General features: G+C 61.5%; 88 protein-coding genes, 2 tRNA genes, 3 rRNA genes and 1 pseudogene (1 of these 94 cut by a window edge). 58 read left to right on the top strand and 36 right to left on the bottom strand.

The annotated features are described in order from the left end of the window. The 7 genes from rrf to BB029_RS23545 all read right to left on the bottom strand — a co-directional run. A 5S ribosomal RNA gene (gene rrf / locus BB029_RS23575) occupies window positions 1-88 on the bottom strand; the annotation flags it as partial. 152 nt (window positions 89-240) lie between these two features. After that, a 23S ribosomal RNA gene (locus BB029_RS23570) occupies window positions 241-3,132 on the bottom strand. A gap of 249 nt (window positions 3,133-3,381) precedes the next feature. Next, window positions 3,382-3,457 (bottom strand) — tRNA-Ala (locus BB029_RS23565). A gap of 30 nt (window positions 3,458-3,487) precedes the next feature. Further along, window positions 3,488-3,564 (bottom strand) — tRNA-Ile (locus BB029_RS23560). 83 nt (window positions 3,565-3,647) lie between these two features. Continuing rightward, a 16S ribosomal RNA gene (locus tag BB029_RS23555) occupies window positions 3,648-5,184 on the bottom strand. Between the two features lie 628 nt (window positions 5,185-5,812). Beyond that, entirely contained in the window at window positions 5,813-7,306 is a 1,494-nt protein-coding gene (locus tag BB029_RS23550; protein ID WP_065940977.1) for a CoA-acylating methylmalonate-semialdehyde dehydrogenase, read from the bottom strand. 39 nt (window positions 7,307-7,345) lie between these two features. Then, the gene (locus BB029_RS23545) at window positions 7,346-8,695 is read right to left on the bottom strand and encodes an aspartate aminotransferase family protein (RefSeq protein WP_027607942.1); all 1,350 of its coding nucleotides are present in this window, start codon (window positions 8,693-8,695) and stop codon (window positions 7,346-7,348) included. 126 nt (window positions 8,696-8,821) lie between these two features. On the opposite strand from BB029_RS23545, the gene BB029_RS23540 reads away from it, so the two are divergent. From BB029_RS23540 to BB029_RS23515, 6 genes are all read left to right on the top strand, one after another. Beyond that, window positions 8,822-9,742 (top strand): LysR family transcriptional regulator, encoded by a 921-nt coding sequence (locus BB029_RS23540; RefSeq protein WP_027607943.1) that lies wholly within the window; start codon window positions 8,822-8,824, stop codon window positions 9,740-9,742. Window positions 9,743-9,829: 87 nt separating this feature from the next. Next, on the top strand, window positions 9,830-11,224 hold the full coding sequence (locus BB029_RS23535; protein WP_065940976.1) for a uracil-xanthine permease family protein: 1,395 nt from the start codon (window positions 9,830-9,832) through the stop codon (window positions 11,222-11,224). Window positions 11,225-11,311: 87 nt separating this feature from the next. Further along, on the top strand, window positions 11,312-11,971 hold the full coding sequence (locus tag BB029_RS23530; RefSeq protein ID WP_027607945.1) for a TetR/AcrR family transcriptional regulator: 660 nt from the start codon (window positions 11,312-11,314) through the stop codon (window positions 11,969-11,971). Between the two features lie 12 nt (window positions 11,972-11,983). Then, window positions 11,984-12,565, top strand: a complete 582-nt coding sequence (locus tag BB029_RS23525; protein WP_065940975.1) for a YigZ family protein — start codon at window positions 11,984-11,986, stop codon at window positions 12,563-12,565. Window positions 12,566-12,621: 56 nt separating this feature from the next. After that, the gene (locus tag BB029_RS23520; RefSeq protein WP_065940974.1) at window positions 12,622-13,308 is read left to right on the top strand and encodes an SDR family oxidoreductase; all 687 of its coding nucleotides are present in this window, start codon (window positions 12,622-12,624) and stop codon (window positions 13,306-13,308) included. Window positions 13,309-13,454: 146 nt separating this feature from the next. Then, window positions 13,455-14,813: an 8-oxoguanine deaminase gene (locus BB029_RS23515; protein ID WP_065940973.1), complete on the top strand. Its 1,359-nt coding sequence runs from the start codon at window positions 13,455-13,457 to the stop codon at window positions 14,811-14,813. Between the two features lie 104 nt (window positions 14,814-14,917). Here the strand turns inward: BB029_RS23515 and BB029_RS23510 are convergent, their stop codons facing one another. After that, window positions 14,918-16,009 (bottom strand): calcium:proton antiporter, encoded by a 1,092-nt coding sequence (locus BB029_RS23510; RefSeq protein WP_065940972.1) that lies wholly within the window; start codon window positions 16,007-16,009, stop codon window positions 14,918-14,920. A 193-nt stretch (window positions 16,010-16,202) separates the two neighbouring features. On the opposite strand from BB029_RS23510, the gene BB029_RS23505 reads away from it, so the two are divergent. Continuing rightward, entirely contained in the window at window positions 16,203-17,156 is a 954-nt protein-coding gene (locus BB029_RS23505) for an adenosine deaminase (RefSeq protein ID WP_043051475.1), read from the top strand. A gap of 73 nt (window positions 17,157-17,229) precedes the next feature. On the opposite strand, the gene BB029_RS23500 is transcribed toward BB029_RS23505, so the two are convergent. Next, window positions 17,230-17,925 (bottom strand): helix-turn-helix transcriptional regulator, encoded by a 696-nt coding sequence (locus BB029_RS23500; RefSeq protein WP_065940971.1) that lies wholly within the window; start codon window positions 17,923-17,925, stop codon window positions 17,230-17,232. 137 nt (window positions 17,926-18,062) lie between these two features. Next, window positions 18,063-18,989 carry a LysR family transcriptional regulator gene (locus BB029_RS23495; protein WP_065940970.1) on the bottom strand — a complete coding sequence of 309 codons (927 nt, stop codon included), beginning with the start codon at window positions 18,987-18,989 and terminating at the stop codon, window positions 18,063-18,065. 115 nt (window positions 18,990-19,104) lie between these two features. On the opposite strand from BB029_RS23495, the gene BB029_RS23490 reads away from it, so the two are divergent. The 3 genes from BB029_RS23490 to BB029_RS23480 all read left to right on the top strand — a co-directional run bounded on the left by BB029_RS23490 (window position 19,105) and on the right by BB029_RS23480 (window position 20,766). Continuing rightward, window positions 19,105-19,398 (top strand): putative quinol monooxygenase, encoded by a 294-nt coding sequence (locus BB029_RS23490; protein ID WP_065925529.1) that lies wholly within the window; start codon window positions 19,105-19,107, stop codon window positions 19,396-19,398. A gap of 24 nt (window positions 19,399-19,422) precedes the next feature. Further along, entirely contained in the window at window positions 19,423-20,436 is a 1,014-nt protein-coding gene (locus BB029_RS23485) for a zinc-binding alcohol dehydrogenase family protein (RefSeq protein WP_065940969.1), read from the top strand. 147 nt (window positions 20,437-20,583) lie between these two features. Then, a complete protein-coding gene (locus tag BB029_RS23480) occupies window positions 20,584-20,766 on the top strand; it encodes a hypothetical protein (protein WP_065940968.1) in 183 nt (60 codons plus the stop codon). Window positions 20,767-20,774: 8 nt separating this feature from the next. On the opposite strand, the gene BB029_RS23475 is transcribed toward BB029_RS23480, so the two are convergent. Both BB029_RS23475 and BB029_RS23470 read right to left on the bottom strand, forming a co-directional pair. After that, window positions 20,775-21,968, bottom strand: coding sequence for a multidrug effflux MFS transporter (locus tag BB029_RS23475; protein ID WP_027607956.1), 1,194 nt, complete (start codon window positions 21,966-21,968; stop codon window positions 20,775-20,777). An 85-nt stretch (window positions 21,969-22,053) separates the two neighbouring features. Further along, window positions 22,054-22,251: a heavy-metal-associated domain-containing protein gene (locus tag BB029_RS23470; RefSeq protein WP_027607957.1), complete on the bottom strand. Its 198-nt coding sequence runs from the start codon at window positions 22,249-22,251 to the stop codon at window positions 22,054-22,056. A 147-nt stretch (window positions 22,252-22,398) separates the two neighbouring features. Here BB029_RS23470 and BB029_RS23465 point away from each other — a divergent pair, with 147 nt between their 5' ends. The 3 genes from BB029_RS23465 (at window position 22,399) to cueR (ending at window position 25,444) form a co-directional block, all read left to right on the top strand. Beyond that, complete coding sequence (locus tag BB029_RS23465; protein ID WP_027607958.1) at window positions 22,399-22,779, top strand: hypothetical protein; 381 nt, start codon at window positions 22,399-22,401, stop codon at window positions 22,777-22,779. A gap of 65 nt (window positions 22,780-22,844) precedes the next feature. Further along, window positions 22,845-25,046, top strand: a complete 2,202-nt coding sequence (locus BB029_RS23460) for a cation-translocating P-type ATPase (RefSeq protein ID WP_065940967.1) — start codon at window positions 22,845-22,847, stop codon at window positions 25,044-25,046. Further along, complete coding sequence (gene cueR / locus BB029_RS23455) at window positions 25,043-25,444, top strand: Cu(I)-responsive transcriptional regulator (RefSeq protein WP_065925533.1); 402 nt, start codon at window positions 25,043-25,045, stop codon at window positions 25,442-25,444. Before BB029_RS23460 ends, cueR begins: the two co-directional genes overlap by 4 nt. 83 nt (window positions 25,445-25,527) lie before the next feature. Here cueR and BB029_RS23450 read toward each other — a convergent pair whose 3' ends face one another. Next, window positions 25,528-26,427 (bottom strand): PA4780 family RIO1-like protein kinase, encoded by a 900-nt coding sequence (locus BB029_RS23450; protein WP_027607961.1) that lies wholly within the window; start codon window positions 26,425-26,427, stop codon window positions 25,528-25,530. A gap of 133 nt (window positions 26,428-26,560) precedes the next feature. Then, complete coding sequence (locus BB029_RS23445) at window positions 26,561-27,838, bottom strand: acetyl-CoA C-acetyltransferase (protein WP_065940966.1); 1,278 nt, start codon at window positions 27,836-27,838, stop codon at window positions 26,561-26,563. 103 nt (window positions 27,839-27,941) lie between these two features. Here BB029_RS23445 and BB029_RS23440 point away from each other — a divergent pair, with 103 nt between their 5' ends. The 4 genes from BB029_RS23440 to BB029_RS23425 all read left to right on the top strand — a co-directional run bounded on the left by BB029_RS23440 (window position 27,942) and on the right by BB029_RS23425 (window position 33,840). Further along, entirely contained in the window at window positions 27,942-29,285 is a 1,344-nt protein-coding gene (locus BB029_RS23440; protein ID WP_065940965.1) for a 3-oxoacyl-ACP reductase, read from the top strand. A gap of 2 nt (window positions 29,286-29,287) precedes the next feature. Then, entirely contained in the window at window positions 29,288-30,142 is an 855-nt protein-coding gene (locus tag BB029_RS23435; RefSeq protein ID WP_065940964.1) for a MaoC family dehydratase, read from the top strand. 301 nt (window positions 30,143-30,443) lie between these two features. Continuing rightward, entirely contained in the window at window positions 30,444-31,973 is a 1,530-nt protein-coding gene (locus BB029_RS23430; protein WP_065940963.1) for a collagen-like triple helix repeat-containing protein, read from the top strand. Between the two features lie 184 nt (window positions 31,974-32,157). Continuing rightward, window positions 32,158-33,840 (top strand): ShlB/FhaC/HecB family hemolysin secretion/activation protein, encoded by a 1,683-nt coding sequence (locus BB029_RS23425; RefSeq protein ID WP_065940962.1) that lies wholly within the window; start codon window positions 32,158-32,160, stop codon window positions 33,838-33,840. Window positions 33,841-33,873: 33 nt separating this feature from the next. Here the strand turns inward: BB029_RS23425 and BB029_RS23420 are convergent, their stop codons facing one another. Both BB029_RS23420 and BB029_RS23415 read right to left on the bottom strand, forming a co-directional pair. Then, on the bottom strand, window positions 33,874-34,278 hold the full coding sequence (locus BB029_RS23420) for a response regulator (RefSeq protein WP_065940961.1): 405 nt from the start codon (window positions 34,276-34,278) through the stop codon (window positions 33,874-33,876). 54 nt (window positions 34,279-34,332) lie between these two features. Further along, window positions 34,333-34,524 carry a Flp family type IVb pilin gene (locus BB029_RS23415; RefSeq protein WP_065940960.1) on the bottom strand — a complete coding sequence of 64 codons (192 nt, stop codon included), beginning with the start codon at window positions 34,522-34,524 and terminating at the stop codon, window positions 34,333-34,335. 317 nt (window positions 34,525-34,841) lie between these two features. Here BB029_RS23415 and cpaB point away from each other — a divergent pair, with 317 nt between their 5' ends. From cpaB to BB029_RS23375, 8 genes are read left to right on the top strand one after another with little or no spacing between them, the layout of a single operon-like run. Beyond that, on the top strand, window positions 34,842-35,786 hold the full coding sequence (gene cpaB, locus BB029_RS23410) for a Flp pilus assembly protein CpaB (protein WP_065940959.1): 945 nt from the start codon (window positions 34,842-34,844) through the stop codon (window positions 35,784-35,786). 20 nt (window positions 35,787-35,806) lie between these two features. After that, window positions 35,807-37,021, top strand: coding sequence for a type II and III secretion system protein family protein (locus tag BB029_RS23405; RefSeq protein WP_065940958.1), 1,215 nt, complete (start codon window positions 35,807-35,809; stop codon window positions 37,019-37,021). Next, complete coding sequence (locus BB029_RS23400; protein WP_065940957.1) at window positions 37,018-38,205, top strand: pilus assembly protein; 1,188 nt, start codon at window positions 37,018-37,020, stop codon at window positions 38,203-38,205. The genes BB029_RS23405 and BB029_RS23400 overlap by 4 nt, the downstream gene beginning before the upstream one ends. Continuing rightward, on the top strand, window positions 38,202-39,473 hold the full coding sequence (locus BB029_RS23395; RefSeq protein ID WP_065940956.1) for a CpaF family protein: 1,272 nt from the start codon (window positions 38,202-38,204) through the stop codon (window positions 39,471-39,473). Before BB029_RS23400 ends, BB029_RS23395 begins: the two co-directional genes overlap by 4 nt. A 10-nt stretch (window positions 39,474-39,483) precedes the next feature. Continuing rightward, on the top strand, window positions 39,484-40,368 hold the full coding sequence (locus BB029_RS23390) for a type II secretion system F family protein (RefSeq protein WP_065940955.1): 885 nt from the start codon (window positions 39,484-39,486) through the stop codon (window positions 40,366-40,368). Window position 40,369: 1 nt separating this feature from the next. After that, window positions 40,370-41,254 (top strand): type II secretion system F family protein, encoded by an 885-nt coding sequence (locus BB029_RS23385; protein ID WP_065940954.1) that lies wholly within the window; start codon window positions 40,370-40,372, stop codon window positions 41,252-41,254. A gap of 11 nt (window positions 41,255-41,265) precedes the next feature. Further along, window positions 41,266-41,982, top strand: coding sequence for a lipopolysaccharide assembly protein LapB (locus BB029_RS23380; RefSeq protein WP_065940953.1), 717 nt, complete (start codon window positions 41,266-41,268; stop codon window positions 41,980-41,982). Window positions 41,983-42,001: 19 nt separating this feature from the next. Continuing rightward, a complete protein-coding gene (locus BB029_RS23375; RefSeq protein ID WP_065940952.1) occupies window positions 42,002-42,277 on the top strand; it encodes a DUF3613 domain-containing protein in 276 nt (91 codons plus the stop codon). On the opposite strand, the gene BB029_RS23370 is transcribed toward BB029_RS23375, so the two are convergent. Together BB029_RS23370 and BB029_RS23365 are read right to left on the bottom strand one after the other, a co-directional pair. After that, window positions 42,278-43,060 (bottom strand): response regulator transcription factor, encoded by a 783-nt coding sequence (locus BB029_RS23370; protein WP_065940987.1) that lies wholly within the window; start codon window positions 43,058-43,060, stop codon window positions 42,278-42,280. Between the two features lie 128 nt (window positions 43,061-43,188). Beyond that, window positions 43,189-43,662, bottom strand: coding sequence for a prepilin peptidase (locus BB029_RS23365; protein WP_065940951.1), 474 nt, complete (start codon window positions 43,660-43,662; stop codon window positions 43,189-43,191). A gap of 72 nt (window positions 43,663-43,734) precedes the next feature. Here BB029_RS23365 and BB029_RS23360 point away from each other — a divergent pair, with 72 nt between their 5' ends. Together BB029_RS23360 and BB029_RS23355 are read left to right on the top strand one after the other, a co-directional pair. Continuing rightward, window positions 43,735-44,175 carry a TadE/TadG family type IV pilus assembly protein gene (locus BB029_RS23360; protein WP_065940950.1) on the top strand — a complete coding sequence of 147 codons (441 nt, stop codon included), beginning with the start codon at window positions 43,735-43,737 and terminating at the stop codon, window positions 44,173-44,175. A 74-nt stretch (window positions 44,176-44,249) separates the two neighbouring features. After that, window positions 44,250-46,913 carry an ATP-binding protein gene (locus tag BB029_RS23355; RefSeq protein ID WP_371914629.1) on the top strand — a complete coding sequence of 888 codons (2,664 nt, stop codon included), beginning with the start codon at window positions 44,250-44,252 and terminating at the stop codon, window positions 46,911-46,913. Here the strand turns inward: BB029_RS23355 and BB029_RS23350 are convergent. The 6 genes from BB029_RS23350 to pbpC all read right to left on the bottom strand — a co-directional run bounded on the left by BB029_RS23350 (window position 46,910) and on the right by pbpC (window position 53,767). After that, entirely contained in the window at window positions 46,910-48,922 is a 2,013-nt protein-coding gene (locus BB029_RS23350) for a pilus assembly protein TadG-related protein (RefSeq protein ID WP_065940948.1), read from the bottom strand. The two genes, BB029_RS23355 and BB029_RS23350, sit on opposite strands and share 4 nt — an antisense overlap. A gap of 139 nt (window positions 48,923-49,061) precedes the next feature. Next, a complete protein-coding gene (locus BB029_RS23345) occupies window positions 49,062-49,619 on the bottom strand; it encodes a DUF4136 domain-containing protein (RefSeq protein ID WP_027607982.1) in 558 nt (185 codons plus the stop codon). A gap of 44 nt (window positions 49,620-49,663) precedes the next feature. Next, window positions 49,664-50,266 carry a DUF4136 domain-containing protein gene (locus tag BB029_RS23340; protein WP_065940947.1) on the bottom strand — a complete coding sequence of 201 codons (603 nt, stop codon included), beginning with the start codon at window positions 50,264-50,266 and terminating at the stop codon, window positions 49,664-49,666. Between the two features lie 24 nt (window positions 50,267-50,290). Continuing rightward, window positions 50,291-51,040 (bottom strand): methyltransferase, encoded by a 750-nt coding sequence (locus BB029_RS23335; protein WP_027607984.1) that lies wholly within the window; start codon window positions 51,038-51,040, stop codon window positions 50,291-50,293. Further along, window positions 51,033-51,341, bottom strand: coding sequence for a MazG-like family protein (locus BB029_RS23330; protein ID WP_058423592.1), 309 nt, complete (start codon window positions 51,339-51,341; stop codon window positions 51,033-51,035). Before BB029_RS23330 ends, BB029_RS23335 begins: the two co-directional genes overlap by 8 nt. Before the next feature lie 95 nt (window positions 51,342-51,436). After that, window positions 51,437-53,767, bottom strand: a complete 2,331-nt coding sequence (gene pbpC, locus BB029_RS23325; RefSeq protein WP_083236471.1) for a peptidoglycan glycosyltransferase PbpC — start codon at window positions 53,765-53,767, stop codon at window positions 51,437-51,439. 99 nt (window positions 53,768-53,866) lie between these two features. On the opposite strand from pbpC, the gene BB029_RS23320 reads away from it, so the two are divergent. After that, the gene (locus BB029_RS23320; RefSeq protein WP_065940946.1) at window positions 53,867-54,157 is read left to right on the top strand and encodes a hypothetical protein; all 291 of its coding nucleotides are present in this window, start codon (window positions 53,867-53,869) and stop codon (window positions 54,155-54,157) included. A 138-nt stretch (window positions 54,158-54,295) separates the two neighbouring features. On the opposite strand, the gene BB029_RS23315 is transcribed toward BB029_RS23320, so the two are convergent. After that, on the bottom strand, window positions 54,296-59,191 hold the full coding sequence (locus BB029_RS23315; RefSeq protein ID WP_065940945.1) for an alpha-2-macroglobulin: 4,896 nt from the start codon (window positions 59,189-59,191) through the stop codon (window positions 54,296-54,298). A gap of 213 nt (window positions 59,192-59,404) precedes the next feature. Here BB029_RS23315 and BB029_RS23310 point away from each other — a divergent pair, with 213 nt between their 5' ends. The 3 genes from BB029_RS23310 to BB029_RS23300 all read left to right on the top strand — a co-directional run bounded on the left by BB029_RS23310 (window position 59,405) and on the right by BB029_RS23300 (window position 61,724). Continuing rightward, window positions 59,405-60,754, top strand: coding sequence for an MATE family efflux transporter (locus BB029_RS23310; RefSeq protein WP_065940944.1), 1,350 nt, complete (start codon window positions 59,405-59,407; stop codon window positions 60,752-60,754). Window positions 60,755-60,848: 94 nt separating this feature from the next. After that, entirely contained in the window at window positions 60,849-61,280 is a 432-nt protein-coding gene (locus BB029_RS23305) for a hypothetical protein (protein WP_065940943.1), read from the top strand. Between the two features lie 132 nt (window positions 61,281-61,412). Continuing rightward, window positions 61,413-61,724, top strand: a complete 312-nt coding sequence (locus tag BB029_RS23300) for a hypothetical protein (RefSeq protein ID WP_065940942.1) — start codon at window positions 61,413-61,415, stop codon at window positions 61,722-61,724. 52 nt (window positions 61,725-61,776) lie between these two features. On the opposite strand, the gene speA is transcribed toward BB029_RS23300, so the two are convergent. The 4 genes from speA to BB029_RS23280 form a co-directional block, all read right to left on the bottom strand. After that, window positions 61,777-63,690 (bottom strand): arginine decarboxylase, encoded by a 1,914-nt coding sequence (speA, locus tag BB029_RS23295; RefSeq protein WP_053134630.1) that lies wholly within the window; start codon window positions 63,688-63,690, stop codon window positions 61,777-61,779. A 143-nt stretch (window positions 63,691-63,833) separates the two neighbouring features. Continuing rightward, window positions 63,834-64,205, bottom strand: coding sequence for a translation initiation factor Sui1 (locus tag BB029_RS23290; protein ID WP_027607992.1), 372 nt, complete (start codon window positions 64,203-64,205; stop codon window positions 63,834-63,836). 316 nt (window positions 64,206-64,521) lie between these two features. After that, window positions 64,522-65,058 carry an NUDIX hydrolase gene (locus BB029_RS23285; protein ID WP_065940941.1) on the bottom strand — a complete coding sequence of 179 codons (537 nt, stop codon included), beginning with the start codon at window positions 65,056-65,058 and terminating at the stop codon, window positions 64,522-64,524. 2 nt (window positions 65,059-65,060) lie between these two features. Further along, window positions 65,061-66,038, bottom strand: coding sequence for a DUF2333 family protein (locus tag BB029_RS23280; protein WP_370468598.1), 978 nt, complete (start codon window positions 66,036-66,038; stop codon window positions 65,061-65,063). A 389-nt stretch (window positions 66,039-66,427) separates the two neighbouring features. Here BB029_RS23280 and BB029_RS23275 point away from each other — a divergent pair, with 389 nt between their 5' ends. The 10 genes from BB029_RS23275 (at window position 66,428) to purH (ending at window position 78,314) form a co-directional block, all read left to right on the top strand. Beyond that, complete coding sequence (locus BB029_RS23275) at window positions 66,428-68,098, top strand: PleD family two-component system response regulator (RefSeq protein WP_065940940.1); 1,671 nt, start codon at window positions 66,428-66,430, stop codon at window positions 68,096-68,098. A gap of 53 nt (window positions 68,099-68,151) precedes the next feature. Beyond that, on the top strand, window positions 68,152-70,113 hold the full coding sequence (locus BB029_RS23270) for a methyl-accepting chemotaxis protein (RefSeq protein WP_065940939.1): 1,962 nt from the start codon (window positions 68,152-68,154) through the stop codon (window positions 70,111-70,113). 307 nt (window positions 70,114-70,420) lie between these two features. Beyond that, the gene (gene aroQ, locus BB029_RS23265; RefSeq protein WP_065940938.1) at window positions 70,421-70,876 is read left to right on the top strand and encodes a type II 3-dehydroquinate dehydratase; all 456 of its coding nucleotides are present in this window, start codon (window positions 70,421-70,423) and stop codon (window positions 70,874-70,876) included. A gap of 24 nt (window positions 70,877-70,900) precedes the next feature. Further along, on the top strand, window positions 70,901-71,365 hold the full coding sequence (accB, locus tag BB029_RS23260) for an acetyl-CoA carboxylase biotin carboxyl carrier protein (protein ID WP_065940937.1): 465 nt from the start codon (window positions 70,901-70,903) through the stop codon (window positions 71,363-71,365). 17 nt (window positions 71,366-71,382) lie between these two features. Then, window positions 71,383-72,744, top strand: coding sequence for an acetyl-CoA carboxylase biotin carboxylase subunit (accC, locus tag BB029_RS23255; RefSeq protein WP_065940936.1), 1,362 nt, complete (start codon window positions 71,383-71,385; stop codon window positions 72,742-72,744). Between the two features lie 217 nt (window positions 72,745-72,961). After that, on the top strand, window positions 72,962-73,840 hold the full coding sequence (prmA, locus tag BB029_RS23250) for a 50S ribosomal protein L11 methyltransferase (RefSeq protein WP_065940935.1): 879 nt from the start codon (window positions 72,962-72,964) through the stop codon (window positions 73,838-73,840). Window positions 73,841-73,870: 30 nt separating this feature from the next. Further along, window positions 73,871-75,109, top strand: a complete 1,239-nt coding sequence (locus BB029_RS23245; RefSeq protein ID WP_065940934.1) for a DUF3426 domain-containing protein — start codon at window positions 73,871-73,873, stop codon at window positions 75,107-75,109. Between the two features lie 185 nt (window positions 75,110-75,294). Then, the gene (dusB, locus tag BB029_RS23240) at window positions 75,295-76,308 is read left to right on the top strand and encodes a tRNA dihydrouridine synthase DusB (RefSeq protein WP_027607756.1); all 1,014 of its coding nucleotides are present in this window, start codon (window positions 75,295-75,297) and stop codon (window positions 76,306-76,308) included. Beyond that, the gene (gene fis / locus BB029_RS23235) at window positions 76,305-76,625 is read left to right on the top strand and encodes a DNA-binding transcriptional regulator Fis (RefSeq protein ID WP_002555375.1); all 321 of its coding nucleotides are present in this window, start codon (window positions 76,305-76,307) and stop codon (window positions 76,623-76,625) included. The genes dusB and fis overlap by 4 nt, the downstream gene beginning before the upstream one ends. Before the next feature lie 81 nt (window positions 76,626-76,706). After that, window positions 76,707-78,314, top strand: coding sequence for a bifunctional phosphoribosylaminoimidazolecarboxamide formyltransferase/IMP cyclohydrolase (gene purH, locus BB029_RS23230; protein ID WP_065940933.1), 1,608 nt, complete (start codon window positions 76,707-76,709; stop codon window positions 78,312-78,314). A 15-nt stretch (window positions 78,315-78,329) separates the two neighbouring features. Here the strand turns inward: purH and BB029_RS33895 are convergent. After that, window positions 78,330-78,419: pseudogene (locus BB029_RS33895) on the bottom strand (outer membrane lipoprotein carrier protein LolA); the annotation flags it as partial. A gap of 58 nt (window positions 78,420-78,477) precedes the next feature. Between BB029_RS33895 and purD the strand changes: the two are divergent. The 3 genes from purD to BB029_RS23215 all read left to right on the top strand — a co-directional run bounded on the left by purD (window position 78,478) and on the right by BB029_RS23215 (window position 83,388). Beyond that, on the top strand, window positions 78,478-79,770 hold the full coding sequence (purD, locus tag BB029_RS23225) for a phosphoribosylamine--glycine ligase (RefSeq protein ID WP_065940932.1): 1,293 nt from the start codon (window positions 78,478-78,480) through the stop codon (window positions 79,768-79,770). 102 nt (window positions 79,771-79,872) lie between these two features. Continuing rightward, window positions 79,873-82,644 (top strand): hybrid sensor histidine kinase/response regulator, encoded by a 2,772-nt coding sequence (locus BB029_RS23220; protein WP_065940931.1) that lies wholly within the window; start codon window positions 79,873-79,875, stop codon window positions 82,642-82,644. Between the two features lie 147 nt (window positions 82,645-82,791). Beyond that, window positions 82,792-83,388 (top strand): MarC family protein, encoded by a 597-nt coding sequence (locus BB029_RS23215; protein WP_065940930.1) that lies wholly within the window; start codon window positions 82,792-82,794, stop codon window positions 83,386-83,388. Here BB029_RS23215 and BB029_RS23210 read toward each other — a convergent pair. The 5 genes from BB029_RS23210 to cobG all read right to left on the bottom strand — a co-directional run bounded on the left by BB029_RS23210 (window position 83,385) and on the right by cobG (window position 88,739). Next, entirely contained in the window at window positions 83,385-84,167 is a 783-nt protein-coding gene (locus BB029_RS23210) for a hypothetical protein (protein WP_065940929.1), read from the bottom strand. The genes BB029_RS23215 and BB029_RS23210 overlap by 4 nt on opposite strands. A 238-nt stretch (window positions 84,168-84,405) precedes the next feature. Further along, window positions 84,406-86,043: a precorrin-3B C(17)-methyltransferase gene (cobJ, locus tag BB029_RS23205; protein ID WP_065940928.1), complete on the bottom strand. Its 1,638-nt coding sequence runs from the start codon at window positions 86,041-86,043 to the stop codon at window positions 84,406-84,408. Then, window positions 86,043-86,777: a precorrin-2 C(20)-methyltransferase gene (locus BB029_RS23200; protein ID WP_371856064.1), complete on the bottom strand. Its 735-nt coding sequence runs from the start codon at window positions 86,775-86,777 to the stop codon at window positions 86,043-86,045. The genes cobJ and BB029_RS23200 overlap by 1 nt, the downstream gene beginning before the upstream one ends. Continuing rightward, window positions 86,774-87,400 carry a precorrin-8X methylmutase gene (locus BB029_RS23195; protein WP_065925569.1) on the bottom strand — a complete coding sequence of 209 codons (627 nt, stop codon included), beginning with the start codon at window positions 87,398-87,400 and terminating at the stop codon, window positions 86,774-86,776. Before BB029_RS23195 ends, BB029_RS23200 begins: the two co-directional genes overlap by 4 nt. Next, entirely contained in the window at window positions 87,393-88,739 is a 1,347-nt protein-coding gene (gene cobG / locus BB029_RS23190; RefSeq protein WP_065940927.1) for a precorrin-3B synthase, read from the bottom strand. The genes BB029_RS23195 and cobG overlap by 8 nt, the downstream gene beginning before the upstream one ends. Before the next feature lie 38 nt (window positions 88,740-88,777). On the opposite strand from cobG, the gene BB029_RS23185 reads away from it, so the two are divergent. The 4 genes from BB029_RS23185 to BB029_RS23170 all read left to right on the top strand — a co-directional run bounded on the left by BB029_RS23185 (window position 88,778) and on the right by BB029_RS23170 (window position 91,596). Further along, window positions 88,778-89,983: a bifunctional cobalt-precorrin-7 (C(5))-methyltransferase/cobalt-precorrin-6B (C(15))-methyltransferase gene (locus BB029_RS23185; RefSeq protein WP_065940926.1), complete on the top strand. Its 1,206-nt coding sequence runs from the start codon at window positions 88,778-88,780 to the stop codon at window positions 89,981-89,983. Next, window positions 89,980-90,705 (top strand): cobalt-precorrin-6A reductase, encoded by a 726-nt coding sequence (locus tag BB029_RS23180; protein ID WP_065940925.1) that lies wholly within the window; start codon window positions 89,980-89,982, stop codon window positions 90,703-90,705. Before BB029_RS23185 ends, BB029_RS23180 begins: the two co-directional genes overlap by 4 nt. Before the next feature lie 127 nt (window positions 90,706-90,832). After that, the gene (locus BB029_RS23175; protein ID WP_065940924.1) at window positions 90,833-91,111 is read left to right on the top strand and encodes a hypothetical protein; all 279 of its coding nucleotides are present in this window, start codon (window positions 90,833-90,835) and stop codon (window positions 91,109-91,111) included. After that, entirely contained in the window at window positions 91,108-91,596 is a 489-nt protein-coding gene (locus BB029_RS23170) for a PIN domain-containing protein (RefSeq protein WP_065940923.1), read from the top strand. Before BB029_RS23175 ends, BB029_RS23170 begins: the two co-directional genes overlap by 4 nt. Before the next feature lie 58 nt (window positions 91,597-91,654). On the opposite strand, the gene BB029_RS23165 is transcribed toward BB029_RS23170, so the two are convergent. After that, window positions 91,655-91,906 carry a DUF6124 family protein gene (locus BB029_RS23165; protein ID WP_065940922.1) on the bottom strand — a complete coding sequence of 84 codons (252 nt, stop codon included), beginning with the start codon at window positions 91,904-91,906 and terminating at the stop codon, window positions 91,655-91,657. A gap of 443 nt (window positions 91,907-92,349) precedes the next feature. Here BB029_RS23165 and BB029_RS23160 point away from each other — a divergent pair, with 443 nt between their 5' ends. The 10 genes from BB029_RS23160 to BB029_RS23115 all read left to right on the top strand — a co-directional run. Next, complete coding sequence (locus BB029_RS23160) at window positions 92,350-92,706, top strand: DNA-binding protein (protein WP_065940921.1); 357 nt, start codon at window positions 92,350-92,352, stop codon at window positions 92,704-92,706. Between the two features lie 175 nt (window positions 92,707-92,881). Continuing rightward, window positions 92,882-93,277 (top strand): DUF2946 domain-containing protein, encoded by a 396-nt coding sequence (locus BB029_RS23155; protein ID WP_065940920.1) that lies wholly within the window; start codon window positions 92,882-92,884, stop codon window positions 93,275-93,277. 47 nt (window positions 93,278-93,324) lie between these two features. Then, window positions 93,325-93,807, top strand: a complete 483-nt coding sequence (locus BB029_RS23150; RefSeq protein WP_065940919.1) for a copper chaperone PCu(A)C — start codon at window positions 93,325-93,327, stop codon at window positions 93,805-93,807. Between the two features lie 11 nt (window positions 93,808-93,818). Continuing rightward, window positions 93,819-94,220, top strand: coding sequence for a DUF2946 domain-containing protein (locus tag BB029_RS23145; protein WP_065940918.1), 402 nt, complete (start codon window positions 93,819-93,821; stop codon window positions 94,218-94,220). Between the two features lie 93 nt (window positions 94,221-94,313). After that, entirely contained in the window at window positions 94,314-96,383 is a 2,070-nt protein-coding gene (locus BB029_RS23140) for a TonB-dependent copper receptor (protein WP_065940917.1), read from the top strand. Window positions 96,384-96,454: 71 nt separating this feature from the next. Further along, window positions 96,455-97,837: a PepSY domain-containing protein gene (locus BB029_RS23135; protein ID WP_065940916.1), complete on the top strand. Its 1,383-nt coding sequence runs from the start codon at window positions 96,455-96,457 to the stop codon at window positions 97,835-97,837. A 152-nt stretch (window positions 97,838-97,989) separates the two neighbouring features. Continuing rightward, the gene (locus tag BB029_RS23130) at window positions 97,990-100,107 is read left to right on the top strand and encodes a TonB-dependent siderophore receptor (protein ID WP_065940915.1); all 2,118 of its coding nucleotides are present in this window, start codon (window positions 97,990-97,992) and stop codon (window positions 100,105-100,107) included. A 44-nt stretch (window positions 100,108-100,151) separates the two neighbouring features. Further along, window positions 100,152-100,934 carry an ABC transporter ATP-binding protein gene (locus tag BB029_RS23125; protein WP_065940914.1) on the top strand — a complete coding sequence of 261 codons (783 nt, stop codon included), beginning with the start codon at window positions 100,152-100,154 and terminating at the stop codon, window positions 100,932-100,934. Further along, complete coding sequence (locus BB029_RS23120) at window positions 100,931-101,878, top strand: ABC transporter substrate-binding protein (RefSeq protein ID WP_065940913.1); 948 nt, start codon at window positions 100,931-100,933, stop codon at window positions 101,876-101,878. Before BB029_RS23125 ends, BB029_RS23120 begins: the two co-directional genes overlap by 4 nt. After that, window positions 101,875-101,949, top strand: the beginning of a protein-coding gene (locus BB029_RS23115) for an iron ABC transporter permease (RefSeq protein ID WP_065940912.1). It continues 936 nt past the right edge of the window; only the first 75 of its 1,011 coding nucleotides appear in the window; the start codon lies at window positions 101,875-101,877; the stop codon falls past the right edge of the window. Before BB029_RS23120 ends, BB029_RS23115 begins: the two co-directional genes overlap by 4 nt.

Raw genomic sequence — 101,949 nt, 5'->3', positions numbered from 1 at the left:
GAAACCCCACACTACCATCGGCGATGCATCGTTTCACTGCTGAGTTCGGGATGGGATCAGGTGGTTCCAATGCTCTATGGTCGTCAAGAAATTCGGGTACTGAGTCGTGGCCAGCGGGCCTCGCTTCAGCAAATTGGGTATGTGACAGCTGTCGGTGTTTTGTGAAATCTCGAACTTTCGGTTCATTGCGTCTTCACACACCGCAATCTGGCCTTTCGACGCAAATTGCTTGGGTGTTATATGGTCAAGCCTCACGGGCAATTAGTATTGGTTAGCTCAACGCCTCACAGCGCTTACACACCCAACCTATCAACGTCGTAGTCTTCGACGGCCCTTCAGGGGACTCAAGGTCCCAGTGAGATCTCATCTTGAGGCTAGTTTCCCGCTTAGATGCTTTCAGCGGTTATCTATTCCGAACATAGCTACCCGGCAATGCCACTGGCGTGACAACCGGAACACCAGAGGTTCGTCCACTCCGGTCCTCTCGTACTAGGAGCAGCCCCTCTCAAATCTCAAACGTCCACGGCAGATAGGGACCGAACTGTCTCACGACGTTCTAAACCCAGCTCGCGTACCACTTTAAATGGCGAACAGCCATACCCTTGGGACCGGCTTCAGCCCCAGGATGTGATGAGCCGACATCGAGGTGCCAAACACCGCCGTCGATATGAACTCTTGGGCGGTATCAGCCTGTTATCCCCGGAGTACCTTTTATCCGTTGAGCGATGGCCCTTCCATACAGAACCACCGGATCACTAAGACCTACTTTCGTACCTGCTCGACGTGTCTGTCTCGCAGTCAAGCGCGCTTTTGCCTTTATACTCTACGACCGATTTCCGACCGGTCTGAGCGCACCTTCGTACTCCTCCGTTACTCTTTAGGAGGAGACCGCCCCAGTCAAACTACCCACCATACACTGTCCTCGATCCGGATAACGGACCTGAGTTAGAACCTCAAAGTTGCCAGGGTGGTATTTCAAGGTTGGCTCCACGCAGACTGGCGTCCACGCTTCAAAGCCTCCCACCTATCCTACACAAGCAAATTCAAAGTCCAGTGCAAAGCTATAGTAAAGGTTCACGGGGTCTTTCCGTCTAGCCGCGGATACACTGCATCTTCACAGCGATTTCAATTTCACTGAGTCTCGGGTGGAGACAGCGCCGCCATCGTTACGCCATTCGTGCAGGTCGGAACTTACCCGACAAGGAATTTCGCTACCTTAGGACCGTTATAGTTACGGCCGCCGTTTACCGGGGCTTCGATCAAGAGCTTCGCGTTAGCTAACCCCATCAATTAACCTTCCGGCACCGGGCAGGCGTCACACCCTATACGTCCACTTTCGTGTTTGCAGAGTGCTGTGTTTTTAATAAACAGTCGCAGCGGCCTGGTATCTTCGACCGGCATGGGCTTACGGAGCAAGTCCTTCACCCTCACCGGCGCACCTTCTCCCGAAGTTACGGTGCCATTTTGCCTAGTTCCTTCACCCGAGTTCTCTCAAGCGCCTTGGTATTCTCTACCCAACCACCTGTGTCGGTTTGGGGTACGGTTCCTGGTTACCTGAAGCTTAGAAGCTTTTCTTGGAAGCATGGCATCAACCACTTCGTTAACTAAAAGTTAACTCGTCATCAGCTCTCGGCCTTAGAATCCCGGATTTACCTAAGATTCCAGCCTACCACCTTAAACTTGGACAACCAACGCCAAGCTGGCCTAGCCTTCTCCGTCCCTCCATCGCAATAACCAGAAGTACAGGAATATTAACCTGTTTTCCATCGACTACGCTTTTCAGCCTCGCCTTAGGGACCGACTAACCCTGCGTCGATTAACGTTGCGCAGGAAACCTTGGTCTTTCGGCGTGGGTGTTTTTCACACCCATTATCGTTACTCATGTCAGCATTCGCACTTCTGATACCTCCAGCAAGCTTCTCAACTCACCTTCACAGGCTTACAGAACGCTCCTCTACCGCATCACTTACGTGATACCCGTAGCTTCGGTGTATGGTTTGAGCCCCGTTACATCTTCCGCGCAGGCCGACTCGACTAGTGAGCTATTACGCTTTCTTTAAAGGGTGGCTGCTTCTAAGCCAACCTCCTAGCTGTCTAAGCCTTCCCACATCGTTTCCCACTTAACCATAACTTTGGGACCTTAGCTGACGGTCTGGGTTGTTTCCCTTTTCACGACGGACGTTAGCACCCGCCGTGTGTCTCCCATGCTCGGCACTTGTAGGTATTCGGAGTTTGCATCGGTTTGGTAAGTCGGGATGACCCCCTAGCCGAAACAGTGCTCTACCCCCTACAGTGATACATGAGGCGCTACCTAAATAGCTTTCGAGGAGAACCAGCTATCTCCGAGCTTGATTAGCCTTTCACTCCGATCCACAGGTCATCCGCTAACTTTTCAACGGTAGTCGGTTCGGTCCTCCAGTTAGTGTTACCCAACCTTCAACCTGCCCATGGATAGATCGCCCGGTTTCGGGTCTATTCCCAGCGACTAGACGCCCTATTAAGACTCGCTTTCGCTACGCCTCCCCTATTCGGTTAAGCTCGCCACTGAAAATAAGTCGCTGACCCATTATACAAAAGGTACGCAGTCACCCAACAAAGTGGGCTCCCACTGCTTGTACGCATACGGTTTCAGGATCTATTTCACTCCCCTCTCCGGGGTTCTTTTCGCCTTTCCCTCACGGTACTAGTTCACTATCGGTCAGTCAGTAGTATTTAGCCTTGGAGGATGGTCCCCCCATATTCAGACAAAGTTTCTCGTGCTCCGTCCTACTCGATTTCATGACTAAGAGATTTTCGCGTACAGGGCTATCACCCACTATGGCCGCACTTTCCAGAGCGTTCCGCTAATCTCAAAGCCACTTAAGGGCTAGTCCCCGTTCGCTCGCCACTACTAAGGGAATCTCGGTTGATTTCTTTTCCTCAGGGTACTTAGATGTTTCAGTTCCCCTGGTTCGCCTCTTGCACCTATGTATTCAGTACAAGATAACCATCTTATGATGGCTGGGTTCCCCCATTCAGACATCTCCGGATCAAAGTCTGTTTGCCGACTCCCCGAAGCTTTTCGCAGGCTACCACGTCTTTCATCGCCTCTGACTGCCAAGGCATCCACCGTATGCGCTTCTTCACTTGACCATATAACCCCAAGCAATCTGGTTATACTGTGAAGACGACATTCGCCGAAAATTCGATCATACTCAATTAAGAGCCACTCACAAATTTTACCTTAGCCTGATCCGTTACCAGTGAAAGTAACGTTCAGTCTATCTTTCTATCACATACCCAAATTTTTAAAGAACGATCTAATCAAAGACTAGAAATCAACATTCACCATCATACTGATGGAATGCTCATTTCTAAGCTTTCATAACGCAGAAGCAGTAGTGGTGGAGCCAAACGGGATCGAACCGTTGACCTCCTGCGTGCAAGGCAGGCGCTCTCCCAGCTGAGCTATGGCCCCGTATTTCTACAGGCGTTTCCCACACAAAATTGGTGGGTCTGGGCAGATTCGAACTGCCGACCTCACCCTTATCAGGGGTGCGCTCTAACCAACTGAGCTACAGACCCAATTTCGGGCTGCTTCTTTATCGTCTTCTTCAATGAATCAAGCAATTCGTGTGGGAACTTATGGAGCAGCTGATGTCGTCGATTAAGGAGGTGATCCAGCCGCAGGTTCCCCTACGGCTACCTTGTTACGACTTCACCCCAGTCATGAATCACACCGTGGTAACCGTCCTCCCGAAGGTTAGACTAGCTACTTCTGGTGCAACCCACTCCCATGGTGTGACGGGCGGTGTGTACAAGGCCCGGGAACGTATTCACCGCGACATTCTGATTCGCGATTACTAGCGATTCCGACTTCACGCAGTCGAGTTGCAGACTGCGATCCGGACTACGATCGGTTTTCTGGGATTAGCTCCACCTCGCGGCTTGGCAACCCTCTGTACCGACCATTGTAGCACGTGTGTAGCCCAGGCCGTAAGGGCCATGATGACTTGACGTCATCCCCACCTTCCTCCGGTTTGTCACCGGCAGTCTCCTTAGAGTGCCCACCATGACGTGCTGGTAACTAAGGACAAGGGTTGCGCTCGTTACGGGACTTAACCCAACATCTCACGACACGAGCTGACGACAGCCATGCAGCACCTGTCTCAATGTTCCCGAAGGCACCAATCCATCTCTGGAAAGTTCATTGGATGTCAAGGCCTGGTAAGGTTCTTCGCGTTGCTTCGAATTAAACCACATGCTCCACCGCTTGTGCGGGCCCCCGTCAATTCATTTGAGTTTTAACCTTGCGGCCGTACTCCCCAGGCGGTCAACTTAATGCGTTAGCTGCGCCACTAAGAGCTCAAGGCTCCCAACGGCTAGTTGACATCGTTTACGGCGTGGACTACCAGGGTATCTAATCCTGTTTGCTCCCCACGCTTTCGCACCTCAGTGTCAGTATCAGTCCAGGTGGTCGCCTTCGCCACTGGTGTTCCTTCCTATATCTACGCATTTCACCGCTACACAGGAAATTCCACCACCCTCTACCATACTCTAGTCAGTCAGTTTTGAATGCAGTTCCCAGGTTGAGCCCGGGGATTTCACATCCAACTTAACAAACCACCTACGCGCGCTTTACGCCCAGTAATTCCGATTAACGCTTGCACCCTCTGTATTACCGCGGCTGCTGGCACAGAGTTAGCCGGTGCTTATTCTGTCGGTAACGTCAAAACCATCACGTATTAGGTAATGGCCCTTCCTCCCAACTTAAAGTGCTTTACAATCCGAAGACCTTCTTCACACACGCGGCATGGCTGGATCAGGCTTTCGCCCATTGTCCAATATTCCCCACTGCTGCCTCCCGTAGGAGTCTGGACCGTGTCTCAGTTCCAGTGTGACTGATCATCCTCTCAGACCAGTTACGGATCGTCGCCTTGGTGAGCCATTACCCCACCAACTAGCTAATCCGACCTAGGCTCATCTGATAGCGCAAGGCCCGAAGGTCCCCTGCTTTCTCCCGTAGGACGTATGCGGTATTAGCGTCCGTTTCCGAACGTTATCCCCCACTACCAGGCAGATTCCTAGGCATTACTCACCCGTCCGCCGCTCTCAAGAGAAGCAAGCTTCTCTCTACCGCTCGACTTGCATGTGTTAGGCCTGCCGCCAGCGTTCAATCTGAGCCATGATCAAACTCTTCAGTTCAAACATCTTTGGGTTTTTAAGAAACCCTAAACTTGGCTCAGCAATCGTTGGTTATTCTTTGATTTCTCGCGGAGTAACTTGTGATGCTGATAATCTTGTTGACTATCAGTCTGACTCCACAAGCACCCACACGAATTGCTTGATTCAGTTGTTAAAGAGCGGTTGGTTAAGAGCTTTCGTCTCAACCGAGGCGCGCATTCTACAGCAGCCTCATTTGCTGTCAAGTGATTATTTTCAGAAGCTTTCGAAGATTTCTTCAACAACTTCAACCACTTGCGCTTGCGATCTCTCGTCAGCGGGAGGCGAATTCTACAGCGTTACACGCTGCTGTCAACATCTCTTTTTTCTCCGCTTTCGACCGAGAAGATCGAATCGTTAATAGCGTCAAACAACACGACTCTACCAACTCCTTCTGGGCTTCGATGAACTGAAGCAAACCGCTGCCTTATCCTGCATAACTCATTGTTTACCAAGGAGTTTTACGTTTCGACTGCGCCGGAAGTGGGGCGAATTATAGACTTCCAGGATCTGCCGTCAACCTTCTTTTTCATCTTTCTGTCATATAAGTCAAAAACGCCCAAAAACGCAAAAGCCGGCCCCAAGGGGCCGGCCTTCTGCTTACTGAGCCTTACAGACTAGGGAAAGCGAATTGCGACGCTTCATGGCTGGCCCGCTGCGGCCAACGCTGGGTGATCGCCTTGCGACGGGTGTAGAAACGCACCCCATCCGGCCCATAGGCATGCAAGTCGCCGAACAGCGAGCGCTTCCAGCCACCAAAGCTGTGATAAGCCACTGGCACAGGCAATGGAACATTCACACCGACCATCCCCACTTCAATTTCGTCACAGAACAGACGCGCCGCTTCCCCGTCACGGGTGAAGATGCACGTACCGTTGCCATACTCGTGATCGTTGATCAGCTGCATCGCCGCTTCCAGGCTGCTCACCCGAACCACGCACAATACGGGCCCGAAGATCTCTTCCTTATAGATGCGCATTTCAGGCGTCACACGGTCAAACAGACTGCCCCCCAGGAAAAAGCCGTCTTCATTCCCGGCAATACTCAGTCCACGACCATCAACCACCAACTCCGCACCAGACGCAACACCGTCTTCTATATAGCCGCTGACCTTATCCCGCGCCTGGCCCGTCACCAGTGGCCCCATATCCAGCCCACAGGTAGTGCCCGCACCGATCTTCAGCGCCTTGATCTGCGGCACCAGCTTGGCGATCAACGCATCCGCCACCTGGTCACCGACACACACCGCCACCGAGATCGCCATGCAGCGTTCGCCGCAGGAACCATAGGCCGCGCCCATCAAAGCACTGACCGCGTTATCCAGGTCAGCATCCGGCATCAGCACCGCATGGTTCTTCGCCCCACCCAACGCCTGTACGCGCTTACCGCGCTTGGTCGCTTCGGAATAGATGTACTCGGCAATCGGCGTCGACCCCACAAAACTCAGGGCCTTGACTTCCGGCGCCTCGATCAACGCATCCACCGCGCCCTTGTCGCCGTGCACAACACTCAGCACACCTTTGGGAAGACCGGCTTCCTGCAGCAGTTGCGCGATCAGCAACGTCGAACTCGGATCACGCTCCGAAGGCTTGAGGATGAAGCAGTTACCGCAAACAATCGCCAGCGGATACATCCACAGCGGCACCATCGCCGGGAAGTTGAACGGGGTAATACCCGCCACCACACCCAACGGCTGGAAATCAGACCAGGCATCGATATTCGGCCCAACATTGCGGCTGTACTCGCCCTTGAGAATCTCCGGCGCCGAACACGCATACTCCACGTTCTCGATCCCGCGCTTGAGTTCGCCAGCGGCGTCTTCCAGCGTCTTGCCGTGCTCTTCACTGATCAACTGCGAGATGCGCGCTTCGTTCTGCTCCAGCAATTGCTTGAACCGGAACATGACCTGGGCGCGCTTGGCCGCCGGTGTGTTACGCCAAGCCGGAAAGGCCGCCTTGGCCGAGTCGATAGCATGTTGAATGGTTTCGCGGCTGGCCAGTGGCACCTGGTGAATCACCTGGCCGGTGGACGGGTTATACACATCGGCAGTACGGCCGGATTCACTGACCAACTCACCGTTGATCAAATGCTGGATAAGGCTCATGCAGGGCTCCTGAAAAGTTGTTCTATATAGAAGGAGAAATCAGTCGATCTTGTTCAGCACTTCGCCGACCGCATCGAACAGACGATCCAGGTCCTGCGGCTTGCTGTTGAAGGTTGGCCCGAACTGCAGCGTGTCACCGCCAAAGCGCACATAGAATCCCGCTTTCCACAGAGCCATGCCGGCCTCGAATGGACGCACGATGGCATCACCGTCACGCGGCGCAATCTGAATCGCACCGGCCAAGCCGTAGTTACGGATGTCGATCACGTTCTTGCTGCCCTTCAGGCCGTGCAGCGCATTCTCAAAGTGCGGGGCGACTTCGGCCACGCTCTGCACCAGGTTTTCCTTCTGCAGCAGGTCCAATGCGGCCAGGCCGGCCGCGCAGGCAACCGGGTGCGCCGAGTAGGTGTAGCCGTGGGGGAATTCCACTGCGTACTCAGGCGTCGCCTGGTTCATGAACGTCTGATAGATCTCGCTGCTGGCAATCACCGCGCCCATGGGGATCGCGCCGTTGGTGACTTGCTTGGCGATGCACATCAGGTCCGGGGTCACGCCAAAGCTGTCAGCGCCAAACATCGAACCGGTACGACCAAAGCCCGTGATCACTTCGTCGAATACCAACAGAATGTTGTGCTGGTCGCAGATCTCACGCAGGCGCTTGAGGTAACCCTGTGGCGGCACCAGCACGCCAGCGGAGCCGGCCATTGGCTCGACAAACACCGCGGCGATGTTCGACGCGTCGTGCAGTTCGATCAGTTTGAGCAACTCATCGGCCAAGGCGATACCGCCCTGCTCCGGCATGCCCCGGGAGAACGCATTGCTCGCCAGCAGGGTATGCGGAAGATGATCAACATCCATCATCGCCTGACCAAACATCTTGCGGTTGCCGTTGACGCCGCCCAGGCTGGTACCGGCGATGTTCACACCGTGATAACCACGGGCGCGGCCGATCATCTTGGTCTTGGTGGCCTGGCCCTTCAGGCGCCAGTAGGCACGCACCATCTTCACCGCGGTATCGGCGCACTCGGAACCGGAGTCGGTGAAGAACACGTGATTCAGGTTGCCGGGGGTCAGATCGGTGATCTTTTCCGCCAGCTGGAAGGACAGTGGATGGCCGTACTGGAAGCCTGGAGAGTAATCCAGCGTGCCCAGTTGCTTGGCGACCGCCTCCTGGATTTCCTTGCGCGTATGCCCGGCGCCACAGGTCCACAGGCCCGACAACGAGTCGTAGACCTTGCGCCCCTTGTCATCGGTCAACCAGCTGCCTTCGGCGGCCACGATCAGACGCGGGTCACGCTGAAAGTTACGGTTGGCGGTGTAGGGCATCCAGTGAGCGTCCAACTTCAGTTGGCTGGCCAGGGACGATGGGGCGTTTTCGGGCATGTTCATCAGCAAAACCTCGCAGGGCAACAGGCAGCGTCGGGATTGAAAAAGCGTTGTTGCAGCTAAATTGCCATGGGGATAAAGTCGGTGAAATCCAACTCTTCTAACCTTCAGTCAGGCCTTCACTAAACTATGAGCAGCCGTCGACCCGATCCCCTGGCCCAAGTCAGCGACTTCGATATTCGCCTGCTGCGCATCTTTCGCAGCGTCGTGGAGTGCGGCGGCTTCTCGGCGGCGGAAACCGTGCTCGGCATCGGCCGTTCCGCCATCAGCCAGCAAATGAGCGATCTTGAGCAGCGGCTCGGATTAAGGCTTTGCCAACGTGGCCGTGCCGGTTTCTCGCTGACCGAAGAAGGCCGCGAGGTCTACCAATCGGCCCTGCAACTATTAAGCGCCCTGGAAAGTTTCCGCACCGAGGTCAACGGCCTGCACCAGCACTTGCGCGGCGAGTTGATCATTGGCCTCACCGACAACCTGGTCACGCTGCCCCACATGCGCATCACCCACGCCCTGGCACAGCTGAAGGAGCGTGGACCGGACGTACAGATCCAGATCCGCATGATCGCCCCCAACGAAGTCGAACAAGGCGTACTCGACGGCCGCCTGCATGTCGGTGTGGTGCCCCAGGCCAGCGCCCTGTCCGGTCTGGAATACCAGGCGCTGTACAGCGAACGCTCGCTGCTTTACTGCGCGGTTGGCCACCCCCTGTTTTATGCCGACGACAAGCAACTGGGCGACGAGCGCATCGACGCCCAGGACGCCATCGCCCCCACTTTCCGCCTGCCCGCCGAGATCCAGGCCCACTATCAGGCGCTCAACTGCACCGCCAGTGCCTCGGACCGCGAAGGCATGGCATTCCTGATTCTCACCGGTCGCTACATCGGTTACTTGCCCGACCACTACGCCAGCCTATGGGTGCAACAAGGCCGACTGCGCGCGCTGAAACCGGCTACGCGCTTTTACGATTTAAGCCTGGCATCGGTCACGCGCAAAGGCCGTCGCCCTCATTTGGTGCTGGAAAGCTTCCTGGAAAGCCTGGCGGCAACGCGCTAACGCGGGGCTTACGAAAAAGCTGAGCACCTGGACAGCTTTTTGCAGGGACACAGGGACCTAGAACCGTCCGCCTCGAGTTTGCTTGCCATGCCACCAGAATCCTCCAGCCCCAGCGACCTGATCTACGGCCTTAATGACCGCCCCAAACCCGCTCCTGCATTGCTGGCCGCACTGCAACATGTGCTGGCCGCCTTTGTCGGCATCATCACGCCACCGCTGATCATCGGCTCCACCTTGGGCCTGACCGCACACTTGCCCTACCTGATCAGCATGGCGTTGATGGTGTCCGGTGTCGGCACATTCATTCAGGCCCGTAGGCCATTTGGGATCGGCGCCGGGATGATCTGCCTGCAAGGCACCAGCTTTGCGTTTCTCGGCGCGGTGCTGTCGGCCGGGTTTCTGGTCAAGCAACGCGGCGGCAGCCCGGAAGACATCATGGCAATGATCTTCGGCGTGTGCTTTTTCGGCGCTGCCGTGCAGATCATTCTCAGCCGCTTTATTGGTCAGCTGCGCCGAGTGATCACCCCGCTGGTGACCGGGATTGTCATTACCCTGATCGGCATCAGCCTGATCAAGGTCGGCATCACCGATCTGGGCGGCGGTTTCAACGCACCGGACTTCGGCGCACCGGCCAACCTTGCGTTGGGCCTGTTCGTGGTGCTGACCATCATCTTGCTCAATCGCTCCAACACACCCTGGGTGCGCCTCTCGGCGATCATCATCGGCCTGGCCCTCGGCAGCCTCGCCGCCTGGTTCAGCGGCAAACTGGTGCCCCAGGCCCTGGGCGACTTGCCTTTGGTCAGCCTGCCGATCCCGTTTCGATTCGGCTTCAACTTCGACTGGAGCGCCTTCCTGCCGATCGCGCTGATTTATCTGATCAGCAGCATCGAAACTGTCGGCGACCTCACCGCCAACTGCATGATCGCGCGTCAGCCCATCAGCGGCCCGTCTTATATAAGCCGGCTCAAAGGCGGCGTCCTCGGCGATGGCGTCAGTTGCATGATCGCCGCCACGTTCAGCGCTTTCCCCAACACCACCTTTGCCCAGAACAACGGCGTGATCCAACTGACCGGCGTGGCCAGCCGTTACGTCGGCCTGTACATCGGCGTGGTGCTGTTCTGCCTGGGTTTGTTCCCGCTGATCGGTGCCGTGCTGCAACAAATCCCCAAGCCCGTATTGGGCGGCGCAACCCTGGTGATGTTCGGCAGTGTGGCCGCCGCCGGCGTACGCATCCTCGCCCAGGCACCACTGGACCGTCGCAGCATGCTGATCATCGCCACCTCGTTCGGCGTCGGCCTGGGCATCGCCGCCCAACCGAACCTGCTGCACCTGATGCCGACCCTGGTGCAGAACCTGTTCGACTCAGCCATCACCAGCGGCGGCCTGACCGCCATCGTGTTGTGCCTGTTGCTGCCGGAATCCAAGGTGCTCGCTCCTGCCGCAAACCAGGCGCCGGAAAGCGACACCCTGGAACCGCTTTGACGGTTTTATTGCATCGGGACTTGTCTGGGGCTTGAGGGTGGGTTATCTGTGCACACGTCGTCTCTATCGATCAGCACGGAAACCTCCATGAGCCTCGAAGTTCCTGCCCACAGCAACCACGCCGGTAAGCCCGCCAGCCGCATTCGGCAAAAGAACGAACAAGCGATTCTCCAGGCTGCTGAAGACGAGTTCGCGCGCCATGGCTACAAGGGCACCAGCATGAACACCATTGCTGCCAGTGCCGGGCTGCCCAAGGCCAACTTGCACTACTACTTCACCAACAAGCTGGGCCTGTATATCGCGGTGCTCAGCAATATCCTCGAACTGTGGGACAGCACCTTCAACACGCTGACCGCCGAGGACGACCCGGCCGTGGCCCTCTCCCGCTACATCCGCACCAAGATGGAGTTTTCGCGGCGCCAGCCCCAGGCCTCGCGAATCTTCGCCATGGAGATCATCAGCGGCGGCGAATGCCTGACCGAATATTTCAGCCAGGATTACCGCGCCTGGTTCAGTGGTCGGGCGGCGGTGTTCCAGGCCTGGATCGACGCGGGCAAGATGGACCCCATCGACCCCGTGCACCTGATCTTCCTGTTGTGGGGCAGCACTCAGCACTATGCCGACTTCGCCACCCAGATCTGCCGCGTCACCGGTCGCACCAAGCTGACCAAGCAGGATATGGAAGACGCCGGCACCAACCTGATCCACATCATTCTCAAGGGCTGCGGCATCAAGCCGGCCCTCTAGACGAAGCCACTTATGTCTTTCACGCTTACCGGCCTTTGCGAGTTCCGCGAAGAAATTCGCAAAAGCCGCTTCATTACCCTGGCCGCACCGATCACCAGCCCGCAAGAAGCCCAGGCATTTTTCGAGCAGCACAGCGACCTTAACGCCACGCACAACTGCTGGGCCTGGAAGCTGGCCGATCAATACCGCAGCAGTGACGACGGCGAACCCGGCGGCACCGCAGGACGGCCCATCCTGGCGGCCATCGAGGCCCAAGGTTTCGATCAGGTCGCGGTGCTGGTGATTCGCTGGTATGGCGGCATTCAACTCGGTACCGGCGGCCTGGCCCGCGCCTATGGCGGCGGTGCGAACAAGTGCCTGCAAAATGCCGAGCGCATCGAACTGATCAGCCGCGTGCCGCTGAGTTGCGCCTGCGGATTCTCCGAGCTGAACCTGGTCAAATTGCGCGTCGCCGAGTTGGGCGGGCTGGTGCTGGAAGAAACCTTCACCGCCAATGGCGTGGAGTTACAACTGGCCCTGGGCGATGCCCACATCGACACCCTGCAAACCCAGCTCGCCGACCTGAGCCGTGGGCGCATCCTGCTGCAACGCTGAAACTGCTAATGTTGTTCGCTGAACACCCTGAACCGCGACTTTTAAAGGAAGCCTTCATGTCTACGCCAAAAACCGCACTGATCATCGGCGCCTCACGCGGCCTGGGCCTCGGCCTGGTCAAGCAATTGCTCCAGGACGGCTGGGACGTGACCGCCACCGTGCGTGACCCGAACAAGGCCGATGCCCTGAAAGCCGTGGGCCCGGTGCAGATCGAGAAACTCGACATGGACGATCAGCAAGCCGTGATCGCCCTGAACCAGCGCCTCAAGGACCGCACCTTCGACCTGTTGTTCGTCAACGCAGGCGTCAAGGGCCCCGCCAATCAAGAACCTGGCCATGCCACCCTGGCGGAAGTCGGCCAGCTGTTCTTCACCAACGCCGTGGCGCCGATCAACCTGGCCCAGCGCTTCGTCGGGCAGATCCGCAAGGACAGCGGCGTGCTGGCGTTCATGAGTTCAGTACTGGGCAGCGTGACCATCCCCGATGGCTCGGACCTGGCGCTGTACAAGGCCAGCAAGGCCGCACTCAACTCCATGACCAACAGCTTCATTACCCAACTGGGCGATCACAAACTTACCGTGCTGTCGCTGCACCCGGGCTGGGTGAAGACCGACATGGGTGGCGAAAACGCGCACATCGATGTCGACACCAGCGTGCGCGGCCTGGTGGACCAGGTGAACGCCTACACCGGCAAGGGCGGCCATCACTTCGTGGACTACAAAGGCGACACCATCGCCTGGTAAGCCGCACAGGGTCGTTATCGAGCGATTGCCGTCGATAACGATCCACGCGTAGACTGCCCACCTCGCCCTCACCGGCGACCCTGGATCAGCAGACAGGGCATCACTGAGCTGGCAAACCTGAACCCATCATTCAGAGGAGCCGGCCAATGCCTGCGACCCGTATCTGGTTAAAAAACCCCCTCGCGATTTTCACCGCCAACAGCCTCGACGCCCGTGGCGGCCTGGTGCTGCAAGACGGAGTGATCGCCGAAGTGCTGGCACAGGGTCAGGAACCCGCACAGCCCTGCGCCCAAGTGTTCGATGCGCGTGAGCATGTTGTCCTGCCCGGGCTGATCAACACCCACCATCACTTCTATCAGACCCTGACCCGCGCCTGGGCGCCGGTGGTCAATCAGCCCTTGTTTCCCTGGTTGAAAACCCTGTACCCGGTCTGGGCGCGACTGACTCCGGAAAAACTCGCCCTGGCGTCGAAGGTGGCACTCGCGGAGTTGCTGCTCTCGGGCTGCACCACGGCGGCAGACCATCACTATCTGTTCCCCGACGGCCTGGAAAACGCCATCGATGTACAAGTCGACAGCGTGCGCGAACTGGGTATGCGCGCCATGCTCACCCGCGGCTCCATGAGCCTGGGCGAAGCCGACGGCGGCCTGCCACCGCAACAGACCGTGCAACAGGGCCAGGTCATCCTCGACGACAGCCAGCGCCTGATCCGCGAATACCATCAACGCGGCGACGGCGCGTACATCCAGATTGCCCTGGCGCCCTGCTCACCGTTTTCCGTCACCCCGCAAATCATGCAAGCCAGCGCCGAACTGGCCAACAGCCTGGATGTGCGCCTGCACACCCACCTGGCCGAAACCCTCGACGAAGAAGATTTCTGCCGGCAGCGCTTCGGCCTGCGCACGGTGGATTACCTGGACAGCGTCGGCTGGCTCGGCCCGCGTACCTGGCTGGCCCATGGCATTCACTTCAACCCGGATGAAATTGCCCGCCTTGGCGCCGCCGGTACGGGCATCTGCCATTGCCCAAGCTCAAATATGCGCCTGGCCTCCGGCATCTGCCCGACCCTGGACCTGATCGCTGCCGGCGCGCCCATCGGCCTGGGTGTGGACGGCTCTGCCTCCAACGATGCGTCGAACATGATCCTCGAAACCCGCCAGGCCCTGTACATCCAGCGCCTGCGTTACGGCGCCGAAAAGATCACCCCCGAAGGCGTGCTGGGTTGGGCGACCAAGGGGTCGGCGCAGCTACTCGGGCGTACGGATATCGGTGAACTGGCCGTAGGCAAACAGGCTGACCTGGCGCTGTTCAAACTGGATGAGCTGCGTTTTTCCGGCAGCCACGATCCGATCTCCGCACTGCTGCTGTGCGGCGCGGATCGGGCGGACCGGGTGATGATCGGCGGTCAATGGCGGGTTATCGACGGGCAGGTGGAAGGCCTGGACCTGAAAGGCTTGATCGCCGATCACAGCCAGGCGGCGCGTAACCTGATCCATCCCCTGTAGGAGCGAGGGGGACGCATAGTTCTTGCCCGTGAAAAACGTCAACGATAACGCGGGTTTTCTGGTTTAACGCGGCGCTCTCAGGTTCTTCGCGAGCAAGCTCGCTCCTACAGGCCCAACAGCGACAACATGATAAAGGTCGCAAACAACACAAAATGGGTCATCCCTTCGATGGCATTGGTTTCGCCATCGTTGAGGTTGATCGCACTAACGATCAGCGTGATAAACACCATCACCGTTTGCACCGGCGTCATCGCCATCTGGAACGGCTGGCCGGTATAGAGCGCCATGGCTTCCATCACCGGCACCGTCAGGATCACCGTCGACAACGACGCGCCCAGGGCGATGTTCACCACCGACTGCATGCGGTTGGCCAATGCGGCCCGCAAGGCCGTCAGAATCTCCGGTGCCGCCGAAATAGCCGCCACCACAATCGCCGTGATCACCGGCGGTGCGCCCGTGCCTTCCAGGCCCAGGTCGAGGGTCTTGGACATCACCTCGGCCAGCGCGCCAATCACAATCACGCCAAACACCAGGGTAGCGATGGAGAACGCCAGGTTCACCGGCGGCGACGCTTGTTCCTCCGGCAGCTTCTTGCGGCGCTTTTCCGGGTAGCTGTAGCTGAAGAAATAACTGTGAGGCCCTACCTGCATGCGCAGGAACAAGGTGTAGAGCACCACCATCGCGCCGATGGTGAAGGCCGAGTAAATTTTCCAGTCGGCTTCGGGGATAAATTCCGGCACCACCATCGACACGCCCATGGCGGTCAGGATCATTACGCTGTAGGTCCGCGCCGAATCATCATTGTAGGACTGTTCGCCATGCTTGATGCCGCCCATCAACGCTGCCAAACCGAGGATGCCGTTGATATCGAGCATCACCGCCGAATAGATGGTGTCGCGCACCAGAGTGGGTGACGGCTCATTGCTCATCATGATCGCCAGGATCACCACCTCCACCAGCACTGCGGCGAGGGTCAGGATCATGGTGCCGTAGGGATCGCCGACTTTTTCCGCCAGTTGCTCGGCGTGGTGGGCCACGCGCATCGACGCCACGACGATAAAACCGATCAACACCACGCCGGCCAACAGTGCCACCATTTGCCCGCTGTGCAGCATCCAGTGCTCCAGCGGGTAGGCGGCGATGGCGGCAATCAGCGCCAGCAGCATGAATTTTTCTTGCTTGAGGGATGTGAGCATTCCGGGCCTTTTAGTGCGGCAAATCGTCATTGATGGGGTACAGACTGCGCCAAGCCGCTAACGTTTCGTTACACCTTAGTTCACACAGCCCTTGCGTGAACAAATCGAATACTCTCCTGCTGGTCAGGTTTTGCCGATTATTTCAGCCATGGCCTGTAGAATGCCGCCATTGCACCTGATGAGAATTTAGAAAATGTACGATTGGCTCAACGCCCTGCCCAAGGCTGAATTGCACCTGCACCTGGAGGGCTCGCTGGAGCCTGAGCTGCTGTTCGCCCTGGCCGAGCGCAACAAGATCGCGCTGCCGTGGAACGACGTGGAAACCCTGCGCAAGGCCTATGCCTTCAACAACCTGCAAGAGTTTCTCGACCTGTATTACAAGGGCGCCGACGTGCTGCGCACCTCCCAGGATTTCTACGACTTGACCTGGGCTTACCTGCTGCGCTGCAAAGCCCAGAACGTGATCCACACCGAGCCCTTCTTCGACCCGCAAACCCACACCGACCGTGGCGTGCCGTTCGAAGTGGTGCTCAACGGCATCGCCGCGGCGCTCAAAGACGGCGAACAGCAACTGGGCATCACCAGCGGTTTGATCCTCAGTTTCCTGCGCCACCTGAGCGAAGCAGAAGCCGAGAAAACCCTCGACCAGGCGCTGCCGTTCCGCGATGCGTTTGTGGCCGTGGGCCTGGACAGTTCGGAAATGGGTCATCCGCCGAGCAAGTTCCAGCGTGTGTTCGACCGCGCCCGCCACGAAGGCTTCCTCACAGTCGCCCACGCCGGTGAAGAAGGCCCGCCCGAGTACATCTGGGAAGCGATCGACCTGCTGAAAATCCAGCGTATCGACCATGGCGTACGCGCCATCGAAGACGAGCGCCTGATGCAGCGCATCATCGACGAGCAGATCCCGTTGACCGTCTGCCCGCTGTCCAACACCAAGCTCTGTGTGTTCGACGATATGGCCCAGCACAACATCCTCGACATGCTCGAGCGTGGCGTGAAGGTCACGGTGAACTCGGATGACCCGGCGTACTTCGGCGGCTATGTCACCGAGAACTTCCACGCGTTGTACACCTCGCTGGGCATGACCCAGGACCAGGCCAAACGCCTGGCGCAGAACAGCCTGGATGCGCGCCTGGTAAAACCCTGACTGGACGGAAAGTCATCATCGCCCGGCCCATGGAATCAAAAAGGGCCAGGGCGAGGATGGCAAACCCTCAAGGCTAAGGTTGTTCGGACATGGCCAATCGGGTGATTTCTGCCAGCCCGTTGTCGTTGAGCTGCACCGCCTGGGACTCGTTGACCAGGCTGATCCAGTTCGATTGCAGGAACAACTGCAACAGCCCCGCACCCAGCGCGCCGCCCAGGTGCGGTCGCCGCTGGCTCCAATCGAAGCAGTCGCACACCAGTGGCGACGCCAGCGCCTGGGTGTAAATACCCAGGCCCGCCAGGTGCTGCGCGCCCTTGATCGTCACCTCAATGCGTTGTTCATGACGCTCGATCCACCCCGCCACCAACATCCGCTCATGCAGATCCGCCGCCACTTCGCCGCCGAGGTGGCCCTGGCACAGCCGCGCATGTCGCAACAATGGCGGCGCCACCAACACCGGCGGTGAAGCATGCGGCGCACTACGTGCGGCGCTGGCCAGGGTTGTACTGGCCAAGGCATCGATGGCGACGCTGACATCGGCCGCCGCCATGCGAAACAGCCGCTTGCCACGCCGGCCCTCGGTACGCAGCAAGCCACTCCCCGTCAGCCGTGCCAGATGGGCATTCGCCGAGGCAGGTGACAACCCGGCAAGCAGCGCCAGTTCCTCCGACGACTTGGCCGAGCCGTCCATCAGGGACCAGAGCATGGCGGTGCGTTTGGGTTCGGCGAGCAAGCTGGCGATCTGACTGATGCATGGTGCTTCTTCCATCGATTCACTCCCTGTCGAATTATTTTTCTGCTGTGGTGGGCGCCAAAGTATAGGTGCGTAAACCAGCGGTTCCGCGGCGTCTGACAGCGTGAATAGGGACAGGAGCTGAGTGAAATTTCCTTGTGTGATGGAGGCTGTTAGGTCGTACCCAATCGCTCCGGCAATTGAGCGGTCAATGTCGCACAGCGCGACACGAGCATTTCCCGCAGCAGGTTGATGGGTTTGCTCAACTGGGCCCGATGGGCGCACAGCAAATTGAGCGGTGTGCGCTCGCCACGCAATTCAGGCAAGACCAGGCGCAAGCGCCCGGCCAGTACATCGGTGCTCACATCCAGCCAGGATTTGTAGGCAATGCCCACGCCCGCCACCGCCCAGCGGCGAACCACATCGGCATCGTCGCTGAAGCGATCACCACTGACCGTGAGGCTGACTTCGCGTTTGCCATCGTGGAAGCTCCAGTGGTCATGCACTCGGCTGCCAAGCATGTAAAGCAAGCAATTGTGCTGGGCCAATTGCTCCAACTGTCGCGGCTCGCCATGACGCGCGAGATAGCTGGGGGCTGCGCACAACACGCGAACGTTGTGCGGCGCGACGGGCAGGGCGATCAGGCTGGAATCTTCGGGCTCGCCATAGCGCAGGGCAATGTCCACCGGCTGGCGGAACAGGTCGGCAATCCGATCGCCCAGCAGCAGGCGCACGGTGAGTTGCGGGTACTCGTGCTGAAATTCGTCCAGCCAGGGCAGTAATTGGTTGCGGCCGAAATCCGAGGGGGCCGAGAGTTGCAACACCCCACTGACATGGTCCTGGCCACTGGCCAATAAGCGCCGTCCTTCGTCCAGGGCGCTCAATGCAGTTCGGGCATATTCCAGGAAACCCTCACCTTCGGCGGTCAGGCGCAGGCTGCGGGTGGAGCGCGCCAGCAAACGCGTGCCCAGCTGCTGTTCGATACGCTTGAGCGCCGCGCTGGCCACGGCGGGCGACAGGTCCATCACCCGCGCCGCCGCCGATAAACTGCCCAGGTCCGCGGCGCGTACAAACAACTGCAAATCATCAAAACGCAGCATTCAACCACCTATTATCAAAATATTATTGAAACAGAGTGCTGTTTTAGCCGCTTTTATCTTGCAGGGAAATGGCCAATCATCTGCCCATCCCGTTATCACGTGTCTGGAGTTGAATATGTCCACAGCCTTTAATGTCATCGCCACGCTGATCGCCAAACCGGGCCAACAGGCCACCTTGGAGCCGCTGCTGCGCGACCTGCTGGAACCCACCCGTCTTGAAGCCGGCTGCGAGCAATACGACCTGCACCAGGACCTGCAACACCCTGAGACCTTCTACATGCTCGAACGCTGGAGCGATGACGCCGCACTGGCCGACCACGACCAGAGCGCGCATATCCAACATTTTCGCGCTAAAGCCGCTGATGTCATCGAACACTTCGAACTCAAGCGCCTGAAGTTTCTCGCCTGATCACCGCCTTTTTCCGGAGCCCCCATGAAAGCCATTGCCTACTACGCGTCACTGCCGATCAACGATGAAAAATCCCTGCAAGACATCCAACTGCCGGAGCCCGTCGCCGGCCCCCGCGACCTGCTGGTAGAAGTCAAGGCCATCTCGGTCAACCCGGTGGACACCAAGGTGCGCCAGAACGTCGCGCCGGAGAACGGCGCGGCCAAAGTGCTGGGCTGGGACGTGGCCGGTGTGGTCAAGGCCGTCGGCAGTGAAGTGAGCCTGTTCAAAGTCGGCGACAACGTGTTCTACGCCGGTTCCCTGGTCCGCCCGGGCGCTAACAGCGAACTGCATACCGTGGATGAACGCATCGTCGGCCACATGCCCAAGAGCCTGGGCTTTGCCGAAGCCGCCGCGCTGCCGCTGACCGCCATCACTGCCTGGGAGCTGCTGTTCGAACGCCTGCAAGTGCGTGAAGGTAAAGAGGCTGAAGGCCAGAGCCTGCTCATCGTCGGTGCCGCCGGTGGCGTGGGTTCGATCCTGACCCAACTGGCCAGCCAGCTCACCGCCTTGACGGTGATCGGCACCGCGTCGCGCCCGGAAACCCAGGAATGGACCAAGGCACTTGGCGCCGACCTGGTGATCGACCACAGCCAACCGCTGAGCGAAGCGCTGAAACAAGCCGGCCACCCGCAGGTGACCCACGTCGCCAGCCTGACCCAGACCGAGCATCACCTGGACCAACTGGTCGAAGCGCTGCAACCCCAAGGCAAGCTGGCGCTGATCGACGACCCCAAGGCGCTGGACGTGAGCAAACTCAAGCGCAAGAGCCTGTCGCTGCATTGGGAGTTCATGTACACGCGCTCGATGTTCGAGACCCCGGACATGATCGAGCAGCACAACCTGCTTAATCGCGTGGCCGAACTGATCGACGCCGGCATCTTGAAAACGACGGTGGGCGAGCACTTCGGTGTGATCAATGCGGCGAACCTGCGCCGTGCCCATGCACTGCTGGAAAGCGGCAAGGCCAAGGGCAAGATCGTGCTGGAAGGGTTCTGAAGATAACGTCTGTCAGTGTCGTCCGTTATTCGTGTGAGTGATGGACGACACCGCTAGTCAGAGAGTTGATCTTTGTCATATTTATGAGCGTATTCGGGTTTATATTGGCCGCCTTTGCCACGATTCTTTTACGTGAGGAAGTCAGCAATGAAAATCCTGATAAAAGCGTTAGCAAAATCCCCAGGCAATAAATGGCAGGTTCGTCTCGACGGCGATGCGTTCACCTTCCGCAGCGAGGCCGAGGCCCGCGCCTTTGCCGAGACCCTGCAAGCCCGTATCCAGGCTCCCCACCGCTTCCCGCTCAGCCAGCAACGTTCCGCCGCTGGCTGACCTGCATTTCAGCCCTGCGCCTGCGTGGCCCTTGCCCGTTGCAGGCGCTGGGTCGACATCGCAATCGTCACCGCCAACACCCCGCACAAGCTGATGACCATCGCCATCGGCATCGCCGTGCCGTCGTGCAGCACGCCCACCAACGAAGCCGCCCCTGCCGCCACGCCAAACTGAATGCAACCGAGCAAGGCCGACGCGCTGCCGGCCCGGGCGCCCTGCCCGCTCATGGCGCAGGCCGAGGTGTTGGGCAGAATGCAGCCCAGGCTGGCGATACAGATGAACAGCGGTACCAGCAACGGCCATAACGCTTCGGTGCGCAAGGCCGCGATGCCCAACAGCGACAGCGCCGCCAGCAGATAGACCCACACCGTGCGCGACAGCAGAAACGCCGGGCCACGCTTGGCCAGCAGCCGCGCATTAACCTGTGCAACCAGGATGAACCCGGCGGCGTTGGAGCCGAACAGCCAGCCGTAATGCTCGGCGGGCACGCCATAGAGTTTGATAAATACGAACGGGGAGCCGGCGATGTAGGCAAACATCCCGGCAATCGAAATGCCTCCGGTCAGGGCGTAACCGAGGTAGACCCGGTCTGACAACAGCGCGCCATAGCGGCGCAGCGACCCGGACAAGGGTTGACGCGGCTGGTGCGCCGGAAAGGTTTCCGGCAAACCGACCGCCACGGCAATCGCCGCCATCACGCTGAAGATCGACAGTGCGAGGAAAATCGACTGCCAGCCCCATAACCCGACCATCACCCCGCCTGCCAACGGCGCAAGGATCGGCGCCAGGCCGGTCACCAGCATCAGTTGCGAATACACCTTGGCCGAGCCCACCGCATCACATTTGTCACTGACCACGGCGCGGGAAATCACCATGCCCGCGCAACCGCCGAGGGCCTGCACGAAGCGTGCGCCAATCAGCCATTCCAGGGACGGCGCGTATGCGCAGGCAAAGGACGCCAGGGTAAACAGGGTCACGCCGCTGAGCAGCGGGCCGCGTCGACCAAAGCGGTCTGCCAGTGGGCCGTAGATCAGTTGGCCGATGGCCAGGCCGGCGAAATACACCGCCAGGGTCAGCTGGATATGTTTTTCGTCGGTCCCGAAGGCCGTCGCCATGGCAGGAAAGCCAGGCAGGTAGAAATCGATCGCCAGCGGCGCGAAGGCGCTCAAGGCGCCCAGAATCAGGATTATGCGAAGGTTCATCAGGCACCCAAGTGTGTCGGCAGCCCGACAGTTTAGCCGCGCTTGGGTGCATTGAATACGATAGCTCGCTAACTATTTGAATGGGTCAGGCGAGCTTGGCGCTGTAGCCCTCTTCGCTGATCAGGCTGATCACTTCCTCGGCAGACAGGCGGCTTTCGACGCCCACCTCTTTCGCCGCCAGGTCGACCTTCACGCTGGCCGCCGGATCCTGGCTCTGCACCGCCTGGGTGACCGCCCGAACGCAATGGCCACAGGTCATTCCTTCAACGCTGAATATTTGCATGACATGACTCCTTTGATGAGGTTGAACCCAGTCTTGACCTTGCCACGATGGCAAGGTCAAGTTCTGAAACTTTCGGCCGGGCTGGTATTACACCGCGGCGTCGGCCAAGCTTCACCCATCTTCGATTCAAACCACGGAGCATTCGCCATGCGCTGGTCGTTTTTTGGCCTTGTCGGCCTGATGAGCTTGTCTGCCGCTGCGCCCCAGGCCCTCGCCGCAGAAGACTATGCGGTGCTGATCATTTCCCGCGAACGCCTGGAAGTACCGACCAATTGCGAGATCGGCCTGTACATCCAGGACCAGTTGGCCGGGCGCCTGTTCCAGGAACAGTCCACCTCGTTCAACCTGCCCGCCGGCAATGTGTCGCTGCGCCTGAAACTGCTGCCGGGCCAATCACCGGGTTGCTTGCCGGGCCTGCTCGCGCCGCCGGCGCAGAACATCACGCTCAAGGCCGGTGACGTACGCAAGTTGCGCATTGCCCAGGGCCCGGAAGGCATGTACCTCAAACCCGCCGCACTGGAATACTGAAGACGCTTGACCTTCCCCACAGGTCAAGGTTGATCCTAGGGGCAACTTCTCTGGAGGACTGCCCCATGAATGGATCCACCACCTTTGACCTGCCCATCGGCGGCATGACCTGCGCCAGTTGCGCCGGGCGTGTCGAGCGCGCGCTGGGCAAAGTGCCGGGGGTGCAAAGCGTCAGCGTCAACCTGGCCAACGAGCGCGCCCACGTCGAAGTGCTGGGCCAGATCGACCCGGCCGTGCTGATCGCCGCCGTCGACAAAGCCGGCTACACCGCCAGCCTGCCGCAAAGCGAAACCAAGACCGAGGCCGATCAGGCCCAACGCCTGCACCGCGAGCGCTGGTCGCTGCTGCTGGCGATTGTGCTGGCATTGCCCCTGGTTCTGCCGATGCTGGTGCAACCCTTCGGCCTGCACTGGATGCTGCCGGCCTGGGTGCAGTTCCTCCTGGCGACCCCGGTGCAATTCATCTTCGGTGCACGCTTCTACATCGCAGCCTGGAAAGCCGTGCGGGCCGGCGCCGGCAATATGGACCTGCTGGTGGCCATCGGCACCAGCGCCGGTTACGGCCTGAGCCTCTATGAATGGCTGACCGCGCCCGCGGGCACCATGCCCCATCTGTACTTCGAAGCCTCGGCCGTGGTGATCGCCCTGGTGCTGCTCGGTAAATACCTGGAGAGCCGCGCCAAACGCCAGACCGCCAGCGCCATCCGCGCCCTGGAAGCCCTGCGCCCTGAACGCGCGATGCGTGTACAGGCTGGCCGCGAGGAGGATGTGGCCATCAGCGCGCTCAAACTCGATGACCTGGTGCTGATCAAACCCGGCGATCGCTTCCCGGTGGACGGTGACGTGGTAGAAGGCCAGAGCCATGCCGATGAGGCACTGATCAGCGGCGAAAGCCTGCCGGTGCCGAAACAGCCCGGCGACGCCGTCACCGGCGGTGCCATCAATGGTGAAGGTCGCCTGCTGGTGCGCACCACCGCGCTCGGTGCCGAAAGCGTACTGGCGCGCATCATCCGCCTGGTGGAAGACGCCCAGGCCGCCAAGGCACCGATTCAGAAGCTGGTGGATAAAGTCAGCCAGGTATTCGTGCCGACCGTGCTGGTGCTGGCGTTGATCACGTTGGTGGGCTGGTGGCTGTACGGTGCGCCGCTGGAGACCGCGATCATCAACGCCGTGGCGGTGCTTGTGATCGCCTGCCCGTGCGCACTCGGGCTGGCTACACCGACCGCCATCATGGCCGGCACCGGCGTGGCCGCACGCTACGGCATCCTGATCAAGGACGCCGAAGCGCTGGAGCGTGCCCATGAAGTAAGCACCGTGGTGTTCGACAAAACCGGCACTCTAACTTCCGGCACCCCGAAAATTGCCCATTTGGCGGCCGTAGATGGCGATGAAGCCACATTGCTGCAACAGGCCGGTGCGCTGCAACGTGGCAGCGAACACCCGTTGGCCAAGGCGGTGCTGGACGCGTGCAACGAGCAAGGCCTGACGGTGGCGGACGTAAGCACCAGCCAATCCCTGACTGGACGTGGCATTGCCGGCACCCTCGACGGACGCCAACTTGCATTGGGAAATCGGCGCCTGCTGGAAGAAAACGGCCTGGACGCGGGTGGGCTGGCCGACTCTGCCACGGCCTGGGAGGCCGAGGGCCGCACCTTGTCCTGGCTGATCGAGCAAGGCGCACAACCCCGTGTGCTCGGGCTGTTTGCCTTTGGTGACACGCTCAAGCCAGGTGCGTTGGAAGCGGTGGCACAACTCAAGGCCCGACACATCGGCAGCCACTTGCTCACCGGCGACAATCGCGGCAGCGCCCGCGTCGTTGCCGAAGCGCTGGGCATCGATGACGTACACGCCGAAGTCCTGCCCGCCGATAAAGCCGCCACCGTCGCCGAACTGAAAAAAACCGGCGTGGTGGCCATGGTCGGCGACGGCATCAACGACGCCCCGGCCCTGGCTGCCGCCGACATCGGCATCGCCATGGGCGGCGGCACCGACGTGGCCATGCATGCCGCCGGCATCACCTTGATGCGCGGCGACCCACGCCTGGTCCCGGCCGCCCTGGAGATCAGCCGCAAGACCTACGCCAAAATCCGCCAGAACCTGTTCTGGGCTTTTGTGTATAACTTGATCGGCATTCCCCTGGCCGCATTCGGCCTGCTCAATCCGGTGCTTGCAGGTGCGGCCATGGCCTTGTCCAGCGTCAGTGTCGTGAGCAATGCCTTGCTGTTGAAAACTTGGAAACCCAAGGAATTGGAGGATCAACGCCCATGAACATCGGCCAAGCCGCCCGGCAAAGCGGGCTGAGCGCGAAGATGATTCGCTACTACGAATCCATCGGCCTGCTCAAGGCGGCCCATCGCACCGACAGCGGCTACCGCATCTACGGCACCGACGACCTGCACACCCTGGCGTTTATCAAACGCTCGCGGGACCTGGGGTTTTCATTGGAAGAGGTCGGCAAACTGCTGACCCTGTGGCAGGACCGGCAACGGGCCAGCGCCGATGTGAAAGCCCTGGCGCGCCAGCATATCGATGAGTTGAACCAGAAGATCCTGGAGTTGGGGCAATTGCGCGATACGTTGCAGGACCTGGTGGAGCACTGCCAGGGAGATCACCGGCCGGATTGTCCGATTCTCAAGGAGTTGGCGTCGGGAAGCTGCTGCGCGTGACGGAATCTATCTGAATACATGCAAAACCAAATGTGGGAGGGGGCTTGCTCCCTCCCACATTTTGATCTTCATGTACCCGAAGATCACTGCATCCAGGGCGGCGGCGGTGGTTCTTCCGACGCCTTGCTCGGTGGCGCATCATCCGCCGCCCGAATGGCCTGGCGCCGTTCTTCGTCCAGCCTTGCCGCTTCGATCTCGCGGATCACACCGCCCACGTCCGCCAGCTCTTCCGGCTCGTCGAACTCGCCGGTCAAGACGCTGGCCGGGTGCAAGGTGCCGGCCTCGTAGAGCGCCCACATTTCCTTGGCGTACTTGGTCTTCTTCAACTCCGGGGCAAAACGCCCGAAGTAGGAAGCCATGTTGCCCACATCCCGCTCCAGCATGTTGAACGCGTGGTTGTTGCCCGCCGCATCCACCGCCTGGGGCAGGTCGATGATGACCGGACCGGTCGGCGTGAGCAGCACGTTGAACTCGGACAGATCACCGTGCACCAGGCCGGTACACAGCATCAGCACGATCTGGGAAATCAGGAAGGCGTGGTATTCACGCGCCTGGTCCGGCTCCAACGTCACGTCATTCAGGCGTGGCGCGGCATCGCCGTACTCGTCGGCCACCAGTTCCATCAACAACACGCCTTCGAGGAAGTCGTACGGCTTGGGCACGCGAACGCCCGCACCGGCCAGGCGGAACAATGCCGCCACTTCGGCGTTCTGCCAGGCATCTTCGGTTTCTTTCTTGCCGAATTTCGAGCCCTTGGCCATGGCCCGGGCCTGCCGGCTGTTACGGACCTTACGGCCTTCCTGGTATTCGGACGCTTGACGAAAACTTCGTTTGTTCGCCTCCTTGTAAACCTTGGCGCAACGCAATTCATTGCCGCAGCGCACCACATAAACAGCTGCTTCTTTACCACTCATGAGTGGGCGCAGCACTTCGTCGACCAGACCGTCTTCGATCAGGGGTTCAATGCGTTTAGGAGTCTTCATCAGCTTTTATTGTGGGTCCTTTATTACCAAATACGCGTATGGCACTCGTTATACGGCAATCGGCTCGCCGGTGGGAGGGGCTACCGACCTCTGACCACTCAAGAATGCATCCAATATGCCAATTTCGACGAATTCACCGTTCGATGATCGCCGTCACGCCCTGGCCGCCGGCAGCGCAGATCGAAATCAGCCCACGGCCCTTGCCCGCCGCGTCGAGCAACTTGGCCAGGTTGGCGACGATGCGCCCACCGGTGGCGGCAAACGGATGCCCGGCCGCCAGGGAACTGCCCTTGACGTTCAGGCGGCTGCGATCGATGGCCCCTAACGGGGCGTCCAGCCCGAGAAGGGTCCTACAGTAGTCCGTGTCCTCCCAGGCCTTGAGCGTGCACAACACCTGGGCCGCGAAGGCTTCGTGAATCTCGTAGTAATCAAAGTCCTGCAGCGTCAGGCCGTTGCGCGCCAGCAAGCGGGGCACCGCGTACACCGGCGCCATCAGCAGGCCTTCGGCGCCGTTGACGAAATCCACCGCCGCCGCTTCGCCATCGCGCAGGTACGCCAGGATCGGCAAACCACGCGCCTGGGCCCACGCCTCGCTGCCCAACAGCACCAGGGATGCACCGTCGGTGAGCGGTGTGGAATTGCCGGCCGTGAGCGTGCCTTTTTCGCTGCGCTCGAACGCGGGCTTGAGCGCGGCGAGTTTCTCCAGGCTCAGGTCGGGGCGCAGGTTGTTGTCGCGGGTCAGGCCCAGAAACGGCGTGAGCAGATCGTTATGCCAGCCTTCGGCATAGGCAGCGGCCATTTTCTGGTGGCTCTCGAGGGCGAGTTGATCCTGCTCGGCACGGGGAATCTGCCAGGTCTGTGCCATCAATTCGCAATGCTGGCCCATGGACAAACCGGTGCGCGGCTCGCCGTTACGCGGCAGCTCAGGCTTGAGGTGCTGGGGACGAAGTTGTAACAGGACTTTTAATTTATCCGCCATGGACTTGCTGCGATTGGCTTGCAGCAGGATCTTGCGCAGCCCTTCATTCACGCCGATAGGCGCATCGGACGTGGTATCCACCCCTCCGGCAATCCCGCATTCAATCTGGCCCAGGGCGATCTTGTTGGCCACCAGCAATGCCGCCTCGAGCCCCGTGCCGCACGCCTGCTGAATGTCATAGGCCGGGGTTTGCGGCGACAGGCGTGAACCCAACACGCATTCACGGGTGAGGTTGAAGTCGCGGGAATGCTTGAGCACCGCGCCGGCAGCCACCTCGCCCATGCGCAGGCCGTGCAGGTTGTAGCGTTCGATCAGGCCCTCCAGGGCCGCGGTCAGCATCGCCTGGTTGCTCGCCGTGGCGTAAGGGCCATTGGAGCGGGCGAAAGGAATGCGGTTACCGCCAATGATCGCTACACGGCGCAATTGAGTCATGGAAAGCTCCCTGTCGGTTGTGGTCTGGATAACTGAGCCTAGTCGAACGACTGCTACCCTGGGATGGTCAACCCTTTGAACCCCAGCCTTCGGAGAGCGTTCCATGTCTGACCGTTATATCGACTTCGCCAACTCAAGCCTGGGCCATCGCCTGGTCGCCGCCCTTGGCCTGCCGTCACCGGTACGCCTGGAACGCTGGCAAGCCGGACGCCTGCGCCCGGTGGAAGGTGCGCTGTTACTGGGTGGTGGCGCGCTGGCAACGAACGTGAAAGCGTTTGCCAACCGGCTCACCGACGCCATTTACACGTACGGCGCCGACACTTCGACCTGGATTCCCGGCCACGGCCCCAAGCTCAAGGCCGTGGTGTTCGATGCCAGCGACCTGCAACACACCGACCAGCTCAAGCAACTGCGTGAGTTTTTCCAACCGTTGCTGAAAAACCTGGATCACAGTGCACACCTGGTGATCCTCGGCCGCGCGCCGGAAAGCCTCAGCGACCCGTTCGCCGCCAGCGCCCAGCGCGCCCTTGAAGGTTTCAGCCGGTCACTGGCCAAGGAACTGCGCAACGGCGGCGTGCTGCAATTGCTCTACGTCGGCGACGGTGCCGAAGACCAACTGGAAGGCGCGCTGCGCTTCTTCCTCTCACCGAAAAGCGCCTATATCTCCGGCCAGGTGATTCGCCTCAAGGCCTGTGCCACGCCCGTCGAAGACTGGACTCGCCCCCTCGCCGGGCGCAAGGCATTGGTCACCGGCGCAGCCCGTGGCATTGGCGCGTCCATCGCCGAAACCCTGGCCCGCGACGGCGCCGAAGTCATCCTGCTCGACGTGCCCCAGGCCAAGGCCGACCTCGAGGCCCTGGCCGCACGCCTGGGTGCGCGCACCGTGGTGCTGGATATCTGCGCCGAAGACGCCGCCGGCCAGTTGATCGAACACCTGCCCGACGGCCTCGACATCCTGGTGCACAACGCCGGGATCACCCGTGACAAGACCCTGGCCAACATGACCCCGGAATACTGGGACGCGGTGCTGGCGGTCAACCTCAATGCCCCGCAAGTGCTGACCAAGGCACTGCTGGACAGCGGCACCCTGCGCGACAACGCCCGCGTGGTGGTGCTGGCCTCCATCAGCGGCATCGCCGGCAACCGTGGGCAAACCAACTATGCCGCGAGCAAGGCCGGCTTGATCGGCCTGGTGCAGGCGTGGGCGCCGTTGCTGGAGGAACGCGGGATCAGTATCAACGCTGTAGCCCCCGGCTTTATCGAAACCCAGATGACTGCGCATATTCCCTTTGCCCTGCGTGAAGCCGGGCGGCGCATGAGTTCCCTGGGCCAGGGCGGTTTGCCGCAGGACGTCGCCGAAGCCGTGGCCTGGCTGGGCCAGCCGGGGTCCGGGGCGGTCAGCGGGCAAGCGCTGCGGGTATGTGGGCAAAGTCTATTGGGAGCGTAAGCATGGATTGGCAAACCTTAGGCAGTACACCGTTTCTGCCACCGCTGTATTGGCGGGCAGCGCTCAAGCGCAAGATCACTGGCAACACACTGCCCGAGCAAGGGCTGCGCTGCCGGGTCGGCGTCAACCCCAGGGACGTAGCGGCCTATCGCAAGGTCTGCGGTTTTGTCGAGAGCCCCATCCTGCCGGCGACTTATCCACACATCCTGGCGTTCGGCTTGCAGATGCAGTTACTCACCGCCAAGGCCTTTCCCTTTCCGCTGCTGGGGCTGATTCACCTGAGCAATCGCATCCGCATCCATAGGCCCCTGGGCAGCATCAACGAAATGTTCATCGGCGTACACGCGCAAAACCTCCAGCCCCACGCCAAGAGCGCAACGTTTGACGTGGTGACCTGCGCCGAGGATTCTCTGGGCGTGTTGTGGGAAGCCGAGAGCCGGATGCTCTGTCGCGGCGTGAAACTCGACGGCGACGCGGCGGATGACACGCCCCCTGCACCTGTACCTGCACAGGTCAGCGAGCTGACGCGCTGGGCAGCCCCCGCCGATATCGGCCGCCGCTACGCGAGGGTATCGGGCGACTACAACCCCATCCACCTGAGTGCGCTGACCGCCAAAGGGTTTGGCTTTCCCCAGGCGATCGCCCATGGGTTGTGGAACAAGGCACGCACGCTGGCGGCCCTCGGTGAGCACCTGCCCGCCGCGAATGTGGAAATAGAGGTGGTGTTCAAGAAACCGGTGCGCCTGCCCAGCGAAGTGATACTGCACAGCAGCGCTGCCGGTTCCAGTGGTGAATTGTGGTTGAAAGGGGCGGGTGACATTGAACATATGGCCGGTAAGTGGCGGCCCATCGGGTAAAAACCCTGATTAATTGTATATATATGCCCTAAGTAATAGCGGACGTGTTCACGTCCGCTATGTTTATTCAACCCGTTGAATCAAAACATATATATATCCTGATACACCCTCTCCCTACACCCTTCTCATTAATCACTAAGCGGATGTTTCGACCCTTCTATATAAATCGTTAATACCAACTTGAGCATTGAGAGAACGCCAACCTGGGTCTGTGATGAACACACGGACAAACGCATCGCTATCCAAGAAATAACGAGCGTTTGATGACAACTAAGGTTGTACAGGTGCAGGGAACTCAATCATGAAAACTCAAGTAGTGTTTTGGAGAGCAAGTACCGCGCTGGCCCTGGCAATAGCAATGACGCTGGGCGGCTGCAGCAGCGGTGGCGGCGGGCATCACAGCAGCGGCTCTGCGTCCTCGGACCCTGCTGCCACGGGTGGCACGGACGGCGGGACCGGTGGAGGAACCGGCGGCACGGGCGGCGGCACAGGCGGAACCGGTGGAGGAACCGGCGGCACGGGTGGCGGCACAGGCGGAACCGGCAGCACGCTGGTCACCGCAGACGTGGTCGACACCGTCGGCAGCACCGTAACCGATCTCGGCGGCACCGTCAGCAGCCTGGGCACCACCCTCGGCAGCCTGCCGATCGTAGGCGCAACCGCCGACGGCCTGGTGACCGCGACCGGCACCGCCGTGGGCAGTATCGGTGATGGCCTGTCGGAAGGCCTGGGCTCGCTGGGTACCGACAGCAACGCTTTGGGCACAACCCTCGCCGGCGTGGGCAACGGCGTTTCTGACCTGGGCGATGGGGTAAGCGTCACAGGGGACAACGTCGCCACCTTGCTCGGGAGAGTGCCGGTGGTGAGAACCGCCGCCCCAGCAGTGGGCGGCGTGGTCAATAAAGTCGGCAATGCCGTGACCATGCTCGGCGATACATTAAGCACTGCCAGCACTACCGGCCCGTTGGGTTCGGTCACGGATACCGTTGGCGCACGAGTCCTGGTACCCGTGGTGTCCCTGTTGGAAAACACCACCGGCAAAGTCGGCAGCACGACCGGCCTGGGCAGCCCGGTCGGCGGCCTGCTGCAAAAAGTCGGCGGTACTGTCGACGGCCTTGGCGATAAAGTCGCCAGTACCGGCAACAATCCTGTGACTGACGTAGTAGGCAACGTGCTCAATGGCGTGGGCACCACGGTTGGCACGGCCAGCGGTTATGTCGCCTCGAACGGCGGCGGGACGGGTGGCAGCCCTAACTCACTGGGCCTGGCGGAACTGGTCGGCGGCGTGATCGCAGGCGCCAGCAGCGGCCTGAATGCGGGCAGTACCAATGGAGTGGTGAGCGCTACCGGCGTCACAGGCGTCAAGGCCGGCGGCACCGTGGCATCCCTGGGTACCCTGCTCGGCGGCAATGGCGTACCGAACGCAACGGCCGGTGCGGCGGTTGCCCCGATCACCAACACCCTCGGCGTCGCACTCAACCCTGTCACCAGCGGTGTACAGAGCCTCACCCAAACCGTCGGCGGGGCCACGGGGCTGGGTGCGCCGGTCAACGGCCTCGTCACCAACGTGGGCGGCGCGGTCGGCAGCCTGGGCGGACAAATCAGCGCCACCAACGCCAACCCGGTCACCAACGCCTTGGGCGGCACCGTGAGCGCAGTGGGTGGCACCGTGGCGTCGGTCGGCGGCCTTGTGACCGGCGGCACAAGCAGTGGTGGAGGCCTGCCCGGCGGCGGTCTCGGCGTGGGCGCCAACACAACGACCAGCGCAGGCGCCACTGCAAACGGTGGTGTACTGGGCGGGATTCTCGGTGGCCTGACCGGCACAAAATAGAATTGCACCTGGCCGATTAGACGGCCTCATCTACAGCGCCTACGCTTGGTTGAGACGAGAGATCCCATCCATCTCTCGTCTTTTTTATGGGCCATGAGAGGCCTATGAAAAACACCCGAACCGCGCCCCAGAGCCCGGCGGGCGTCTGCAAAACGCCGCTGCAGTTTTGACCATGGAGTGTCCTATGCGCGCTTTGACACCGTTGTTATTGCTCACCCTCAGTGCTTATGCACACGCCGATACTCTTCCCAGCTTCCTCAACAGTAACGACACCATCCGCAACCTGCCCGTACCCAACCTGCCCGCCGATGCCTACCGTCCGGCTCCCACGCAGACCCAATTGCCGGTGCCCGCCGACACAGCGGCGCAGCCCTTGCGGATGGACACCAACGTGACCATCCGCAAACTGCAGATCGACGGCGGCACGGTCTATCCGCTCAAGGACGTGGCCCAGGTCTTCGAGCCCTTGATTGGCCGCGAAACCAACCTAGCGCAACTGATCGAGGCCACGCGCCGCATCACCCTGCGCTACCAGAAGGATGGCTACCTGTTGTCCTACGCCTTCCTGCCGGAGCAACGCTTCGAAAACGGCCTGGTGCGCGTGGTGCTGGTGGAGGGTTATATCCGCGATTACAACGTGCAGGGCGATATCGGTTCGGTGTCGTCCTACGTCGACAAGCTGGCACAAAAGCTCAAGGCCGAACGCCCGCTTACCCGCAAGACCTTCGAGCGCTATACCACCCTGATGAGCACCATCCCCGGGGTGACGTTGCAGGCTCAGGTACCACCGCCCGGCACCACCGATGGCGGCACCCACATGCAAATCAGCGCCAGCCGCAAACCCTTCACCACCAGCATGAGCCTGAACGAGAACAGCCGAGGCGGTACCCAGGCGCTCCTGACGGCCACCAGCAACGCGTGGACATCCATGGGCGAACAATTGAGCGTCAGTGGCCTGTTCCCACCGGGAGACGATAAAGAACATTACTACCGTGCCGCCTACAGCCAGTTCATCAATGCCGAAGGCACCCAGTGGGTGCTGTCGGGTGAACGCTACCGCGCCGATCCACGTACCCGCCTGCAACTGGGCGGCGGCTTCGAACTCAAGCCACACCAGGCAATTGACCGTTACTCCATCGGCCTCAGCCACCCGTTGATCGCCTCGCCCAATGAGTCTCTGAACCTCGGCGCACGCTATTACGCCGTCGACCAGACCACGCGCTACCAACTGGTGGGGTTCCCGCAACGCCTGGCGCTGCAAACCGACCTGCGCGCCCTGGCCGTCGAAGGCGACTGGCGCAAGGCCGAAACCACCCAACTGCGCATCCTCAGCGCCGGGTTCTACCAAGGCACCCACGCGATGGGAGCCAAGGCCCGCAGCGACTTCGGCGGCCTCAAGCCCGACCTCGACTTCTTCCGCCTGCGCCTGTCAGGCGTGCAAAGCAACACGCTGTTCGGTAACTGGCAAGGCGTGGTTTCCGGCGCCCTCTACTGGAGCGACGACACCTTGCCCGACAGCGAGCGCGCCACCTTTGGCGGGCAGAACTTCGGCCGTGGCTACCCCGATGATCAAGGCTCCGGCGACAAGGGCTGGGGCATGGCCTACGAGATCAACTACAGCTACAACCGCGCCGGCGACTGGGTGCGCATCCTGCAACCCTACGTGGTGCTCGACCGCGCCCGGACCTGGTTCAACGACTTGCCGATCAAGCACAACGACCTGTCATCGGCCGCTGTGGGAATGCGCTTTGGCGACGCCAAGTACTACAACATCGCCCTCGAGGCGGCCAAGCCGATGTCAGACGTGGCACTCGACAACTTCAATCGCAAGCCGCGCTATATGTTGAGTTTCAGCTATCAGCTGTGACGCAGGCGCCTGTAGGAGCGAACGTGTTCGCTCCTACAGATAGCGTTTGGTTATGGGAAACAGACTGTTCAACGTATCGATCAACCGCACCAGGTAGATCGGCTTGCGAAACAGGTCCAGCACCTGCAGGCGCAGCATATCGCTGACGTCATCCATCTCGGCATGACCCGACATCACAATGACCGGCAGGTGCGAGCGTGAGGTGTGTTCGCGCAGGCGCTTGATCAAGGAGATACCACTTTCCTCGGGCATGCGCAGGTCGGTGATGACCAGGGCGATATCAGGGTTGAGGGTGAGTTCCTGCAGAGCCTCGGTGACGGAGCTGGCCGTGAAACAGACGAACCCTTCATTCTCGAGGGATTCGGCGAGCTCGATAAGGGCGTCCTCTTCATCGTCCACTAACAGGATTTGTTGCCGGGTCGGCGAAGAGGAACTCATGGGAAAAGTCCTGACACTGGTAATGCACTCAGGGTAGTCACACTACAGTATTGATCAAGTGCCGATGCCTGTCTGGATCGAAGTAAAAATAGCCTTAACTTTGGTACTGATGGGCGTCATGAACAGCCCGATCACCGCCGCGCACATCGCCGCGACAATTGCATATTCGATACCGGAAGCCCCTTCTCTTTCATAGGAAAAAATCTGGATTTTGATAAACACCTTGCGAATGACATCAAGGAACATATGACTTCTCCTGCGCGCTCAAAGCGCCGATATAGAGGGCCTAAGACATGATTCCGCCTTGCTGTTAGAGCATTGTCGGCAAATGCACTCCCAACAACTGTAATAAGCGACTAATCACAAAGTATTAGCCAACTCCATGGCGCCAAATCCGGGCTGTTTCCAACTGAAGTACAGAATATTTCCCAGGGGGTAATGGCATTTCGTCCTAGCTGAACTACCTTCAAATAGCGAAATAGTTAGATGTTCAGCGTGAACTCATTGCGCAGTGACTGGATGGACCAGCCGGCAGGTTCTGCAGTAGGAAAGGGAGAGCCTTTATGAGCAGTCGCATCAGTATGATTCTGGCCGGATTACTGTTGGTGGGTGCGCTGATTGCCGGCTATTGGGGCCTCGTGCTGAGCCGTCCTGAACCGGCAACCGCCGTCGTCACCCAACCGCTTGCCAGCGCCACTGCGGTCGCGCCCGCCGAAGACCCCACACGTCAAGCCGTGGTGGTGCTGGCCCATGACGTGCCGCCCTTCGTAGCCCTCACGGCTGCCGACCTGGCCCTGGAAAAGCTGCGTACGGCCCCGGCAGGCAGCCTCACCACACTGGAACAAGCCATCGGCCGCGTGCCCTGGCGCAGCCTTGAGGCCGGCACGTGGTTGACCGAACAGAGCTTCGACGCCGGCGGGAGCCTCGCCCGCATGATCCGCCCCAATGAGCGCGCCCTGGCCGTTGCCGTGGATGAAGTCACCGGTGCCGGCGGGCAATTGAACCCCGGCGACTATGTCGACGTGATGCTGTACCTGCGCCAGGAAAACGGTAACCCGCAACCTTCGGCGCAAACCGTAATCCCTGCACTTCGCCTGCTGGGTGTGGGCGACCAACTGGGGCTGACCAATGACGGCAAACCCGGCTCCCCCGTGGCAACCACGGCGCAAGACAAAGCCAGGCAACAACAGAACCGCGCCAGCGCACGCACGGTGTTGCTCGCGGTTCCAGAGCAATTGATGACTCGGCTGGTGCTGGCGACCCAGGCAGGCGCATTGCGCCTGGCCGTGCGCAGCGCCGACGAACAACGCTTGAGCCTCTACTGGGCGGGCGACAATGACTCCCTGGTAAACCTCGACAATGCCAAGCGCGATCTCTACCAGTTCAATCAGTTGGCCTTTACATCCACCCCCACCAACAACGCCAGTCCATCGGCGGCCAACGGCACGCCACGTCGCTCGAGTATCGAGGTGATACGCGGCAACCAGGTTACTCAACAAACGCCCTGATAGCGCTAAGGATGCCTTGAATGAGCAGTCGTTCCGTGCGGTTTTTTTCACGCGCTTTCTGGGCCCTCGTCATCCTGCTGGGGATCGGCAGCGCACAGGCGGCAACCGGCAACTGCAGCAGCCTGGGCCAATTGCCCGCTACGCTTGAAGTCGGTGAGGGCATGCAACAAGCCCTGCAATCCCCGGTGGCCATTACCCGGCTGGCCGTTGGTGATCCAAAAATCGCCGACGTTCAAGTCAACGGTAACCAGGCGTTCCTGCTCACCGGCGTCTCCCAAGGGGCCACCAGCCTGATGATCTGGACGGCATGTTCGAGCAGCCCACGCCAGAGCATGGTGTTCGTCAAAGGCAAAGCCACCTCGGCGCTGACCAGCCTGTCGCTGTCGCCCTCGGAAGATCCCTCGTTGCCCAGCCAGGTGCAGACCGACATCCGTTTTGTCGAAGTCAGCCGCTCCAAACTCAAGGAAGCGAGTACCTCGATCCTGGGGATCGGCAAGAACTTCCTCATCGGCAGCCCCAACCTGACCGTGCCCAGTGCCGGCACGCCGGCCCTGCCAGTGAGCGCGTCCAACTTCAATATCGGTTTCGGCGGCGGGCGAGTCTCGGCCATGATCAACGCCCTGGAAAGCAGCGGCTTTGCCTATACCCTGGCGCGCCCCAGCCTGGTCGCCCTGAGCGGGCAAAGTGCAACCTTCCTGGCCGGTGGTGAGGTGCCGATTCCGGTGCCCAGCGCGGGCAGCGACACGATCTCCATCGAGTACAAAGAGTTCGGTATTCGTTTGACCCTCACCCCCACGGTGGTCGACCGAAACCGCATCACCCTCAAGGTGGCCCCTGAAGTCAGCGAGCTGGACTACAGCAACGCGGTGCAGATCCAGGGTATCCAGGTCCCCGCCCTCACCGTGCGGCGTACCGACACCAGCGTGTCGCTGGCCGATGGTGAAAGCTTTGTCATCAGTGGCCTGATCAGCACCAACAACCGCTCCACCATCAACAAGTTTCCCGGGCTGGGCGATATCCCGGTGTTGGGGGCATTCTTCCGTGACTCCAACATCAGCCGCGAAGAAAAAGAGCTGCTGATGATCGTCACCCCGCACCTTGTGCAACCCCTGGCCGCCGACGCGCAGTTGCCCTCCCTGCCCGGCGAAAAACTGCGCAGCTACGACCCGAACTGGTACCGCCTGTTCTTCCTCGAAAATGGCAACTTCGACCGGCGCACGGGGCTTTCCCAATGAGCGAGAGCCTGAGCCAGACATTCCTGGCCATCACGCGCAACAGCACAGACCTCGAATGGCTTCAGGGCGCTCTTGCACCGCTGGGCCAAGTGGTCAGCGCAGGCGGCAGCCTCGACGAGTTGCTGGCGCTGGTCGACGTGACCTTCGCCAACCTGGTCTTCATCGGCCTGGACCGAGAAAACGTCACCACACAGTGCGCCCTGATCGAAGGGGCACTGGAAGCCAAGCCCATGCTGGCCATCGTTGCGTTGGGCGACGGCATGGACAATCAACTCGTCCTCAATGCCATGCGCGCCGGCGCACGTGACTTTGTCGCCTATGGCTCGCGCTCCAGCGAAGTCGCGGGCCTGGTGCGACGCCTGAGCAAACGCCTGCCGGCGGTCACCCATACCACCCACCTGGGCGGTCTCACGGTGCTGTATGGCACTCAATGCGGTACCGACGGCGCATTGCTCGCTCTCCACCTGGCTCAGGTGGTGCAAAAAAGCGGGCAGCAAACTCTGGTGCTGGACCTGGGGCTGCCCCGGGGCGACAGCCTGGCATTGCTGGGCCTGGAAAGCTCGTTTCACTTCGGGGATGCCCTGCGCCACTTGCGGCGCCTGGATGCGACCCTGATCAACAGCGCCTTCACCTCAACCGAAGCCGGCCTGCGCATCCTGGCCTACACCGACGGCGACGAAGCACTGGAACAAACCAGCGCCGCCGAGCTGTATATGCTGCTCAGCGCACTGCGCCAACACTTTCAGCACATTGTGGTGAACCTTGCCGGGCAACCGGACAGCGAAGCGCTGCGCACCTTTGTCAGCCACTGCGACAAGCTGCTGTGGTGCACCGATCAAAGCGTGCTCGACTGCCGGCGCAACCTTGCGGTGCTCAATCGATGGCGCGAAAAAGGCATGAAACTGGAGCACGGACGCCTGCTGGTCGATCGCTATATCAAAGGCGCCGCTCCGGAGGCCGAAGCGCTGGGCAAAACCTTCGGCCTGGAGGTGATTGCCGTACTGCCCCTGAGCGCAGAAATCCGCCTGAATGCCAAAAACCAAGGCCAGACCTTGTTTTCCCTGTCGCCACGGGAGCCGTTGACCCAAGGCCTGCGCACCCTCGGCGAGCGTCTGGCCAAACATTCCGAGGGCCTTGAGAAACCACCGGCCAACTGGTTCACCCGGCTCTGGAGCACAAAATGAGCAGCGAGAAACTGTTCGGCGTACCGTTACGCGGCGCGCCAGGCAACACCGATCACGACGGCCTCAAGCTGGTCCTGCACCGCTATATCATCGATGCCATCGAGGAGTCGGGAAAAAACCTGCTGGAAGGCACCCGCCAAACCCTGGCGCAATTTGTGACGGATAAGGTCGCCGAGTACATCACCCGCATGCACCTGGCGGTCTCCCGCTACGAAATGGAGCGTCTTGCAGAAGAGCTTGTCGATGAACTCACCGGGTTCGGGCCGCTGGAGGTGCTGCTGCGCGACGCGTCCGTCACCGAAATCCTGGTCAACGGCCCCCATCGCGTGTTCATCGAACGCGATGGCCTGTTACACCAGAGCGACCTGCGCTTTATCGACGACCACCACGTGGAGCGGGTCATACAGCGCATCCTGGCGCCGCTGGGGCGGCGCCTGGACGAGTCGTCGCCGATGGTCGATGCGCGGTTGCCGGACGGCAGCCGGGTCAATGCGATCATTCCGCCGATTGCCCTGGACGGCCCCTGCCTGTCGATCCGAAAATTTCGCAAGGACATGCTCAAAAGCACCGACCTGATGGCCATGCAGACGATCGACCAGGCGATTTTCGAGTTCTTCCAGGAGTCCGTCGGCAAGCGCTGCAACATTCTGATCAGCGGCGGTACCGGCACGGGAAAAACCACGCTGCTGAACATCCTGAGCCAACTGATCAACCCCCATGAGCGGCTCGTCACCATCGAAGACGTGGCCGAACTGCAACTGGGCCACCCCCACGTGGTGCGCCTGGAAACCCGTCCGCCGAATGCCGAGGGGCACGGTGAAGTGAAGGCCAGCGACCTGATTCGCAACGCCCTGCGGATGCGCCCGGATCGCATCATTCTGGGTGAGATTCGTGGCGTGGAAGTGCTCGACGTCCTCACGGCGATGAACACCGGCCACGACGGTTCGATGAGCACCGTGCACGCCAACAACGCACAGGATGCGTTGCTGCGCCTGGAGACGCTGGTGGGTCTCACCGGTCGCGTGATCGCGGAAAAAACCCTACGCCAGATGGTCTGCGCGGCACTGGATGTGGTGATTCAACTGACTCGCCTGCCCGACGGCCGCCGTTGCGTCAGTGAAGTGGTGGAAGTGGTGGGTGTGCGTGATGACGTGTATGTCACCAACACGCTGTTCCGCCATGACAAACGCACCGGGTTCGGGTTCCTGCGCGATGCCGTCAACCCCGCCGGCGACAAATTGCGCCGCGAAATCCCCATGCCACTGTAGGAGACGCCTGATGATCGGTCCGATCCTGCTCGCGTTGATCTCCCTGGGCATGCTGTTGCTGGCCACGCGCCTGATGCGCAGTGGCTTGCGCCAGGCCCGGACCGATCGTGTGATGGAGCGTCTCGGCCAGGGCCAGCCCCAGGCGTTGAATGACAAGACCGTGGTGACCAGCCTTGAGCGCATGTTCATTCGCGCCGGCTTGGGCAAACCCACCGAACGCCTGGGGCTATGGCTCACACTATGGGGCTTGGGCGTGGTGCTGGGTGTGCTCGCCGCTCAATGGCTGGGCCTGCTGGCGATGCTTTTGCTGCCGCCGCTGATCCTGCGGTTCTACCTCGCCCTGCGCTACCAACGCCGTTTGCGTCGGATGATCGAGCAATTGCCGCAACTGCTGGACCATGCCGTGCGCAGCCTCAAATCCGGACGCACGCTGGCGGATGCCGTACTGGGTGGCATAGAGGCCAGTGACGACCCGCTGAAGAGGTCCATGGGGCGTATCAAGCGCAACGTCATCCTCGGGGTCAGCCTGCCGGAAGCCGTGCACGACTTTGCCGAGTTTTATGAACAGGATGAACTGCGCCTGTTTGCCCTCGGCCTGAAGGTCAATCATCGCTACGGCGGCAACGCCAGCGAACTGCTGGAAAACCTGATCAAGCTGATCCGCGAACGGGACCAGGGCGCCCGTCAACTGCGGGCGATGACCGGGGAAACCCGGGTGACAGCGGTGGTGCTGGCGCTGCTGCCGGTCAGCGTTGCCGGCTACTTCCTACTGACCAACCCGACGTATCTGGTGGGGATGTGGACGGATGACAGTGGCCGCTGGATGCTGGTCGGTGCGTTCCTCATGCAGGTCTTCGGTTGCGTCGCGCTCTGGCGCATGCTGAGGAGCGTCTGACATGGCCCTGCTGCTCAGCGCATTATTATTTTTTGCCGCGCTGTTGCTGGTGGTCGGCAATATCCTGGCGCAACGTCGCCAGCAGCGCCTGGTCACCTCCCGATTGCAGGGCGAAACCACGCGTGAAGACAAGATAAGCCAGTGGTTGCGCCAGTTGGGCAACACCCGGATTGGCCAACGCACCATCAGCCTCGATAACGAAACCCAAACTCTGCTCAACCGACTCGGCTGGCGCAGGGCCGGTCAGCGCTCGATGTTTGCTGCCTGCCAAGTGGCGACTCCGCTGTTGCTGCTGGGCCTGACACTGTTGATACAGGGCGTGTTTTTCGCGGAGGCCGACCCCGTATGGCTCGCGCCGTTCCTGGGGCTGGCCACGGGTTACTTGCTGCCCAAGCGCGTGCTCGCGGCGCTGGCCAAACGTCGCCAGGAACAGATTGCCCAAGAGGTCTCGACCTTTATTCCGCTGCTGAGGATCCTGTTTGAATCAGGCATGGCCGTTGAGCAGACCCTGCGGGTGATGGCCCATGAAGCGCAAAAACTGCTGCCGGTGCTCACCTCGGAATTACGCATTGTGCTGGCCCGGGTGGACTCGGGCCTGGAGCTTGGCGAAGAGTTGAGCAAGGCCAGCCTGATGCTCGGCGTCGATGAATTCAGCGATACCTGTTCGATTCTGCAACAGCTTCTGTACCAGGGTGGCGGCGCCATGAAATCGTTGCAGGCGCTCAAGCAACTGCTGGACGACCGTCGCCTGACGCGCATGCAGGAATTCATCTCCAAGATGTCGGCGAAGATGTCCGTGGTGATGATGGTTTTTCTGTTTCCGGCGTTGCTGATTGTATTGGCCGGCCCCGGCTTTATCGCCATATCGAAGGCCATGGGGCCTTGAAAGGACACACGATGAAAGCACTGATTGCTGCATGCGGCTTGTTGCTGTTGGGCGGTTGCGCAAACCTGGGCCAGACGCCCTGGGCGGGGTTCACCGCTCACGGCAGTTGCTCCAAGCCCAGCGCCGACCAGGAACTTTCGCTGAACCTTGCCGACGACATGGCCAACGACGGCAAGCTGCACGCCAGCCTGGCCAATCTGCAAAACATGTCGGACAGCCTGCCCCAGGTACGCCTGCGCAAGGCCAAGGTCTACCGATTGCTGGGGCGTAACGAGGCAGAGCCGCTGTACAAAACCCTGCTGGGCACATGCTTGTCGGCGGAAGGCGAACACGGCCTCGGGCAATTGGCCGTCGCCAGGGGTGACAACGCTCAAGCCATGGCGCATCTGCAACAGGCCGCCAGGCTGTCGCCCACCGATGAAAAGATCCGCAATGACCTGGGCGTGGTCTACCTCAACCAGCTGCGCATGAACGATGCACGTTTCGAATTCCTCACCGCCATGGAACTCAACCAAGGCAATCAGTTGGCCGCCGTCAACCTGGTGACCCTGCTGATTTACCAGGACAACTGGGGCCAGGCGGCACAAGTGGCCGGACGCATGGGGTTGAGTCCTGATCAAGTCACCCAGGCCCAGGCCCGGGCGCAGCAGCTCAAACGTTCACCGGCATCGCCATCCAAGGCCCAGATGGCGACGGTCAGCAAGGCCTTGCCGGCGCCTATCCAGTAAGTCATCAGGGAGTGCCCCTATGAAACTCACACTGCTCGCCAACCTGCTGCTGGCAACGCTGCCCCTGGCCGCCCAGGCCATCGAGCCCGGCCCCTCATCACCGCAGCAGCAACAGACCGAACGCTGGCTACAGCTGCAGCTCAGCGGCCAAATGGCCTCCTCCACACCGCAGAAGGCCACCCCCGCTGAGCGCGAGAACGCCATGCAGCGCCTGATGGACAGCTACAAACACGCGATTCCCGAGTATTACGAGCAGAAACAAGGCGGCAACTCAGCGGGCGGTGGTAGCAAATAGTCAGTGGGCGCTCACCCGTTGGCGTATCGAAGCACCACTGGGTGACAGCGCCAACGCCAGTTGCGTGCGGTTATGCATGTGCGTCAGGCGCAGTACCTGGGACACATAGAGCTTCACGGTGTTTTCCGTGATGCCCAGCTCACAGGCAATCTGGTAGTTGGTCTGCCCCTTGCCCACCAGCCTGGCGACATCCAGTTGGCGCGGTGACAGTTGTTTGAAAATCACCGGAATCTCGACGTCGGCGGCTTCGCCGTCCTCAACGCTCGAGACAGCCAAGGGCTGAGGGCTGCTGCGTACTTTGTCGAGATCGTGATACAGATCATCGATAGACGCCGAGAGGTACTGCAGCTTCTGGTTCAACTGCCCCAGTTCCAGGTTTTTGTGCCGCTCTTGCAGCACCGCCTCCTGGCGCTGCAAACCTTCGAGCAGTTCATTGAGGTTGATCGGTTTCTGATAGTAGTCCGCAATTCCTGCGCGCAACGCCTTGATGACATCCTGCTTGTCGGCGCGCCCCGTCAGCATGATCGCTTCGAACACGCGCTGCTTGCCGGCCAGGCGCTGCAACTCCTGCACCAACTCGATACCGTCCATGTCCGGCATATGCAGGTCGCACAGCACCAGGCCGATTCCGGCGTCTTCGCGAAAACGCTCGACCGCATCAAGGCTTGAGTGACAAGGGGTGCAACGATAACCGCTACTTTCCAGAAACTCGCAGAGTTCTTCCACAATCAGAGGCTGATCATCGACAACCAGCACTTTCACTTCAGAGGTAAGCTTGTTCACGCGCAACTCCATGCCTGGGCAAGCCAAAGACCAACCGATCCATTGCTCCGCTTAATTTTTCCGAACAACGTAACTACAAACGTAGACGTACTTTCTGACTATGTACATAGCACCAGCCTACGTCACGACTAATGGATCCAAACCCATGCCAGGGCGAATCCCACAAACAGAAAAGGCGCAAAGGGCTGCTTGTTTGACGCCTGCGGCTGAAGGGACTGCAAAGCGTTTCTAACCCCCTGATTCATCAGCGGCCACGCCCTCGGCGCCAATAACAGCCACGCCACACTTGCCGCCCCCGCACCGACAAAAGTGCCCAGCAAGTAGTCGCTATTGGTCGCCACCCCCAGAGCCGCCAGTAATTTCACATCCGCCGCCCCCAACCGGCCCAAGGCATAGCCGGGCAGGCTCAACAGCAGCGCCAAGCCAAACGCCCACCCACCCTCGGCAGCCGAAGCGCCAAGCCAGGTAGTACCGCTCCAGAGCACGTAGAGCCAAGCCAGCAGCAACCCACCCAGGGTCAGGCGGTTGGCGATCTGACGTTCACGGACATCCTGCACCGCACACAACGCCAGCCAAACAAACAGCAACAGGCTCTGAATCACGTAAAAAAAATCCCTTTCCGCTGAATGATTCTATGCTGACATCAGGTAGTGGTTGTCAGGGTAGACGCAGTCATGAAAAAAGGCCTCCCTCGAAAACAGAAAGGTGCCGCCGCGCTTGAGTTCGCGATGGTATTCATGATTTTTTTTGCCGTGTTTTACGGTTTGCTCAGTTACAGCCTGCCACTGCTGCTGTTGCAGTCATTCAACCAGGCAACGGCGGAAGGCGTGAGGCGCGGCGTGGCCCTGGACCCCACCACCCCAGGCTACGCCGATGCCCTGAAAAACCGCGCAATCGCCGCCGCCCAGGCACAACTGCAATGGCTGCCCCCCGCCTTCAAATTCGTGCCCGCGTATGTCACAGCCACCTATTCGGGCACCGGCATGCTGACCGTACAAATCAACTACCCCTCCGACAACCTTAAAAGCGTCTTGCCCTTTCTGGTCCTGCCAGGCCTCGGCACCGTGCCCAACTTGCCTGCGACACTCTCCGCCCAAGCGAGCCTGCAGTTTTGACCGCCGGGGAAAGGTTTTTCGATCGACTCCTGGGCCGCCCTCCTGGCCTCCATGCCTCGTCGGCCCAGCCACCCATGCATGTCGGCCTGCACATCCAGCTGGACAACCTCGGTCGGGTGGTGCAAACCCACGGAACACTACGTCATCGTTTGGCAAAGACGCCTGACCCGCAACACCCGGTGCCGCTGCTGGACTATGTGCAAAACCACAGCGCCGTCGTGATCGAGGGCAACCCCGGCGACTGGCAGGGGCAGAGCCTGGACCTGGATTTCAAGGGGTACGGCGGGCGGCCCGTACAAACCCGAGGTTGGATTGAGCCTCAAGGTGATGGGTGGCTGCTGCAGCTGTTGGACATCGGCGACTTGATCGCCCACCGGCATTTGGCTGAAGGCATCGAACAGAATCAGTACCTGAGTGACCAGATCAGCGAGCAACTGCGGGTCTGCAGCCTGACGCGCTTGCCCGAGGTGCTGCAGGACAACCTGCAGAATATCGCCCAGCACTGGCAGATTCCTTGTGTCGCCATTGCCCTGCTCGACGAGCACGACCAGGGCTGGCTGGTTCATAGCCATTATCGCGCCCACGATGCACCGCCGCTGTGGCACGACGGGCAATCCCTGGGAACGGCCTTGGATAGCCTGGACGGTAAGACCCCCTTGAGCCTGACCCTGAACCAGGGCCTCAGCGAACATCCACGCCTGCAAGGGGTTTTCGCCAATGCCGAGGGCTTCCTGGTGCCCTACCGTGACGAGCATGGCGTTGCCGCCTGGCTGCTCTGCGGTTTTTATCGTGACGAAGAACAAGCCAGTGAACGCGCCTGGCTACAGCTGACTGCGGCCCTCGCCGCACCTCTGCTCAGCCGCCTTCGCGAGCAGCGTCATCAGCAGCAATTGGAGCGGCTCGAAGCCCTGCAAGGTTTACTGGGCACCGGCTGGTGGGAGCTGCCGGCAGACACTGAAGACATACAGCTGGCCCCACAGTTGCTGCAGCACCTGAGCCCCCACCACAGCACCCCACGTATGGCCCTGACAGACTGGCTGATGCTGATCCACCCCGCTGATCGTCAGGAGCTCGCCAGCCGCCTGCTGGACTTGCAGACCCTGAGCAAGCCGGTGTCTGCCAGCGTGCGCCTGCATCGCCTGGACTCGGCCCAAAGCCCCATCTGGTATCGCGTTCAAGGCCTGGCATTGGGCGCAGGAAACAGCCGTCGAGTGATCGGCTTCATGCTCGACATCAGCGACATAAAAAACCAGCAGCAACAGGCCGCCGCCGCCCACGCACGGCTGGATAACCTGATCGCCAGCTCCCCGGCAATCATCTACGTGCAACGGTATGTAGAAGGCACCCTGCAGCCGCTGTTTTTCAGTGACAGCCTGCTGCCTCTGCTCGGCCGCACCCTCGCCGAGTGCACGCCGGCCACCCTCATCGAATGGATCCATCCCGAGGACCGCGACCTGTACTTCGAACGCACCCGCCAACTGCTGCGTGAAGGCAATGTGCGCAGCCGCTACCGCGTGTGTGACAAACAGGGTCATTACCATTGGCTGCTCGACGAAGCCAAGCTGCTGCGCGATGACCTCGGTTTACCGGTCGAAGCCGTCGGCCTTTGGCTGGACGTCACCGACGCGACCCTGGCCGCCGAGCACATCAAGCAAAGCGAAGAACGCTACCGCATCCTGGTGGAAGACTCGCCGGCGATGATCTGCCGCTACCGCCCGGACCTGACACTGACCTTCGGCAACACGCCACTGGCCAACTACCTGGAATGCCTGCCCACACAACTGCCGGGGATGAACCTTGGGCATTGGCTGTCGGAAGAACAGCGCCAGGCCTTTGTGCAACGCATCCGCCAGCTGACCCCGGAATTCCCGGTCAGCACTGCTGAAATCAGCCTTGAACTGCCTGGGCGCGAGCATGCCTGGTGGGTGTGGTCGGACCGCGGCGTGTTTGATGAGCATGGCGCGCTGGTGGAAGTACAAGCGGTGGGTCGCGACAACACGGAAGTGCGCCGCTCCCAGCAACAGCTGACCCAAAGCGCCAAGATGGCCACCCTCGGCGAAATGGCCACGGGCCTGGCCCACGAGATCAACCAACCGCTGAACGTGATGCGCATGGCCATCGTCAATGTGCTCAAGCGCCTTGGCGACGGCAACGCCGAGGTCGATTACCTCACCGAAAAACTCCAGCGCATCGATGCCCAGGTGCAACGCGCAGCGCGGGTGGTGGACCATATGCGGGTATTCGGCCGGCGCTCGGAAATGGAGCAACATCCCTTCGACCCGACGCAGGCTGTCGAGGGCACGCTGTCACTGCTCAACGAAGGCTTGCGTGGCAAGGGGGTGGATGTGCGTGTCACCCTGTCGGACGCACGGGTGCAGGTCAAAGGCTATGTCGATCAGTTGGAACAAGTGCTGATCAACCTGATGGTCAACGCCCGCGATGCCCTGTTGAGCCAGCGCGAAACAAACCCGGCGCTGCGCCCCTGGATCGCGCTGCGTTGCGAGCAGGACACGCGGCATGTGCGGATCTGGGTAGAGGACAACGGCGGCGGTATCGACCCACGCCTGCTGGAGCGAATTTTCGAACCGTTTTTCACCACCAAGCCCATTGGCGTGGGGACAGGACTGGGCTTATCAGTGAGCTACGGAATTGTGGAAAACATGGGCGGCCGCTTGAGTGTCGTCAATGGCGAAGCAGGCGCCAGGTTTTGTGTGGAGTTACCCATCGTGGACGCTTAAATCACCAGTGCCGCCTGCCCGTGGGGTTTGCAACTGAGGTTGGCACCGACTTCCACCTGGTTCAGGTTGATGCCCAGCGTGGACAGCAAGCCATTGACCAGCGGGTCGACAATCGGGCTGAGCACCGTACCGATAACGTTGCCCAGGGTGGTATTCACGTCGTTGAGCAGCGTGGCACTGGTTGTCAATAACCCGCCGAGCAGGTTGAAGCCTGTGGGTTTGTAAACCTGGAACTTCAACCGTCCTTGCAACGCCTGCCCGAGGGACGCCACCAAACTAGCGGTCGAGAGCCCATGGTAGAGCGGTGGCTGCTTGATCTCCGGTGGCTGGTTGTAGGTGTAGGCGCTACCAGCGGCGGTGATCGGTCCCAAGTCCGGGTCGATAAGCATCCCAATCCCACCGCCATAAAACGCCTTGCGGTTAGGGTAATCGCAGGTGGTCGGGCCAAGCCCCAACAACGGCTTGAGGCAGGTCACCGCACCGATGTCGATCACCGGCAGCGGTGGCACCGTCGCCAGCGGCGGACTGGTACCCAACGAATTGATCAGGGTGGGGCTCTGGCCGATTTTGATGGTCACCACCGAGGCGTTGGTTTGGGTGGTCAGCGTTTTAGTCGCGTCACTCGCACAGGTGAACCCGGTGACATAGCTTTCGGCGCTGCCCAGTTCCAGAATCACATCGACACTGGAGACCGGTGGGTTCGTCGCGGAAGACAGCAGCCTCAAGTCGGTGGTCCGGCAAGGCGTCCCTCCGACCGCACAAAGGAGCGAACTGACAGTTCCGGCCAAATTCAGGCTGAGCAGATTGTTCAACACATCCGTAAGCGGGCTGACCAAGCCGTTCAATACCAGATTCACCGCAGGCGTATTAAGCAGCGGAAGCGCCACCGTCAACCCCAGGCTGAGCTGAGCCGTGCGCACATAAATCCGCGTGCTCGCATCGGTCTTGTTCTTGGCGTATGTGGGGTCGCCTATCGCCGACAGTTGTGGCGGTTCGATCACCTTGAGCTTGACGCTGGCGTTGATCACCCCCGGGATAGTCACCGGCACTTCAGCGACCACCCCGTTTTTCTTGTTGGCCAGTTGCACAAAAGCTTCAGCCAGTTGGAACACATTCAACGTGGTGTTGAGCCCGGCGGCCACCGCCCCCGTCTGCAACTGCAGCACGTTGCCCAACGTGACGTCGAGGTCGCCCACCAACGCATTGATCTGCGCAAGCCCTGAGGCGGCCACCGTGGCGGTGCCGGTGCCGGCCTGCAACACGGTGACCGCCGCATCGATCAGTTGACCGAGCTTGAGGTTCTTGGCCAGCAACTCGTCATAATTGCCCGCCTGTACCCCCACGTTCACAGCCAACTGGTTCAAATAACCGAGCAGGTTGATGTTGTTGTCGACCAGGCCCTGCCAGCTGGCAACATCCAGCGACAGGTTACCCCCCAACAGTTTGCCGAACAGCAGGTTCAACGCCGCGGAATCGTTGGAATTGACCGACACCAGGGTGGACTTGATGGTCAATTGCGCCTGGGGCGGCAGAATCTTCGGCGCGGCCACGGCCCTGGCCGTCAATAACGTGGTCAGGCTGTAGGCGCCGCCATTGAACAGCGACCACACGCCACCGGCGACACTGGTCAACACCGGGCGCGAAGCGATCACCTGAATGGCATCGCGCTGGGTGGCGTCTGCGGAGAAGACCCGTAAATTCGAGGCCGCCGTGGTCAACGAACCGCAGCGAACATCCAGTGCATTGGCAGGCGGGATGATGTAGCCATTGCGCGAAGCACTGGCGCCAGCAAAGGTGCTGGCGGTGTTGTTGCTTGCCGCCAGGCAATCGCCGTTGCGCTGCACCGCTTCCAGTGCGGCCATGTCGGCAATGCCTTGCAGTTTGCGTTTTTCAAGATAGAGCCGGCCGCTGTCAACCACCAGCAGCAGGAAAACCAGCGCCAAACCCAGCGTCAAGGCCGCCATCAAGCCAATCGCACCACGCTGCCTGCAACGAAGTCGGGGAGACATCGAGCACTCCTTCGCGCTTACTCTCCGTAGATGCTGTGGAGTGTAGACAAGGCTTCATAGGAGCGCTGGCAAGTCGCCACAAATCAACCTGATGGCAAACAGGCGCAGTCGGACGCAAGCACAGCGCTCCGGCAGAGGGTCAATGCGGGGGATAGCTGGAGAGGATGCGGGTCACCGTCGTGCGAATCGCGTTATTACGATCCTGGGGGTTGGGCGTGCTGCTCATCATCTGTTCATCACTGCCGCGCCACACCAACTTGCCGTCCTTGCCGTCGAGCAGGTCGATCTGGATGGTCGCCACCTTGTAGGTGATGTTGCGTGTTTCGTTGTACATCGGCCCGCCCCAATAGCCGTTCCACGGGCCGCCCCAGGCGCCGCCATAGTTGGTGGTGACTTGTTGCTGGCGGTCTTCGACGATCAGGTAGGCCTGCACGTTGAGGTCAGCCCGGGTGCCTGCGGCTGCCGGGCGCAGGCCGCGCTGGTCAAGCTGTTCACCCACGGCCTGGCGGATGCGTTGTTCGGTGAGGTCGCTCTTGATCCGCGGATCATCAGGCCGGTATTGCAGCGCCGGGTCTTTCCAGGCCCAGTTGCGGTAGGCGCCGAAGTCGCGGCTGGCATCAAAATCGTGGTTGACCTGGCTGGTCTGGCAACCGCCCAGCAGCACAACAAAAGCTAGCGTAGCGATACGACGAAACATGGTTGATCTCCAACAAGGGACCGGGCTTTAGATGAGAATAGCTGTTAACTCGGAGGATAGGCGGTCATCGCCTTTTGCACGGCCTGGCGCAACGCATCCGCACGCTCGCTGAGGCTGCCCTGGCTGCCGGTTTCCGCACTGGCACTCCACACCGGCTGGCCGCTGCGGGCGTCGAACAGGTTAACCCGCACCACCACCACTTGAACTTCATAGGTGCGCACGATCGGCACCGAGTTGTACATGCCGTAGCCCGGGCCGTAGCGGTTATAGCCGCCGTATCCGTAGCCGTAATCGTCCTGGACCTGCTTGAGACGCTTCTCCAGGCGCACATCGGCGCTCACCAGCAGGTCCGCCGGGCGGTTGTCGTGCAAGGGCCGCAGGCCGCGCTGGTCAAGGGCGCCGCTGACCGCTTCGGCGATCTGCGCCGAGTCCGCCCAGGCCGTGCCGGCCGGGAGCTGGCCGTTGCGCCAGGCCCAATTGCGGTAGGCGCCATAGTCGCGCACCGGCGCCGGGTAGGCGCTGGCATCAAAGGTCGTGGCCGCCTGCGCGGGCGCCGGCGGCATGGGCGCAGAAGCCGCCACATAAGGGTTGGGGCTGGAGCAGGCGCCCAGCCCGAGGGATAACAGGATCAAACAGAGACGACGCATTTCGACCTCCGCAGACTGGGCCGCTTATACCGGGCGGCAGATCCAGTGCAAATAACGCCCAAGTCCGGCAAAGCTTGGGTGACGACGGTGAGCGAGCTCCATCTCTACAAGGTCCTTCAAGTCGGCGCGGGCCTGGAATTCCACCGGCATATAGTCGTGGAATACCCGCACGCCACTTTGGCTTTCGACCTGCCAAAGCCCTTCGAGTTGCGCCGCCAATTCCCGCGGGTCGAGGGGCTGTTGCGGGGTCAGGCTCTGCTTTTCGCCGGCCATGTCATTCTTGCGCATCTTGCGGAAATGGCCTTTGAGCAGGTTGCGATAAATCAGCGCATCGCGGTTGTAGAACGCCAGCGACAGCCAGCCACCGGGCAGCGTCAGCTGATGCAGCACCGGCAGGATCCCGTGGGGTTCGGCCAGCCATTCCAGCACGGCATGGCACAGCACCAGGTCGTAGGGCTCGGTGAGCTGGCCGAGCAAGTCTTGCCACGGCGCGTGGATAAAGGTGGCGTCCTGCCCGGCCTCGGCGAAGCGTTGGCGCGCGCCCTCGAGCATCGGCTCGGCGGGTTCGGCCAGGGTCACCTGATGGCCACGCTCGGCCAGCCACAGCGACATATGCCCCAGGCCCGCGCCGATATCCAGCACGCGTAACGGGCGCTCCGGCAGGGCCTCAGCCAGGTCGGCCTGGAGCACTGCCAGGCGAATCGCGCCTTTTGCACCGCCGTAGATTTTCTCGGCGAAGCGCGTGGCCAACTGGTCGAAATGCCGGTCACTCATGGGCAAACCGCCGCTCGCTGTCGGCCAGTTTGGCGCGCACCACCTCGTTCATGTCCAGGCCCAGCTCGCTGCACAGCAACAGCAGGTACAGCACGATATCGCCCACTTCCTGGCCGGCGTGGGCGAGTTTATCGGCGGGCAACTGGCGGGACTGGTCTTCGGTGAGCCACTGGAAGATTTCCACCAGTTCGGCCATTTCCACGCTGGCGGCCATGGCCAGGTTCTTCGGGCTGTGGAATGGCTTCCAGTCGTTGGTATCGCGGATGCGGTGCAGGCGTTCGGTGAGGTGTTCGAGGTTCATGGGGGGCTCCTGAATGGGTATAGCTTCAGGGGGATGGAGAGTGAAGGCAAGTGAATAGCAGTGGTGCGACGATTCGACTTGACGCCGATGAGGCCCTAATCCACCACGCTGAATTCGAGCCGGGCGGTCTGGCCGGCTTCGTCAAGGACGCTGAGTTGGTAGCGGCCCAAGCGCTCGAAACTGGCATTGATGCTGTCCTGGTTGGCGCTGTCGCCCAGCGGTGCGCCGTTGAGGAACCACCAGCGCCGGCCGCTGCCGCCCAGGGCGGAAAGCTTGAGGCGCAGGGTTTGCTGGCTGGCGGCGGGCAGGCGCAGTTGGTCGCCTTCGCGCACGCCGACAATCGACAGCGGCGAAGACGCCGCCAGCGCCGGTGGCGGGCAATCGGGGTCGGCGGCGGGAATCCGCGCTTCACGGCGCTCGATCCTGGGCAACCATGGCTCCAGCGGTGCGGGCCACAGGGCGATATTTTTAGACACCGCGCCAGGGCAATGGGCATCCACCCTCAAGCCCTTGGCGTTGACCCAGACGCTTTCCATCAAGCCCACACTCAACGGCTGATCCAGCGCCTGCAAGGTCGGCGGCGTGGTGTTGTCCAGGGTCCAGGCAAAGCGCTGGCGGCGGCAATTCGGATCGCTGCGGTTCATGGGCTGGCCCAGCGGCCAACAAATCGCCGCCACGCCGACATTGGTCGGCACCGCCACCACCTGCGCGCTGATGCCGCGCTGGCTGTCGCGATTGGTCAGCACGTCATGCACCTGCAACATCAGCGGCGCCGCCGAGGCCAAACCGAACTGCCCCGGCACCGGCGTGCCGTCCGGGCGACCGATCCACACACCGATCAAATAGCGCGGCCCCACGCCAATCGCCCAGGCATCGCGAAAACCGTAGCTGGTCCCGGTTTTCCAGGCCAGGACCGGGCGCTGCACCAGTTCGGCACGCGGGTCGCGATCAGGCCGCGCCTGGCCACTGAGGATGCGCCGAACAATCCAGGCGGACCCTGGCGACAGCAAGGGCCGTTCTCTCAGCGTATCGTCCGGCTGCAATCGAAGGGTGGCGCTCCTGCCGTTGCGGGCGAAGGCGCTGTAGCCGCTGACCAGATCCTCCAGGCGGCTGCCCGCGCCGCCGAGGATCAGCGCCAGGTTGGGCTCGGCCAACGCCGGCAGGGCCAGTGGCACGCCGCCGATGCGCATCTGCGCGGCAAACCGCTTGGGCCCGTAGGCTTCCAGCAACTGCACCGCCGGCAGGTTCAGCGAACTGGACAGCGCCGTGCTCGCCGGCACTGCGCCGGTAAAGCCCATGGAAAAGTTGCCTGGGCGATAATCGCCATAACGCCGGGGCACATCCTGCAGCAGCGATTCGGAGTGAATCAGGCCCTCGTCCAGGGCCATGCCATACAGGAACGGCTTCAAGGTAGAGCCCGGCGAACGCAGCGCGCTGATCATGTCCACATGGCCAAAGCGCTTGGCGTCGTTGATGTCCACTGACCCCAGGTAAGCGCGCACGGCCATGTTTTCTTCTTCCACCACCAGAATCGCGGCCGAGGTGTATTCCGGCAACCGCGCACGCCAGCCCAGCAACAGGTCTTCAAGACGGCGCTGCAGGGTGGCGTCCAGCGTGGTGCGAATCAGCGGCGGGCTGTCCGGACGGTTCAGGCGGCGGGCAAGCAGCGGCGCCAGGCTCGGCTCCAGGCGCGGGGCGAGCAGCAACGGCTCTTCCAGCGCTTCGTCGACGGCCGCTTGTGGCCACACCTGGAACTCGGCGAGGCGGCGCAGCACTTTGTCGCGGGCCTCCTGGGCGCGCTGCGGGTGGCGATCCGGGCGCAGGCGGCTCGGCGCCTGGGGCAATACCGCGAGCAAAGCGGCTTCGGCGTGGGTCAGTTGCGCCGGGGACTTGCCCAGGTACGCCCAGCTGGCGGCTGCCACGCCCTGCAACGTGCCGCCGAACGGCGCGCGGTTCAGGTACAGGTTGAGAATCTGTTCCTTGGACAGGTGCCACTCCAACTGCGCCGTGCGCCACAGTTGGCGCAACTTGCCGTGGAAGGTCCGTGAGTGAGGATCCAGCAGACGCGCCACCTGCATCGACAACGTACTGCCACCCGACACCACCCGCGCGCCCGTCAGGTTCTGCCACGTCGCCCGCACCAGCGCCAACGGGTTAACACCGGGATGCTGATAGAACCAGCGGTCTTCGTAGGTGAGCAGTGCATCGAGGTAATACGGCGACACTTCGCTGGTTTGCACCGGATAACGCCACACGCCGTTGGCATCGGCAAACCGCCATAACGGCGTGCCATCCTCGGCCAGCACCACCCGCGCCAGGTCGTCCTTGGGCAACGGCAACGGCCAAATACGATCGGCCAGCCACAGCAGGGCAATCATCAAGACCAGGCTCGCCAGGGTCCAACGGAGAAGTAAACGCAAATTCAAACGGCGAAACCTCTATGCTTCACAGGAACTCGCCTGGTTGATAAACAACCAAAGGCTCAGTGCAGGCAATTTCGTCCACTCTTTCATCGAGACACACCTATGCAAGTAGACTTTTTCGGATGGTTGGGTCACACACTCGGTCTGATCATCCACTACATCGTCGAATTCTTCAGCGGGCTGTTCAATATGCTCTCCAACGCTGGCGGCGACTTTGTCGGTGGCATGTCCCGAGCATTGGGCATGGACACCTCGATCATCAGCATCATCACCCTGATCGTCGGCCTGCTGTTTCTGTATTCGGCCGTACGCGCGTTCATGCGTGCCTCGATCATCATCGGGGTAATCTGGCTGATGCTTGGGCTATGGCTGCTCAGTTGGGTCGTGCACTGAACCCAAAAACACCCACCCACTGTAGGAGCAAGCTTGCTCGCGAAGGACGTCAACGATAACGCTGACATCCTGAATAAACGCGGTGCCCTTGCGTTCTTCGCGGGCAAGCCCGCTCCTACAGTGATCAACCGTCAAATTTCAGCGTCCCTTGATCACCAGATCCGCCGGCGTTTCCCCCACCGCCTGCCAGTTCGGCCGGTACATCGACTCCACCTGCGGCGGCGGCACGCGGTAAGTGCCCGGTGTCACGGCACGGGCCAGGTACAGCAAGTGCGTGGTGCCATCGCCGTCGAGGTTGATGGCCGCCACGTAACGGTCATCACGAAACTCCTGATGCTTGAGCGCCGCGTTCTGCATCGACTCGCGCCATTCCTTCACCTGGCTGCTGGCGTTTTCCAGGCTGGCCGCGCTTTGTGCCAGATTCTGGTTTTCCAGCTCCAGGCCCGCAGGCAACAGGTCGACCACCAAGGCATCCGGCACGCGCTGCTTGGCGCTCACGGCCAGGTGCACCAGCACCAGATCGCCGCTATTGAGGTTGCGCAGGTTCAGCGGTTGGCCATTCATGCCCAGGTATTCCCGGCGGATGCTCAGGTTGTCGCCGCCCGGTGTCGGTGGCACCTGGGGATAACCCGAGATCGTCAGTTGCTGGTAGACCGGCACATCGCTCTGATTGGTCAGGCTCAGATCGCTGGAAAGCAGTTTGCCTTCCAGGTCCAGCGTCGATTGTTGATTGTTCAGCTCATGTTCCCCACCGCTGCCATTGAGCAGGACCTTCCAGGCCGACTCGGGCTGGGCGAACCCCAAGCGCCCGGCCAGGAACAGCGAATTGCGCTCCTGGGTCGACAGGTACGGGCTGGCCGCCAACTGATCGGACAGGCTAAACAAGCGCTCCTCACGCTTGCCCTTGGCCAAGTCGTTTTCTTCCAGCAATGCCAGGATCATCGCCTGATCGCGCAGCGGGCTGCCGTAGTCAGCCAGCCATTCCTTGGCGCTGCGTTGCGCCGCCAGCCCGGCCAGCAAGGCTTGATCCGCGCGGGGCTGGTCACCCATCTTTTGTAATGCGATGGACAACTGCACCAACGGCAACCCGGAACGCGCGTCGCTGCGCCGCTCGAAAATACTGCGCAGCGCCCCCAACGGCGCCTGCTGACTGCGCGCCAGTACCATGCCGGCGTAGGCCTGCACGGCAAAGCGCGTGTGGTCAGCGTTGTCGCTGTAGTCGACTTCGATCAGGTTGCGCTCCTGCACATAACGCAGCAGGCGCTCGCTGGCTTTTTTCAGCGCTTCGGGCGGTACCGCGAAGCCCTGGTCACGGGCACGCAACAGGAAGTCGGTGACATAAGCCGTCAGCCAATACTCCTCTTCGCCATCGGCGCCCCACAAACCGAAGCTGCCGTTGTAGCGCTGCATGCCCAGCAGGCGTTCGATGCCCAGCTCGATCTTGCGTTTGCGCTCGGCATCCGGCTCGCCCTTGATGCTCAGGCGCTTGAGCAGCGCGTCGTCGGCATACAGCGACGGGTACAGACCACTGGCGGTCTGCTCCAGGCAACCATAAGGGTAGGCCTTGAGCGCCGAGATCTGCGCACCCAGGTTCAGCGGCGGCCGGCTCGACAGGCTCAGCAGCGCCTCACGCCCAGAGGCATCGAATTGATCCAATGCGCCGGCGGGCAGGCTCCACGGCTCGCCCTTGAGCACCGCGCGGTAATGCTTGAGCAACGCCGGGTAGGCCGGGCGCACACCCAGGGTCCATTCGCGGCTGAACGGCGGCAGGTTCTCACCGGGCAGGTCCAGGCCATTGACCGTGACCTTCACCTTGCCTTGACCCAAGCCACCCCAGGCTTTCACCGGGATACGCAGGGTGGTGCGCTGGCCTTGCTTGAGCTCGACGGTTTGCGCGCCGCTGTTGACCAGCTCCAACTGCCCTTCGGCACTCAGTTGCACATCGAGTTTCTGCGCCTTGCCCGACAGGTTGGACAGGTCCAGGGCCAACGTCGTCTGGTCACCGCCGGCGAGGAAGCGCGGCGCCGACAGCTCGGCGATCAGCGGCGCGGCGATCACGGTCTTACCTTCGGCCATGCCGTAGCGGTCGTCGCTCCAGGCCTGGGCCATCAGGCGCAGTTCGCCGTTGAAGTCGGGGATGTTGACGCTGACTTCACCCTCGCCCTGCTCATTCAAGGTCACCGGCGCGCTTTGCAGGGCGACGATGGTCACACTGGTGTCCGGACGCTTGCCGCCCTTGGCCAGCGCGGCGTCACCGCCAAAGGCCAGGCTGGCCAGGCGGCCCTGCCCGGCTTCGATCAATTGGCCGTAGATATCGAACTGGTCCACGCCATAGGCCTTGCGGCCGAACAGGCTGGAGTACGGGTCCGGCGTCGGGTATTCGGTGATATTGAGGATGCCCACGTCCACCGCCGCCACCAGCACGTGCATCTGTTTCGGCACGCTGCCATCGGCGTTTTTGGCGGCGATCTTCACCGTCAGCGGTTGTTTCGGGCGCATTTTTTCCGGCGCGGTCAGGGTCACGCCAAGCTTGCGCTGGGTGCGATCCAGCGGCAGATGCAGCAGGCCTACCGCGCGTTTGGGGGTGATATTGGCTTTGCGCTCGCCGGGACGAATCACCAGGGCGCTGACGTACAGGTCATGGCGCGACCATTTCGGATCAAGCTTCACGGCAAAGCTTTTACCTTCGGCCGGCACGTCGATTTCCTGCCACCACAGCGGCCCTTCGGCGGACTCCACCAACAGGTAGCCTTTACCGGCCGCCGGCGGCGTGACCGTGACGTTGGCGGTATCGCCGTCGCCATAGGCGGGTTTATCCAGCGCCAGCTTGACCTGATCGGGCCGTACGGCGCCACCTTCGGTGTTGTCCTGGGCCTGGTAGCCGGCCCAGAAGCGCAGGCTGCTGACCAGGCCGGTCTGCGGGTCTTCGACCTCGACACGGTACGGGCCCCACTCCACCTGGAAGCTGACCTTGGCGGTATCGCCGGCCTTGATGTCCAGGGTCTGTTCGTCGAGGTTGAGGAATTTCTCGTTGTAGTGATAGCTCCAGCCATCGCTGTCGGAGTAGTTCCAGTAGTAGTCACGGCGCTCGCGAACCAGGCGGACCTTAAGGTTTTGCGCGGCAAGTTTCTGCCCGTCCTGGTTGGCCACCAGCACTTCGAACTCTGCCGGGCCATCGCCATTGGTTTCCTTGCCGTCAAACAGCCCACGCAGGCCCGGCAATTGCTCGGCCGGCCAGATCGGCTGCACCAGGCGCCGGGTGATCGGCCGCCCGCCCGACTCGTGCAGGCTGGCCTGCACGATCAGTTGCAGGGGGGATTTGGCCTCGGACCATTTGCTTTCCAGGGTCAGTTCTTCCTGGCCCTTGGCGTCGAGCACGCTTTCGTCCAGCTCGAAGTCCTGGCTCAGTTCCTCTTCGGTGACGGAGCCGAATTGATAGCCCGGCAGCGACTTGACCGCTTCGCGCAGGGGGCGCACATAGACTTGCCCGCTGACGCGATTGCCCGACGCGGGAGCACCGTAGAGGTAGCGACCGTTGACCTTGATCACCGGGTTATCCGCCGGGCTCAATGCCGTGTCGCTGCCCTTGAGTTCCAGCGCCAGGCGCTCGGGCAGGAAGTCTTCGACGAGGAATTCATACAGCTGCGGCTTGCCATCGCCCAGGTCGAACACTAACTGCCAGCGGCCGGTCGGTGCTTCGCCGGCCAGCTGCAGTTGATATTGATAGAGGCCCGAGGCATCGGCATCCCAGACGAACTTGCGGCTCACCTGTTCATCCGGGCGACGCACTTCGACACTCACCGGCTGCGGCTTGACCGCGTTGCCGTCCTTGTCCCGCAGCAGGGCGTTGAGCAGCACGGTTTCGCCAGGGCGATACAGGTCGCGCGGGCCGAACACAAAGAACTGCAACGGATGGGAAGGTTGGCCGCCGATATCGAACTCGGCCAGATCCAGCGCAGCACTGTCCAGGCGCAGCAGACTGGTCTGCTCACCCTGTTTGGCCAGCAGCACCTGGGCCTTTTTCGGCAACGGCAACTCAGCGTGACCGCCCTTTTCGGTCTTGCCCTGGCCCAGCACACGGCCGTCGGCGTCGAGCACTTCGAGGTCGACGCCATCCAACGCCTTGCCACCTTCCAGCGCCTGGGTAAATACATCCAGGCGATTGGCGTAGCGGTGCACCGACAGGCCGATATCGCTCAAGGTAAACAGCGTGGCCGGTTGCGAATAGTTGTAGGTGCCCGAAGCACGCATCACCGCCAGGTACACGCCCGGTTGCTGCAATTGCTTGAGGCCGGCAATCGGCAGCAGCAGGGTTTCACGGGTATTGCGCGCCGGGTTCAGGTCGAAACGGCCGCCGTAGACCAGGTCGGCCAGCGGCAGCAGTTCGCGGGATTCATAACTTTGCAGGCTGGTATTGCGCCCCCACTGCGCCAGGAACGACGGCAGGGATTCGGGTTTGATACGGAAGAATTCAACGTCGATCTTGTCGACGTTCAATGCGATCACCGGCAGGCCTTCGGCCAGGCGCGTCGGCAACAATGTGCCACGGCTGGCGAAGCCGACGGTGGCTTGCAGGTCACGGGTTTCCAGGCGCGCGATGTACTCGGCGGCGAGCGTGTTGGCGTTGACCGCCTTCACCCCGGCATCCACCGTCAGCACCAGTTTGCGCTGGGGTTCCAGATGACGCAGGCGCAGCTCCATGAGGTTATCGGACAGCTCCCAGGCGCCATCGACCTTGCCGGACTTGCTGTCGACCAGATGGAGTTTGTCGGCAAACTTCTGCTCCGGGTCCAACGGAATGGAAAAACTCACCGACAAGGTGCTGGCGCCGTCCAACTGTACCTCGGACACGTCCACCACACTCAACTCACGCCCGGCATAACGCTGCTTGAGCGCCGCTACATCCACCGCGGCCTTGGCCGGTTTCGGCGCCGTCGCCACGGTGGGCGCAGGCGGTGCTGCCGGTTTATCGGAAGAATCGCAGGCGCTCAGCAGGGCCAGCGCGCAGGCCAGGAACAATCCTTTGTTAAGCATGGGGCACTCGTAGTCAGAGGGAACCGAGGGGTGAACTATATATCAGCGCCGGCCAAGCCGATGTGGCGCTGGTCACATTGACCGACGGAGGGTGAGTTGGTTCTCAACGGTCTCAAGTCCCAGCCAAATCCCACAGGCATAGGGCTCCATTCCACATTGGCCCTGTTGCGCTGCCAATGGGCGGTTACAATGCCGCTCCCCCAAGGAGCCCGCATGTCCACCTTACTGACCGACTGGCGCGACCGCCCTACCCATCGCCGCGTATGGGCTTTGGCCGCGCCGATGATTCTTTCGAACATCTCCGTGCCGTTGGTGGCACTGGTCGACAGCATGGTCATCGGCCACCTGCCCCACGCCCACCAACTGGGCGCCGTGGCCGTCGGTGCCAGCCTGTATACCTTCCTCGCCTGGGCCATGGGTTTTCTGCGCATGGGTTCCACCGGTTTCGCCGCCCAGGCCGCCGGGCGCAAGGATGGTGCGGCACTGCGACAGATCCTGCTGCAAGGTTTGCTGCTGGCGCTGGGGCTGGCGATGTTGCTGGGGACCGTCGGCATCCCCCTGAGCCATCTGGCTCTGGAATGGATGCAACCGTCCCCCGAACTCAACCAATTGACCCGCGAGTTCTTCCACACCCGCCTGTTCGGCCTGCCCGCCGCGCTGGCCAGCTACGCGCTGGTGGGCTGGTTCCTCGGCACGCAAAACGCCCGGGCGCCATTGGCAATCCTGTTGACCACCAACCTGGTCAACATCGCCCTGAACCTGTGGTTTGTACTGGGCCTGGACTGGGGCGTGGTCGGCTCGGCCCGCGCATCGGTGATCGCCGAATGGACCGGCGCCCTGCTTGGCCTGGCCCTCACGCAAAAAGCCCTGCGCGCCTACCCCGGGCATATCGCCTGGGCCGTGTTGAAACGGTGGCAAAGCTGGCGCCCGTTGCTGGCGGTGAACCGCGACATCTTTATCCGCAGCCTGGCGCTGCAGTCGGTATTTTTCATGATCACGGTGCAAGGCGCACGCCTGGGCGATGCCACCGTGGCAGCCAATGCTCTATTGCTCAATGGCTTGTTGCTGACCGCTCACGCGCTGGACGGCCTGGCCCACGCGGTCGAAGCCTTGTGCGGACACGCCATCGGCGCCCATGACCGCGCCGCGCTGCGCCGTTCGCTGGTGGTCGCCGGCGGTTGGTCGCTGATCGCCAGTGTGGGGTTTGCTCTGCTGTTCACCTTCGCCGGCCACCTGTTTATTGCCATGCAGACCGATATCCCCAGCGTGCGCGAAACCGCCGATCTCTACCTGCCGTACCTGGCGGTACTGCCGTTGATTGCGGTGTGGAGTTATCTGTTGGATGGGTTGTTTATCGGCGCTACGCGCGCCAAGGAAATGCGCAATGGCATGTTGCTGACGGTGCTAATCCTACTGCCGTTCGCCTGGCTGCTACAGGGGTACGGCAATCACGGCCTGTGGATCAGCTTCCTGCTGTTTATGGCGCTGCGCAGTTTCACCTTGTGGGCCATTGCGTGGCGCCTGAGCAAAAGGAACGAATGGCTCGGCGATTCGACCTGTTAGTTTTCACAGGTTACAAAGATTCAACATGAGAGTTGAATTGGGACGAATGCCCGATCCGGGCAATTACGTTTCAATACGGGCAAGGACGACTCTCATGAACATCAACCCTCCCCTCGGCATCGCTATTGCGCTAATCGCAACCTGGATGCAACCCGTCATGGCGGATGCTGAAAGCAACCCTGACATCACGCCGTCCGGCCAAGTTTTTATCCCCTCGGTCCAAGCGCCTGGTGCAACTCCAGCACCGGCAGCCGAGCTTTCACTCTCCTCGGTTGAGATCTGGAACAACAGCAATTTCCCGATTTACTTAGCCCAAAAAAAGATGAAGCAGCAGACTTTGCCCTCAAGGCAAAAGAGTTCCGATTTGAGCGCCGATAATGATCCGGATCAGAAGCTGAGCCTGAACTTGACCCAAGGGGCTATCAGCCTGACACCAGCCACGAAGGATGCCACCATCAAGTTCATCACCCTGACCCCACAAAATGAAACGTGCAAAAAAACCAGTTATTGCCTGATTGTCCAGTAGGTATCGAATCGGTGGCCCTGCCATTGATAGAAAAGTGCGTGAACTGTTAGTTTTGACAGGTTACAGACCGACATTCCGGGCGTTGAATGGCCATGGGTAAAACCCATCCCATAGATTCAAGGAGAGTCGGATATGAACATCACGAAAGCGCTTTGGATCGCTACGGCTTGCACACTGGCGAGCATCGCGGGATGCACCAATGGGCAAGGGCCGAACACTATCGAGGACAGACTGCGTGTTACAAACAGTAGCCGGTCCAATCTGACGCTCTTCCAAGGAACCGAGCGACATACCCTCGATTCAGGTGCAAATATTGAACTGCCCTTTAATGGCCAAAATGTCACGGTGACGCCCACCACCACCGGTGCCGACAGACTTGACCGGGTTGTCCTTCAGTTCAACCCAGACCAATGCTCGGTCAAGCTCTGCCTGGTCGCGTACTGAACCGCCCACCGATACGACCCGCGAGAAACCCCGCGCGTCGTTCGACCCAGCATCAGGACGACAGGTATGACGAACGCGTCAGGCCCAGACGCAAGGCGTCGAGGAACTGCGTACGCTCACTGGCACTGATCTTCGCGCTGGCGCACTTGTCACGGTAGTGAGTCATCAACTCCTCCGGCGACAAGTGCACATAGCGCAGCATGTCTTCGATGGTGTCGTGGGTCTCGATACCGGCGCTGTACACCGAACCGTCTTCGCGCTGGTAGATGTTCACCGAGTCGGTGTCACCGAACAGGTTGTGCATGTCGCCGAGGATTTCCTGGTAGGCGCCGACCAGGAAGATGCCCAGCAGGTAGTCCTCGCCTTCGTTCAAGGCGTGCACCGGCAGGCTGGTCTCGATGCTCTGCTCGTCGACGTACTGCTTGATCTTGCCGTCGGAGTCGCAGGTCAGGTCTTGCAGCACAGCACGGCGCAACGGCTCTTCGTCGAGACGGTGCAGCGGCAAAATCGGCAGGACCTGGCCGATGGCCCAGGTGTCCGGCAGGCTCTGGAACACCGAGAAGTTGCAGATGTACTTGTCGGCCAGCTTGTCGTTGAGTTCGTCCAGCACCTGGCGGTGCGAGCGCTGGCGGGCTTTGAGCGAGTTGTGCAGGCGGCGGCACACGGCGAAGTAGCACTGTTCGGCCAGGGCTTTCTCGGCCAGGGTCAGTTTGCCGTCGGCGTACTGGGTGGCCACGTCGCTCATGTAGTGGGTGGCGCGCCAGTAGGTTTCGGTGACCATTTCGATGTCGGTCGGCCCGAGCAGGTCCACCAGCCATTGCACGGTTTCCGGCAGGCTTTCCTTGTTCTCGATCAGCGGGATTTCGTCGTTGTGTTTTTCGACGTCAGTGACCTGCACCACCAGCATGGCGTGGTGGGCGGTCAGGGAGCGGCCGCTTTCGGAGAAGATATGCGGGTGCGGCAGGCTCTGGGCGTCGCAGAATTCCTTGAGCATGCCCACGACCACACCGGCGTAGTCGTCCATGTCGTAGTTGATCGAACTGGCGTTACGCGAGTGAGTACCGTCGTAGTCCACGCCCAGGCCGCCGCCGACGTCGATGTGGTCCACCGGCAGGCCGAGGTTGCGCAGTTCGCCGTAATAACGAATGGCTTCCTTGAACCCATGCTGGTAGTCGGCCAGGTTGGCGATCTGCGAACCCATGTGGAAGTGCAGCAGGCGGATGCCCTGGTCCAGGCCTGCCGCGCGGAAGCGCTCGACCACCGACAACAATTGCGCTGCCGACAAGCCGAACTTGGACTTCTCGCCACCGGTGTCCGCCCACTTGCTCGACGCCAGGGACGACAGGCGCACGCGCAGGCCCACCTGTGGCTTGACCTTGAGGCTGGCGGCCTCTTCGATCACCAGTTCAACCTCGGACTCTTTCTCGATCACGATAAACACGTTGTGGCCGAGCTTCTGGCCCATCAGCGCCAGGCGGATGAACTCGCGGTCTTTATAACCGTTGCAGACGATGGTGCCGCCCTTCGGCGCCAGGGCCAGCACAGCCAGCAGCTCAGGCTTGGAGCCGGCTTCGAGGCCGATGGAAACATTCTGGGTGGCGATGATGTTCTCGATCACCGCTTCCTGCTGGTTCACCTTGATCGGGTACAGCGCGGTGTACTTGCTCTGGTATTCCAGGCGCTCGATGTTGGCGTCGAAAGCGCCGGTCAGCTGGCGTACACGGTCTTGCAGGATGTCGGGAAAGCGCACCAGCAGCGGCAGGGAAAGGCCGCTCTTGCGCAGCTCGTCCACTTGCTCGTAAAGGTCGACGGGTGTGCTGTTCGGGCCGTTCGGACGGACTTCAACGCGACCGGCATCATTGATCGCGAAATACCCGGCCCCCCAATGGCGAATCCCGTAAACACTGCGGCTATCCGCAACTGTCCATTGGCTGCCATCGTCTTTGCGTGTGCGTCGTACGGACATCGAAGTCCCCTATAAATGAAGGCGAAGGCGCCGCCTCTCGTTCGAGGCTGGCGCAGTCTAAAGAATGAAAATGACGATTTGCCTGTAAGCAAGGTAGACCCCACTCGCAGGACAGAGTTTAGACACAGGTTGGGAAGAGGCTTTCAGCCGCCGGACTTCTTGGCCTTGTAACCCAGCCTGATCAGCTCGGCCAACAGCAGTTCGACGTGATCGCCCTGGATCTCGATGACACCGTCTTTCAACGCGCCACCGGTGCCACAGCGCTTTTTCAGCGTGGTGGCCAGTGCCTTGAGCGGCTCTTCGGCCAACGGCACGCCGGTGATGGTGGTCACCGTCTTGCCGCCACGGCCTTTGCTTTCGCGGCGCACGCGGGCAATACCGTCGCCTTCGGGGATCAGGGTCTGTTTGCAGGTACACGAATCCACGGGCTGACGACAGTCCGGGCAGTGTCGACCTGCGTCGGTGGAAAATACCAGGCCGCCGAGGGCGGCGAAGGATGCGGCTTTTTTGGCCACCGGCAATCCTCTCGGGAGGACAAAGACTGATCGGCCTCCGCTAAGGGACGACCGACCGCGAAGCCCCACTCAGGCAGGGGCAGCGCTACCGAGCCGCCAAGGCTAATCCCCACCTGTAGGAGCGAGCTTGCTCGCGAAAATCGTCAACGATGACGCGTGCATTCCGAATGCACGCGGCGCTCTTGAGTTTTTCGCGAGCAAGCTCGCTCCTACAGTGATCCCAGGGTGCAACAATGGCGGTTCGGGTGAAAAGTCGCGCAGTGTAACGGCAAAAAGCCCACTTGCTAAGAGCCAAATGGCGCCAATTTATGCAGCTTTAGCGACGTGAGGCCAGATAGCGCCGCAAGCCCTCCTGGGCGTCCGGGCAGTAAGGCTTGTGCTCGGCTTCCTGCAGGACCGTTTCCACGGGCAAAAAGCGCGCCTCCATGACTTCTTCAGGCTGCAGGCGCAATGGCCCATCCCAAATCGCCGAGTAGGATTTGCACCAGAGCCGGCTGTCGCCATCCTCAAAGTAGAAATGGTCATGCTCGGTCAGTTCCACCCCGCCGACACCCAGCTCCTCTTCCAACTCGCGGGCTGCCGATAACGCGTAGGATTCGCCCGCCGCGACCATCCCGCCCGCCGCCGTATCCCAGAACCCCGGGTACAGGGCCTTGCTCAGGGTGCGCCGATGCACGCACAGCTCACCCTTGGAATTGAACAGAAAGATAAAGGTGCAACGGCCGATCAAGCCGCGCTGGCGCAAATCGGACCTGACGAGATGGCCAAGCAGGTTGTCCCGCTCGTCGACCCAGCAGATCAGTTCGGCATCAGAGGCCGCACGGTGCGCGGCCTCGTTTTGAGCAGCGTCCATCATCAACCCTGGTTGAGCAGTTGACGCAAATCGATCACCGCCGCATTGGCCCGGGAAATGTAGTTGGCCATGACCAGCGAATGGTTAGCCAATACGCCGAAACCGCTGCCGTTGAGGATCATCGGGCTCCAGACCGGCTCTTGCGAAGCCTCCAGCTCACGAATGATCTGGCGCACGCTGACGGTGGCGTTTTTCTTGGCCAGCACGTCGGCAAAGTCGACTTCGATGGCACGCAACAGGTGGGACAGCGCCCAGGCCTGGCCACGGGCCTCGTAGAACACGTTATCGATCTGCATCCATGGGGTTTCCACCACCTCTTCGTCGACCTGCGGCACTTCACCCGGCGCCAGGGCTTCGGTTTTCAGTGCGGTGTTCAATTTGACCCGGCCCACGCTGGCCGACAGGCGTTGCGACAGCGAGCCCAGGCGGGTGGCCACATCGCCCAGCCAGTTGTTCAGGTTGTCGGCGCGGGCATAGAACAAGGCGCCACGCTGGTTCGGGTCGGACAGGCGCGCTTCATAGCGGCTCAGGGAGTTGATGCCTTCCTGGTACTCCGACTCACTGGACGGCAGCACCCAGCTCTTGTTGTCGAAGTTGAAGCGCGGCTCGGCCTTGGCCAAGTCGGCGTCTTCGGCCGACTGCGACTGGGAGCGGGCGAAGTCTTTACGCAGGGCGCGGGTCAGGTCGCGCACCTGCACCAGCACGCCGTATTCCCAACTGGGCATGTTGTCCATCCACAGGCCCGGCGGGAAACGGTCGTTGGAAATATAGCCACCGGGCTTGTTCAGCAACGTGCCGACCACGGTCTTGAGGGTTTCGACGGTGGTATAGCCCACCACCATCTGCTTGCCTTCCTTCTCGGCGGCAAGCTGCGCATTCTGCTGGACCGGGAACAGCGCCGGCTCTTCGCTCCAGTACCAGCCCAGGGCGCCGGTGACCAACAGATACAGGCCGAGCACACTGAGCACGGCTCGGCTCATCAGCAGAGTACGAAAATAGCTGCGGTTGGCCGACTTGGGCTCAGGGGCAGGGCCTTTGGCACTGCCCGCACGGTTTTTCCAGTCCAGCATGGCGATATCCTTTCAATCACTTGAGTTCATGCACTTGAATTGAGGGCGTGCGTTCAAACACTCCGACCACAACCCTACCCCATCGTGCCCGCCCATGCGGGGCTTTTCACCAAACGTGCATACGGCAAGCATTCGACTATAAAGGATGCACGCTTTTTAAGCTGCGCGACCGTCAGGTCACCAACTGAATATCAGGGACACACAGTTAATTGACATATGACACTCATCCCATTGAAAAGAGGTGCTAGCATAGAGCCATCAGTTCGACCTCAGCATGCACCCTCACTAGTAGTCAGGATATGACCGAGCCAGAAGACCCCAGCCGTGAGCGTCTCAAGCAGCATTTTGCCCAGCGGGTAATTCATCAGGCACGTCAAATTCTTGAGATCTGGCAGCGCCTGCAACGCAGCGAATGGTCAGGCGCCGACCTCTCCGAACTCAGCGAGGCCAACCTGCGCCTGCAGCGCTTCGCCGAGCGTTTCGAACAACCCGAGCACGGCCAACTGGCCCGGCACATCGGCGAATCGCTCAAGGCCGTGGACGAAAACCGCGGGCGCCTGAGCAGCCAGTTGATCACCGAGCTCAACCGCTTGATGCAGCGCCTGTCCCGCACCGGCCTGCGCCAGGGCGACCAGCTGGAACAAACCTTCCTGCCGCCGATGCGCAAGCCGATCTACGTGATGCTGGCCGATCACGACCGCGCCGAGCGCCTGGCCAAGCAGCTGGAATTCTTTGGCATGAGCGCCCAGTCCCTGGACAGCGTCGCGGCGTTTCGCGCGTCCATGGCCGAGCGCCTGCCGTCGGCGATCGTGATGGACGTGGACTTCTGCGGCACCGGCCTGGGCCTCAAGCTCGCCGCCGAAGCCCAGGAAGGCCTGGAGCATAAGCTGCCGCTGTTGTTTTTCAGCCTGCACGAAACCGACACCCCCACTCGCCTCGCCGCCGTGCGCGCCGGCGGCCAGGAATTCCTCACCGGCACGCTGGAAGCCTCCAGCCTGCTGGAAAAGATCGAAGTGCTGACCTGCGTCGCCCAGTACGAACCGTACAAAGTGCTGATCATCGACGACTCGCGGGCCCAGGCGCTGCACACCGAGCGCTTGCTCAACAGTGCCGGCATCGTCACCCGCACTTTGATCGAGCCGATCCAGGCCATGGCCGAGCTGGCAGACTTCCAGCCCGACCTGATCATCCTCGACATGTACATGCCGGCCTGTACCGGCACCGAACTGGCCAAGGTGATTCGCCACAACGACCGTTATGTCAGCGTGCCGATCATCTACCTGTCGGCCGAAGACGACCTGGACAAGCAACTGGACGCCATGAGCGAAGGCGGCGACGACTTCCTCACCAAACCGATCAAGCCGCGCCACCTGATCACCACGGTGCGCAACCGCGCCGCCCGTGCGCGCAACCTCAAGGCGCGGATGGTGCGCGACAGCCTGACCGGGTTGTACAACCACACCCATATCCTGCAACTGCTCGAAGACTGCAGCTTCCGCGCGCGCCGCGAGAACAAGCCGTTGAGCTTTGCCATGCTCGACATCGATCACTTCAAGCGGGTCAATGACAGCCATGGCCACCCCATGGGCGACCGCGTGATCAAGAGCCTGGCGCTGTTTCTCAAGCAACGCCTGCGCAAGACCGATTACATCGGCCGCTACGGCGGTGAAGAATTCGCCATCGTGATGCCCGACACCGACCTGGACTCGGCCTGCAAGGTGCTGGATGAAATTCGTGGGCGCTTTGCCGAGATTCACTATCCGGCGCAGCCGCAGGATTTGTGGTGCACCTTCAGCGCCGGGGTGGTGGAGCTGTGTGACGGCTCCGACAGCCTGATGATGGCCGCCCAGGCCGACGAGGCGCTGTACCGCGCCAAGGACGCCGGGCGTAACCGCGTGCAAGCGGCGCGCACGTCAAAGCAAAGTGCCACCTTTTCACCAGAATCCACTGATTCCGTCATAACCCTGTAATGAAAACGCAATAACTTCAGGCACTTACCTTTTGCTGTCGGTTGATACCCCGCATGCGCCTGAAGCTGCTGACCAATCTCAATACCCTCCTGCTGGTGGCCGTGTGCCTGGCACTTGGAGCGACGCTGTGGTGGTCGCAACGGGCGCTGGAACAGCCTTATTTGCTGATGGAACGCTACCTCGGCCTGTCACAGACCTTCCAGAACCAGGCCGCGCGCAATATCGACGACTACCTCGCCAGCGGTGATGCATTGCGCTTGAGCAGTGCCAGCCAGAGCCTGGAAAACCTGTTGCAGCACCTGGATGAACTGCCCGCCGACCTCGCACAGAACCTGCGCCCCAGCCTTGCGGACCTGGATGCCTTCAGCAAGACCGACCTGCTGGCGGCCGGTAAGTTGGCAGGTGACCCACAAGCCCTGTTGCTGCAGGCCGAGCGGGAGCTGGGCGCCAACCTGGAGCAGTTGAGCCAGTACGCCATAGGCGTCAACACCCCCGAAGCCGCGCGCTACCTGCCGCCGCTGTTGGCAGCCTCACAGCACCTGGGCAAGCTGTCCCTGGCCCGCGACAAACTGGTGAGCAGCGGCCGCGCGGAACTGGCGGACGATGTGGAACGCGAAGTCGGCAATATGCGCAGCCAGGCCGACCTGCTGGAGCAACTGCCATTACTCGGGGTAAAGGCCAGCGCAGAATCCAACACCGATGATTTTTCGGCCTTGATGGGCCTGGAAAACAGCGCAAAAACCGAAGCCCAGGACACTGGCGTCGACCTCAAGCGCGAACTCAACGGCCTGCTGGCCCGCTACCCCGCCGAACTCCAGCGCACCCGCACGCAGATCCAGCAGCGTGCCGACCTGGGCGCCGCCACCCACTTGAAAATCGCCGCCGTTCAGCAGGCCATCGCCGGCCTCGAGCCGGTGGTGCGCGCGCAACACGGCAAGATCCAGGGCGAAGTGCGCCTGATGCAAGGCGTGATGATCGGCCTGATTCTGCTGATCGCCCTGCTGATCGACACCCTGCAACGGCGCCTGGCGCGGGTGCTGACCAACCTGGCCCCGGCCTTGTCGACCTGGGGCGAGGGCAACTTCAGCCAACCGATCACCTTGGGCAAGACCAACCGCGAACTGCGCGACATCGAAGCGTCCCTCAACCGTCTACGCGCCTACCTGGTGGATCTGGTGGGTACCATCCGTGGCAATGCCGAAGAAGTGGCCGGCAGCAGCCGCGCCCTGGCCGAACTGAGCAGTGGCCTGCACGACGGCGCCGAACGCCAGGCCGGGGATACCGCGCAGATTCGTGACTCCCTGGGCGAACTGGAAGCCACCATCCAGCAAGTCGCCGGTGATGCCAGCGCTGCGGCCGGCGCCAGCCGCAGCGCTGGCCAGGCGGTTGAGCAAGGCCAGCGCGTGATCGGCCTGAGCCTGACCGGCCTGCACGCGCTGGTGGGTGAAGTGCAGCAAAATGCGCAGATGATCGAGAAACTTGCCGAGGAGTCCGCCACCATTGGCGGCGTATTGACCGTGATTCGCTCGATTGCCGACCAGACCAACCTGCTGGCGCTCAACGCCGCCATCGAAGCCGCACGCGCCGGTGAGGCCGGGCGCGGATTTGCCGTGGTCGCCGACGAAGTGCGCACCCTGGCCCAACGCACCGCTGGCGCCACCGCCGAGATCCAGGCCTTGATCACCGGCCTGCAAACCGCTGCGCATCAATCGGTGCAGGGCATGCGCGCCCAGGTTGAACACGCCGAGGCTACCGCCCAGCAAGCCCAGGCTGCGGATGGCGCGCTGGATGAAATCGTCGGCGCGATCCAGACCATTTCCGCCACCGCCGTGCGGATTGCCGATGTAACGGCGCAGCAAAGTGGCGCCGTGAGTGAGATTCGCGACAACAGCGAGCGGATTCATCAGCTCGGCGAGGATAATTTGCTGCGCATCGGCCACGGCCGCAGCCAGGGTGAGCATTTGCTGGTGCTGGGTGGGCAGCTCAATACGGCAGTGCAGGCGTTCCGCGTCTGACCTGCCCCATGAAGATCCAAAATCAAATGAAGATCAAAATGTGGGAGGCGGCTTGCTCCCGATAGCGGTGGATCAGTTACAGATGTCGATACTGACACACTGCAATCGGGAGCAAGCCCCCTCCCACATTTGATCTCCACAGTATTCAAGGGCGTATTACCAATGACCGGATCCCAGCCCCCAGTCATAAATTTTGCGCAATCCTCGCTAATCGTGCCGCCTACTGCATAGAACTGGACAGTCACAAAGGCTTTGCGGCATAGTCGCCGGGTTCTGCCTTGCCCACATCAATAACAAGGAACAGCCGATGGCGACCTTACTGGTTCTTCACGGACCCAACCTGAACCTGCTCGGCACCCGTGAACCGGGCGTCTACGGGGCAGTGACCCTCGATCAGATCAACCTTGACCTGGAACGACGGGCACGTGAAGCCGGCCACCATTTGCTCTACCTGCAAAGCAATGCCGAGTATGAATTGATTGATCGCATCCATGCCGCCCGTAGCGAAGGCGTGGACTTTATCCTGATCAATCCCGCCGCTTTTACGCACACAAGCGTTGCATTACGTGACGCGCTGCTGGCGGTGAGCATCCCATTCATCGAAGTGCATTTATCGAACGTGCACAAACGCGAACCTTTCCGCCATCACTCTTACTTCTCCGACGTTGCGGTAGGAGTGATCTGCGGCCTTGGCGCCAGCGGTTACCGACTGGCCCTGGAGGCCGCCCTGGAACAGCTTGAACAACCGGCCAAGCGCCCCTGACCGACCCTTGGGAGTTGATGATTCATGGATATCCGTAAAGTTAAGAAACTGATCGAACTGCTGGAAGAATCCGGTATCGACGAGCTGGAAATCAAGGAAGGCGAAGAGTCCGTACGGATCAGCCGCCACAGCAAGACCCCGGCCCAACAGTTCTACGCACCCCAGATGCAAGCACCGGCTCCAGCTGCTGCTCCGGCCGCCGCAGCGCCTGCTGCTGCCGCTGCACCTGCCGCACCGGCTGCCCCAGCGCTGAACGGTTTCGTGGTCAAGTCGCCAATGGTCGGTACGTTCTACCGCACCCCGGCACCGACCTCGCCAGCCTTCGTTGAAGTGGGCAAGACCGTGAAAGTGGGCGACACCATCTGCATCGTTGAAGCGATGAAGATGATGAACCACATCACGGCCGAAAAAGCCGGCGTCATCGAATCCATCCTGGTAGAAAACGGTCAGCCGGTTGAGTACGACCAGCCGCTGTTCACCATCGTTTGAACCGCGGAGCGCCTTCGATGTTGAAACCTGCGAAGAAACTGCAAAAAGTCCTGATCGCCAACCGCGGCGAGATCGCGCTGCGTATCCTGCGCGCCTGTAAGGAAGAGGGCATCAAGACCGTCGCTGTTTACTCGACGGCCGATACCGAATTGATGCACGTGAAACTGGCGGACGAAAGCATCTGCATCGGCCCGCCACTGGCCACGAACTCGTACCTGAAAGTCTCGAACATCATCGCCGCAGCAGAAGTGACCGGCGCTGATGGCATCCACCCGGGCTACGGCTTCCTCGCGGAAAACGCCGATTTCGCCGAACAGGTGGAAAAATCCGGGTTTGCCTTCATCGGCCCGAAAGCCGAAACCATTCGCCTGATGGGCGACAAGGTATCGGCCAAGGACGCCATGATCGCGGCCGGCGTGCCAACCGTTCCGGGCTCCGACGGCCCGCTGCCTGAAGACGAGGAAACCGCACTGCGCATTGGTCGCGAAGTCGGCTACCCGGTGATCATCAAGGCCGCCGGTGGCGGTGGTGGTCGCGGCATGCGCGTGGTGCACAAGGAAGAAGAGCTGATCGAAGCCGCCAAGCAGACTCGCTCCGAAGCGGCTGCCTGGTTCGGCAACCCGATGGTCTACCTGGAGAAGTACCTGACCAACCCACGTCACGTGGAAGTGCAGGTGCTGTCCGACGGCCAGGGCCACGCCATCCACCTGGGCGACCGCGATTGCTCGCTGCAACGTCGTCACCAGAAGGTGTTGGAAGAAGCACCGGCACCAGGCCTGGACGAAACCGCTCGCCAGGAAGTCCTGGCTCGCTGCGTCAAGGCGTGCATCGACATCAACTACCGCGGCGCCGGCACCTTCGAGTTCCTCTACGAGAACGGCCGCTTCTACTTCATCGAGATGAACACTCGCGTGCAGGTAGAGCACCCGGTGTCGGAGATGGTCACCGGTATCGACATCGTCAAGGAGATGCTCAGCATCGCCGCCGGCAACGTGCTGTCCTTCACCCAGGAAGACGTGAAGCTCCACGGCCACTCCCTGGAGTGCCGGATCAACGCCGAAGACCCGAAGACCTTTATCCCAAGCCCTGGCCTGGTCAAGCATTTCCACGCGCCCGGCGGCAACGGCGTACGTGTGGATTCGCACCTGTACAGCGGCTACAAGGTTCCGTCCAACTACGACTCGCTGATCGGCAAGCTGATCACCTGGGGCGCGACCCGCGACGAGGCCATGGCCCGTATGCGCAATGCCCTGGACGAAATCGTGGTCGACGGCATCAAGACCAACATCCCGCTGCACCGGGACCTGGTTCGTGATGAAGGCTTCTGCGAAGGTGGTGTGAACATTCACTACCTGGAACACAAGCTGGCCAACCAGTAAGTGCTCCACCCAACAAAGCCGCCTTCGGGCGGCTTTGTTGTTTCTGCACACCTGTTTTCCAGGATGCACACAGTCCAAATGTGGGAGGGGGCTTGCCCCCTCCCACATTTGGTCCGCATTCACTCAGTAATGTCGTCTTATGCTGTTCGCTCGCGTAAACTTGCGCGCTTTCGCAGCCTACCCCGCTGCACACTCATTTTTTTCAAAGGTGCCCGCCATGCCTTGGCTGCAAGTCCGTCTCGCCATCAGCCCAGAACAAGCCGAAACCTACGAAGACGCGTTCCTCGAAGTGGGCGCCGTCTCGGTGACCTTCATGGATGCCGAAGACCAACCGATCTTCGAACCGGAACTCAACACCACCCCGCTGTGGTCCCACACCCATTTGCTGGCGCTGTTCGAAGACGGCACCGACGCCGCCGCCGTGCTGGCCCATATGGAATTGCTCACCGGCAGCCCGTTGCCCGAGCATCACAGCGAAATCATCGAAGACCAGGACTGGGAACGCAGCTGGATGGACAACTTCCAGCCGATGCGCTTCGGCCAGCGCCTGTGGATCGTGCCGAGCTGGCATGCCGCCCCGGAGCCGAACGCGGTCAACCTGCTGCTGGATCCGGGCCTGGCATTCGGCACCGGCACCCACCCCACCACCGCGCTGTGCCTGGAGTGGCTGGACGGCCAGGACCTGACCGACAGCCACGTGCTGGATTTCGGCTGCGGCTCGGGGATCCTGGCGATCGCCGCCCTGTTGCTGGGCGCCAAGGAGGCCGTGGGCACCGACATCGACGTGCAGGCCCTGGAAGCGTCCCGGGATAACGCCGGGCGCAACAACGTACCTGAAGACAAATTCCCGCTCTACCTGCCGCAGGATTTGCCCCAGGTGCAGGCCGACGTGCTGGTCGCCAATATCCTCGCCGGCCCGCTGGTGTCCCTGGCGCCGCAACTGTCGAGCCTGGTCAAGCCGGGCGGGCGCCTGGCGCTGTCGGGCATCCTCGCCGAGCAGGGCGAAGATGTCGCCGCCGCCTACGCCAAGGATTTCGAGCTGGACCCGATCGCTAACCGTGATGGCTGGGTACGCATCAGCGGACGTCGGCGCTAGAATGAGCGCTTGCCTGAATCGGATGGCCGCATGACCGACAGTTTCGTCACCCAGTGCCCGCATTGCCAAACCCGCTTTCGCGTCAACCACGCCCAATTGAGCGTGGCTCGCGGCGTGGTTCGCTGCGGCTCGTGCCTGCAAGTCTTCAACGCTGCCCGCCAGCTGCTGGAGCAGCGCGCCCAGGCGCCTGCGCCGGAGCAACCGGCCACGATCGAGCCTGCGCGCGAAGCCGCGCCTGAGCCCCAGCGGGCAATCAGCCAGAAGCAGTGGAGCGCCGAAGAGCTGGACCTGGACAATCTGGACCTGGACCAGGAACTGGCCAAGCTGGAACGCCGCGAGATTCAGCACACGCTGCCCGTAGGCGCGGAACGCCGCCAGCCTGGTGCCGACCGCCGGCAGAAAGAAGACGCTCTCAGCGCCAGCCGCGAAACCGTCAAGGCCGAAGAAGAGAAATGGGCCGCCAGCCTGTTCAGCGAACCGCCTGAAGAACGCGCCAACGCCTCCGAAGACGAACCTGAACCGACCAAAGCCCCTGCGACCCGGCAGCGCACCGAGCCCTCCATGTCGTTGCACCTCGACGATGAGCCCGCGCTGCGCTCCCCCCCGGAAGATGAACACATCGACCCGCCGTTCACGCCCCTGACAGCGGCAGCGGATGAAGCGGAGCCCGAAGAGCGCGCGCAATCCCGTCGCAAGCGCCCACGTCCCGAGGCCGGCGTCCATGACGACCTGCTCCAGGACCTGGAAGACGACCCTCTGCACCTGTACGCGCAAAAACGCCCGCAGGGCCTGGGCCGTCGCCTGATCTGGGTGCTGCTGGTACTGATCGCCGCCGCCGGCCTGGCCGCGCAGTACATTGCCTATCAATTCGACGACCTGGCCCGCCAGGACGCTTACCGCCCGTGGTTCCAGCAACTGTGCCCGACACTGGGCTGCACAGTGCCGTCGCGGGTCGATATCGCCCATATCAAGAGCAGCAACCTGGTGGTACGCAGCCACCCTGAGTTCGCCGGGGCGCTGGTGGTGGATGCGATCATCTATAACCGCGCGACGTTCTCCCAGCCCTTTCCGCTGCTGGAACTGCGTTTCGCCGACCTCAACGGCAACCTGATTGCCAGTCGTCGCTTCAAGCCCGCCGAATACCTGAGCGGCGAGTTGGCCGGGGTGAGCGAAATGCCATCACAAACCCCGATCCATATCTCCCTGGATATCCTCGATCCGGGCAATAAAGCCGTGAATTACAGCCTGAGCTTCCACTCGCCCGAGTGAATCGGCCTACGCACCGTCGCTTGACGGTGGAGTATTGATTGGTCACCGCCCATCCAAACCGGCGGCGATAAAGAAATAACTGTTCAGATTTTATCCAATTCAGCCTTTATCCAGTCATCGAGAGCGGGTATCATGCCAACCCTTTTTCGAACTCTAATGATCCGGCCCCACAACAGGGAAGTCCTATGTCGGCGGTACGCATCGGCCCATATACATTGCAGAATGGCTTGATTCTCGCCCCGATGGCGGGCGTCACCGACCAGCCCTTTCGTCAGCTGTGCAAGCGTTTGGGCGCGGGTCTAGTAGTCTCGGAAATGGTCACCAGCGACATGAGCTTGTGGAACACCCGCAAATCGCGGATGCGCATGATCCACGAAGGTGATCCCGAGCCCCGCTCGGTCCAGATCGCCGGCGGTGATGCGCAGATGCTGGCGGATGCGGCCCGGGCCAACGTGGAGTTGGGCGCACAGATCATCGATATCAACATGGGCTGCCCGGCCAAGAAGGTCTGCAATAAGGCCGCCGGTTCCGCGCTGTTGAAAGATGAGCAGTTGGTTGCCGAGATCCTGCAGGCCGTTGTTGCCGCAGTGGATGTGCCGGTGACCCTGAAGATTCGTACCGGTTGGGACCGGGACAACAAGAACGGCCTGACGGTGGCGAAGATCGCCGAACAGGCAGGCATTACAGCGCTGGCGGTGCATGGTCGCACCCGCGCCGACCTTTACACCGGTGAAGCCGAGTACGACACCATCGCCGCGATCAAGCAGGCGGTGTCGATGCCGGTATTTGCCAATGGCGACATCGACTCGGCCGAAAAAGCCCGGCGCGTGCTGCACGCCACCGGTGCCGATGGTGTGTTGATTGGCCGGGCCGCCCAGGGGCGGCCGTGGATTTTTCGTGAGGTCGAGCATTTCCTGCGTACGGGTGAAGTCCTGCCGGCGCCGGAACTGGTCGAGGTGGAACGTATTCTGCTAGAGCATCTGGCTGCACTTCACACCTTCTATGGAGAGGTGATGGGCGTGCGTATTGCTCGCAAGCATGTGGGTTGGTATCTCGCAACCCTGCCAGGCGCCAGGGAGTTTCGCGCCGGGTTCAATCGTTTGGATGAAACGCAAGCACAGGTCACCGCCGTTCGTGAGTTTTTTGCCGAACGAGACAAGAGCCTGAGAGCAGGGGACGGAGAATGGGTGGCCGCATGACGATGATGACCGAGACTTTAGTGAGTGGAACAACACCCGTGAGCGACAACGTCAATTTGAAACAGCACCTCAACACGCCGAGCGAAGAAGGCCAGACCCTTCGCGGGAGTGTCGAGAAGGCGCTGCATAATTATTTCGCCCACCTTGAGGGCGCTTCCGTCACGGACGTGTACAACCTGGTGCTCTCCGAAGTCGAGGCGCCCCTGCTCGAAAGCGTGATGAACTACGTCAAGGGCAACCAGACCAAAGCCAGTGAGCTGCTGGGCCTCAACCGTGGCACCTTGCGCAAAAAGCTCAAGCAATACGATTTGCTGTAAGCATTCAATCAAACCAGAAAGGCGCCCGCGTAAAACCGGTCGCCTTTTTTGCTGACTCCTTTGCTTTTGATGGAAATTGAAATGACCGACCAGACTACCCGCCTGCCGATCCGCCGCGCCTTGATCAGTGTCTCCGACAAGACCGGGATCCTCGAATTTGCCCGGGAGCTGGAAGCCCTGGGCGTGGAAATCCTCTCCACGGGCGGGACCTTCAAGCTGCTGCAGGACAACGGCGTGGCCGCAGTGGAAGTGGCGGACTACACCGGTTTCGCAGAAATGATGGACGGTCGCGTCAAGACCCTGCACCCGAAAATCCACGGCGGCATCCTCGGCCGTCGCGGCATCGACGACGCCATCATGACCGAGCACGGCATCAAGCCGATCGACCTGGTGGCCGTCAACCTCTACCCGTTCGAAGCCACCATCAACAAGCCGGGCTGCGACCTGCCGACCGCCATCGAAAACATCGATATCGGCGGCCCGACCATGGTTCGCTCGGCGGCCAAGAACCATAAAGACGTGGCCATCGTGGTCAACGCCGGCGACTACGCCCAGGTGCTGGAAAGCCTGAAAGCCGGCGGCCTGACCTACGCCCAGCGTTTCGACCTGATGCTCAAGGCGTTCGAACACACCGCCGCCTACGACGGTATGATCGCCAACTACATGGGCACCGTGAACCAGACCGCCGAAACCCTGAGCACAGAAGGCCGCAGCCAGTTCCCGCGCACCTTCAACAGCCAGTTCATCAAGGCTCAGGAAATGCGCTACGGCGAGAACCCGCACCAGAGCGCGGCGTTCTACGTGGAAGCCAAGCCTGCCGAAGTGGGCATCGCCACTGCGACCCAACTGCAAGGCAAAGAACTGTCCTACAACAACGTGGCCGACACCGACGCCGCGCTGGAATGCGTGAAGAGCTTCGTCAAGCCGGCCTGCGTGATCGTCAAGCACGCCAACCCGTGCGGCGTGGCCGTGAGCCCGGACGCTGAAGGCGGCATTCGCCAGGCGTACGAACTGGCCTACGCCACCGACACCGAATCCGCGTTCGGCGGCATCATCGCCTTCAACCGTGAGCTGGATGCAGAGACGGCCAAGGCCATCGTCGAGCGTCAGTTCGTCGAAGTGATCATCGCCCCTTCCGTGAGCGAAGAAGCCCGCGCCATCGTGGCGGCCAAAGCCAACGTGCGCCTGCTGGCCTGCGGCGAGTGGTCGGCTGAACGTGCCGCTGCCTGGGACTACAAGCGCGTCAATGGCGGCCTGCTGGTACAGAGCCGCGATATCGGCATGATCGGCAGCGCAGACCTCAAGGTAGTGACCAAGCGCGCCCCGACCGAGCAAGAGATCAACGACCTGATCTTCGCCTGGAAAGTGGCCAAGTACGTTAAATCCAACGCCATCGTCTACGCCAAGAACCGCCAGACCATCGGTGTCGGCGCTGGCCAGATGAGCCGCGTGAACTCGGCGCGTATCGCCGCGATCAAGGCCGAGCATGCCGGGTTGCAGGTGGCCGGCTCGGTGATGGCGTCGGATGCATTCTTCCCGTTCCGTGATGGCCTGGACAACGCCGCGAAAGCCGGCGTGACTGCCGTGATCCAACCGGGCGGCTCGATGCGCGATGCCGAGGTGATCGCCGCTGCCGATGAAGCCGGCATTGCCATGGTCTTCACTGGCATGCGCCACTTCCGTCACTAAACACCACTGCTTTCCTACTGTAGGAGCGAGCTTGCTCGCGAAAAAACCGAGAACGCCACGGGGAGTCAGATGCCCCCCGTTATCGTTGACGATCTTCGCGAGCAAGAACTAGGCGTCCCCCTCGCTCCTACAGAAAGCACAGCGTTTCACAGAGGTTTTTGAAATGAATGTTTTGATCATTGGCAGCGGTGGCCGTGAACACGCCCTGGCCTGGAAAGTTGCCCAGGACCCACGGGTCCAGAAAGTCTTCGTCGCCCCCGGCAACGCCGGTACCGCCATCGAAGCCAAGTGCGAAAACGTCGCCATCGACGTACTGGCCCTTGAGCAACTGGCCGACTTCGCCGAGAAAAACGTCTCCCTGACCATCGTCGGTCCGGAAGTGCCATTGGTTGCCGGTGTCGTAGACCTGTTCCGCAGCCGCGGCCTGGATTGCTTCGGCCCAACCGCTGGCGCGGCCCAACTGGAAGGCTCGAAAGCCTTCACCAAGGATTTCCTGGCGCGCCACAAGATCCCGACCGCCGACTACCAGAACTTCACCGAGATCGAGCCGGCCCTGGCCTACCTGCGTGAAAAAGGTGCGCCGATCGTGATCAAGGCCGACGGCCTGGCCGCCGGTAAAGGCGTGATCGTCGCCATGACCCTGCAGGAAGCCGAAGACGCCGTGCGTGACATGCTCGCCGGTAACGCCTTTGGTGACGCCGGTTCGCGTGTGGTCATCGAAGAATTCCTCGACGGCGAAGAAGCCAGCTTTATCGTGATGGTCGACGGCAAGAACGTGCTGCCGATGGCCACCAGCCAGGACCACAAACGCGTCGGCGACGCCGACACTGGCCCGAACACCGGCGGCATGGGTGCCTACTCCCCTGCCCCGGTGGTGACCGCCGACGTGCACCAGCGCGTGATGGACCTGGTGATCTGGCCGACCGTGCGCGGCATGGCCGACGAAGGCAATGTGTACACCGGTTTCCTCTACGCCGGCCTGATGATCGACAAAGCCGGTAACCCGAAAGTCATCGAGTTCAACTGCCGCTTCGGCGACCCGGAAACCCAACCGGTGATGCTGCGCCTGCAATCGAGCCTGGTGCTGCTGGTGGAAGCCGCCCTCGCCCAGGCCCTGGACAAGGTTGAAGCGCAGTGGGATCCACGTCCGAGCGTAGGCATTGTGCTGGCCGCCGGTGGTTACCCGGCCGACTACGCCAAGGGCGATGTGATTGAAGGCCTGGACGCGGCTGCTACCCTGGAAGGCAAGGTGTTCCATGCGGGCACCGCGCTCAAGGACGGCAAGGTGGTGACCGCCGGCGGCCGTGTGCTGTGCGCCACCGCCATGGGTGCCAGCGTCGACGCCGCACAGCAACAGGCGTACAAGCTGGCTGCAAAAATCGACTGGAAAGGCTGCTTCTACCGCACGGACATCGGCTACCGCGCCATTGCCCGTGAACGTGGCGAAAGCCAGTAACGCGAGCTATCCGTTCGGTTAGGCAAGGGCTTCTGGCCCTTGCCGTATACAGGCCTCCCCGCGCATAGTTAACCGTGCATCAACCTACGAAGGGATTTCGCCGTGCGCTGGCTCAGGATCGCCATAGGTTTCACTGTCAGTCTGCTGACGCTGCTCTGCCTGTTCCCGGCCCAGGCCGCCGCGCAAGGCAGTGGCTGGGCAGTATTGCTTGATGAACAGGCCGACCTGCAGCTGAGCGACATCCGCTCCTCGCGCTACACCAATCAATTCAGCCCCATCGAACTGGACCGCATTACCGCCGCGGAACCGGACGGTGCGTTGTGGGTACGTTTCAAGCTGCAACCTGGCAAGCACGAGCAGGTGCTGCGGGTATTCGCCCCGGACCTGGCACACCTGAGCCTCTATGTGCTGGACGGCGACACCCTGATCGAGCAACAAAGCAGCGGTAACCGCCAGCCCCAGGCGGAACGTCCGCTGCCCAGCAACGACTTCATGCTGCCGATGCCCCAGAGCCAAAAGACCCTCGACGTCTACCTGCGCCTGGTTTCAGAGCACGAACTGCGCCCCTATATCACCCTGGAGTCAGCCGTGCTGGCCGCCGCCGACCAGACCCAGACATTGATCTACGGCCTGCTGTTCGGCTGCCTGCTGATGCTGATCCTGCACAACCTCACGCGCTTCGCTTACCACCGCTCGCGCAGCAGCCTGTGGCTGGCGGCCTGCGAACTGCTATTGATGCTCAGCCTGGCGCTGCTGCTCAACCTGGTAGGCCCATGGCTGCCGAACTGGCACGCGGTCCAGACCCCCGGCGCCTACCTGGCCCTGCTGCTGACTGCGCCGTGCGGGCTGATGTATGCCTATCGCTTCTTCATGCCCCTGGGTCCGCACCCGCTGAACAAGCTATTGATGGCCGACATCCTATTTATCGTGCTGTGCGGCCTGCTGCTGTTGTTCGTCAGTACCCTGCCGCTGAACATCATCACCTACGCGCTGGTGGCCCTGGCGGGCCTGAGCATGCTGTTTGTCTCGGCGTATCACTGGCAGAAAGGCTACCGCCCGGCGCGCTTGTTCGTGGCGGGCATGGTGGTGTTCAACATCGGTACGCTGATCATTCTCCCGGCCTTGCTGGGGCTGACGATGGTGTCGCCCCAGGGTTTGATCGTCACATTGCTGGCCTTCATCTGCCTGAGCGGCCTGTTGATGAGCCTGGCCCTGGGCGAGCGCCAGCGTGCGATTGTCGAGGCCCGCTTCAGCCTCAGCCGCGACCTGGCCGCCAGCAATGCCGAGATCGCCGCCAAGGCCGAATTCCTGGCCAAGATCAGCCACGAAATCCGCACCCCCATGAACGGCGTGCTGGGCATGACCGAACTGCTGCTGGGCACGCCACTGTCGGTGAAGCAGCGCGACTACGTGCAAACCATCCACAGCGCCGGCAACGAGCTGCTGACCTTGATCAACGAGATCCTCGACATCTCCAAGCTCGAATCCGGGCAGATCGAGCTGGATGACGTGCAATTCGACCTCAATGCGCTGATCGAAGACTGCCTGAGCATCTTCCGCGCCAAGGCCGAGCAGCAGAACGTCGAGTTGATCAGCTTCATCCAGCCCCAGGTGCCCCGCGTCATCAGCGGCGATCCGACCCGCCTGCGCCAGGCGCTGCTGAGCCTGCTGGAAAACGCCCTGCACAAAACCGACGAAGGCGAAGTGCTGATCGTCGTCGCCCTGGATGACCGCAGCACCAAGCCGCGCCTGCGCATTGCCGTGCAGGACAGCGGCCTGCCAATGGAAGCCGCTGAACGTGAGGCCCTGCTGCACAGCGAACTGCACAGCAAGAACTTCCTCTCGGCCACCCGCTTGAGCGGCCACCTGGGCCTGGTGATCGCGCGCCAGTTGATCCTGTTGATGAACGGTGAATTCGGCATCAAGAGCGGCAGCCATCAGGGCAGCACGCTATGGCTGACCCTGCCGCTGGACCCGGAACGCCTGGAACACCCCACCTCCGACCTCGACGGCCCGCTCAAAGGCGCGCGGGTGCTGGTGGTGGACGACAACGATACGTGCCGCAAAGTGCTGGTGCAGCAATGCTCGGCCTGGGGCCTGAATGTCAGCGCCGTGCCTTCCGGCAAAGAGGCCCTGGCGTTGCTGCGCACCAAGGCGCACCTGCGCGACTACTTCGATGTGGTGCTATTGGACCAGAACATGCCCGGCATGACCGGCATGCAACTGGCGGCGAAGATCAAGGAAGACCCGAGCCTGAACCACGACATCCTGCTGATCATGCTCACCGGCATCAGCAATGCACCGAGCAAGATCATCGCGCGTAATTGCGGTATCAAGCGCATCCTCGCCAAGCCGGTTGCCGGTTATACCCTCAAGACCACCCTGGCCGACGAGTTGACCCAACGCAGCAAAGGTGGCGTGCAGCCCCGTCCGCCCCTCAGCGTCCCGGCGACGGTGACCGTGCCCAGCGATTTCAGGATCCTGGTGGCCGAAGACAACAGCATCTCCACCAAAGTGATTCGCGGCATGCTCGGCAAGCTCAACCTCAACCCGGATACCGCCAGCAACGGTGAGGAAGCCCTCGAGGCGATGAAGGCCCAGCGTTATGACCTGGTGTTGATGGACTGCGAGATGCCGGTTCTCGATGGTTTCTCGGCCACCCAGCAACTGCGGGCGTGGGAAGTCAGCCACCAGCGCATTCGCACCCCCGTGGTAGCGCTCACGGCGCATATCCTCTCGGAGCACAAAGAACGCGCACGCCAGGCGGGGATGGACGGGCACATGGCCAAGCCGGTGGAGTTATCGCAATTGCGTGAGCTGGTGGAGTTCTGGGTGGCGCAGCGTCAACAACGGCCTGAACACGCCCCGTCCTGACTTGAAATGTAATTCCACTGTGGGTGGGGCTTGCTTCAGTCAAGAGCGAACACTGTAACTGACTGGCATTAGGGCGAGCCCCCTCCCACATTTGATCTCTAGCGCCTGATAGACTCTCCACACTTTCCCCGCCCGCGAGCCACCCCCATGCTCCACGTGTTATTCAGCGTTTACCTGAAGATGCTGGTGCTCTACAGCCCGTTCTTCGTGCTGTCCTGCTTTATCAGCCTGACCCGTGGTTATTCGAGCAAAGAGCGGCGGCGCCTGGCCTGGAAAGTAGCGCTGGCGACCCTGGTGTCCAGCGTGTTGCTCTACCTGTTCGGCCGGGTGATCTTCAGCGTGTTCGGCATCACCGTGGATGCCTTTTGCATCGGCGCCGGGAGTGTGCTGTTTATCTCCGCCCTGGGCATGGCCCAAGGCAAGTCGGCCGTGCAGACCGACAATGTGCAGCAGGACGTGACCATCGTGCCGCTGACCATCCCCCTCACGGTCGGCCCCGGCACCATCGGTGCGCTGTTGGTCATGGGCGTCAGCCAACCGCACTGGGATGACAAGATCACGGCCATTCTCAGCATCGCCCTGGCCAGCCTCACGGTCGGTGTGGTGCTGTACCTGTCCAACCGTATCGAACGGATTCTCGGTGACCAGGGCTTGCAGATTGTCAGTCGGTTGATGGGATTGTTCGTGTGTGCCCTCGCCGCGCAAATCATCTTTACCGGGGTGCGCGGCTACCTGGTGCCTTAGATCCGGTATTTGGCAATCGCCGACTGCACCTTGTCGCCCGCGCTCTCGCGCATCAGTTGGATAGTTTTTTCGTTGACCACCGAGGTATTCAGCACCAGGCAGGTTTGTCCGCTGAAGGCCTCGAACTGGGTACTGTCCCATTCCAGAAACGGCAGCCCAACCTGCTTGCTCACGCCATGGGTACTGTAAGTCACCAGCACCATCGTCAATTCGCCGTCCGTTTCGGCGCATGACGCCAGGCCAAAATCACCGCCCTCGTGCACGCTGCTATTGCGCTTGAACAGCTCGAAGGATGCCGGCTGCTGCTTCAGGGCCTCCAGCGCATCGGCGGCCAGTTTGGGCAGCGCAGTGAGCAACGGCCCGGTCAGTGACGTCGACGCCAACAGGCTGGCGATGATATTCAGCGCCGCAAGTTGCACCGTCAGGCCCTTGCCGGAGCTTGAAACCCGCTCGAATCGACTGCGCACCGGCAGCCAGCCCAAACCAACCATCACCTTGATAAATTCGTCGTACCAGGCCTCGGTACCTCGATGGATCTTCAATACATCGCTGACGTAGCTGCTGGCCAGCAGATAGCTTTTACGGATGTATTCCCGGTTCAGCCCGGACAGCCCCTCGGCAAACGAAATCACACTGTTGTTGACCACCGCCGCGTTGCTGTCGTCCTCCATGTCGAGCGGCGGCAATGAGGGCTGCGCGCCTGGCGCCCTCGGCAATGTGTAGCGCGCAATCAACTTGCGCCGTTTTGTGTTGTTGATCCTTCTGTGATGTCGCTCCATTTTCAGTTCTCCACAAACACCCCGACTCGGGGCTTGTGTCCACACTAGTCCAGCCACCGGCGGCTCTTCCATGCCACAAACATCGCTTGCCGGCACACGGCAAAAACCCCTGCCCAGCAATGACGGGGCACTCCTCGAGCCCTTCCGGTTTTCGCGGCAAAAAAAAGAAAAAGCCCCGAGCGACAATAGGCAATCACCCATTGTCATTCGGAGCTTTCGTGCAGCCACCCAGGCGTTTTCAGGAGGCGGGTTTTGCACCGTACCAGCGCGGCGTATACACCCATTCCCCTCCCCCTGTACGTGGGAAAGTGCAGGTGGTGGATGAGCCGACCAGCACCATGGTGCGCATGTCCACCTGGTCTGGCGTGAGTTGCCCGAGGGTGGTGACGCGCAGGGTCTGGCCGGGGCGGCCGATATCGCGACCCAGCACCACCGGGGTCTCAGGCGTGCGGTGTTGCGCGACGATTTCCAGGGCGCGCCCCAGCTGCCAAGGCCGCGAACGCGAGATCGGGTTGTAGAACGCCAGGGCCAGGTCAGCCTGGGACGCGAGGTCCAGGCGCTTTTCGATGATCGACCAGGGCTTGAGGTTGTCCGACAGCGACATCACGCAAAAGTCGTGGCCCAACGGCGCACCGGCCTGGGCCGCGGTGGCCAGGGAGGCCGAAACCCCCGGCAGGATTTCCAGGTCGACCTGATGCCACGCCGGATCGCCGGACTCGTGCAACGCCTCGATCACCGCCGCCGCCATGGCGAAGACGCCCGGGTCGCCGGACGACACCACCACCACCGAACGCCCCTGGGCGGCCAGCTCGAAGGCGTGGCGGGCGCGCTGCATCTCTTCGCGGTTATCGGTGCAATGCTGTACCTGATCGTCACGGAACGGCCCGGCCATGCGCACGTAGGTTTCATAGCCCAGCACATCGGTGCAGCGCGCCAGCTCGGCCTTGACCGCCGGCACCATCAGCTCGGCGGCGCCAGGGCCCAGGCCGATCACGGCAAGGCGGCCACGGCGGCGGCCGACCTGGGCCAGGTCCAGCGGTTGGTCAGCCACCTCGATGACAATATCGGCAGCCTGGGTAACGCCGCCAAAGCGCAGCGGCACACCCAACGCCGACGCGGCTTCGTGCAACGACGGGTCAGCCATCTGCGTATCGCTGGCCAACAGGCACGCCAGGGATTGCACGGCAATGCCCGCCTCGTGCAAGGCCGTGCGCACACGCTCGTCCAACTGCGCACCCGGCTTGCAGGTCACGCACACCGTCTTCGGATAGATCAGCAACTCGTTGGCGGCAGGCACACGCTCGGCACTGCCCACGTGAATGGCTAGATGCGCCTGCTGGTCCTGGGGCAAATTCGCCTGGTCCAACCACGGCGCCGCACCTTCGATACGCACGCTTTCGCCGGCCAGCAGGTCGGACACGAAGCGCTTGCCCAGTTCCAGGTCCGCCAGCTCATAACCCGCCGGCGGGTTGAGCAGGCACGTGCCGAAACGCAACTCGCCACTGGTGGTGATCGCCGCAGCGACACCCAGTGCTGCCGCGATGTCCCGCGCCATGACGTTCACACCGCCAAGGCCACCGAGCAACGGCACCACGGCGCTGCCGTCTTCCGCCACGGCCAGCACGGCGGGTTCTTCGCCTTTCTCCAGCAGCAGCGGCGCCAGGGTGCGGATCACGATGCCGGCCGCACACAGGGCGATCAGCGGCGTGCCCTGCTGGTAGAGCTGACGCAGGGTCGCGCCGAATTCGCCGTAAGGCTGGTCCACCCCCTCAACCCGCCCGGCCAGGCCGTGGATCAGTGCCCCAGGGTAAACCTGCTGGATCCTGCGCGCGGTGGCCAGGCTGCCCTGGCCCAGAATGACAATCGCCGGGTTCATCAACCTTGCCACCGTTCACCCGGCACGATGATCAGCGAGAAGTACGGCGAAGACATCGGCTCCACCTGGTCCAGCGCCACGATTTTCTGGTTGGCCATGGTCGCGCGCTCCACATACAGTGCGCGCTCGGCCAGGCCAAGTTCTTCGAGTACCTGGCGCACCTTGGGGAAGTTGCGCCCCAGCTTCATGATCACCGCCGCGTCAGCATCCGCCAGGCGGCGCTTGAGGTCTTCGTGGGGCAATACGCCCGACAACACCGACAGGCTCTGGTTGCGATACACCAACGGTGCGCCCAGCACCGAGGCGCCGCCAAGCATCGAGCACACACCGGGGATAACCTGGGCTTCGTAGCGCTCGGCCAAGCGGTCATGCAAATACATATAGGAGCCGTAGAAGAACGGGTCGCCTTCACAGATCACCGCCACGTCGCGACCGGCGTCCAGGTGCACGGCCACCTCGACACTGGCGGTGTCGTAGAAGTCGCTGATCACTTGTTCATAGGACAACGGCGCCGGCAGCGCTTCGGTGGTCACCGGGTACACCAGCGGCATCAGGGTTTGTTGTGGCACCAGGTGGTCTTCGATGATGCCGAAGGCGTTACCCTTCTTGCCCTTGGCCACGAAATAGGCCACCACCGGCGATTCGCGCAGCAGGCGCAGGGCCTTGAGGGTAATCAGTTCCGGGTCGCCGGGACCGACGCCCAGGCCGATCAAACGTCCGCGTGCCGGCATCATTCGACCTCCGTGGCGAGCGCATTCACCGCCGCGGCGGCCATGGCACTGCCGCCCAGGCGGCCCTGCATGATCACGAACGGTACGCCGCGACTGTCCGCTGCCAACATCGCCTTGGATTCGGCCGCGCCGACAAAGCCGACCGGGAAGCCGAGGATCAACGCCGGTTTCGGTGCCCCCGCGTCGAGCATTTCCAGCAGGTAGAACAACGCCGTCGGCGCGTTGCCGATTACCACCACGCTGCCTTCCAGGTGCGGACGCCACAGCTCCAGGGCCGCAGCGGAACGGGTATTGCCCAGCTCCCGCGCCAACTCCGGCACGCTGTCGTCGCGCAGGGTGCAGATCACCGGGTTGTTGGCCGGCAGGCGCGCACGGGTCACGCCTTCGGAGACCATCCGCGCATCACACAGAATCGGCGCACCAGCGGCCAGCGCATCGCGCCCGGCCTTACCCGCACCTTCGGAGAACTGCAGGCCATCAATGGCCTCGACCATGCCGCAGGCATGGATCACCCGCACCGCGAGTTTCTCCAAGTCGGCCGGGATACGCTCCAACTTGGCTTCCGCGCGAATAATGGCGAAGGAGTTGCGATAGATCTCCTGACCGTCGCGGATGTAATCAATCATCGGTGTTGCTCCGTGGGTGAGCGCGCAGCAAGGCGCCCGCCGCTTCAATGGAAAGGGTGCGTGCGTGCAGCCGGCCGAAACCGGGTTGGGCTGCATCGCGAAAATACAGGTCGTAGTGGCCGGGGCTCACCGCCAGCAAGGTGACCGGCGCGATATGTGCGGCGGCGCAGGAACGTGGGCAGCCGGACAGGTGCACGTCATGGCCGGGATGCAGCGCGGCCAAGTGCACGGCGTCGGCCTTGGTGTCGGCGAGGGCCTTGCCGCAACCGCTGGAACCGGTGCAGGCGATCACGCGGGCCAAGGGTTGATCGACGGTGCAGAGGAAGCCCAGTTGCGCCAGGCGTTGGGTCACGGCGTGAGGTTTTTCGACGTTGGGCAGTAACACACCTTGCCAGGGAGTGAAGCGCAAGGTGCCGTCGCCATATTCGCTGGCGAGCTGCGCCACGCCTGTGAGCATCGTCGAATCCAGGCGCCCCAGGGGTGCGATGGCCGCGACGTAGAATTGATTGCTTTGAGCCTGTGGATAACTCCCGAGGTGCAGCAAAGCGCCGCCGGGTGGGCGTTTGAAGCCATCGGCCGGCAGCAGCGGCAGGCTGAGGCGGCTCAACAACTTATCCACAGCCAGGTGGCGCATGCGGGTTTGTTCCGGGGTTGCGAGGTCAAGAAACGCCTCCAGCACCGCCACCACCAACCCATGACCCTGTGCCAACGGCACGGCGGCCAACGGCGCATCCCGCCCTGGACAACCCGCCAGGCCGAACGCAAGGAGCGTCTCGCCATTGCGTACGAACGCCGACAGCCACAGATCATGATGATGCTCGAGCATCGCCAGGGCCTCGCCGCCGTCCAGTTGCACGGCGAACTTGGCCGACAGCTCATGGAAACGCGGACAGTTTTGCAGGGTAGCGAGGATCTGCTCGGCCAGCGGCCGGGCGTCGAACAGCATCTGCGGGTCGATACCGGCGCTGGGGCTGAGCATCAGGTTGCGCACGTCATCGCCGGCAGCGGTACTCGGGCCCAGATCGGCGGCCAGCAGCATGGCGATCAAGGCGTCTTGCTCGGCACCGATCCCACGTATCTGCAGGTTGGCGCGGTTGGTCGCCTCGATCACCCCGCCCGCATAGGCCTGGGCCGCGTCCGCCACGGCGCGGGCCTGGGCGGCGCTGATCGAGCCACCGGCCAGTTTGATCCGGCAGATGCCGCCATCCAGCGCCTGGACGATACGCAGCAACCCCGGACAAGCCGAGGGGCGCAAGGTATTCACAGCGGGCGTTGGGTTCACGGGGCTACCGGTTGACGGGTAAAGGCGCGGTATTATGCCTGCTTTGTCCGGCGGCATGAAAAGCCTGCCCGTCGGATGTCGCTCAAGGAATTGATATGTCGCCCTGGCTGACGGTTGTAGGCATCGGTGAAGACGGCTTCAAGGGGCTGGGCAGGAATGCCCGGCATGCCCTGTTGCGCGCATCGCGGATTATAGGTGGTCAGCGCCAGTTGGACCTGTTGCCGGTGTGTATTCGCGGTGAGCGCCAGGTGTGGCCGAGCCCGTTCTCCCTGGAACCGGTACTGGCGCGGCGTGGCGAGCCTGTGTGCGTGCTGGCCAGTGGTGACCCGATGTTTTATGGCGTGGGGGCCAGCCTGGCACGACAGGTGGCGGCTGAAGAACTGCTGATTTTGCCGGCACCGTCGTCGGTGTCGTTGGCAGCGGCGCGGCTGGGCTGGCCGTTGCAGGAGGTGGTGACGCTGTCCGTAGTGGCACGGCCAGTGGCGGCGATCAATGCGCATCTGGCCACAGGTGTGCGTTTATTGGTACTGAGTAATGACGGCGGCAGTCCCGCGTTGATTGCTTCGTTGTTGGCTGAATCCGGGTTTGGGCCCAGCCGATTGACAGTATTTGAACACCTGGGCAGCGCGAATGAGCGGCGCATCGACGGTTTGGCTGAGGATTGGCAGCACGCCTGTGTCGCCGATTTGAACCTGGTCGCCATCGACTGCGTGGCCTCCAGCGACACACCACGTCTGTCGCGCCTCGCTGGCTTGCCCGATTCCGCCTTCCAGCACGACGGACAACTGACCAAACGCGATGTGCGCGCCATGACCCTCGCCCGCCTCGCCCCGATGCCCGGCGAACTGCTGTGGGACGTGGGTGCGGGCAGCGGCTCCATCGGTATCGAATGGATGCGCGCCCATCCGAGCTGCCGAGCATTGGCAATTGAAGCAGACGAAGGCCGCCAGGGCCTTATTGAACACAATCGCGACGCCCTCGGCGTGCCCGGTTTGCAGTTGATTCGTGGCAAAGCCCCGGAAGCGTTGCACGGCCTTACAGCTCCCGACGCCATCTTCATCGGCGGCGGCGTCACCCGCGACGGCGTGCTCGACACCTGCTGGCAACACCTGCGCCCCGGCGGTCGCTTGGTGGCCAATGCCGTCACCCTGCAAAGTGAAATGACCTTGATGAACTGGCGCGCGGAGCATGGCGGCGAACTGACGCGCATCCACGTCGCTCAGGCCCAGCCACTGGGTGAGTTCGATACGTGGCGCCAGGCGCTTCCAATCACCCTGCTGGAAGTGGTCAAGCCGCGATGAAACGCATCCTGCTGCTGGGCGGTGTGACCGAAGCGCTGGCTATCGCGCGCACCTTGGGGCCGGAGCATATCTACAGCCTGGCGGGTGTGGGGCGTGTGCCGACCGATCTCACCTGCCAGGTGCGGGTCGGCGGGTATGGCGGCGCTGAAGGCTTGGCGCAGTTTGTTCAGGATGAAGGGATCAGCCTGATCCTCGACGCGACCCATCCGTATGCGGCGCAGATCAGCCGCAATGCCGCCGAGGCTGCACAGTTGAGTGGTGTACCGTGCTGGGCATTGCGTCGCCCGGCGTGGCAGCCGCAGGCCGGCGATGACTGGCGAGAGGTCAGTGACTGGGCTGAATTGATCGACGCCTTGAAACCCTTCAAGCGTCCGCTGTTCACCTTGGGTCGCGAGCCATTGCAGCATCTCGACGAAATCCCCGCCGAGCAGTTCTGGACGTTGCGCGCGCTGGATGTGTATCCGGGGAATGAGCGGTGTGAAGTGATCGGCGCGCGCGGACCGTTTCTGATCGAAGATGAACGCGCGTTGTTTGAACGGCGTGGGATTGATGTGCTGATCAGCAAGAACAGTGGCAGCACCGCCACCGAGCCGAAATTGGAAGTGGCGCGGGAACGGGGGGTGCCGATGTTGGTGTTGAAGCGGCCGGTGTTGGCGGCGGTGGATCGGGAGCTTTTGTCGCCCGCAGAAACAATCGATTCGTTGGCAGATTTCATTCGATAGATCAGGATCATCCGCCACCCTCTATCCAATCTATTTGTTACCTCAAGGGACGGCGATGAACCCACAACACGAAGTGCTAAACTCCAGGAACAGTTCAAGCCAGGCCCAACGGTATTCAGGAGCTGACATGATAGAAGTTAAAGAAGCCGTACAAGTCGCCAAGGCGGTCGCAAACGACTTTCTCGGGCAAGAAACAGCACTACAAGACCTGATGCTTGAGGAAGTAGAGTTAGACCCAGACAATAAAACCTGGGCAATAACACTGGGCTTCAATGTCCCCAACCCTAATAACTATGAAAGGCTAGGCGCATCTTTAGCCGGACAAATACATGCAAGAAAATACAAAACATTCATCATCGACTCGGAGACTGGCGAGTTCCGCTCCATGAAGATTCGCGAAGTATGATCGAAGCCTACATCAAGCAATACCGAAGAAAAGGAATCATCGTTGATACTAACTTGCTGCTTCTGGCACTGATAGGAGGAACGTCCAGCATCGTGGAGTTCAAGAGAACACGCGGCTACAGCGATGCAGACTATCAACTTTTGCTCAAAGTGATTGACCAGTTCGAAAAACTTGTTTCAACCCCTCACATTCTCGCTGAAGTCAGCAACCTGACAAATGGACTTCATGGAAACAAGCTGCGCGATTTTTATGCAACGTTAAAAAACTCACTATCAACAATAATCGAGGTCCATCATCCAGCCTTGGATATAAGTCGCGATTATGAGCTTTCACCCTACGGCCTTACCGACGTTGGCATTGTTGCCGCAGCAAAAGATAACTATCTGGTTTTGACTGACGATCTCAGAGTCGCTGGGTTTGCTCATCAGCACTGCGTAGATGTCGTCAACTTCAATCATATACGGGAAGCCAGCTGGGAGGCCTAAGACCTGCCACACGATCATTCCCACACATATGCGCAGGAACGATCGCTCATCGAACTTGTTAACTATTCGCGGCGGTTGCCTGCCCTGCTCCTTCGTGCACCCTGTCAGCGAGCAATTGTGCCAGCTCGATCAACTGCGCAACGCCCAGTAATTCCTCGCGTGGTGCGCCTTCCAGGTTAAAGGCAAGGTCGCAACTCAGCGCGTTGGCCGAGGCAAGTGTTTCGCTGAGGTTGACCAGCAGGTCTTCGGTGCTGATGCCATCGGCCACGGTGAACAGCCGGACGGGGGGATTGGGGGTGGGTTTGATCATTGTGAAGCTCCTCAGGAATGTGGAGCTGCCACTGATTCGCCGCGACGCGATAGGGTGGCAGCTGTACGCAGGTTCGCGGACCGGTCCCGAGGCAACCCGGCATACCCAAAGGTATCCCGCGCACAGCCGCCATAGCGCCGCACAGTAGACGATAAAAAAGCATCAACTGAAAGCAGACGATAGCGCTTTTGCTCTTAGGAAGTCGGGCCGCGACGCCCGTCCGCGGCATTTGCAGCGGTGTACGAAGACTAGAGATTGAGTTTCCTACCAGCAACCTCAAAGAGTTGTCGGAAGTTTCTGTGGAACGACCTCATATTCGGGCTGCGCGGCGGATCAAGGAGAATTTACCTACATGCGTAACGGAACCCGCTGACTACCTAGAACCGCATACCCTTGGCGATGATCCTCGACGCTTTGTCCTACGGCGTAAACATGAGGTTCACATGACTAACAAACCCCGTACGCAGCACCTGACTCGACCTGCTGAAAGCACAATTATCGAGCACATAATCGCGAACCCAGAGTTCGCGCACGCGCTAAGCCTTGAGGCCGACGAACTAAAATTGGATGAACCCGAAGTCGCAGCTCGATTAAACCAATGGCTGGAAAAAGCCCAATACCTATCTGACAGAAAGACGACGTTCACAGTTTTCGACGCTGCTGACCATCTTCACACACAAGAAGAGATGGATGCTTTCCTTGAAGCCTGTATCGAAGAAGACCCAGGCGATGGCTCATTGATCAAGGTGGCGCGAGCCGACATTGCCCGCGCGACTAGCAGGCTCAACGCCAAGCAATAGCCACACACAATCCAAAATGTGGGAGGGGCGGCGACTTGAAGATCGGCATCCTCTCGATTCCCCGTCTATCCTCAAACCCAGCACTGCGACACCAAACCACACCACCACTTTTTACTTATCCCCCCCGATCAGGCTAAATACCCGCCTGATCGTTTAACCCTACGGATTGTCCGCCATGGCCCGTCAACGCTTTGCAATTGCCTGGATCGCCTGCCTTGCAGTGCTGTTCAACGCCTTTGCCATGCCAATGGCCAGCGCGATGCAGCAGTCCAAGGACCCCGTGCAGCAATTGCTGTGGGGCAGTTTCTGTTCGTCCAATGGCGCCAGCCTGAAGACCATTGCCCTGGGCAAGCTGGAGATTCCGGCGCCGCAGCCGGACGATCATTCCACCATGCAGCATTGCTGGTGTTGCTCGGGCTCGGCGCCGTTGGTGGCGTTGCCGGGGCATGTGCCGCAGTTGTATCTCACGCGATTCGAGACGGCACAGCGTCAACCACACACCCCATTGCAAACCCCCACCCCGCGCCAGCAATGGCCGAGCCTCAACCCCCGCGCCTCTCCGACGGCCTGATCTTCTTCGCAAGTGAACTGCGTTTAGAACCGTTCTGGAGAACTGCCATGCTTAAATCTTCCCTGCTTCTGGCTGCGTTGCTGCTGCCGGTGTTCAGTGCTGCCAATGCCGAAGACTACAAGGCCGGCGACCTGCTGGTCAGCGATCCCTGGTCCCAGGAATTGCCGCCCAACGCGCCCACCGTCGCCGCGTATTTCGTGATTCATAACACCGGTGCGACACCGGATCGCCTGCTCAGTGTCGACACGCCAGTGGCCGACAAGGCCGAGCTGCATGAGCATGTGATGCAGGGCGACTTGATGAAGATGCAGCAAGTCCCCAGCGTTGCCGTACCGGCCAAGGGTGACCTGACCTTCGCGCCCATGGCGTATCACGTCATGTTGCTGGGCCTCAAGGACCGCAGCCTGCTGGCCGATGGCAAGCAATTCCCGCTGACCCTGACCTTTGAAAAAGCCGGCAAGGTCGAGGTGGAAGTGTCGGTGCAGAAAGCGCCGCCGATGGCCGGCCACGAGCACAAGCACCCTCAATAGACTGACTCCAGATGGGCGCCCCTCGCGCCAGGCTATCCCCACACCGCCGCGTGAAGCGCGGCAGTTGGATCAGCCTGTTCGCCATGCTGATGATCTTTATCGGTCCGCTGATTTCCCAAGCGATGCCGATGGATCATCACGCCGGTATGTCGATGAACATGTCCATGGACATGCCCGGCGACCACGGCGACGCCCATCACAAGAAAGCCCCTGACGAACACCACGCGCTCTGGTCCAAGTGCGGCTATTGCGACTTGCTCTACAGTTGCCCGGCCCTGCCCGGCAGCGTGTCATTCGTGGCCATCGGTACCCCGCCGCCGGCCAATGCCCTTACCCCCGCACCGCGCCTGGGCCATGCCCGGCAGAGCATCTTCCCCGGCGCCCGCAGCCGCGCCCCGCCCATCGCCTCGTAAGCCCCTGCCACCGTTACTTCACCCCGGCCGACTTTAGACAGACAGCCGCAGGCTGCTGGCCGTGTTGTTTACGATTGATTGATGGAATTTGTCATGTCCAGGTTTACTGCTGACTCCCGTTTGGGAAGCACCTCTGTGCTCGCTGCCCTATGCGGCGCCCTGCTCGTTCCCCACGCCCAGGCCGATGAACACGCCGAGCATGAGCTGACGCCCACGGTGATCACCGCCATTGCGCCCAGCTCGCCGCTGACCGTGGTCACCAACCCCAAAGACCCACGCCAACCGGTGCCCGCCAGCGACGGCGGCGACTACCTCAAGACCATCCCCGGCTTCGCCCTGGTACGCAACGGCGGCACCAATGGCGACCCCGTGCTGCGCGGCATGTTCGGCTCGCGCCTGAACATCCTCACCAACGGCAGCATGATGCTCGGCGCCTGCCCCGGCAGGATGGATGCGCCGACCTCGTACATTTCGCCGGAAACCTACGACAAGCTCACCGTGATCAAAGGCCCGCAAACCGTACTCTGGGGCCCGGGCGCGTCGGCCGGCACCATCCTGTTCGAGCGCGAACCGGAACACTTCGGTGAACTCGGCACGCGGCTCAACGCGAGTGTGCTGGCCGGCTCCAACGGGCGCTTCGACAAGGTCATCGATGCCGCCGCCGGTGGGTCGCTGGGCTATGTGCGGGTGATCGGCAACCAGGCCCATGCCGATGACTACAAGGACGGCAACAACGACACCGTCGCCTCGCGCTACGACAAATGGAATGGCGACGTCGCCGTCGGCTTCACCCCGGATGCCGACACCCTGCTGGAACTCACCGCCGGCCGTGGCGACGGCGAAGCGCGTTACGCCGGGCGCGGCATGGACGGTTCGCAGTTCCTGCGCGAAAGCCTGGGCCTGCGCTTCGAAAAATCGAATATCGGCGAGGTGCTGGATAAGGTCGAAGCCCAGGTCTACTACAACTACGCCGACCACGTGATGGACAACTACAGCCTGCGCACACCCTCGGGCACCGGGATGATGGCCGGGCCCATGGCCTCCAACGTCGACCGCCGCACCCTCGGCGCGCGCATCAAGGCCACCTGGCGCTGGGCCGATGTGCAACTGATCAGCGGCCTGGATGCGCAGACCAACGAACACCGCCAACGCAGCAGCATGGGCATCGACACCTACAAGGACTTGCCCAAGGTCAAGGACGCCAACTTCCACAACTACGGCGTGTTCGGCGAACTGACCTGGTACGCCGCCGACCGTGACCGCCTGATCACCGGCGCACGCCTGGACCGCGCCTCGGCCAAGGATTTCCGGCAAACCACCGGCTCCGGGATGAGTGCACGCGCCAACCCCACCGCCGACGACACCCGCGCCGATACGTTGCCCTCGGGCTTTATGCGCTATGAGCACGACCTGGCCGACAGCCCGACCACCCTCTATGCCGGCCTGGGCCACTCGGAGCGCTTCCCGGATTACTGGGAGCTGTTCTCGCCCAACACCGGCGCAGTCGGCTCGGTCAACGCCTTCGACGGCGTGAAACCGGAGAAAACCACCCAGCTCGACGTCGGCGCACAGTACAAAGCCGACAACCTCGAAGCCTGGGCCTCGGGCTACGTCGGCCAGGTGCGTGACTTCATCCTGTTCGACTACCGGGCAGGGATGATGGGCACCACCTCCCAGGCGCGCAATGTGGACGCGCGCATCATGGGCGGTGAACTCGGCGCGGCCTACAAACTGACGCAGAACTGGAAAGCCGATGCCACCCTCGCCTACGCCTGGGGCAAGAACAGCAGCGACGGCAAGGCCCTGCCGCAAATGCCACCGTTGGATGCGCGCTTCGGCCTGACCTATAGCGAAGACGACTGGAGTGCCGGCGCGTTGTGGCGGGTAGTGGCGGCGCAGAACCGCATCGACCAGAACAAGGGCAACGTGGTCGGCAAGGACTACGACAAGAGCGGTGGCTTTGGCGTGTTCTCGGTCAATGGCGCCTATCGCATCAACAAGAATTTCAAGGTCAGCACCGGCGTCGACAACCTGTTCGGCAAGGCCTACGCCGAACACCTGAACCTGGCCGGCAACGCCGGGTTCGGCTATCCGGCCAACGACCCGCAGGCCATCAAGGAGCCGGGGCGGACCCTTTGGACCAAGGTGGACATGAGCTTCTAAAAGCATCGGGGGCTTGCCCCCGATAGCGGCCTGACCAACGACAAAAATTCAAGCTTTGCGGAGCATCCCCAATGACCACTCAAAAAGTTTCCTTCTACAACCTGGCCTGGCGCTGGCACTTCTACGCCGGCCTCTTCGTCGCCCCTTTCATGGTGCTGCTGGCCCTGACCGGCGTCATCTACCTGTTCAAACCCCAGCTCGATCCGCTGATGTACGGCGACCTGCTCAAGGTGCAAAGCGCCGAGCACGCCTTGAGCGCCGACGAACAGTTGCAACGCGCCCAGGCGGCCTTTCCCCAGGGCAAGATCAGCAAATACCTGCCACCCGTCGACGCCACCAGCAGCGCGCAGTTCGTGATGCACGACGGCGGGCGCGAAGTGACGGTGTTCGTCGACCCCTATCGCGGCACCGTACTCGGTGAGCAGGATGCGAAAAACAACCTGCAAGCCATCGCCCGCGCCCTGCATGGCGAGCTGATGATCGGCACCGTCGGCGATCGCCTGGTGGAGCTCGCCGCCGGTTGGAGCGTGATGCTGGTGGTGTCCGGCCTGTACCTGTGGTGGCCGCGCGGCAAAACGTCGGCCGGGGTGTTATGGCCGCGTTTCACGAGCCGTGGCCGCGTGTTCTGGCGTGACCTGCATGCCGTCGCCGGCTTCTGGGGCGCGGCGTTTCTGCTGGTGATGCTGCTCAGCGGCATGACCTGGACCGGCTTCTGGGGCAAGCAATACGCCGACCTCTGGAACACCTTCCCAGCGGCGATGTGGAACAACGTGCCGCAGTCCGATCAGCAGGCGCGGGTGCTCAATACCGCAACGCAACAGACCGTGCCCTGGGCCATGGAAAACACGCCGATGCCGATGTCCGGCGACCATGCCGAACACATGAACCACGGCGCCATGCACGCTGCTCCCGCCGCGCCCACGGTGCGCCTGCAACAGGTGGTGGACCTGGCCACGGCACGCAAGGTCGAGCCCGGCTACAGCATCACTTTCCCCACCACCGCCGAAGGCGTGTTCACCGTCGCGGTGTTCGCCGACGACCCGCGCAACGACGCCACCCTGCATGTGGACCAGTACACCGGCAAAGTCCTCGCCGATGTGCGCTGGGCGCACTACAACACCGTGGCGCGGGCCACCGAGACCGGCGTGATGCTGCATGAGGGCAAGATGTTCGGCTGGGTGAACCAACTGATCGTGCTGCTGATCTGCCTGATGATCCTGCTCAGCGCGGTGAGTGGCGTGGTGATCTGGTGGAAGCGTCGGCCCCAGGGCGGCCTGGGAGTTCCGCCGTTGCGTCATGACCTGCCGAAGTGGAAAACCGCGATGGTGATCATGCTCGGGCTGGCGCTCCTGTTCCCGCTGGTGGGCGCCTCGTTGATCGCGGTCTGGGCGCTGGATCGCCTGGTGTTGTCGCGGTTGTTCAGCCAACGTGAATCCACCTCAGGTTCGCTATGAAGTAGGCGAGATGCCCTACATAGAGGCGTTAGGTAGTCTTACGCGGGCTTTCGCCAAAGACGCAGTAAGTGTTAACTTATAACACTTACTGCATACCTCAGCTCGCCGCGCCCAGCGGCGAGCACCGCCTCGAAGAAGCGATTTTCCGCCCAATGAACAAGTACCTAGTGTCCGGCCTGTGCCTGCTCGCCCTGCATGACAGCGCCCAGGCCCTGACCCTGCCCGCCAGCCCGGTGACCGCTGCGGCCGTGGATGACCAACACGTCGACCTGAACACACCGACCACCGCAGGCTCGCGCCTGAATCTCAGCGCGCTGCAAACCCCGGGCAGTGTCGAAAGCCAGACCGGCACGCAGATCCGCGCACGTGGCGACGCCAGCGTGCAGGACGCCATTTCCCGTGCCACCGGCATCAGCCGCACCGGCACCCCGGGCGATGGCGGCACCTCGCTGTCGGCCCGTGGCTTTACCGGCCAGGGCTCGGTGATGCAACTGTACGACGGCACCCGCATGTACATGGGCATGGGCACCTCGACCTTCCCGGTGGACACCTGGGCGGTGGAACGCGTAGACGTTTTGCGCGGCCCGGCCTCGGTGCTGTACGGCGAAGGCGCCACCGGTGCGGTGATCAATACCGTGCCGAAAAAACCCTTCGAAGGCGAGATCGAAAACCACCTCCGCCTCGGCTACGGCGCCTACGATCGCCAGCAACAGGCCCTGGACAGCGGCGGCTCGCTGACCGACACCCTGAGCTATCGCCTGAACCTCAACCGCCTGCGCAGCCACGGTTTTATCGACCATGGCGACTCCAGCAGCGACTTCGTCAGCGGCGCCCTGCGCTGGCAGGCGGCGGACAACCTGAGCTTCACCCTGGCCAGCGACTATGGCGACCAGCGCCCGCAGAACTACTTCGGCACGCCGCTGATCAATGGCCAGTTGCACAAAGGCCTGCGCGACAAGAACTACAACGTCAGCAACGACACCCAGCACTACAACGACCAGTGGACGCGCCTGACCAGCGAGTGGCAGATCAATGACAACATCAGCGCCACCAATGAACTGTTCTACCTGAAGAACCAGCGTCGCTGGCAGAACGCCGAGAACTACAACGTCACCAACGGGCAACTGACCCGCAGCGGCAACTTCGGCATCAAGCACAACCAGGAACAGGTCGGCGATCGCCAGACCTTCACCTTCAAGCACAGCCTGTTCGGCCTCGACAGCCAGACCGTGACGGGCGTGGAATACAACCGCATCCGTTTCCGCCTGGCCAGCAACTCACCGTTCAACGACGTGCTGCCCGGCGGCCAGCCGGTGGATATCAACGATCCGGCGCCCGCTCGGTTCGACAGCCAGAACCCGTTCAAACCGCTGTTCGCCACCACCACCAAAACCGTTGCCGGTTTCGCCGAAAACCGCCTGCAACTCACCGACCAACTGGCGCTGGTCACCGGCATCCGCCGCGACTATGCCCACGTCGAGCGCGATGATTTGCGTGACGCCAGCCAAAGCGACAAGACCCTCACCGGCAATAACTGGAAGGCCGGCCTGGTCTACGCAATCACCCCGGACACCTCGGACACCTCGGTCTACGGCCAGTACGCCACCAGCACCGACGGGGTCGGCGGCCTGATTTCCCTGAGCCCTGGCCAGCAGCAGTTCGACCTCTCCACCGCCAGGCAAACCGAGATCGGCCTCAAGCAGGCCTTCTGGGATCAACGCGGCGAATGGACAGTGGCGGCCTACCATATCGTCAAGAAGAAACTGCTCACCGACGTCCCCGGCAACCCGGACCTCAAGCAGCAAGTCGGCCAGCAATCCTCCAGCGGCCTGGAAGCCAGCCTCGACCTGCAACTGCCGCACGCCTGGGCGCTGCAAGCCAACGCCGCCATCGTGCGGGCGCAGTACGACGACTTCAAACAGGATGTCGACGGTGTACAAGTGTCCCGCGACGGCAACCGCCCGGTGGACGTGCCACGCCGCACCGCCAACCTGTGGCTGAGCAAGGCCCTGAGCGACGACATCCGAGCCGGTGCCGGGGTGCGCTATGTCGATGCACGGTATGCCGACATGGCCAACCAGAACGAGCTGCCGAGCTACACCGTGGTCGATGCCACGCTGTCGTGGAAGGCGATGCGCAACACCACCCTGGGCCTGCAACTGAACAACCTGTTCGATCGCACCTACGCGGTCAGCCAGTACAACGACGGCCAGCAATGGATCCTCGGTGAACCGCGCTCGTTCTTCGTCACGGCGGACTACACCTTCTAACTGACCCAAACACCGTTGGATCCCTGCAGGCCTTGAGAGACTTGATGACTTCACTCACCCTCACCCGCATCAACTGGGCCCCGGCGAACCTCTGCCAACCCCCGTTCCAACTGCGTGACGCCGGGCTTCACGTCGCTGCGGGGGAGTTCGTCGGGCTGATCGGCCCCAACGGCAGCGGCAAGACCAGCCTGTTGCGCTGCGCCTATCGGTTCACCCAGCCGCAACGCGGCGACGTATTGCTCGCCCACCGGAACCTGTGGAAGCAAGGCGCCAAGTGGTGTGCGCAACGTATCGCCGTGGTGTTGCAGGAGTTCCCGGATGCCTTTGGCCTGCGAGTCGATGAAGTGGTCGCCATGGGCCGCACTCCCCACAAGGGCCTGTTCGACAGCGACACCCTGGAGGATCGGCAGTTGGTACAACAGGCGCTGGTATCGGTGGGCATGCAGGGCTTTGAAGCGCATGCCTTCGCCACCCTCTCGGGCGGTGAAAAACAGCGCGTCATCCTCGCCCGCGCCCTGGCCCAGCAACCGCAATTACTGATCCTCGACGAGCCGACCAACCACCTCGACCCACGCTACCAGCTTGAGCTGTTGAGGCTGGTCAAGCGCCTGGGTATCGGCACCCTGGCCAGCATCCACGACCTCAACCTGGCCGCCGCTTTTTGTGATCGGCTCTACGTGATCGACCACGGGCGCATCGTCGCCAGCGGCACGCCTCACCAGGTGCTGACCACTGAACTGCTGCGCGATGTGTTCGGCGTCGAGGCGCTGATCGACACTCATCCCCTGGCCGACCATCCCCGCATCACCTGGATAACCCAACCATGATCCTGCGCGCCTTCGCCCTTGTGGCCCTGCTGTCCGGTGCTTCACCAGCCTTCGCTGAAGCCACCCATTACCCGGTCACCGTCAAAAGCTGCAACCGCGACGTGACCTTCCAGGAGGCGCCGAAGCATGCGGTGAGCCATGACATCAACATGACCCAGATGATGCTCGCCCTGGGCCTCAAACCGCGGATGGCCGGCTACAGCGGCATCACCGGCTGGAAGTCGGTCACCCCGGACATGGCCCGGACCCTCGACGGCCTGCCGGAGCTGGCGAGCAAGTACCCGTCGGTGGAAACCCTGCTCAATGCCAATGTGGATTTCTTTTTTGCCGGCTGGGACTACGGCATGCGCGTGGGCGGCGACCTGACGCCGAACACCCTGCAGCCGCTGGGGATCAACGTGTACGAGCTGACCGAGTCGTGCGCCTTCGTGATGAAGCGCCCGGCCGCGACCCTGGACGACACCTATAACGACCTGCGCAACCTGGGCAGGATTTTCGACGTGCAGGACCGCGCCAATGCCTTGATCGCGCAGATGCAGGCACAGGTCGCCGAGGTGCAGACAGACCTGCCCGCCGACAAGCCGCGCGTGTTCCTCTACGACAGCGGTGAAGACCGCGCCATGACCTCCGGCCGCCTCGGCATGCCCCAGGCGCTGATCGACGCGGCCGGCGGGCGCAACATCCTCGATGACGTCGACGCCAGCTGGACCCGCGTCAACTGGGAGATGGTGGTGGAGCGCAATCCACAGGTGATCGTGATCGTCGACTACAGCGAAGTCACCGCCGATCAAAAACAGCAATTCCTGCTCAACAACCCGGCGCTGCAAGGGGTGGACGCGATCAGGAACCAGCGCTTTATCGTGATCCCGTATGTACAAGCCACGCCGGGCATCGATAACGTGCTGGCGGTGGAAACCCTGGCCAAGGGGTTCCACGGCGAATGATCACCCGTCGTTACACCCTGCTGCTTGCCGCCCTGGGCGCATTGCTGCTGGTGTCCTGCGTGATATCCCTG

This window comes from Pseudomonas sp. S3E12 (assembly GCF_001702295.1).
Classification (GTDB): Bacteria; Pseudomonadota; Gammaproteobacteria; order Pseudomonadales; family Pseudomonadaceae; genus Aquipseudomonas; species Aquipseudomonas marginalis.
This window is presented reverse-complemented; position numbering and strand designations above follow the sequence as displayed.

Coding starts and splice junctions, on each gene's coding strand:
- fis (WP_002555375.1), top strand. CDS start 76,305: ATGACGATGATGACCGAGACTTTAGTGAGTGGAACAACACCCGTGAGC.
- purH (WP_065940933.1), top strand. CDS start 76,707: ATGACCGACCAGACTACCCGCCTGCCGATCCGCCGCGCCTTGATCAGT.
- BB029_RS23380 (WP_065940953.1), top strand. CDS start 41,266: ATGAAAGCACTGATTGCTGCATGCGGCTTGTTGCTGTTGGGCGGTTGC.
- BB029_RS23540 (WP_027607943.1), top strand. CDS start 8,822: ATGAGCAGCCGTCGACCCGATCCCCTGGCCCAAGTCAGCGACTTCGAT.
- BB029_RS23530 (WP_027607945.1), top strand. CDS start 11,312: ATGAGCCTCGAAGTTCCTGCCCACAGCAACCACGCCGGTAAGCCCGCC.
- BB029_RS23285 (WP_065940941.1), bottom strand. CDS start 65,058: ATGGACGCTGCTCAAAACGAGGCCGCGCACCGTGCGGCCTCTGATGCC.
- BB029_RS23180 (WP_065940925.1), top strand. CDS start 89,980: ATGAAACGCATCCTGCTGCTGGGCGGTGTGACCGAAGCGCTGGCTATC.
- BB029_RS23405 (WP_065940958.1), top strand. CDS start 35,807: ATGAGCAGTCGTTCCGTGCGGTTTTTTTCACGCGCTTTCTGGGCCCTC.
- aroQ (WP_065940938.1), top strand. CDS start 70,421: ATGGCGACCTTACTGGTTCTTCACGGACCCAACCTGAACCTGCTCGGC.
- BB029_RS23440 (WP_065940965.1), top strand. CDS start 27,942: ATGTCTGACCGTTATATCGACTTCGCCAACTCAAGCCTGGGCCATCGC.
- BB029_RS23315 (WP_065940945.1), bottom strand. CDS start 59,191: ATGCTTAACAAAGGATTGTTCCTGGCCTGCGCGCTGGCCCTGCTGAGC.
- cobJ (WP_065940928.1), bottom strand. CDS start 86,043: ATGAACCCGGCGATTGTCATTCTGGGCCAGGGCAGCCTGGCCACCGCG.
- BB029_RS23480 (WP_065940968.1), top strand. CDS start 20,584: ATGAAAATCCTGATAAAAGCGTTAGCAAAATCCCCAGGCAATAAATGG.
- BB029_RS23450 (WP_027607961.1), bottom strand. CDS start 26,427: ATGAAGACTCCTAAACGCATTGAACCCCTGATCGAAGACGGTCTGGTC.
- BB029_RS23495 (WP_065940970.1), bottom strand. CDS start 18,989: ATGCTGCGTTTTGATGATTTGCAGTTGTTTGTACGCGCCGCGGACCTG.
- speA (WP_053134630.1), bottom strand. CDS start 63,690: ATGTCCGTACGACGCACACGCAAAGACGATGGCAGCCAATGGACAGTT.
- BB029_RS23185 (WP_065940926.1), top strand. CDS start 88,778: ATGTCGCCCTGGCTGACGGTTGTAGGCATCGGTGAAGACGGCTTCAAG.
- BB029_RS23420 (WP_065940961.1), bottom strand. CDS start 34,278: ATGAGTTCCTCTTCGCCGACCCGGCAACAAATCCTGTTAGTGGACGAT.
- purD (WP_065940932.1), top strand. CDS start 78,478: ATGAATGTTTTGATCATTGGCAGCGGTGGCCGTGAACACGCCCTGGCC.
- BB029_RS23270 (WP_065940939.1), top strand. CDS start 68,152: ATGCGCCTGAAGCTGCTGACCAATCTCAATACCCTCCTGCTGGTGGCC.
- BB029_RS23520 (WP_065940974.1), top strand. CDS start 12,622: ATGTCTACGCCAAAAACCGCACTGATCATCGGCGCCTCACGCGGCCTG.
- BB029_RS23435 (WP_065940964.1), top strand. CDS start 29,288: ATGGATTGGCAAACCTTAGGCAGTACACCGTTTCTGCCACCGCTGTAT.
- BB029_RS23505 (WP_043051475.1), top strand. CDS start 16,203: ATGTACGATTGGCTCAACGCCCTGCCCAAGGCTGAATTGCACCTGCAC.
- BB029_RS23155 (WP_065940920.1), top strand. CDS start 92,882: ATGGCCCGTCAACGCTTTGCAATTGCCTGGATCGCCTGCCTTGCAGTG.
- BB029_RS23345 (WP_027607982.1), bottom strand. CDS start 49,619: ATGTTTCGTCGTATCGCTACGCTAGCTTTTGTTGTGCTGCTGGGCGGT.
- cpaB (WP_065940959.1), top strand. CDS start 34,842: ATGAGCAGTCGCATCAGTATGATTCTGGCCGGATTACTGTTGGTGGGT.
- BB029_RS23330 (WP_058423592.1), bottom strand. CDS start 51,341: ATGAACCTCGAACACCTCACCGAACGCCTGCACCGCATCCGCGATACC.
- BB029_RS23500 (WP_065940971.1), bottom strand. CDS start 17,925: ATGGAAGAAGCACCATGCATCAGTCAGATCGCCAGCTTGCTCGCCGAA.
- BB029_RS23430 (WP_065940963.1), top strand. CDS start 30,444: ATGAAAACTCAAGTAGTGTTTTGGAGAGCAAGTACCGCGCTGGCCCTG.
- BB029_RS23160 (WP_065940921.1), top strand. CDS start 92,350: ATGACTAACAAACCCCGTACGCAGCACCTGACTCGACCTGCTGAAAGC.
- BB029_RS23165 (WP_065940922.1), bottom strand. CDS start 91,906: ATGATCAAACCCACCCCCAATCCCCCCGTCCGGCTGTTCACCGTGGCC.
- BB029_RS23275 (WP_065940940.1), top strand. CDS start 66,428: ATGACCGAGCCAGAAGACCCCAGCCGTGAGCGTCTCAAGCAGCATTTT.
- BB029_RS23425 (WP_065940962.1), top strand. CDS start 32,158: ATGCGCGCTTTGACACCGTTGTTATTGCTCACCCTCAGTGCTTATGCA.
- BB029_RS23210 (WP_065940929.1), bottom strand. CDS start 84,167: ATGGAGCGACATCACAGAAGGATCAACAACACAAAACGGCGCAAGTTG.
- BB029_RS23145 (WP_065940918.1), top strand. CDS start 93,819: ATGGGCGCCCCTCGCGCCAGGCTATCCCCACACCGCCGCGTGAAGCGC.
- BB029_RS23460 (WP_065940967.1), top strand. CDS start 22,845: ATGAATGGATCCACCACCTTTGACCTGCCCATCGGCGGCATGACCTGC.
- BB029_RS23485 (WP_065940969.1), top strand. CDS start 19,423: ATGAAAGCCATTGCCTACTACGCGTCACTGCCGATCAACGATGAAAAA.
- BB029_RS23510 (WP_065940972.1), bottom strand. CDS start 16,009: ATGCTCACATCCCTCAAGCAAGAAAAATTCATGCTGCTGGCGCTGATT.
- BB029_RS23280 (WP_370468598.1), bottom strand. CDS start 66,038: ATGAGCCGAGCCGTGCTCAGTGTGCTCGGCCTGTATCTGTTGGTCACC.
- accC (WP_065940936.1), top strand. CDS start 71,383: ATGTTGAAACCTGCGAAGAAACTGCAAAAAGTCCTGATCGCCAACCGC.
- cobG (WP_065940927.1), bottom strand. CDS start 88,739: ATGCCGCCGGACAAAGCAGGCATAATACCGCGCCTTTACCCGTCAACC.
- BB029_RS23340 (WP_065940947.1), bottom strand. CDS start 50,266: ATGCGTCGTCTCTGTTTGATCCTGTTATCCCTCGGGCTGGGCGCCTGC.
- dusB (WP_027607756.1), top strand. CDS start 75,295: ATGTCGGCGGTACGCATCGGCCCATATACATTGCAGAATGGCTTGATT.
- BB029_RS23550 (WP_065940977.1), bottom strand. CDS start 7,306: ATGAGCCTTATCCAGCATTTGATCAACGGTGAGTTGGTCAGTGAATCC.
- BB029_RS23515 (WP_065940973.1), top strand. CDS start 13,455: ATGCCTGCGACCCGTATCTGGTTAAAAAACCCCCTCGCGATTTTCACC.
- BB029_RS23135 (WP_065940916.1), top strand. CDS start 96,455: ATGACCACTCAAAAAGTTTCCTTCTACAACCTGGCCTGGCGCTGGCAC.
- BB029_RS23195 (WP_065925569.1), bottom strand. CDS start 87,400: ATGATTGATTACATCCGCGACGGTCAGGAGATCTATCGCAACTCCTTC.
- BB029_RS23130 (WP_065940915.1), top strand. CDS start 97,990: ATGAACAAGTACCTAGTGTCCGGCCTGTGCCTGCTCGCCCTGCATGAC.
- BB029_RS23535 (WP_065940976.1), top strand. CDS start 9,830: ATGCCACCAGAATCCTCCAGCCCCAGCGACCTGATCTACGGCCTTAAT.
- BB029_RS23140 (WP_065940917.1), top strand. CDS start 94,314: ATGTCCAGGTTTACTGCTGACTCCCGTTTGGGAAGCACCTCTGTGCTC.
- BB029_RS23215 (WP_065940930.1), top strand. CDS start 82,792: ATGCTCCACGTGTTATTCAGCGTTTACCTGAAGATGCTGGTGCTCTAC.
- BB029_RS23355 (WP_371914629.1), top strand. CDS start 44,250: ATGCATGTCGGCCTGCACATCCAGCTGGACAACCTCGGTCGGGTGGTG.
- BB029_RS23245 (WP_065940934.1), top strand. CDS start 73,871: ATGACCGACAGTTTCGTCACCCAGTGCCCGCATTGCCAAACCCGCTTT.
- prmA (WP_065940935.1), top strand. CDS start 72,962: ATGCCTTGGCTGCAAGTCCGTCTCGCCATCAGCCCAGAACAAGCCGAA.
- BB029_RS23385 (WP_065940954.1), top strand. CDS start 40,370: ATGGCCCTGCTGCTCAGCGCATTATTATTTTTTGCCGCGCTGTTGCTG.
- BB029_RS23545 (WP_027607942.1), bottom strand. CDS start 8,695: ATGAACATGCCCGAAAACGCCCCATCGTCCCTGGCCAGCCAACTGAAG.
- BB029_RS23200 (WP_371856064.1), bottom strand. CDS start 86,777: ATGATGCCGGCACGCGGACGTTTGATCGGCCTGGGCGTCGGTCCCGGC.
- BB029_RS23475 (WP_027607956.1), bottom strand. CDS start 21,968: ATGAACCTTCGCATAATCCTGATTCTGGGCGCCTTGAGCGCCTTCGCG.
- BB029_RS23465 (WP_027607958.1), top strand. CDS start 22,399: ATGCGCTGGTCGTTTTTTGGCCTTGTCGGCCTGATGAGCTTGTCTGCC.
- BB029_RS23300 (WP_065940942.1), top strand. CDS start 61,413: ATGAACATCACGAAAGCGCTTTGGATCGCTACGGCTTGCACACTGGCG.
- BB029_RS23360 (WP_065940950.1), top strand. CDS start 43,735: ATGAAAAAAGGCCTCCCTCGAAAACAGAAAGGTGCCGCCGCGCTTGAG.
- BB029_RS23310 (WP_065940944.1), top strand. CDS start 59,405: ATGTCCACCTTACTGACCGACTGGCGCGACCGCCCTACCCATCGCCGC.
- BB029_RS23335 (WP_027607984.1), bottom strand. CDS start 51,040: ATGAGTGACCGGCATTTCGACCAGTTGGCCACGCGCTTCGCCGAGAAA.
- BB029_RS23320 (WP_065940946.1), top strand. CDS start 53,867: ATGCAAGTAGACTTTTTCGGATGGTTGGGTCACACACTCGGTCTGATC.
- BB029_RS23175 (WP_065940924.1), top strand. CDS start 90,833: ATGATAGAAGTTAAAGAAGCCGTACAAGTCGCCAAGGCGGTCGCAAAC.
- BB029_RS23490 (WP_065925529.1), top strand. CDS start 19,105: ATGTCCACAGCCTTTAATGTCATCGCCACGCTGATCGCCAAACCGGGC.
- BB029_RS23350 (WP_065940948.1), bottom strand. CDS start 48,922: ATGTCTCCCCGACTTCGTTGCAGGCAGCGTGGTGCGATTGGCTTGATG.
- cueR (WP_065925533.1), top strand. CDS start 25,043: ATGAACATCGGCCAAGCCGCCCGGCAAAGCGGGCTGAGCGCGAAGATG.
- BB029_RS23470 (WP_027607957.1), bottom strand. CDS start 22,251: ATGCAAATATTCAGCGTTGAAGGAATGACCTGTGGCCATTGCGTTCGG.
- BB029_RS23395 (WP_065940956.1), top strand. CDS start 38,202: ATGAGCAGCGAGAAACTGTTCGGCGTACCGTTACGCGGCGCGCCAGGC.
- BB029_RS23445 (WP_065940966.1), bottom strand. CDS start 27,838: ATGACTCAATTGCGCCGTGTAGCGATCATTGGCGGTAACCGCATTCCT.
- BB029_RS23415 (WP_065940960.1), bottom strand. CDS start 34,524: ATGTTCCTTGATGTCATTCGCAAGGTGTTTATCAAAATCCAGATTTTT.
- BB029_RS23390 (WP_065940955.1), top strand. CDS start 39,484: ATGATCGGTCCGATCCTGCTCGCGTTGATCTCCCTGGGCATGCTGTTG.
- BB029_RS23305 (WP_065940943.1), top strand. CDS start 60,849: ATGAACATCAACCCTCCCCTCGGCATCGCTATTGCGCTAATCGCAACC.
- BB029_RS23120 (WP_065940913.1), top strand. CDS start 100,931: ATGATCCTGCGCGCCTTCGCCCTTGTGGCCCTGCTGTCCGGTGCTTCA.
- BB029_RS23375 (WP_065940952.1), top strand. CDS start 42,002: ATGAAACTCACACTGCTCGCCAACCTGCTGCTGGCAACGCTGCCCCTG.
- BB029_RS23150 (WP_065940919.1), top strand. CDS start 93,325: ATGCTTAAATCTTCCCTGCTTCTGGCTGCGTTGCTGCTGCCGGTGTTC.
- BB029_RS23170 (WP_065940923.1), top strand. CDS start 91,108: ATGATCGAAGCCTACATCAAGCAATACCGAAGAAAAGGAATCATCGTT.
- BB029_RS23400 (WP_065940957.1), top strand. CDS start 37,018: ATGAGCGAGAGCCTGAGCCAGACATTCCTGGCCATCACGCGCAACAGC.
- BB029_RS23125 (WP_065940914.1), top strand. CDS start 100,152: ATGACTTCACTCACCCTCACCCGCATCAACTGGGCCCCGGCGAACCTC.
- BB029_RS23525 (WP_065940975.1), top strand. CDS start 11,984: ATGTCTTTCACGCTTACCGGCCTTTGCGAGTTCCGCGAAGAAATTCGC.
- accB (WP_065940937.1), top strand. CDS start 70,901: ATGGATATCCGTAAAGTTAAGAAACTGATCGAACTGCTGGAAGAATCC.